Origin of the sequence: Undibacterium sp. YM2, from assembly GCF_009937975.1 — a bacterium.
GTDB lineage: Bacteria > Pseudomonadota > Gammaproteobacteria > Burkholderiales > Burkholderiaceae_D > Undibacterium.
On the sequence record NZ_AP018441.1, the window covers coordinates 5,176,727 to 5,292,069 of the forward strand.

96 protein-coding genes, 3 tRNA genes, 3 rRNA genes, 2 pseudogenes and 1 riboswitch (1 of these 105 cut by a window edge) are annotated in these 115,343 nt (G+C 51.3%); of the genes and pseudogenes, 44 read left to right on the forward strand and 60 right to left on the reverse strand.

The genetic code is table 11. From position 1 onward, the window contains the following. Positions 1–80: 80 nt before the first annotated feature. From UNDYM_RS23725 to UNDYM_RS23745, 5 genes are all read right to left on the reverse strand, one after another. Positions 81–998, reverse strand: a complete 918-nt coding sequence (locus tag UNDYM_RS23725; RefSeq protein WP_162043321.1) for an aldo/keto reductase family oxidoreductase — start codon at positions 996–998, stop codon at positions 81–83. A gap of 8 nt (positions 999–1,006) precedes the next feature. Continuing rightward, positions 1,007–1,516 (reverse strand): DsbA family protein, encoded by a 510-nt coding sequence (locus UNDYM_RS23730; RefSeq protein WP_162043322.1) that lies wholly within the window; start codon positions 1,514–1,516, stop codon positions 1,007–1,009. 463 nt (positions 1,517–1,979) lie between these two features. Continuing rightward, positions 1,980–3,131 (reverse strand): anhydro-N-acetylmuramic acid kinase, encoded by a 1,152-nt coding sequence (locus UNDYM_RS23735; protein WP_162043323.1) that lies wholly within the window; start codon positions 3,129–3,131, stop codon positions 1,980–1,982. A gap of 53 nt (positions 3,132–3,184) precedes the next feature. Beyond that, positions 3,185–3,709 carry a GNAT family N-acetyltransferase gene (locus UNDYM_RS23740; RefSeq protein ID WP_162043324.1) on the reverse strand — a complete coding sequence of 175 codons (525 nt, stop codon included), beginning with the start codon at positions 3,707–3,709 and terminating at the stop codon, positions 3,185–3,187. A gap of 12 nt (positions 3,710–3,721) precedes the next feature. Continuing rightward, positions 3,722–5,092, reverse strand: coding sequence for a M23 family metallopeptidase (locus UNDYM_RS23745; RefSeq protein WP_162043325.1), 1,371 nt, complete (start codon positions 5,090–5,092; stop codon positions 3,722–3,724). A gap of 276 nt (positions 5,093–5,368) precedes the next feature. Here UNDYM_RS23745 and tyrS point away from each other — a divergent pair, with 276 nt between their 5' ends. The 3 genes from tyrS to UNDYM_RS23760 all read left to right on the forward strand — a co-directional run bounded on the left by tyrS (position 5,369) and on the right by UNDYM_RS23760 (position 8,050). Then, entirely contained in the window at positions 5,369–6,637 is a 1,269-nt protein-coding gene (gene tyrS, locus UNDYM_RS23750) for a tyrosine--tRNA ligase (protein WP_162043326.1), read from the forward strand. A gap of 277 nt (positions 6,638–6,914) precedes the next feature. Then, entirely contained in the window at positions 6,915–7,355 is a 441-nt protein-coding gene (gene dtd / locus UNDYM_RS23755; protein WP_162043327.1) for a D-aminoacyl-tRNA deacylase, read from the forward strand. Positions 7,356–7,381: 26 nt separating this feature from the next. Further along, positions 7,382–8,050: a histidine phosphatase family protein gene (locus UNDYM_RS23760; protein ID WP_162043328.1), complete on the forward strand. Its 669-nt coding sequence runs from the start codon at positions 7,382–7,384 to the stop codon at positions 8,048–8,050. A gap of 279 nt (positions 8,051–8,329) precedes the next feature. Here UNDYM_RS23760 and UNDYM_RS23765 read toward each other — a convergent pair whose 3' ends face one another. Then, positions 8,330–9,553 carry an alpha/beta hydrolase-fold protein gene (locus UNDYM_RS23765; RefSeq protein ID WP_162043329.1) on the reverse strand — a complete coding sequence of 408 codons (1,224 nt, stop codon included), beginning with the start codon at positions 9,551–9,553 and terminating at the stop codon, positions 8,330–8,332. Positions 9,554–9,779: 226 nt separating this feature from the next. Here UNDYM_RS23765 and UNDYM_RS23770 point away from each other — a divergent pair, with 226 nt between their 5' ends. The 3 genes from UNDYM_RS23770 to UNDYM_RS23780 are packed head-to-tail and all read left to right on the forward strand — an operon-like array spanning position 9,780 to position 11,093. Beyond that, a complete protein-coding gene (locus UNDYM_RS23770; protein ID WP_162043330.1) occupies positions 9,780–10,271 on the forward strand; it encodes an SRPBCC domain-containing protein in 492 nt (163 codons plus the stop codon). Next, the gene (locus UNDYM_RS23775; RefSeq protein WP_162043331.1) at positions 10,268–10,729 is read left to right on the forward strand and encodes an SRPBCC family protein; all 462 of its coding nucleotides are present in this window, start codon (positions 10,268–10,270) and stop codon (positions 10,727–10,729) included. Before UNDYM_RS23770 ends, UNDYM_RS23775 begins: the two co-directional genes overlap by 4 nt. Continuing rightward, positions 10,716–11,093 carry a helix-turn-helix transcriptional regulator gene (locus UNDYM_RS23780; protein WP_162043332.1) on the forward strand — a complete coding sequence of 126 codons (378 nt, stop codon included), beginning with the start codon at positions 10,716–10,718 and terminating at the stop codon, positions 11,091–11,093. Before UNDYM_RS23775 ends, UNDYM_RS23780 begins: the two co-directional genes overlap by 14 nt. A gap of 201 nt (positions 11,094–11,294) precedes the next feature. Here UNDYM_RS23780 and UNDYM_RS23785 read toward each other — a convergent pair whose 3' ends face one another. From UNDYM_RS23785 to UNDYM_RS23800, 4 genes are all read right to left on the reverse strand, one after another. Next, complete coding sequence (locus UNDYM_RS23785; RefSeq protein WP_162043333.1) at positions 11,295–12,032, reverse strand: LytTR family DNA-binding domain-containing protein; 738 nt, start codon at positions 12,030–12,032, stop codon at positions 11,295–11,297. After that, a complete protein-coding gene (locus tag UNDYM_RS23790) occupies positions 12,029–13,072 on the reverse strand; it encodes a sensor histidine kinase (protein WP_162043334.1) in 1,044 nt (347 codons plus the stop codon). Before UNDYM_RS23790 ends, UNDYM_RS23785 begins: the two co-directional genes overlap by 4 nt. Before the next feature lie 15 nt (positions 13,073–13,087). After that, positions 13,088–13,690 (reverse strand): hypothetical protein, encoded by a 603-nt coding sequence (locus tag UNDYM_RS23795; protein ID WP_162043335.1) that lies wholly within the window; start codon positions 13,688–13,690, stop codon positions 13,088–13,090. Between the two features lie 62 nt (positions 13,691–13,752). Next, positions 13,753–14,385, reverse strand: coding sequence for a hypothetical protein (locus UNDYM_RS23800; protein ID WP_162043336.1), 633 nt, complete (start codon positions 14,383–14,385; stop codon positions 13,753–13,755). 286 nt (positions 14,386–14,671) lie between these two features. Between UNDYM_RS23800 and UNDYM_RS23805 the strand changes: the two genes are divergently transcribed. Further along, positions 14,672–16,354, forward strand: a complete 1,683-nt coding sequence (locus tag UNDYM_RS23805) for a hypothetical protein (protein ID WP_162043337.1) — start codon at positions 14,672–14,674, stop codon at positions 16,352–16,354. A gap of 71 nt (positions 16,355–16,425) precedes the next feature. Here the strand turns inward: UNDYM_RS23805 and UNDYM_RS23810 are convergent, their stop codons facing one another. After that, the gene (locus UNDYM_RS23810; RefSeq protein ID WP_162043338.1) at positions 16,426–17,754 is read right to left on the reverse strand and encodes an NAD(P)/FAD-dependent oxidoreductase; all 1,329 of its coding nucleotides are present in this window, start codon (positions 17,752–17,754) and stop codon (positions 16,426–16,428) included. A 326-nt stretch (positions 17,755–18,080) separates the two neighbouring features. On the opposite strand from UNDYM_RS23810, the gene dusB reads away from it, so the two are divergent. The 8 genes from dusB (at position 18,081) to UNDYM_RS23850 (ending at position 25,130) form a co-directional block, all read left to right on the forward strand. Next, positions 18,081–19,091, forward strand: a complete 1,011-nt coding sequence (gene dusB, locus UNDYM_RS23815; protein WP_162043339.1) for a tRNA dihydrouridine synthase DusB — start codon at positions 18,081–18,083, stop codon at positions 19,089–19,091. A gap of 93 nt (positions 19,092–19,184) precedes the next feature. Continuing rightward, positions 19,185–19,418, forward strand: coding sequence for a helix-turn-helix domain-containing protein (locus UNDYM_RS23820; RefSeq protein ID WP_110258221.1), 234 nt, complete (start codon positions 19,185–19,187; stop codon positions 19,416–19,418). A 47-nt stretch (positions 19,419–19,465) separates the two neighbouring features. Beyond that, entirely contained in the window at positions 19,466–21,031 is a 1,566-nt protein-coding gene (gene purH, locus UNDYM_RS23825) for a bifunctional phosphoribosylaminoimidazolecarboxamide formyltransferase/IMP cyclohydrolase (protein ID WP_162043340.1), read from the forward strand. 29 nt (positions 21,032–21,060) lie between these two features. Then, positions 21,061–21,360, forward strand: coding sequence for a GIY-YIG nuclease family protein (locus UNDYM_RS23830; RefSeq protein ID WP_232063580.1), 300 nt, complete (start codon positions 21,061–21,063; stop codon positions 21,358–21,360). Between the two features lie 574 nt (positions 21,361–21,934). Next, positions 21,935–22,477, forward strand: coding sequence for a crossover junction endodeoxyribonuclease RuvC (gene ruvC / locus UNDYM_RS23835; protein WP_162043341.1), 543 nt, complete (start codon positions 21,935–21,937; stop codon positions 22,475–22,477). 124 nt (positions 22,478–22,601) lie between these two features. Beyond that, positions 22,602–23,183 (forward strand): Holliday junction branch migration protein RuvA, encoded by a 582-nt coding sequence (ruvA, locus tag UNDYM_RS23840; protein WP_162043342.1) that lies wholly within the window; start codon positions 22,602–22,604, stop codon positions 23,181–23,183. A 3-nt stretch (positions 23,184–23,186) separates the two neighbouring features. Then, on the forward strand, positions 23,187–24,257 hold the full coding sequence (gene ruvB, locus UNDYM_RS23845) for a Holliday junction branch migration DNA helicase RuvB (RefSeq protein ID WP_162043343.1): 1,071 nt from the start codon (positions 23,187–23,189) through the stop codon (positions 24,255–24,257). Positions 24,258–24,305: 48 nt separating this feature from the next. Then, positions 24,306–25,130: a 2-keto-4-pentenoate hydratase gene (locus UNDYM_RS23850; protein ID WP_162043344.1), complete on the forward strand. Its 825-nt coding sequence runs from the start codon at positions 24,306–24,308 to the stop codon at positions 25,128–25,130. A 261-nt stretch (positions 25,131–25,391) separates the two neighbouring features. On the opposite strand, the gene UNDYM_RS23855 is transcribed toward UNDYM_RS23850, so the two are convergent. Together UNDYM_RS23855 and UNDYM_RS23860 are read right to left on the reverse strand one after the other, a co-directional pair. After that, positions 25,392–26,453 carry a porin gene (locus UNDYM_RS23855; RefSeq protein ID WP_162043345.1) on the reverse strand — a complete coding sequence of 354 codons (1,062 nt, stop codon included), beginning with the start codon at positions 26,451–26,453 and terminating at the stop codon, positions 25,392–25,394. 381 nt (positions 26,454–26,834) lie between these two features. Continuing rightward, positions 26,835–27,971: a porin gene (locus tag UNDYM_RS23860; protein WP_162043346.1), complete on the reverse strand. Its 1,137-nt coding sequence runs from the start codon at positions 27,969–27,971 to the stop codon at positions 26,835–26,837. A gap of 348 nt (positions 27,972–28,319) precedes the next feature. Between UNDYM_RS23860 and coq7 the strand changes: the two genes are divergently transcribed. Beyond that, on the forward strand, positions 28,320–28,970 hold the full coding sequence (gene coq7, locus UNDYM_RS23865; RefSeq protein WP_162043347.1) for a 2-polyprenyl-3-methyl-6-methoxy-1,4-benzoquinone monooxygenase: 651 nt from the start codon (positions 28,320–28,322) through the stop codon (positions 28,968–28,970). 84 nt (positions 28,971–29,054) lie between these two features. On the opposite strand, the gene UNDYM_RS23870 is transcribed toward coq7, so the two are convergent. Continuing rightward, positions 29,055–31,346: a UvrD-helicase domain-containing protein gene (locus UNDYM_RS23870; protein ID WP_162043348.1), complete on the reverse strand. Its 2,292-nt coding sequence runs from the start codon at positions 31,344–31,346 to the stop codon at positions 29,055–29,057. 351 nt (positions 31,347–31,697) lie between these two features. Between UNDYM_RS23870 and dapA the strand changes: the two genes are divergently transcribed. Both dapA and UNDYM_RS23880 read left to right on the forward strand, forming a co-directional pair. Continuing rightward, the gene (gene dapA / locus UNDYM_RS23875; protein ID WP_162043349.1) at positions 31,698–32,651 is read left to right on the forward strand and encodes a 4-hydroxy-tetrahydrodipicolinate synthase; all 954 of its coding nucleotides are present in this window, start codon (positions 31,698–31,700) and stop codon (positions 32,649–32,651) included. A gap of 59 nt (positions 32,652–32,710) precedes the next feature. Next, a complete protein-coding gene (locus tag UNDYM_RS23880; protein WP_162043350.1) occupies positions 32,711–33,451 on the forward strand; it encodes a hypothetical protein in 741 nt (246 codons plus the stop codon). A gap of 37 nt (positions 33,452–33,488) precedes the next feature. Here UNDYM_RS23880 and UNDYM_RS23885 read toward each other — a convergent pair whose 3' ends face one another. The 10 genes and pseudogenes from UNDYM_RS23885 to UNDYM_RS23935 all read right to left on the reverse strand — a co-directional run bounded on the left by UNDYM_RS23885 (position 33,489) and on the right by UNDYM_RS23935 (position 47,695). Next, positions 33,489–34,103, reverse strand: coding sequence for a hypothetical protein (locus tag UNDYM_RS23885; protein ID WP_162043351.1), 615 nt, complete (start codon positions 34,101–34,103; stop codon positions 33,489–33,491). 237 nt (positions 34,104–34,340) lie between these two features. Next, complete coding sequence (gene thiE, locus UNDYM_RS23890; RefSeq protein WP_162043352.1) at positions 34,341–34,973, reverse strand: thiamine phosphate synthase; 633 nt, start codon at positions 34,971–34,973, stop codon at positions 34,341–34,343. Next, on the reverse strand, positions 34,970–35,788 hold the full coding sequence (locus UNDYM_RS23895) for a hydroxymethylpyrimidine/phosphomethylpyrimidine kinase (RefSeq protein ID WP_162043353.1): 819 nt from the start codon (positions 35,786–35,788) through the stop codon (positions 34,970–34,972). The genes thiE and UNDYM_RS23895 overlap by 4 nt, the downstream gene beginning before the upstream one ends. A gap of 21 nt (positions 35,789–35,809) precedes the next feature. Then, positions 35,810–36,601 carry a thiazole synthase gene (locus tag UNDYM_RS23900; protein ID WP_162043354.1) on the reverse strand — a complete coding sequence of 264 codons (792 nt, stop codon included), beginning with the start codon at positions 36,599–36,601 and terminating at the stop codon, positions 35,810–35,812. 156 nt (positions 36,602–36,757) lie between these two features. Further along, positions 36,758–37,123 (reverse strand): endonuclease domain-containing protein, encoded by a 366-nt coding sequence (locus UNDYM_RS23905; RefSeq protein ID WP_162043355.1) that lies wholly within the window; start codon positions 37,121–37,123, stop codon positions 36,758–36,760. Positions 37,124–37,344: 221 nt separating this feature from the next. After that, positions 37,345–37,545, reverse strand: a complete 201-nt coding sequence (gene thiS / locus UNDYM_RS23910) for a sulfur carrier protein ThiS (protein WP_174244964.1) — start codon at positions 37,543–37,545, stop codon at positions 37,345–37,347. Positions 37,546–37,547: 2 nt separating this feature from the next. Beyond that, positions 37,548–39,461, reverse strand: coding sequence for a phosphomethylpyrimidine synthase ThiC (gene thiC, locus UNDYM_RS23915; RefSeq protein WP_162043356.1), 1,914 nt, complete (start codon positions 39,459–39,461; stop codon positions 37,548–37,550). A gap of 84 nt (positions 39,462–39,545) precedes the next feature. Then, a riboswitch (TPP riboswitch) is annotated at positions 39,546–39,647 on the reverse strand. A gap of 70 nt (positions 39,648–39,717) precedes the next feature. Next, positions 39,718–41,858, reverse strand: a pseudogene (locus UNDYM_RS23925) (diguanylate cyclase). Positions 41,859–41,917: 59 nt separating this feature from the next. After that, the gene (locus tag UNDYM_RS23930; RefSeq protein ID WP_232063581.1) at positions 41,918–46,471 is read right to left on the reverse strand and encodes an EAL domain-containing protein; all 4,554 of its coding nucleotides are present in this window, start codon (positions 46,469–46,471) and stop codon (positions 41,918–41,920) included. A 207-nt stretch (positions 46,472–46,678) separates the two neighbouring features. Further along, the gene (locus UNDYM_RS23935) at positions 46,679–47,695 is read right to left on the reverse strand and encodes an ABC transporter substrate binding protein (RefSeq protein WP_232063582.1); all 1,017 of its coding nucleotides are present in this window, start codon (positions 47,693–47,695) and stop codon (positions 46,679–46,681) included. Here UNDYM_RS23935 and UNDYM_RS23940 point away from each other — a divergent pair. Beyond that, positions 47,651–48,121 (forward strand): hypothetical protein, encoded by a 471-nt coding sequence (locus UNDYM_RS23940; RefSeq protein WP_162043358.1) that lies wholly within the window; start codon positions 47,651–47,653, stop codon positions 48,119–48,121. The two genes, UNDYM_RS23935 and UNDYM_RS23940, sit on opposite strands and share 45 nt — an antisense overlap. A 142-nt stretch (positions 48,122–48,263) precedes the next feature. Here UNDYM_RS23940 and UNDYM_RS23945 read toward each other — a convergent pair whose 3' ends face one another. After that, entirely contained in the window at positions 48,264–48,521 is a 258-nt protein-coding gene (locus UNDYM_RS23945) for a hypothetical protein (RefSeq protein WP_162043359.1), read from the reverse strand. A 224-nt stretch (positions 48,522–48,745) separates the two neighbouring features. Here UNDYM_RS23945 and UNDYM_RS23950 point away from each other — a divergent pair, with 224 nt between their 5' ends. The 3 genes from UNDYM_RS23950 to UNDYM_RS23960 all read left to right on the forward strand — a co-directional run bounded on the left by UNDYM_RS23950 (position 48,746) and on the right by UNDYM_RS23960 (position 53,168). Beyond that, positions 48,746–51,571 (forward strand): valine--tRNA ligase, encoded by a 2,826-nt coding sequence (locus tag UNDYM_RS23950; RefSeq protein WP_162043360.1) that lies wholly within the window; start codon positions 48,746–48,748, stop codon positions 51,569–51,571. A gap of 120 nt (positions 51,572–51,691) precedes the next feature. Beyond that, positions 51,692–52,156, forward strand: coding sequence for a DUF2147 domain-containing protein (locus tag UNDYM_RS23955; RefSeq protein WP_162043361.1), 465 nt, complete (start codon positions 51,692–51,694; stop codon positions 52,154–52,156). Between the two features lie 205 nt (positions 52,157–52,361). After that, complete coding sequence (locus UNDYM_RS23960) at positions 52,362–53,168, forward strand: ABC transporter substrate-binding protein (RefSeq protein WP_162043362.1); 807 nt, start codon at positions 52,362–52,364, stop codon at positions 53,166–53,168. A 23-nt stretch (positions 53,169–53,191) separates the two neighbouring features. On the opposite strand, the gene UNDYM_RS23965 is transcribed toward UNDYM_RS23960, so the two are convergent. Next, positions 53,192–54,733: a sensor histidine kinase gene (locus UNDYM_RS23965; RefSeq protein WP_162043363.1), complete on the reverse strand. Its 1,542-nt coding sequence runs from the start codon at positions 54,731–54,733 to the stop codon at positions 53,192–53,194. A gap of 374 nt (positions 54,734–55,107) precedes the next feature. Between UNDYM_RS23965 and UNDYM_RS23970 the strand changes: the two genes are divergently transcribed. Beyond that, positions 55,108–55,356, forward strand: a complete 249-nt coding sequence (locus tag UNDYM_RS23970) for a YdcH family protein (RefSeq protein WP_162043364.1) — start codon at positions 55,108–55,110, stop codon at positions 55,354–55,356. 30 nt (positions 55,357–55,386) lie between these two features. On the opposite strand, the gene UNDYM_RS23975 is transcribed toward UNDYM_RS23970, so the two are convergent. From UNDYM_RS23975 to UNDYM_RS24030, 12 genes are all read right to left on the reverse strand, one after another. Beyond that, a complete protein-coding gene (locus UNDYM_RS23975; protein ID WP_162043365.1) occupies positions 55,387–56,184 on the reverse strand; it encodes a DUF3025 domain-containing protein in 798 nt (265 codons plus the stop codon). 16 nt (positions 56,185–56,200) lie between these two features. Beyond that, positions 56,201–57,265, reverse strand: coding sequence for a dihydroorotase (gene pyrC, locus UNDYM_RS23980; protein WP_162043366.1), 1,065 nt, complete (start codon positions 57,263–57,265; stop codon positions 56,201–56,203). Between the two features lie 143 nt (positions 57,266–57,408). Then, positions 57,409–58,068, reverse strand: a complete 660-nt coding sequence (locus UNDYM_RS23985; RefSeq protein ID WP_162043367.1) for a hypothetical protein — start codon at positions 58,066–58,068, stop codon at positions 57,409–57,411. 337 nt (positions 58,069–58,405) lie between these two features. Continuing rightward, entirely contained in the window at positions 58,406–63,523 is a 5,118-nt protein-coding gene (locus tag UNDYM_RS23990; protein WP_162043368.1) for a DUF4214 domain-containing protein, read from the reverse strand. 273 nt (positions 63,524–63,796) lie between these two features. Beyond that, positions 63,797–64,522, reverse strand: coding sequence for an amino acid ABC transporter ATP-binding protein (locus UNDYM_RS23995; protein ID WP_162043369.1), 726 nt, complete (start codon positions 64,520–64,522; stop codon positions 63,797–63,799). A 20-nt stretch (positions 64,523–64,542) separates the two neighbouring features. Next, complete coding sequence (locus UNDYM_RS24000; RefSeq protein ID WP_162043370.1) at positions 64,543–65,232, reverse strand: amino acid ABC transporter permease; 690 nt, start codon at positions 65,230–65,232, stop codon at positions 64,543–64,545. A gap of 2 nt (positions 65,233–65,234) precedes the next feature. Next, positions 65,235–65,987 carry an amino acid ABC transporter permease gene (locus UNDYM_RS24005; RefSeq protein ID WP_162043371.1) on the reverse strand — a complete coding sequence of 251 codons (753 nt, stop codon included), beginning with the start codon at positions 65,985–65,987 and terminating at the stop codon, positions 65,235–65,237. Between the two features lie 119 nt (positions 65,988–66,106). After that, on the reverse strand, positions 66,107–67,057 hold the full coding sequence (locus tag UNDYM_RS24010; protein WP_162043372.1) for a transporter substrate-binding domain-containing protein: 951 nt from the start codon (positions 67,055–67,057) through the stop codon (positions 66,107–66,109). Between the two features lie 205 nt (positions 67,058–67,262). Beyond that, a complete protein-coding gene (locus tag UNDYM_RS24015) occupies positions 67,263–68,159 on the reverse strand; it encodes an amino acid ABC transporter substrate-binding protein (RefSeq protein ID WP_162043373.1) in 897 nt (298 codons plus the stop codon). A 412-nt stretch (positions 68,160–68,571) separates the two neighbouring features. Beyond that, the gene (locus tag UNDYM_RS24020; protein ID WP_162043374.1) at positions 68,572–69,858 is read right to left on the reverse strand and encodes a Glu/Leu/Phe/Val dehydrogenase; all 1,287 of its coding nucleotides are present in this window, start codon (positions 69,856–69,858) and stop codon (positions 68,572–68,574) included. Between the two features lie 271 nt (positions 69,859–70,129). Then, positions 70,130–71,101 (reverse strand): LysR family transcriptional regulator, encoded by a 972-nt coding sequence (locus tag UNDYM_RS24025; RefSeq protein WP_162043375.1) that lies wholly within the window; start codon positions 71,099–71,101, stop codon positions 70,130–70,132. A 1-nt stretch (position 71,102) separates the two neighbouring features. Continuing rightward, on the reverse strand, positions 71,103–72,980 hold the full coding sequence (locus tag UNDYM_RS24030) for an ABC transporter ATP-binding protein/permease (protein WP_162043376.1): 1,878 nt from the start codon (positions 72,978–72,980) through the stop codon (positions 71,103–71,105). 273 nt (positions 72,981–73,253) lie between these two features. Between UNDYM_RS24030 and UNDYM_RS24035 the strand changes: the two genes are divergently transcribed. After that, positions 73,254–73,934 carry an acetyltransferase gene (locus UNDYM_RS24035; protein WP_162043377.1) on the forward strand — a complete coding sequence of 227 codons (681 nt, stop codon included), beginning with the start codon at positions 73,254–73,256 and terminating at the stop codon, positions 73,932–73,934. Here the strand turns inward: UNDYM_RS24035 and UNDYM_RS24040 are convergent. After that, positions 73,909–75,489: a glycosyltransferase gene (locus tag UNDYM_RS24040; RefSeq protein ID WP_162043378.1), complete on the reverse strand. Its 1,581-nt coding sequence runs from the start codon at positions 75,487–75,489 to the stop codon at positions 73,909–73,911. The two genes, UNDYM_RS24035 and UNDYM_RS24040, sit on opposite strands and share 26 nt — an antisense overlap. Positions 75,490–75,707: 218 nt before the next feature. Between UNDYM_RS24040 and UNDYM_RS24045 the strand changes: the two genes are divergently transcribed. Next, positions 75,708–76,127, forward strand: a complete 420-nt coding sequence (locus UNDYM_RS24045) for an acyl-CoA thioesterase (protein ID WP_162043379.1) — start codon at positions 75,708–75,710, stop codon at positions 76,125–76,127. Between the two features lie 8 nt (positions 76,128–76,135). Next, positions 76,136–77,713 (forward strand): alkaline phosphatase, encoded by a 1,578-nt coding sequence (locus UNDYM_RS24050; protein ID WP_162043380.1) that lies wholly within the window; start codon positions 76,136–76,138, stop codon positions 77,711–77,713. Between the two features lie 70 nt (positions 77,714–77,783). On the opposite strand, the gene UNDYM_RS24055 is transcribed toward UNDYM_RS24050, so the two are convergent. From UNDYM_RS24055 to UNDYM_RS24065, 3 genes are all read right to left on the reverse strand, one after another. Continuing rightward, on the reverse strand, positions 77,784–79,460 hold the full coding sequence (locus UNDYM_RS24055; RefSeq protein ID WP_162043381.1) for a long-chain fatty acid--CoA ligase: 1,677 nt from the start codon (positions 79,458–79,460) through the stop codon (positions 77,784–77,786). A 319-nt stretch (positions 79,461–79,779) separates the two neighbouring features. Next, positions 79,780–81,876, reverse strand: coding sequence for a molybdopterin-dependent oxidoreductase (locus UNDYM_RS24060; RefSeq protein ID WP_162043382.1), 2,097 nt, complete (start codon positions 81,874–81,876; stop codon positions 79,780–79,782). A 157-nt stretch (positions 81,877–82,033) separates the two neighbouring features. Beyond that, positions 82,034–82,951 carry an NAD(P)-dependent oxidoreductase gene (locus UNDYM_RS24065; protein WP_255456503.1) on the reverse strand — a complete coding sequence of 306 codons (918 nt, stop codon included), beginning with the start codon at positions 82,949–82,951 and terminating at the stop codon, positions 82,034–82,036. A gap of 147 nt (positions 82,952–83,098) precedes the next feature. Between UNDYM_RS24065 and UNDYM_RS24070 the strand changes: the two genes are divergently transcribed. Further along, positions 83,099–83,638 (forward strand): acyloxyacyl hydrolase, encoded by a 540-nt coding sequence (locus UNDYM_RS24070; protein ID WP_162043383.1) that lies wholly within the window; start codon positions 83,099–83,101, stop codon positions 83,636–83,638. A gap of 121 nt (positions 83,639–83,759) precedes the next feature. On the opposite strand, the gene UNDYM_RS24075 is transcribed toward UNDYM_RS24070, so the two are convergent. From UNDYM_RS24075 to UNDYM_RS24105, 7 genes and pseudogenes are all read right to left on the reverse strand, one after another. Next, positions 83,760–84,191 carry a hypothetical protein gene (locus UNDYM_RS24075; RefSeq protein WP_162043384.1) on the reverse strand — a complete coding sequence of 144 codons (432 nt, stop codon included), beginning with the start codon at positions 84,189–84,191 and terminating at the stop codon, positions 83,760–83,762. Between the two features lie 635 nt (positions 84,192–84,826). Beyond that, a 5S ribosomal RNA gene (gene rrf / locus UNDYM_RS24080) occupies positions 84,827–84,939 on the reverse strand. Between the two features lie 256 nt (positions 84,940–85,195). Beyond that, positions 85,196–88,069: ribosomal RNA gene (locus tag UNDYM_RS24085) — 23S ribosomal RNA — on the reverse strand. Positions 88,070–88,496: 427 nt separating this feature from the next. Further along, positions 88,497–88,572 (reverse strand) — tRNA-Ala (locus tag UNDYM_RS24090). Between the two features lie 42 nt (positions 88,573–88,614). Beyond that, a tRNA-Ile gene (locus UNDYM_RS24095) sits at positions 88,615–88,691 on the reverse strand. 112 nt (positions 88,692–88,803) lie between these two features. Beyond that, positions 88,804–90,332, reverse strand: a 16S ribosomal RNA gene (locus UNDYM_RS24100). Together the 16S, 23S and 5S rRNA genes with 2 tRNA genes alongside form the textbook arrangement of a ribosomal RNA operon. A gap of 896 nt (positions 90,333–91,228) precedes the next feature. Then, a pseudogene (locus UNDYM_RS24105) lies at positions 91,229–92,004 on the reverse strand (enoyl-CoA hydratase). Positions 92,005–92,156: 152 nt separating this feature from the next. On the opposite strand from UNDYM_RS24105, the gene UNDYM_RS30275 reads away from it, so the two are divergent. Continuing rightward, complete coding sequence (locus tag UNDYM_RS30275) at positions 92,157–92,327, forward strand: hypothetical protein (protein ID WP_174244965.1); 171 nt, start codon at positions 92,157–92,159, stop codon at positions 92,325–92,327. An 18-nt stretch (positions 92,328–92,345) separates the two neighbouring features. On the opposite strand, the gene apaG is transcribed toward UNDYM_RS30275, so the two are convergent. Then, on the reverse strand, positions 92,346–92,720 hold the full coding sequence (apaG, locus tag UNDYM_RS24110) for a Co2+/Mg2+ efflux protein ApaG (protein ID WP_110258198.1): 375 nt from the start codon (positions 92,718–92,720) through the stop codon (positions 92,346–92,348). 103 nt (positions 92,721–92,823) lie between these two features. Between apaG and rpe the strand changes: the two genes are divergently transcribed. The 6 genes from rpe (at position 92,824) to trpC (ending at position 98,411) form a co-directional block, all read left to right on the forward strand. Continuing rightward, the gene (gene rpe, locus UNDYM_RS24115) at positions 92,824–93,489 is read left to right on the forward strand and encodes a ribulose-phosphate 3-epimerase (protein WP_162043385.1); all 666 of its coding nucleotides are present in this window, start codon (positions 92,824–92,826) and stop codon (positions 93,487–93,489) included. A 69-nt stretch (positions 93,490–93,558) separates the two neighbouring features. Continuing rightward, positions 93,559–94,242: a phosphoglycolate phosphatase gene (locus UNDYM_RS24120; protein WP_162043386.1), complete on the forward strand. Its 684-nt coding sequence runs from the start codon at positions 93,559–93,561 to the stop codon at positions 94,240–94,242. A gap of 266 nt (positions 94,243–94,508) precedes the next feature. After that, positions 94,509–96,005, forward strand: coding sequence for an anthranilate synthase component I (gene trpE, locus UNDYM_RS24125; protein WP_162043387.1), 1,497 nt, complete (start codon positions 94,509–94,511; stop codon positions 96,003–96,005). Beyond that, entirely contained in the window at positions 96,006–96,578 is a 573-nt protein-coding gene (locus UNDYM_RS24130) for an aminodeoxychorismate/anthranilate synthase component II (protein ID WP_110258194.1), read from the forward strand. Continuing rightward, a complete protein-coding gene (gene trpD, locus UNDYM_RS24135; protein ID WP_162043388.1) occupies positions 96,575–97,606 on the forward strand; it encodes an anthranilate phosphoribosyltransferase in 1,032 nt (343 codons plus the stop codon). Before UNDYM_RS24130 ends, trpD begins: the two co-directional genes overlap by 4 nt. Positions 97,607–97,610: 4 nt before the next feature. Next, on the forward strand, positions 97,611–98,411 hold the full coding sequence (gene trpC / locus UNDYM_RS24140) for an indole-3-glycerol phosphate synthase TrpC (protein WP_162043389.1): 801 nt from the start codon (positions 97,611–97,613) through the stop codon (positions 98,409–98,411). Between the two features lie 186 nt (positions 98,412–98,597). Here the strand turns inward: trpC and UNDYM_RS24145 are convergent, their stop codons facing one another. The 6 genes from UNDYM_RS24145 to UNDYM_RS24170 all read right to left on the reverse strand — a co-directional run bounded on the left by UNDYM_RS24145 (position 98,598) and on the right by UNDYM_RS24170 (position 104,725). Continuing rightward, positions 98,598–99,230 carry a hypothetical protein gene (locus tag UNDYM_RS24145; RefSeq protein ID WP_162043390.1) on the reverse strand — a complete coding sequence of 211 codons (633 nt, stop codon included), beginning with the start codon at positions 99,228–99,230 and terminating at the stop codon, positions 98,598–98,600. A 152-nt stretch (positions 99,231–99,382) separates the two neighbouring features. Then, positions 99,383–101,251, reverse strand: a complete 1,869-nt coding sequence (locus UNDYM_RS24150; RefSeq protein WP_162043391.1) for a M61 family metallopeptidase — start codon at positions 101,249–101,251, stop codon at positions 99,383–99,385. A 68-nt stretch (positions 101,252–101,319) separates the two neighbouring features. Next, positions 101,320–101,784 carry a DUF3429 domain-containing protein gene (locus UNDYM_RS24155; protein WP_162043392.1) on the reverse strand — a complete coding sequence of 155 codons (465 nt, stop codon included), beginning with the start codon at positions 101,782–101,784 and terminating at the stop codon, positions 101,320–101,322. 224 nt (positions 101,785–102,008) lie between these two features. Then, the gene (locus tag UNDYM_RS24160) at positions 102,009–102,623 is read right to left on the reverse strand and encodes an NTP transferase domain-containing protein (protein ID WP_162043393.1); all 615 of its coding nucleotides are present in this window, start codon (positions 102,621–102,623) and stop codon (positions 102,009–102,011) included. 19 nt (positions 102,624–102,642) lie between these two features. After that, entirely contained in the window at positions 102,643–103,383 is a 741-nt protein-coding gene (locus UNDYM_RS24165; protein ID WP_162043394.1) for a DsbC family protein, read from the reverse strand. A 124-nt stretch (positions 103,384–103,507) separates the two neighbouring features. Then, positions 103,508–104,725, reverse strand: coding sequence for a UbiH/UbiF family hydroxylase (locus tag UNDYM_RS24170; protein WP_162043395.1), 1,218 nt, complete (start codon positions 104,723–104,725; stop codon positions 103,508–103,510). 155 nt (positions 104,726–104,880) lie between these two features. Between UNDYM_RS24170 and UNDYM_RS24175 the strand changes: the two genes are divergently transcribed. The 8 genes from UNDYM_RS24175 (at position 104,881) to UNDYM_RS24210 (ending at position 109,868) form a co-directional block, all read left to right on the forward strand. Then, a tRNA-Phe gene (locus UNDYM_RS24175) sits at positions 104,881–104,956 on the forward strand. Positions 104,957–105,220: 264 nt separating this feature from the next. Beyond that, positions 105,221–105,700, forward strand: a complete 480-nt coding sequence (locus UNDYM_RS24180) for a helix-turn-helix transcriptional regulator (RefSeq protein ID WP_162043396.1) — start codon at positions 105,221–105,223, stop codon at positions 105,698–105,700. Further along, positions 105,697–106,128, forward strand: coding sequence for a VOC family protein (locus UNDYM_RS24185; protein ID WP_162043397.1), 432 nt, complete (start codon positions 105,697–105,699; stop codon positions 106,126–106,128). Before UNDYM_RS24180 ends, UNDYM_RS24185 begins: the two co-directional genes overlap by 4 nt. Continuing rightward, entirely contained in the window at positions 106,125–106,346 is a 222-nt protein-coding gene (locus UNDYM_RS24190) for a hypothetical protein (RefSeq protein WP_162043398.1), read from the forward strand. The genes UNDYM_RS24185 and UNDYM_RS24190 overlap by 4 nt, the downstream gene beginning before the upstream one ends. A 292-nt stretch (positions 106,347–106,638) precedes the next feature. Further along, complete coding sequence (locus UNDYM_RS24195) at positions 106,639–107,043, forward strand: hypothetical protein (protein WP_162043399.1); 405 nt, start codon at positions 106,639–106,641, stop codon at positions 107,041–107,043. 143 nt (positions 107,044–107,186) lie between these two features. Continuing rightward, positions 107,187–108,182: a taurine ABC transporter substrate-binding protein gene (tauA, locus tag UNDYM_RS24200; RefSeq protein ID WP_162043400.1), complete on the forward strand. Its 996-nt coding sequence runs from the start codon at positions 107,187–107,189 to the stop codon at positions 108,180–108,182. Then, on the forward strand, positions 108,158–108,979 hold the full coding sequence (locus UNDYM_RS24205) for a taurine ABC transporter ATP-binding protein (protein WP_162043401.1): 822 nt from the start codon (positions 108,158–108,160) through the stop codon (positions 108,977–108,979). Before tauA ends, UNDYM_RS24205 begins: the two co-directional genes overlap by 25 nt. Before the next feature lie 10 nt (positions 108,980–108,989). Beyond that, a complete protein-coding gene (locus UNDYM_RS24210) occupies positions 108,990–109,868 on the forward strand; it encodes an ABC transporter permease subunit (RefSeq protein WP_162043402.1) in 879 nt (292 codons plus the stop codon). A 67-nt stretch (positions 109,869–109,935) separates the two neighbouring features. On the opposite strand, the gene UNDYM_RS24215 is transcribed toward UNDYM_RS24210, so the two are convergent. Beyond that, positions 109,936–110,502 carry a DUF3455 domain-containing protein gene (locus tag UNDYM_RS24215; protein ID WP_162043403.1) on the reverse strand — a complete coding sequence of 189 codons (567 nt, stop codon included), beginning with the start codon at positions 110,500–110,502 and terminating at the stop codon, positions 109,936–109,938. Between the two features lie 229 nt (positions 110,503–110,731). Between UNDYM_RS24215 and UNDYM_RS24220 the strand changes: the two genes are divergently transcribed. Next, positions 110,732–111,280, forward strand: a complete 549-nt coding sequence (locus tag UNDYM_RS24220) for a hypothetical protein (protein WP_162043404.1) — start codon at positions 110,732–110,734, stop codon at positions 111,278–111,280. A 65-nt stretch (positions 111,281–111,345) separates the two neighbouring features. On the opposite strand, the gene UNDYM_RS24225 is transcribed toward UNDYM_RS24220, so the two are convergent. Continuing rightward, positions 111,346–112,329 (reverse strand): endonuclease/exonuclease/phosphatase family protein, encoded by a 984-nt coding sequence (locus UNDYM_RS24225; protein WP_162043405.1) that lies wholly within the window; start codon positions 112,327–112,329, stop codon positions 111,346–111,348. 186 nt (positions 112,330–112,515) lie between these two features. Between UNDYM_RS24225 and UNDYM_RS24230 the strand changes: the two genes are divergently transcribed. Beyond that, on the forward strand, positions 112,516–113,709 hold the full coding sequence (locus tag UNDYM_RS24230) for a glycerophosphodiester phosphodiesterase (RefSeq protein WP_162043406.1): 1,194 nt from the start codon (positions 112,516–112,518) through the stop codon (positions 113,707–113,709). A gap of 78 nt (positions 113,710–113,787) precedes the next feature. Here UNDYM_RS24230 and UNDYM_RS24235 read toward each other — a convergent pair whose 3' ends face one another. Together UNDYM_RS24235 and UNDYM_RS24240 are read right to left on the reverse strand one after the other, a co-directional pair. Next, positions 113,788–114,987: a S9 family peptidase gene (locus tag UNDYM_RS24235; protein WP_162043407.1), complete on the reverse strand. Its 1,200-nt coding sequence runs from the start codon at positions 114,985–114,987 to the stop codon at positions 113,788–113,790. 248 nt (positions 114,988–115,235) lie between these two features. After that, positions 115,236–115,343 carry the end of a zeta toxin family protein gene (locus UNDYM_RS24240; protein ID WP_162043408.1) on the reverse strand. It continues 669 nt past the right edge of the window, so 108 of the gene's 777 nt are visible here — the last part of the coding sequence; its start codon lies off the right edge, out of view — the gene reads right to left on this strand; its stop codon occupies positions 115,236–115,238.

Genomic DNA, 115,343 nt, shown 5'->3' on the forward strand with positions numbered 1-115,343 from the left:
ACTTTACACAAGGCAATAATATGGCTGTTTGGCCGGCTGATTGATCAAGAAACTGATCAATCGGTGCCTGACAATCCCTACTAATCGACGTTTTTGCCCGCAGAGGCACACCACAGGGCAAACCATTGTTCACGGCTGAGTTTAATGGCAGTGGCATCGACTGCTTCTTCAATCGCGGCAATGCGGCCTGAACCTGTCAGCACCAGTGGCCGGGATGGATGTTGCAAAATCCAGGCAAGGGCAATGGTACTGGGGCTGCTATCAAGTTCTGCTGCGATACGTGCCAGCACGACGCTGATGCGCTGGCCACGTTCATCCTGTTCATGCAGGGGACGGAACAGGCTGCCACCACCAAGGGCAGACCAGATCATAGGCGCAATGCGCAGGCGCTGGCACAGGTCCAGCGTACCATCGTGCAGGGGCTGCATATGCAGGAGTGATAATTCGACCTGATTAGTTACCAGCGGGAAGCGCGCTGCCAGCAATTCAAACTGGCTGTTGGTAAAGTTGGAAACGCCAAAATGCCTGACCTTGCCACTGTCTTGCAGGTGCTGGAAGGCACCGGCGATTTCATCGGCATCCATGAGGGGGTCTGGCCTGTGTATCAGCAATAAATCAAGCCGCTCTATCTGCATCGCACGCAATGATTGCTCTGCGGATGCAATGATGTGTGCGGCACTGGTATCGTAATGCTGCATGCCATGGGCAGGACGATTATCAGACACCAGCTTGATGCCACATTTGCTGACGAACTGGAACCTGTCGCGCAGATGCGGTGCCAGCGCTATCGCTTCGCCGAGCAATTGCTCGCTCTCATAATTGCCATAGATATCTGCCTGGTCTATGGTGTTGATACCGAGCGCCAATGCCTGCTCAAGAAAAGTCACTCTTTGTTGCGCTGTCATCTGCCAACTGGCGAGCCGCCACAGGCCAAGTACGATGCGGGAAAATTCAGGGCCATTTGGAGCGATAGAGGCAATCTGTAAATGTGGAGTCATGCTATTTGTCATTGTTGTGTCAGTGCCTGGAAAGTAGAGATCAGATCATCACGCGTGGTGTAGCCAGAAGCGAGCATGTGTAGCGCCCCTTCATGCACAAGCAAGAGCGCCGGAAAGCCGCGTATGCCCCAGTTTTTTGCCTGCTCAAAATGCTCACGCGCATCTGACATGGCCATCGGTGACACCAGGGTTTCGGCAAAGCTGGCAACATCAAAACTGCCCTCACCTTCAACCTTGTTCATTGCAGCAACGGCAAGTGCAGACAAGACTGCCGGATCACGCACATCACGCCCTTGCGCATAGAAGCCATGCTGTACCGCATGGAAGACTGCCAGTGCAGATCGCCCGGTCTCATCATCAGTCAGCGTGCGCGCAGTTACCACGGCGCGGCAGGCGGGCTCGGTGTCATACACAAAGCCGGGCTGTGACATGGCAGTGTCACTGAAAGGCAGGCCACTACGCTCTGCCACCTGCTGCCAGTGCCCCATGATGGTGTTGCGCGTAGCATCATCGAGCACCTGTTTGTTATATGCGCGTAACCCCCCATGATCAAATCAATTTTGGCATGCTGCACGGTGTCAAGAAAAGCCAGCAATTCTGGCCCGAAGCCATAACACCAGGAACACATGGGGTCGGCGACATAAATCAGTTGCGTCATAAAGCAATCTCATAGCATCAGTATTGACTTGCCATTGTATAGAAACTTGGGACTAGTGGACTGTAACAGTGAAAAGCGAAGTGCCTGCCATGCGCGCGACGACCATGGCTGCGTTGCAAATACTCGCGATAGCCCCGCTATCGCTGTGTTTTGCGCCTTGCCCTGGTTCGCCGGGCACATGTCCTTCACTTCCGCTTTCACCGTTACAGTCCACTAGCTGTCGCTTGCGCTTTTACAGGGTGCGCTGTGCGCACCAGCCTGCCGATATTTGCACGCATGGATTTACACGCGTGACTACGGTGCGCACGGCGCACCCTGCTAAACTATGCGGGGTAGAGGGCACCCAAAATTCGCCCGCCTGCAGCACCCGTCACATCGGGCAAATTCCCTGGCAAGCGCAGGCAAAAGCGCTGTGCCAGCCAGGCAAAGGCCAGTGCCTCTACCTGTTCAGGTGCGACACCAAGCACCGCCGTGCTGCTGACAACGGCAGGACAGGATTGCGCTGCCAGCAAAGCCTGCAAGCGCTGCATGAGCTGATGATTGAACGCACCACCGCCGCAAACATAAACCTGGGCCGCATCAGCAGCATGGCGGGTGATATCATGGGCCAGCGTCAGCGCGGTAAATTCACATAGCGTTGCCTGCACATCGACAGGCGATGCAGCCTCGAAACCTTGCAGTTTGCCCTGCAACCAGGCTGGATGAAACAGGTCACGCCCCGTACTTTTGGGTGGTGGCATCTGCAGGTAAGCTTCGCCCATCAGACTGTTCAAGAGTGCTGGTATGACTGCGCCCTGTGCAGCCCAGTCACCATTCGCATCATAGCTTTTGCCATGTTGTTGCTGCACCCAGGCATCCATCAATACATTACCGGGGCCGGTATCAAAGCCACGGGTACTGCCATCTGCCGCGAGTACGCTGATATTGCTGATGCCACCGATATTGGCGACTACGCTGGAAGCACCTGCGCGGCCAAATACGGCGCGGTGAAAGGCTGGCACCAAAGGCGCCCCCTGGCCACCGGCAGCGACATCACGGCTGCGGAAATCAGCAATCACATCTATCCCCGTCAACTCGGCCAGCAAAGAGGGGTTATTGGTCTGGCGGGTATAGCCCAGCTCTGGCCTGTGCCGGATAGTCTGGCCATGTGCGCCTATGGCATGCACGGTTTGCTCAGGTGCGCCTGCCTGTAGCTTTTTGACACAGGCGGCATAGGTGCTGGCCAGCGCATTTGCCAGCAGTGCTTCGTGATGCAATTCATTATCACTGGCCTGCTGCAGGCGCATGGCTTGCTCGCGCAGGTCTGGGTCAAAAGGGATATAGGCAGTTGCAATGATCTGCATGCCTGGATTAGCTTCATCGGCTTCATCAACTGGATCAGGCAGGCGCACCATGACGCCATCCACGCCATCGAGGCTGGTGCCTGACATCAGGCCTATGTAGATGTTTGCCGTATTGTTTTGTTTGTGCAGCATGCTGATTCCACCTGTATGTTGATCAGCATGAGTATAGAAGACTCGACCAGGTATTACAGCGTCTTGCAGAAAATTCTGTTGGCGACTTCTTCGTTTTCCATACGGAAGACGGTGGCGCCTATGTCGGTATATCCAGTACTGGGATAAAAGCGCAGGGCTTTGTCGTTACCGACCCAGGCTGTCAGCCAGAGTTGTTGTACACCCAGGCCGCGTAAATGCTCTTCGGCTTCAGCCAGCAAACGGCGGCCTATGCCGCGACTAAAGAATCCGGGATGTACATACAGATGGTCGAGTTCGGCCTGGTGTTCAGCCTGCACCTGGTCATTGCGTTTACCATTCAGCGTCTGACAATAGCCAACCAGATGGCCATCCATTTCTGCCAGCAGGATGTGGGTATGTTCTTGTGCCAGATAGGCAGCCGTGCGTGTTGCTGTCAGTTCAGACAGTACATAATCGGCAATCGACTTTTTGATGCCATGCTTGACATAGGTATCAAGCCAGACTTGCAATATCAATACAGTCAAGGCAGAGACATCGTCTGTCTCTGCCTTGCGTATGATGACTTCGCCTGCAGCCAAACCAGCCTGGGCTTATGAACGTTTGGCCAGACGCATGGTTTCTGCCATGCGTTCAGGATGCAGCAGGTTGAAGCGGTGAATCATGTCACCGGCAAAACCCTTGAAGCGGTTCATTTCAGCGGCTGCAAGTGGTGCAGCCTCTGTCATGTTGATGCTCATGGGGTCACGTGCTTCATTATTGACGCGGAACTCATAATGCAGATGTGGGCCAGTGGACCAGCCGGTAGTACCGACATAACCAATGACATCGCCCTGGCTGACCTTGCTGCCCTTGTGTATGCCGGGAGCAAAGCGGCTCATGTGGGCATAGGCCGTGCTGTAGTTATTCCAGTGCTTGAGCACAACTAGGTTGCCATAGCCATTGCTGGGAGCGGCGGAATCAACCACGCCATCAGCCGAGGCACGGATAGGTGTACCCGTGGCAGCGGCAAAATCAACACCCTTGTGTTGTTTCCATTGACCGGAGATAGGATGCACGCGCATGGAGAAGCCAGAAGATACGCGGGTAAATTCTATCGGTGACTTCAGGAAGGCTTTTTTGAGGGACTTGCCGTCAAAAGTGTAGTAACCACCCTTGCCACCAGCCTCTTCAAACCAGGCAGCCTGATACAGCTTGCCAGAATTGCTGAATTCCCCTGCAAGTACTCGACCAGTGCGGACACGTTCACCGTTTTGCCAGAAACTTTCATAGACAATATTGAAATAGTCGCCCTTTTGCAGGCGCTGGTAATCAACATTGGTCTCGAACATGGACTTGACCTGTTCGGTGACATTGTAAGGGATCATGGCATCATCGGCAGCCGGGTAAAAGGCGGTGCGGATATAGGCTGTTGCCATTTCCACACGTCTTTCAAGCTTGGCAGTAACATCGGAAGATGTCAATTTGCCATGAGCATCGCGGTTGATGACGATATTTCTGACTGGTTTGTCCGGGCCATCAGAGACCGTTGTTTGCAACCACAGCAGTTCACCCTCTTCATCCGTTTTAACTGCCACGGTTTTGTCAGCCCTGAATTGCAGGATAGTACGTGCAATATTGTCTGATTTGATGAACTGTGCCGCTTCTTCATCATCCACGCCTATGCGCTGCAAGAACGTGGCCAACTGCTCACTGCTCTTGAAGGTGGCTTCACGGATGAATTGCTGATCAACCGCTTCGAGTGCGGCGACCTGTTCATCGAGGGAAGGCAGGCTCAGCTCTTCCTTGATGCGCTTGACGGGCAAGTCAGATGCATCTGGTGCCAAAGGAGCAACACCAGCAGCGCCAAATGCGCAAACAGCAAAGAAGAGTGCGGAAACAGAAACGATGCGCGAAGCGCGTGTGGTGCCGAATAACAGCCTGCCGCCAGAGACGATACGAAGTAATTTATCTGTTGGACGCATGCAATAAGTTAAAATTGACTGGTTTTATTGAAAATTCGAGTACATTGCGGTGAAATGTTTTTGCATATTTTATGCGCACATTATCAAGACGGCAATATTAAAACTCGCACTAAGTTCGGGATTAAAAAACCAGGCAAAGGCATTAAAATGCTGACATCTGGCTTAAACGATAATCCCTGCTAATTAACCAACACCCAGAATTTGGCAAACGCTGATTATGGATTCAGATTTGAAATTCGACCAGCGGTGTTACAAAAAAATTGATTTCCATTAAAGATGACTTCTGAACATAATTCCAGCTCCTCTGAAAACTCTGGCAATGCCAGCAAAATCATGCCCCTTTCCGATGCAGTGCAACATGCACTGGCAGTGACCAAACGCGGTGTTGATGAACTGCTCATCGAATCCGAATTTGCCCAAAAACTGGCACGTAGCGAACAGACCGGCAAACCCCTGCGTATCAAGCTGGGCCTGGACCCGACTGCACCAGATTTGCACCTGGGCCACACTGTTGTACTCAACAAGATGCGCCAATTGCAAGATCTGGGCCATACCGTGATCTTTTTGATCGGCGATTTCACGTCCATGATCGGTGACCCGTCTGGCCGCAATGCCACCCGCCCGCCGCTGACGCGCGAACAGATAGAAGAAAACGCCCAGACTTATTTCAAGCAGGCTGCTTTGGTGCTGGACGCCAGCAAGACCGAGATACGCTACAACTCTGAATGGTCAGACCCGCTCGGTGCACGCGGCATGATACAACTGTCATCCAAGTACACCGTCGCCCGCATGATGGAGCGCGATGACTTCACCAAACGCTTCAAGGCTGGCACACCTATTTCCGTGCATGAATTCCTGTACCCGCTGATGCAGGGCTACGATTCTGTCGCCCTCAAATCTGACCTGGAACTTGGCGGCACTGACCAGAAATTCAACCTGCTGGTAGGTCGTGAACTGCAAAAAGATTATGGTCAAGAGCCACAATGTATCCTGACCATGCCTTTGCTCGAAGGCCTGGACGGCGTCGAGAAGATGTCGAAGTCCAAGAACAACTACATCGCGATCACTGAACCAGCCAATACCATGTTCGCCAAGATCATGAGTATTTCTGACACGATGATGTGGCGTTATTACGAGCTGCTGTCTTTCTGCTCGCTGGAGCAGATCGCTGCTTACAAAAAAGCCGTGGCTGAAGGCCAGAACCCGCGCGATATCAAGGTAGCGATTGCGCAGGAAATCGTGACGCGATTCCATAACAGGCAGGCGGCGGAAGATGCGCTGGCGAATTTTGTCAATGTTACCAAGGGTGGGATACCGGATGATCTGCCAGAAGTCAGCGTCAGCGGTGCGCCAATTGGCATAGGCCAGTTGTTAAAGCAAACGAATCTTTGCGCATCATCATCCGAAGCCCTGCGTATGGTGGAGCAAGGCGGCGTACGTATAGATTCCGTTGTTATCAGTGATAAGGGCTTGAAAGTGGAAGCAGGCACTTTCGTGCTGCAAGTTGGCAAGCGCAAGTTTGCAAAGGTGACGTTGACGGCTTGATGTTTGAAATTCGTAGGTTGGGCTACGCTTCATCAGCCCAACACTGTGCCTCAATAATCGTATACGTCATTTAAACGCCGAGTGTTGGGCTGGTAAACCGCAGCCCAACCTACGGGTCCTGGAAACTCCTTCCCCTTCAAGGGAAGGTTGGGATGGGGATGGGTTTCTTCAGCAAATCACCGATTCAATTAACATCTCGGCCATTCAACCGAACCCCATCCCCACCCTAGCCCTCCCCTTGAAAGGGAGGGAATCAAAACACCGAATACATTTCCCCATGATCGCCCTACTCCAAAGAGTCACCGAAGCCAAAGTCGTCGTCGACGGCAACACCATAGGCGCCATCAATGCCGGCCTGATGGTCCTGGTCTGCGCCGAGCGCGAAGACACTGAAAAACAGGCCGACGACCTGCTAAAAAAATTACTCGCCTACCGCGTCTTCTCTGACGACGCAGGCAAGATGAACCGCAGCGTCACAGATGTACAAGGCGGCCTGCTCTTGGTACCGCAATTCACTCTGGCAGCGGATACCAATTCCGGCACGCGTCCGTCTTTCACACCGGCTGCACCACCAGAACTGGGCAGGCAATTATTCGATTACTTTGTTGCCGAGGCGCGCAGTAAACATGCGCAGGTAGAAACTGGCAGCTTTGGTGCCGACATGAAGGTCTCGCTGACCAATGATGGCCCGGTGACCTTCTGGCTAAAAACAAAATAAGAACAAAATAAGAACAAAATAAACAAATGAAACCCACAGAAATTTTATTGATACGCCACGGCGAAACCGCCTGGAATGCCGAACGCCGTTTGCAAGGCCATCTCGATATCCCGCTGAATGCCGAAGGCACACGCCAGGCCAAGGCACTGGCCTGGGCATTGCAAAATGAAAAACTGCATGCGATAGTTTCCAGCGACTTGCAACGTGCAGTACAAACCGCCGGTGAAATCGCCCGCCTGCAAGGTGTCAGCACCCGCATAGACAAGGGTTTGCGTGAGCGTTGCTTTGGTGGTTTTGAAGGTAAGTTGTACAGCGAACTGCCCAGCCTGTACCGCAAGGAATATAACGCCTGGCAAGCGCATGAACCAGATGCGCAATTTCCACCTGGTGAAAACGAAGGCGAAACCATACGCCAGTTCCACAAACGCGTCATGGAACATGTGCTGCACTATGCCAAACAATTTGAAGGCAAGAAAATCGCCCTCGTCGCCCACGGTGGCGTACTCGAATGTGCCTACCGTGCTGCCAAGGATTTACCGCTGAATGCACCACGCGAAGTGACCATCTACAACGCCAGCATCAACCGTTTTGAAGTGACGGGCAAAGAAATCAAGCTGGTGCAATGGGGTGATATTGCGCATCTGGATGCCGACGGGCTCGATGAGATTAACCAGAGCAGGGTCGAGAAGCATTGATGTCTTTGTGGTGGCAATAACCGGCATTATCTGTCAGTTGAAGAACGCCGCTGGGCTCCAGCCTGCGCTGGAGCGACCTTGAATTGTGCCACCAGAATAGTATGCTGAACAAATTAAAATTCTAATTTGCATTAGCGAATGATAATCCTCATACCTCCCCAATCGTCATTCCTGCGCAGGCAGGAATCCCGCGACTTTCGTAGTACACAATGAAAGCGATTGGCTAATAAAACATCATCAACAGGTATCAACAGTATTCACGCTACTGATACTTATTTTTTACTTCGTTAATTTCTCCAGCTTTCCTTTAGCCTTGGAACTGACATCCAGTTTCACGGCTTGCTGATAGGCTTCTTTCGCTTTGGTCTGCTCATTTGCAGCAAGGTAGTAATCACCCATACCTTCATGGGACAAGGCATTGCGTGGATAATTTTCCACATTCTCGCTGAGAAAATCATTGGCATTCTTCAATTTTTTCTCACGCAAGAAATGCTGTCCCAACCAATCCATCGTTTCAAGATCGGGCAAAAGCTTATAGCCCATACGCGCGCTTATTTTTTCAAACTGATGTTTCAGTTCACCTGCACCATCTATCTTCGCATCATACAAGCGCACAAAATCAGCCATCTTGTAAAAATCAAACAAGAAATTCAAGCCGTCATACTCGGCCAAAATCGGAATAGAACCATGGCCTTCGTCCGGGTAGTATTTCCACTTCCAGCGCAAACCGCTTTGTGGATGCGCATCCAATGAATCGATCAGTTTGAGTATCGAACGGATATGCCTGCTTTCCTGATCGCTGCCAGATCTGACCTGATCCATAGACACGCCTTTGGCAAGCGTATTGGCAACCGCCAGATATAGCGATTTGTTAGCAAGGCGGCCATCCCTTAGCGCCACGTCCATTTGTTTGACCAACAAGGCATTATCCCACCACGCACTGGGATCTATCGCCAGATAGGCATCGAACAATGCACTGTGATTGATCAGATTATGTAACACGGTCAAACCACCCAAAGAATGGCCAACCAATACCCGATAAGGAGCAGCCGGATACTTTGCGTTGATGTAGGGAATCAGTTCTTTCTCCAGATAAGTAGAAAAAGCTTCGCCACCACCAGAGTTTTCATTGATCTTTTCTGGCTGGGCATACGAACCTGCCTTCGTCGGCGTCAGTTCACGTTGACGGTTATTGTGGGTAACCGCAACCAAGATCATTTGGGGGCAAGAGTGTCCAATGCCCCGGCATTTCTTTTCCATCAAACCCATCATCGAAAGAAAATGATCGTTGCCGTCCAGCAAATAAACGACCGGATAGATAGGCTTTTCCGGTCCCAGAGCAGCATTCGGTTTAGGAACATATACCCAGACTTTTTTATCTTCATCCAAAGCTTTTGAATGTATGGTCTCTATCGTGCCCACGATAATGTCTTCGTTTTTCTCTCCGGCATTGGCAAATCCAACCAAACTCAGCAGAAGAACAAATAGTCGAATGTTGTTCATAGGATAGACAATTCAAGGTAATAGAAATGAAAGATGGTTTGCATATTTGAATCTGCATGATGGCAAGATTGCCTAACGAACAATATCAAGTCAAGAAACTTTCCATTTTTCCTCAAGAATTAACGCATACATTTTAAAGCAACCTTTTGGTTGCATTTATCCAAAATCCATTCCATAATAAATACGCAGCTATTTGGTTGCATATATCGTACAATGGAGACAGATCATGAAAAGCTATCAGCAAAGCCTCAGCATCAAAGCCAGCCCTGCCGCGGTCTATGCCGCCCTGACCACCGTAGAAGGCTTGCGTGCCTGGTGGACCCAGGATTGTGCAGGTGGGGTAGCCGTTGGCGATACCCTGGAATTTCGCTTCAGTGAGTGTTACAAGGATATGCGTATAGAGAAGCTGCAAGCTGACAGTGAAGTGCGCTGGCTATGCACCCGCGCGCATATCGTGGCTGAATCAGTCAGCCTTGCTGACGAATGGGTGGGAACTCAGCTCGTATTCCATATCAGCGATGCAGGGCTAGGCAAGACGCAGCTGGATCTGGAACACATAGGTCTGCTACCCTCGCTACAATGCTACGCGCTTTGTCAAAATGGCTGGCAGCATTTCCTCGCCAGCCTGCAGCAGTATCTGGAAACTGGCACTGGCACGCCCTTTGCAGTGGCCAGTGATCAGCAAATCTCATCCACGGAAAGGAGAGTAGCAGCATGAGCAATAATACGGATAGCATACAGCGCAGCATCGTCATCAATGGCACGCGCGAGCGTGTGTGGCGCGCACTGACGAATGCAGAAGAATTTGGCGCATGGTTTGGTGTCGATCTGAGCGGCCAGGTATTTGCGCCGGGCCAGCGCACACGTGGGCTGTTTACCCACCCTGGTTGTGAAGGTTTGATGTTTGATATCGTCATTCAGCATATACAGCCACAAGATGCCATGTCTTTTCACTGGCACCCGTATGCAGTCGATACTGCTGTTGATTATTCTGGTGAGATACCGACGCTGGTCAGTTTCAATCTACAAGATGCACCTGGCAAGGCTATCTTGTTGACGGTGACCGAATCCGGTTTTGACAAAGTACCTGCGCATCGCCGCCGCATCGCTTTTGAAATGAATACAGAAGGCTGGGAAATACAACTGCAAAATCTGGCGAACCATGTCGGTCAATAAAACAAAGAGCAAGGCCAGCGTATCAGCCTCCAGCATCATCAGTGCCAGCGACACGTCTGCTCAGGTGTTCGCGGCACTTGGTGATCCCACACGCCTGAAGCTGGTGGCAGTGCTTTGCGCGGGTGGCGCTTTTTCGATTTCCCACCTGACGCAATCCACGGCCATCAGCCGCCAGGGCGTCACCAAGCACCTGAACGTACTGGCCGAAGCAGGTGTCGTCAGTGACATCAAAATTGGCAGGGAACGCCTGTGGCAACTGCAAGCTGAGAGCATAGATGAAGCCAGGCGCACCCTCGAATCCATAGGCCGCGAATGGGAAATGGCACTAGGCAGACTGAAGCGTTTTGTGGAAAAGGATGATTAGGGAAATCAACATGACAGAAATGCTTGTAATGGCAAGAGCTTAGGCAATTAGCCCTGTGGAATCGATCCGCCATCCCCAAGGAGTCGCTGAGTAAGCGTAGCGAGCGATGTCAGTTTGAGTTGAGAAGCGCTTCGTACTCAAGTACGACGAGCATCGCCGACTCAAAATGGCTTCGCGCAGTAGCTTAATCAGCGGCTACGACTACATTTGGCGGAACTGGTGTTGATACGCCTGCGAAACCGTCAGCCACTCATCCTCTTTCTGCAAACGCAAAGCCAGGCCACCATCGCTTCTCTGCACCGCATCTATCGCTGCGACATTGACGATATTACTGCGGGATATCTGCCAGAATTTGTCTGCATCCAATTGTGCTGCCAGGTCCTTGATGGTGGTGCGGATATAGGCTTCAAGTCTGGCAGTGATGACTTTGGTGTATTTGGAATCTGCACGAAAACAAAGCACATCGCTGACATTGATGAAGCGTATCTGGTTGCCGACCGACGCCTGTATCCAGCGCAGTGCTTCTTGCGGCTTTTTGATTTGCAGGGCGGACAGGTCAGCCGGTTGTTGTGACAGACGCTGCTTCAGCCTTTGCACTGTCAGCGCCAACCTTCCTAAATCCAGGGGTTTGAGCAAGTAATCTACCGCACCCTGGTCGAAGGCATCAACCGCATAATCATTATGGGCAGTCAGAAACACGATGTGACAGGGATGCTGTGCCAGGCGGGCCACGTCTATGCCGCTCAGGCCAGGCATGCGAACATCCAGAAAGGCGATGTCGGGGCGCAGGTCGGTAATGGCTTGCATGGCCTTGATGCCGTCATCAACAGCGGCGATGATGTGCAGTTCTGGCCATAGCTGCGCCAGAGCGTCCTGCAACTCATGGCGCAGGATGGCTTCATCTTCAGCGATCAGGGCTTTGGGTTTGATGCTACTCATGCCAGCTTACCGGTTTTGGCTGGCAGAGATATGGTGGCGCACACTCCATTTTTTTCGCCCGGCTGCAATTGCAGTTCGGCCTGCTCGCCAAACAAGGCCAGCAATCTTTCCTGTACATTCAGCAAACCCACACCACTGCCCAGTTCATCCTGAAAACCACGGCCATTGTCGCTGACTGTGACCAGTAATTGTCCAGCCTCACTGCGGGCGCAGATGTCTATACGCACCTCGCCCGGCTGGGGCTCTATGCCATGCTTGATGGCGTTTTCCACCAGGCTCATGATGGCCAGTGGCGGGATCAGGCAGGCGCGCACTTCATCTGTGGCCTGCACAGAAAACTGAAAGCGTGCACCCAGGCGTATCTGGAAGATTTGCAGATACGCCGCTGCCCTGTCCAGCTCTTGTCCCAGGGTGGTGGTACTCAGGCGCATGTCGGGCATGGCGGCACGCAGATAGGCAATCAGATGGTTCAGCATTTGTTCTGCCTGATTTGCATCCTGATGTATCAGGGCACGGGTATTGGCGAGAGTATTAAACAAAAAATGTGGTTCTATCTGGCCCTGCAGTGCCGCCAGTCTGGCTTCCAACATTTGTCTCTCGACTTTGTGCTTGCTGGCTTCCGCGGCCAGGCTGGCCTGGGTACGATGTCTGATTTCCTGATCTATGGCAGCAGGCAAGACGGTGGCGAGCAGGAATACCAGTATGATTGCGGACAATAACCAGCTGGCATGGCTGGTTGTCATCGTCGGCCAGAATGCAGCTTCTGCCTTGAGCCCTGCAAACAATGCCAGCGCCACGGACAAGGCGAGAATAGCCCAGCGCTGGCTGGCATGTTTGAACCACAGTATTTTTTGCGACAGACATAAACCAGCTTGCGCCAAAGTATAGGCCAGCAGGATAGCCAGGCTATCTGCCAGCCAGGCTGAGCGCCCTGGGCCAAGGCTTGCATAAACCAGTAAACCCAGCACCGCCAGCATGGGTAATAACGGCCACTCGTTCAATGTGCCTGACTCATCCTTATCCGCATGAGTTATCGTCATGTCTGTACGCATTTTTTAATCCAAGAAATTCAGGTTTTTTATGGCTGCGCTTGCCTGACCGATGTTGACATCGTTTGCTATAGGTCTGCGTTCAGATATGGAATTATTTGCGGGGGCTTCGGCAAAGGACAGGTCTTTCACCAATAATTTTCCTTGTTTTCTGATACCTATACCTAACTCAAGTTTTTGCGCATTGGCGCTCACTGGTGTCTGAACCTTCACCGTTTCCCAAGCGTCCCCTTTAGCTCCGCTAGAGGATGTGATGCGAACACCACCTTTGTCATCAGTCGTTCTGATCCAGAGTTCGTAGCGCCCCAGCTCACCAGTGTGTCGGGCGGATGCTGTTAAAACCATGATTTTTCCACGATATGCACCGGCATCGACCACTTGCGTGATGGCGGCAAAATCATCATCCGTGCTTATCTCTTTTGCAGCAATAAAGAAAGCTGGTTGCTCTTTGCTCCCTTGCGACTCATCAAGTCCACTTTCATAATGAGTAGCAATTGCGCCGCTACCTGTCCAGCCTTTTGGTATGCCGTTCTTGACTGCACCTGCGTAAGAAAAATTAACGGCAAAGGCAACCAGTGGTGCTGCGATCAGGATTTTCCAGTGTTTCATATCTGTTCCAGTATTTTTAGTATTCGTTAGATCAGGGGGATCGTGTATGAGACCCGGTAATTTTATTCCGTAAAGTTCAGGTTGCGTGCCGGATAAGCTGGCAGGCCAGAACGATAGGTAGGCAACTCAACGGCTTTGGGGGTAGCCACATAGGGCTTGCGCTCCAGCTTGATGTCCCTGATCCATATCTTGCCTTTGGATGCCAGGGAAAAACCGATGTCAAAGTGTTTTTGACCGGGCTCTGCATCTTTGGGGAAGTAGCTGCTCAGGGTAATTCTCTCCCAGCCTTTGCCATCAGGTATGCTGCGTGAATACTCCATCAGTTGGGACCGCCCGACTTTTTCACCTGCCATGAGGGCCTGGTTTTTCAGGTGGCGCAGCCATACTCTGTTTTTCTCTGCCCCTACGGCCTTGGCCATCATGCTAAACTCGATCACGCTGCCTTCCCACTCACTTGCATCCACTTGCTGCATGAGGCTAACGGTTTCATTGGTTGGGGTATCTTTGCTGGCGATAAGCAGTGCGGGGTGTTCCGGCGTGCTTTCTGCCGGGTCTATGCCCATCTCATATTTGTCACCCAAAGGCCCCCATAATTGCCAGCCACTCGGGGCACCTGACTTGACGCCATCAGCAAACGAAGTATTCATCGCAAGTGCAATCAGACTGGCTGCGGCCAGAACTTTCCAGTGTTTCATCATCTTTACTCCATGTGGGTTGTTGATGATGTGCAATATACGGATGAACAAGTTTGGTTTCCTTCGCTTTGCGATTACTGCCCCGTCACCGCCGATAAATGGCGGGAAATTTCTGATGAATGGAGCTGTTAAAAAATAGTTTTATGCATGGCTGCCAGAATGACACAAGTGAATTGACCATGGCAAAGTAAATAGCGATACTGCCGGTTTTAGCTTGATTTTTTTCGCGCATACCATCTGCGTGAAGTTTTTGCTGATCTGCCTCTTTAATTGAAGGAAAGTTGTAGTGCGAGCCTTCTATCAACTCGATTATGACGCACTCCCCCGTGACGTCAAAAAGCAACTGGCCAGGTCGGTCAGAAGCCCGGACTATCTGGTGCATGCTGACACCACGTCGAATCGGTCCTGGTACCTGCGGCATGCGGCCTTGATGGCGGTATGTTTTTTCTTCATTTATGTGGCTGCAGCGTCCAGCTTTGGCGACCCCATCAATGATCAGGCCTGGGATAATACCGGCCTGATCGTCTGGTATGCCATCCTGTTTTTCGGGGTGGTCTATGCGGGCAATGAAATATGGCAGCGCATGCAGTTGAGTGCCAAATTTCGTTTTGTCCCTGGTTGCTATCTGTTCCCGCTGGCACTGCTTGATATCCGTAGCAATAAAATTGCGGTACATGATCTGGCACAGTTGCGCAAACTGGATGCCACCCATTTTGAATCGAATGGCCGTTATCAAAAAACGGTTTTTTCCTTCAATTTCAATGATGGTACACGCAAGGACCTGATCATCAATAACCAGAACCTGGCTGAAGCCACGCTGGGAAAATTCAATATCTATAAAACCAAGGCCAAGGATGCATTTCATAACCGCGATCTGGCAAGCCTGTATGGCTTTGACCCTTTGCTGGATGTGCGCAGGCACAAGTGGCGGGAAGCACTGGCTACTGCTGGCCTGGGCAAGCGCTTGCTCAATCTGTTGAGTCAATTCAAAGTACCGCTAATGGTGCTGGCTATCTTCATTGCAGCCTTGTTCTGGTACGGCAGGAATACGGCAGCTGACAAGAAAATGTACCTGAATGCCAAGCACATGCAGACGGAGGCGGCCTATCTGGGTTATCTGGCGCACGGCAAATTCAAGATTACTGAAATGCAGGCAGAATTGCCGCGCGTGGTATTCAATGAAGTACAGAAAAAAAATTCTGTCACCATGCTGCGCCAGTTGAAGCTGCGCTTCCCGCAATCAGATATCTTGCCCGACGTGGCAGAAGAAATTCATGTGCTGTATGAAAACTCCATGCAAAAATTCCGGCAACAGGCAGTTAATTCAGACGCTGCCTTGATCAGGTCCATGGAAAATTTGCTGAAATTTGCCGAGGAGCATGACAACCCGAATGTCGCGATCAGCTTTACTCGCCCGACGGAAAGTGAGCTGGGTCAGCTCGATGCAATCCTGAAACTCAAGGAAAATAAATTGCGCGGCATGCGTATCATACCAGCGGCGAAATACTTTGCAGACAATAGCGCAGCCGTCAGGGAAACACGGATTATCGTCGGGATACGTAGTGCGTTCAGCTCCATATTCCCGAATGACGTGCTGTCATTCAATGCCAATCCTGCCGCCCCTGACAATGCGCCCAGGTTGCAGATCACTTATCAGATAGAACCTTCTGGCAAGGTGTTTGTGTCTGACAAACAAGACGATGCCTTTGTTGGCATGGTCATGCGCTTCAAGTCCGCGCTCATCGTACCTGATACCAGAGACCGCTGGAAATTCGACCTGGAAGTGGAGCCACCAGATTCATTCAATGTCGAGTACCAGACATCCAGCCGCACACCGGTACAGCACGCACCTGAGGGCCAGGTCTATGCGGTAATGGCAGAGCGGGCCTTCGATAAACTGGCAAACAAGATCAATGCCGCATTCTTCAGGCCAGATAGTACGGCATACATGAAGCAAAATGGGCGATGAATTGCAGTACGGGCAGGCATTGCGCCCCGCCCATACTGCAGGATCAATACCGTTTCAGCATTGCATAAAAATTAATGCAGCTTGATACGCGGATTACGTACCCTGTCTATGGTCTCTGCCCAGGTCGACAGCCAGGTATGGAACAAACCATTGACTGCCACCTGGTGATGTTTGTGCAAGGACCAGTACATCCATTTTGCCAGCGTGCCTTCAATAAAGACTGAGCCGCTGGCAATTGCGCCCATGAGGCTCCCTACCGTGCTGTAGTTACCCAGCGATACCAGCGAGCCATGGTCCTTGTAAGTGAATTCCAGCAAGGACTTGCCCTGTAACTGGCGCACCAGTGACTTTGCCAGCATGCTGGCTTGCTGATGGGCAGACTGGGCGCGCGGCGGCACATTAGGCAAACCCTCGCCTTGGGGGCAGGCACAGCAATCACCGAGGGCAAAAATGGCCGGGTCACGTGTGGTTTGCAGCATGCGGTTAACCACCAGTTGGTTAATGCGGTTGCATTCCAGTCCATCGAGGTCTTTCAAAAACTCAGGGGCCTTGATACCGGCTGCCCATACGACGATGCCGCTAGGGATGAATTTACCGCTGGCCATTTGCACGCCCGCCTTGGAGACTTCCACCACTTTTTCATTGGTATGCACTTCGATGGCGATGCTGCGCAATTCACGGGCGACAGATTCTGACAGCCGCTCAGGCAACATTTGCAGCAACCGTGGCGAGGCATCGACAATAACTATCTTTAAATCTTTTTCAGGATGGAAGTTGACCAGTCCATAGCTGGACAGGATTTTAGTGGTCATGTGCAGTTCAGCCGCCAGTTCTACCCCGGTAGCACCACCACCTATGATAGTGACGGTAAAGCGCCCTTCACCAGCAACCTGGTCCTGTGTCTGCGCACGCAGGCAGCAATTGATGAGTTTTTGATGGAAGCGTTCAGCCGCCGCCAGAGAATCCAGCATGATGCTGTTCTCACGCGCACCGGGTGTACCAAAATCATTGGTCTGGCTGCCCAGGGCGATGACCAGACTGTCATAGGGTATGGCCTGGCGTGGCAACAACTCTATGCCATTCTCATCCAGCGTAGGGGCGAGATAGATTTCTTTTTTGTCACGTGAGAGACCATCCATACGCCCCAAACGGAAATCAAAATGATTTGATCTGGCCAGGGCAAAATATTCGCGCTCGTCAGCATGGCTGTCGAGGGTGCCTGCAGCCACCTGATGCAATAAAGGTTTCCACAAATGGGTGCGGCTGGCATCGACCAGCGTAATGACGGCTTTGCCGCGTTTACCTAATTTCTTACCCAAGCGAACCGCCAGTTCCAGCCCGCCTGCACCACCGCCAACGATGGTAATTCTATGTACTGCCTCCTTGTTTTGCGTGTTCACGACGACTCCCTGTATATTAAAAATGTATTCCCTTGGTGCCGGTCAAGCAAATGCCGGGGCCACGGGAATGCACTTTTGTCAGGAGTCAGTATGACAAATGGCAGATAGAGTATACACACATGCCGTCAGCTCGTGGTCGATATCCCGCCTACTACAGTAATTTAGAAATGCAAGTCTAAAAGACTGACAATTTATCCAGATTTATACTATCGCCAGCGCATGTCATATAGATAAAAATATTCCTTACGAGTAGTAACGAATTTGCCGAATATTTAGGCAGGATTCAGGTAGAATAGCGCTTCTTCGAATTTCCCCCTTCCCTGATCGTGCAAATCGGCTCTTACGTGCTGCGTAATAATATTTTTGTTGCTCCCATGGCTGGCGTGACTGACAGACCTTTCCGTCAGTTGTGCAAGGAACTGGGTGCGGGTTATGCCGTGTCTGAAATGGCGGCCTCCAATCCCAAACTCTGGGAAACAGAAAAATCCACGCGCCGTACCAACCATGAAGGTGAAATGGAGCCCAAGGCCGTGCAGATTGCCGGTGCAGACCCACAGATGCTGGCCGAATGTGCCAAACATAATGTTGATAAAGGTGCGCAAATCATCGATATCAACATGGGCTGCCCGGTTAAAAAGGTCTGTAATGCCTGGTGCGGCTCTGCCTTGTTGCAGCATGAAAGCCTGGTTGGTCAGATACTGGATGCCGTGGTTGGTGCAGTCGATGTGCCGGTGACACTGAAGTTCCGTACCGGCTGGGACAGGGCCAATAAAAATGCCCTGAGCATTGCCCGCATGGCAGAGGCGGCTGGCATACAGATGCTGACCCTGCATGGGCGCACCCGTGCCGATGGCTATAAGGGTGATGCCGAATATGACACCATTGCCGCCGTCAAGGCCGCAGTCAATATCCCCGTAGTTGCCAATGGCGACATCACAACACCGGAAAAAGCCAAATATGTCTTAGAGGCCACCGGTGCTGACGCCATCATGATAGGCCGGGCGGCGCAAGGCCGACCGTGGATCTTTCGCGAGATCGCCCATTTCCTCAATACCGGCGAGCATTTACCTGCTCCACTGATTTCTGAAGTTCGTGAACTCATGGATAACCATTTGAAAGCGCATTATGCGTTTTATGGTGACTACCTTGGCGTACGAACGGCACGCAAACATATAGGCTGGTATGTGCAAGACCTGGTAGGTGGTGAAGATTTCCGGCAACAAATGAACTTACTGACGGATTGTGATGAACAACTTGCCGCCGTCAGCAGTTTTTTTGATCACATGGCTGGGGAGCGGTTACAATACCGCCCCTTTGAAGAAAAACTGGCAGCATAAGACGAAGCACTTTTACAAAAAATAAATTGTCTTGCCGTCCATGAAGCATGGACTACCCGCCGCCTGGCTTAACCGAACAGTGATAAAAACAGCATGAGCAAAGATAGCATTCAAGACGCCGTCCACAAAAACCTGGAAAAATATTTCCGTGACCTGGGCGAGCAACCTGCCTCCAATATTTACGACATGGTCGTGTTAGCCGTTGAAAAACCGATGTTAGAAATGGTCATGACGCGCGCATCGAGCAACCAGTCACAAGCCGCCGATATGTTAGGCATTAACCGGAATACTTTGCGCAAGAAATTGCAGCAGCACGGTTTGCTTTAATCCATACTCGAGGCTTGACACCGATTTCCTTACTCACATCAAAAATCATGATCAAACAAGCCCTCATTTCCGTCTCCGACAAGACCGGTGTGCTCGAATTTGCACGTGAATTGTCTGCGCTCGGTGTCAAGCTCTTGTCCACGGGTGGCACGGCCAAACTGCTGGCTGACAATGGCCTGCCTGTTACCGAAGTGGCTGACTACACTGGCTTCCCTGAGATGCTCGATGGCCGTGTCAAGACCTTGCACCCTAAAGTGCATGGCGGTATTTTGGCACGCCGTGATTTCCCTGAACACGTGGCAGCACTGGAGCAGCATGGCATTCCTACCATCGATATGGTGGTGGTCAACCTGTACCCGTTCCAGCAAACTGTCGCCAAGGGTGAATGCTCACTCGAAGATGCGATAGAAAATATCGACATCGGTGGCCCGACCATGTTGCGCTCTTCTGCCAAGAACCACAAGGACGTGACTGTCATTGTCGATCCGTCTGATTATGCCGTTGTACTGGCAGAGATGAAGGCAAATCAAAACGTCGTCAGCTATGACACCAAGTTCACGCTGGCGAAAAAAGTATTTGCCCATACGGCACAATACGATGGTGCCATCACCAATTACCTGACCAGCCTGGGTGAAGACAAGGCGCACACCACACGCAGCGCTTATCCGCAAACCCTGAACCTGCATTTTGAAAAAGTACAGGAAATGCGTTACGGTGAAAACCCGCATCAGTCTGCCGCTTTCTATCGCGACCTGAAGTCTCTCGAAGGCTCGCTGGCCAACTACAAGCAATTGCAAGGCAAGGAACTGTCTTACAACAATATCGCCGATGCCGATGCCGCATGGGAATGCGTAAAGTCTTTCGCTGAATCTGCCTGCGTCATCGTCAAGCATGCCAATCCTTGCGGTGTGGCTTTGGGCGCGACACCATTTGAAGCCTATAGCAAGGCTTTGCAGACTGACCCGACTTCTGCATTTGGCGGCATCATCGCCTTCAACCGCGAACTTGATGGCAAGGCTGCTGAAATCGTCGCCAAGCAATTCGTTGAAGTGCTGATCGCACCATCGTTCACTGCCGAAGCGAAACAGATTTTTGCAGCAAAACAAAACGTACGTCTGCTGGAAATTTCTCTGGGTGATGGCTTCAATCAATATGATATGAAACGTGTTGGCGGAGGCTTGCTGGTACAGGCACCGGATGCCAAAAACGTCTTGCAGGAAGAACTGCGCGTCGTCTCGAAATTGCAGCCTACACCACAGCAAATGGCTGACATGATGTTCGCCTGGCGCGTGGCCAAGTATGTCAAATCAAATGCAATTGTTTTCTGCGGCAATGGCATGACACTGGGTGTAGGCGCTGGTCAGATGAGCCGCATAGACTCGGCCCGCATCGCTTCCATCAAGGCACAGAATGCTGGTTTGACTTTGACTGGTTCTGCCGTCGCGTCTGACGCCTTCTTCCCCTTCCGTGATGGTCTGGATGTGGTAGTAGATGCTGGTGCAACTTGCGTGATCCACCCGGGTGGTTCCATGCGTGACCAGGAAGTGATTGATGCTGCGGATGAACGTGGTGTGGTCATGGTTTATACCGGTACGCGTCATTTCCGTCATTGATATGATATTGATAAAGTATTGATCAATTAGTGATTCTGTTTAAAACGGCTCTGTTCACCCAGAGCCGTTTTTTATTCTGCATTCTCACCTTTATGGCTTACGTCTATATCCTGGCCAGTGCTCGAAATGGCACTTTATATGTCGGTGTTGCCAACGATTTGATAGCTCGTGTTTATCAGCATAAGAACGATTTCGTTGACAGCTTTACCTCCCGACATAAGGTTAATCAACTGGTCTGGTTTGAACAGGTCGATTCGATTCTTTCTGCCATTCAGCGCGAAAAAGCAGATCAAGGCATGGAAGCGGGAATGGAAGATCAGGTTGATTGAAGAGAGCAATCCTTATTGGCGGGATTTGTATTTGGATATTGTTTGACTCTGACAGAAACGTGATTCGTTAAATCCCCCGCACTTAATTGACGTCGCTCCTGCGCAGGCAGGAGCCTAGTGGCGTTGGTTGTTCACGAATACCATTCGCCAATACTTTCAACGCCAACATGCAAGAAATATCTTCGTGAGCAATTAGCACCTCGGCGTACTACGAACGCCACTGGTGCGCCAGCCAGGTAGATTCCTGCCTACGCAGGAATGACGAATTTGAGAATACGGGCTTATTCGACAGTACCGCATTACGACGATACAAACCGGGCTAGGTATCGCCCACATAATACAAAAAAAATTAACGTCGCTCCAGCGCAGGTTGGAGCCTGGTGACGTTCGTTGCTCACGAATACCATTCGCAAGTAACAACAAATCGGCATATGACACATATCAATCACAACAAACAATAAGCAAAAGTAATCACCCACTCACATAAGCACAAATAAAAATCCACACTGATACGCTATACTCTCCAGCAAGACCCGCTCAGCAACACCAGCTCACCGATATCCACAAAGAATCCATGAAAATCCTAGGCATAGACCCCGGCTTGCGCACCACCGGTTTTGGCGTGATCTATAAACAAGGTAGCAAGCTGACATATATTGCCTCAGGCACCATCAAAACCGTCGATGGAACTTTGCCAGAACGCTTGAAGACAATCTTGTCAGGCGTATCAGAAATAGTACGCACTTACCAGCCAGATTGTGCAGCGATAGAAAAAGTGTTTGTGAACGTCAATCCGCAATCCACCCTGTTGCTGGGGCAAGCGAGGGGTGCGGCAATCTGCGCGCTGGTAGCTGCCGACCTGGCGGTGTCAGAATACACAGCGCTACAGGTCAAGCAAGGCGTAGTTGGCCATGGCCGCGCCAAGAAGGAACAGGTACAGGACATGGTGCAACGTCTGCTGGCCTTGTCGGGCCTGCCCGGCAGTGATGCGGCAGATGCGCTGGGCGTCGCTATCTGCCACGCACATAGTGGCGATACGCTGGCGACCCTGGGCGCGATTGCACCGGGATTGGCCAAGAAGGGCTTACGTGTCAAGGGCGGGCGTCTGGTCGGCTAGCTTCTGGCGGAACCCGCTACATTGCAGTATCGCAATATCCATATAATTTCCCCGCATTTACCTCGTCAAACGCCCAAGAATCGTTTACTATCACTGTTTATTCATACAGTATGAAAGCAGTCTCATGATAGGTCGCATTGCAGGCACTCTGATAGAAAAGAATCCTCCGCAATTGCTGGTCGATTGCCAGGGCGTAGGCTATGAAGTCGATGTGCCCATGAGCACTTTCTATAACCTGCCGCATCTGGGTGAAAAAGTGGTCTTGCTGACGCATCTGGCAATACGCGAAGATGCCCATGTGCTGTTTGGTTTTGGCACGGCTGAAGAGCGCACGACGTTCAAGCAATTGATCAAGATCAGCGGCGTCGGTGCCCGCACTGCGCTCTCTATTTTGTCCGGCATGTCAGTAGCCGATCTGGCGCAGGCGATTACGCTGCAGGAAGCCGGACGTCTGACCCGCGTGCCCGGCATAGGCAAGAAAACTGCTGAAAGATTATTGCTCGAACTAAAGGGCAAACTCGGTGCAGACCTGGGCAATGCCACTGCGGCACTGGCTGCGGGTGATCATAGCGCCGACATCCTGAATGCCTTGCAGGCCCTTGGTTATTCTGACAAGGAAGCCTTGCTGGCGATGAAATCCGTGCCTGCTGGCAGTGGCGTGTCAGATGGCATCAAGCTGGCATTGAAAGCATTGTCCAAAGGCTAAGCGATGACAATACAGACCGACAATCTTTCATCCAACTTCAGCGAGCCACGCATTATCTCGGCCACGCCCAGTTCTCCCAATGAGGAGGCGATAGAGCGCGCCCTGCGTCCCAAGCAGCTTGATGAATATGTGGGACAGGAAAAGATACGCGGCCAGCTGGAAATTTTTATCACGGCGGCAAGACAGCGCAGCGAAGCACTGGATCACACCTTGCTGTTTGGCCCGCCAGGCCTGGGGAAAACAACGCTGGCACACATCATTGCGCGTGAGATGGGTGTTAATCTGCGCCAGACTTCTGGCCCGGTGCTGGAACGCGCTGGTGACCTGGCTGCCCTGCTGACTAACCTGGAAGCCAATGACGTACTCTTCATTGACGAGATACATCGCTTGTCACCGGTCGTTGAAGAGATTTTGTACCCGGCGCTGGAAGACTACCAGATTGACATCATGATAGGCGAAGGCCCGGCAGCCCGCTCGGTCAAGCTGGATTTGCAGCCTTTCACCCTGGTCGGCGCTACTACCCGCGCCGGTATGCTGACCAACCCGCTGCGCGATCGCTTCGGCATCGTTGCCAGACTGGAATTTTATACGCCTGAAGAATTGACCAAGATCGTCACCCGCTCCGCATCACTGCTGGGCGCACCGATACAGGCCGACGGTGCACGAGAAATCGCCAAGCGGGCACGTGGCACACCGCGTATTGCCAACCGCCTGTTGCGGCGTGTGCGTGACTATGCCGAGGTCAAGGGCAATGGTGAAATTACCAAAGGCATGGCCGACGCGGCATTGAAAATGCTGGATGTTGATGCAGTTGGCTTTGACCTCATGGACAGAAAACTGCTGGAAGCCATACTCTTCAAATTTGGCGGTGGCCCGGTAGGACTGGACAATGTTGCCGCCGCCATAGGCGAAGAACGCGACACCATAGAAGATGTACTGGAACCCTATCTGATACAGCAGGGTTTTTTGCAACGCACGCCCAGAGGCAGGATAGCAACGCCGTCCGCGTATGAGCATTTTGGCGTGACCATGCCCAGATCGGGCAATAACGGAGACTTGTGGGGCGGCACCTGATACTCCAGCCCTCCATGGTTTGTGCTCAATCTTACCAAATTTGATGCCATGTCCTTACTAGCCGAACAACATGCCTACACCTTCCTGGAAGCGCGGGCACGCACCCAGCATGTCAGCCCCCTGAGCTGGCAATTTGAACTCAGCATAGATGATGCCTATGACATCGCAAGGGCATCTGACACCATACGCGCCGCCGAAGGCGAGGTGCGCATAGGCCGTAAACTAGGTTTTACCAACCGCAAGCTGTGGACCAAGTACGGCGAAAAAGCCGCCATACGCGAACCTATCTGGAGCAGCCTGTTTGACAGCACAGTGCGCTATGTAGAAGACAACCATGCTTATCAAAGCCTGACTGGTGCCTTGCAGCCACGTATAGAGCCAGAAGTGGTATTCAAGCTCGGCAGGACACCTGCTGCCGATGCCTGCATAGAAGAACTGGCAGATTGCCTGGAATGGATGGCACATGGCATAGAGATCGTCGTCAGCCCCTACCCCGACTGGAAGTTTGAGGCTGCCGATGCGATAGCTGCACTTGGCCTGCACGGCACCCTGCTGATCGGTGAACCACGAATCTTGTCGAGCGCCAGCCGTCAGCATCTGGCTGAGCTGCTGGCCAATGCCAGCGTCTCGCTGTCATGCGATGGCACACTGCTGAGCGCGGGTTATGGCAGTAATGTATTGGACAGCCCCTTGCATGCGATCTGGCACCTGCATGGCCTGCTGCAGAAGCAACCGCAATTCCCAGCTTTGCAGGCAGGTGAAATCATCACCACCGGCACCTGGACTGATGCTTACCCGGTGCAGGCCGGGCAAACCTGGGGGACCGCTTTCTCTGGTATCCCATTACCGGGCTTGAGTGTCAGTTTTGCTTAAAACAGCCAAACATCAGATATTATGGCGGCAATCTCTGTGAAACACTGATTGTCTGAATGAAAAAGGCTGACATGCATCGCATGTCAGCCTTTTTCTTTTTTGCAGAAGCGCATAAACTTTACTGGCAATTCAGCCTGGCAGCCGCTGCCAGCATTGTTTGAAACACTTCACAAAGCAAACGCGAAAAGAGAAAGCACTCACCGTGAGTGCCTTCTCAATCTTGCCAGGCTCTTTTTAAAACTGACCTAAGTCAGCATTAAATTAGAACTTGTGACGGATACCAACGTTAACCAGACGTACATCAGCGCCGTTAGGTACTGGGTGGAAAGTTGCTGAAGAATCAGCGCTACCCAGATTGATGTTTGCGTCGTTGCTTGCGCGGGAGATCGAAGTGTACAGGTTAGTACGCTTGGACAGGGAGTATGTGTAACCCAGAGCCAATTGTGTACCGTTAGCAGCTTTCAACAAGCTGTTTTGGTTAGTGGAACGGATGTAGCTGGCGATGATATTGCCAGAACCAACTGGTACTGTCGCACCCAGCAACCATACGCGACGATCCAGAGCAGCTGCGCCTACGCCATCATCTTTGATAGAGGAGAAAGCAGCGTGTGCTGTAACTACGTCAAAGTTGTATGTACCAGCCAGCAAGTAGCTCTTGGTTGCATTAGTACCAGTAGCATTTTGCGCATTGCTGTATGCCAGTTCAGCAAACAGAGGACCAGCAGTGTAAGCACCGGAGAAACCGATGTAACGGCCAGCTGTTGTGTTACCAGCAACTTCACCGAAACCATAAGCCAGAGTACCTACGAAACCGCCCAGGTTAGTTGTGTTATAGACAGCGGAGTTGTTGATACGAACGCCACCGTGGTCGAAGTAAGCTGCAGCGCCCAGACCGGATGTGCCGCTACCTGCTGTACCGCTAGTGATACCAGTGCTGAATGGATCGAAGCTGTCGATAGCAACGAATGCTGGTGTGTATTGACGGCCGAAGTTAATACCACCGAAGTCACCAGACAAACCTACGAAAGCTTGACGACCGAATGCACGGCCACCTTGAGCGGAGCTACCTGTATCAGCATTGATACCCATTTCCAATTGGAAATTTGCTTTCAGACCGCCACCCAGGTCTTCAGAACCTTTGAAGCCCAGACGGGAACCGGATTGAATACCACTATCCAGACCCAGTGTGGAGCCAGCAGGATCGCCAGTGTTTTGATGTTGCAAAGCCATATCAACTACACCGTAGATAGTGACGGAAGATTGAGCTTGCGCTGTACCAGCAACAGCAGCCAAAACTGACAGAGCGATGAGTGATTTTTTCATTGATATTTCTCCAAAGGATTTCACATTGATATTGAACTACATTAAGCACAGTTCGCGCAAAACAGAGCCAAAACATTGATTGCACGAAGAGCGCAAATACTTAAGAACCGACAAGACAGCTAAAAAGAAGTTAACGTATTTGACCAAAAATGGTGTCAGGCAGCCAAGCTAAATCGGCTTTTGGAGGGAATATGGGGGTGTTTTGTCTCGAATAAGCAACAAAAATTGCCTTTAAAACAATAATTTCAATGCAATTTAATTAACATCGATAATGCCGGACAAGCGCTGAAAAATTACATTATTACCAATAAAAATGAAACAAAAACAAAATTGCAAAGGTCGCCCAGGGCGACCTTTGCAAGTAAAACCGTCTATCTACAATCAGAATGCGTGCAATACGCCTACTGCTGTACGTGTTGCAGAACTATTGCCTGCACCAATGATGCCCAATGCCAGGGAAACATCCTGAGCATTTACAGAACCGGCTTTTGCATATGTCAGGGAAGCGTAGGCAGTTGTACGTTTGCTGAAGGCATATTTACCCAGCAAGATGTATTGATCAGCTTTACCGTCGATATCGCCAGAGCGTTTGGTGTTGTAATAAGCAGTAGTCAGTGTAGTCTGATCAGACAAACTGAAATCTGCACCCAGACCTATGACAGCAATCTTGCGGCCATTTGCATTTGGCAATGCATCAATCTTGATATTGCCTTCTACTTTGTTGCTGGAGTAAGTACCGCGCAACATCACAGATGGAGTGATTTTGAACTTGGCACCGCCAGCCCAGCCAGCCAGATAAGCTGCACCCGTGTTGTCTTTGAGTTTAGCGTAAGACAGCGCAGCACCATTGGTGCCATCGGTAAAGAAGCCAGACAGGCCAGCATAGTTGCTTGCCGTGTTGTCACCAGCTTTTTCACCAAAACCGTACATCAACGCGCCACCAAAACCAGACATGATAGGGGACACATATTTGATGGAATTATTTTGACGCAGTGCTGTACCGCCCTGGTTAGTACCGAAACCACCAAAGAAAGAACCGGCATTCAGCGCGCTGAACATCACGTTAGGGTTGGAACCTGCATGTGCCAGGCTGATAGGATCAGCCAGACCAACGGAATCCACACCCAGAATATTGTTACGGCCCAGTGTCACAGAACCGAAATCACCAGACAGACCTACCCAGGACAGACGGTCGAACAGGGATGTATTGTTACCTGCCTGATTAAATACGTTACCACCAAAACCGGCACCTGCAGTACCTGTGTCATTGGCCAGTGTACCTTCGAGATTGAAGTTCGCTTTCAAACCGCCACCCAGGTCCTCAGAACCTTTGATACCCCAACGGGAGGTCAGTAATTGACCAGCATCCATGGAGAATTTGGAGCCACCAGTTGGTGTCTGATTGGTAGTGGCAACTACGGCTGCGTCGATAATACCGTAGATAACGATAGAAGATTGTGCTGAAGCGGTTGCTGCAAATGCGCTCAAGACTGCGAATGCCAGTATCGATTTTTTCATTGAAAGCGTCTCCAAAATTATTAATTTATGCGGCCACACCTGAAAAGCTTTGGCCATTATTTTACGAATTTAGTCTTGCCAAGACTTCGAAACCTGCTGATTAAGAAGCTAGATTCCATTGAAACAAATTAAAGGAATTAGGGCAAAGAGAATTTGCGAACGATCGTTTTTAAGCAAATTTTATGTGGCGTTATCGCAACAAGCATCTACTTTCTTATTATTAGAAGCTTAAGTTTTCTGTAGGTTTCCAGACTTGGTCTGATGGCGCGTATGCTTAATCCTTCCTACAATAGACACTATCTGGCCTGGTATGGCTCATCGCTCCATCATTACATGCTTAAAAACAATATGAATCTTCCAACAACATCTCCCAGGGTCAGCCTGGATCAAATAATCAGCAAATTTGACCGCGCCCTGCGTGTGGTCAGCGGCCAGGCCATGTCCAGGCGCACCTACCCTGGTCATGATTTGCCCGATGGTAATTTGTCAGAACAGGAGAAATCCCATAGCGCAGGTTTGATGCGTGTTAATCATGTCGGTGAAATTTGCGCCCAGGCCCTGTACGACTCTCAGGGCGCGAATGCGCATACGGAAGATATACGCCAGCAGTTCGAGCATTCCGGCATAGAAGAAGAAGATCACCTGGCCTGGACGGCAAAAAGGTTGCATGAACTGAATTCACATACCAGCTTCCTGAATCCGCTGTGGTATGCCGGGGCCTATGCCTGTGGCACATTGGCCGCCAGGTTTGGTGATGCCGTCAGTCTGGGATTTGTTGTTGAAACAGAAAAACAGGTAGAGGCACACCTGGCCAGCCACCTCAAGAAATTACCGGCAGAAGACCAGCGCTCACGCGCCGTGGTAGAACAGATGCGCGTTGATGAAATTGCCCACGGTGCAGCGGCGCAAGCTTTGGGTGCCAGCACCCTGCCTGCTCCCGTGCAGGCGGGTATGAAGTTCATGGCCAAGGTCATGACGACGACGGCTTATTATGTTTAAGCTTGAGCGTTTGAATTAGAACCTGTTTAGAAAAGTAAGACGCAGAGCATAAGCTATGATTTGCGTCTTACTAATCATTTCATTCTAAATTTTTTCTAATTTTGCAATAGTTAAGTCTAACTGCTTCATTCCAAATTTACCGAAATTAATGTGTGCACTCGGACTGGCACCGCCACTCCCGCCTTCAATCTTCACTATCACACCTTCGCCAAATTTTCCGTGAGCCACATTCTGGCCTATGCGCCAACCCATAGTTTCATTACTCTTCTTAAAAGTCTGGGAAATACGGTTAGCAGCATCATCCGGCGCTTCATCCCAGGCAGATTTTTCATTACCGAACCAGGTCGGCTGTACACGCGGCGTCAACCACTTCAATGATTCTTCCGGCAACTCATCAAGGAAGCGGGAACGCATGTTGTAACGGGTCTGGCCATGCAGCATGCGGGTTTGTGAGAAACTCAAGTACAGGCGCTTGCGCGCACGTGTAATCGCCACATACATGAGGCGGCGTTCTTCTTCTACACCACTGTCTTCCTGCGCACTGTTTTCATGCGGGAACAAGCCTTCTTCGAGACCGGTAATAAATACCGCATCAAACTCCAGGCCCTTGGCGGAATGCACCGTCATCAACTGCATGGCATCTTGCCCGGCCTGCGCCTGGTTGTCACCCGCTTCGAGAGAAGCATGCGACAGGAAAGCAGACAGCGGCGACATCACTGTTGGCAAGGCCGCGTCGGCATCGATGATCTGATCACCATTCTCGCTCTGCAGCAAAACAGCAGCACTGCTGGCTGGCCCGGCAAAGGCTGGCGCTTCTTTATTGAAACCCTCTTCCGACACAAACAGGGTGGCAGCGCTGACGAGCTGCTCCAGGTTTTCTATGCGGTCTGCGCCTTCTTTTTCAGTCTGGTAATGCGTCAGCAGACTGCTGACTTCCAGCACGATCTTGACCATCTCGGGCAAAGGCAGGTTCTGGGTTTCAAAACGCGCACCTTCGATCAATTTGACAAAACTCGCCAGAGAAGAACCAGCCTTGCCAGCCACATAAGGTACTGCAGCATACATGGAGATATTTTGCTGCCTGGCGACATCCTGCAATTGCTCCAGTGAGCGTGCACCTATGCCACGGGTAGGGAAGTTCACTACACGCAAAAAAGCAGAATCATTATGCGGGTTGTCCATCAATTGCAGATAGGCGATCGCATGCTTGATCTCGGCACGCTCGAAAAAGCGCTGGCCACCATATACGCGGTAAGGGATATTCGCCGTGAACAGCGCATGTTCTATGACACGTGACTGCGCGTTCGAACGATAAAGTATCGCGATCTCGCTGCGTAATGAACCCTCACGTATCAGGCTCTTGGCTTCTTCTATGATCCAGTTGGCCTCTTGTATATCGCTACTGGATTCCATGATGCGCACTGGCTCACCGTGACCTGCATCCGTACGCAAATTCTTGCCCAGGCGTTTGCTATTGTGTTCTATGAGCACATTGGCACTGTCGAGGATATGTCCATGGGAGCGGTAATTTTGCTCCAGCTTGATCAGGTTCTGTACCTGGAATTCACGCTCAAAGGCGGACATATTACCGACATTGGCACCACGGAAGGCATAGATACTCTGGTCGTCATCACCGACGGCAAACACCGCACCACCTTTTTTACCACCCTCGCCTGCCATCAGCTTCAGCCACTTGTATTGCAGGTCATTGGTATCCTGGAACTCATCGACGAGGATGTGGCGGAACCTGTCCTGGTAATGCTCGCGCAGCGGCTGGTTACGGCTCAGCAATTCATAGGTGCGCAACAAAAGCTCAGCAAAATCAACCACACCTTCGCGCTGGCATTGCGTGTCATACAGATCATACAAGCCAACCAGCTTGCGGTTGAAGTCATCATAGGCATCGACTTGCGCTGCACGCAAACCCTGGTCCTTGGCACCGTTGATGAAATACATCAAGGTCTTGGGCGGGAACTTTTCATCATCGATATTATTGGCCTTCAGCAAACGCTTGATGAAGGATAACTGGTCGCCAGAATCAAGTATCTGGAAAGTCGATGGTAAACCGGCATCGCGGTGATGGGCGCGCAAGAGGCGGTTACACAGGCCATGGAAAGTGCCTATCCACATGCCGCGTGTATTAATCGGCAACATGGCAGACAAACGCGTCAGCATCTCCTTGGCGGCCTTGTTGGTAAAGGTCACGGCCAGTATGCCGCCGGGCGACACCTGGCCAGTCTGTATCAGCCATGCGATGCGGGTAGTCAGCACACGTGTCTTGCCAGAACCGGCACCAGCCAAAATCAGGGCAGACTGCGCCGGCAAGGTCACGGCAGCAAGTTGTTCGGGATTTAAGTTGTGGAGTAAATTTTGCATAGGCAGATTATACGGGACTATGCCAGTCAGCCTGTTTTCCACTCCCTGAGTCAGGCAAAATTTATTGTCGGCAGGCTTGACAGGCCTGGCTGCACGCGCAGATAATCATTTCCATCGCAATAGAAATTTCATCCACATTTCATTATGCAAACTCAAGTCAAAGATCAAGTACACGCGCAAAGCAGCACTGCTTTGTGTATGGTCTTTGCTAAAGCCAAGAAACAGACGCTCATCTGACCGGGGCGTGCTGTCCCGTCAGGTGAGCTGACAGGATGGCAAAAACGGTACTCTTCCCTTTGCGCTGTATGTCAACTCCCTGCGGGTCTTTAACCGGTCCACAGGAGAACAGGCATGTCCAGCAGTAATAATAGCAATAGCAGCAATTTCAGTAACACTCATATTGACTCCAGTCACCACAACAGGCATCGCGATTTTTCTGGCATCTGGGTAGCCCTGATAACGCCATTTTGCAATGGCCCGGAAGCGGCAGTGGATGTCCCCGCACTGCAAGCATTGGCCCGCAAATTGATCAAGGAAGGTGTCACTGGCCTGGTCGTCTGTGGTTCCACCGGCGAGGCAGCCGCCCTCAGTGAGGAAGAACAATTGCAAGTGCTGGATGCAGTGCTGGCCGTGGTATCGCCCAATCAAGTCATCATGGGCTTGAGCGGTAATCACATGGGGCAAGTCTTGCACAGGCTGGCAGCCATAGGGCAAAGACAGCTTGCTGGAGTACTGGTCACGCCACCGTATTACATACGGCCATCACAGGCAGGTATCTTGCACTACTTCCATGAAATTGCCGAGGCGTCTGCTGTGCCGGTAGTGCTGTACAACATTCCTTACCGCACGGGCGTAAATATGGAATTACCCACGCTGCAGCAATTGGCAAAACATCCGAATATCGTCGCCATCAAGGATTGCGGCGGCAATCTGCAAACCACCATGCAACTCATCACCGACGGCAACATACAGGTGCTGACCGGAGAAGACCATCAATTGTTTGCTACCCTTTGCCTCGGCGGTGCTGGTGGCATACTGGCGTCCGCCCATTTGCGGCCTGATCTTTTCATGCGCATGCAAGCATTGATCTCTACAGGTGAGCTGGCACAGGCCAGGCGTATTTTTTATCGGCTGCTACCGGTCATGCTGGCCCTGTTTGAAGAACCCAATCCGGCTCCGCTGAAGGCGGCACTGGCAGCATCAGGTCTGATAAAAGCAAATCTGCGCCCTCCTATGTTGGGGGCAAGTGCAAAGACCAAAGACAAACTCTTGCGCGAGATCGCACAACTTGATCTGCTTCAATAGCAGATTGCCTTGTCGGCGCAAGCAAAGCATAATGCCGAGCAATAACTACTTACAACATGATGATGCGACGACTTAATTCTTTGTTTGCCGTTTGCGCTGGCATGGCAGCAGCCCTGACTATCCACAGCGAGCCAGCCTCTGCCATGACCATGCTCAGGTCAAATGACAACTTGATTTTATATGGCAAGGTAGTGCCTGAAGATGCACAGCGATTTCGCCGCAATCTGTCTGGCGGTGAAGTGCATACTGTTGTGTTGACCGAAAGCCCGGGTGGCGACCTGGGTGCTGCTTATGCCATTGCCAAGCTGATCAAGGACAAAAAAATCAATACCGCAGTACAGGGTAATTGCTTCTCTTCTTGCGCTGTTATGTTCATGGCTGGCACTGAGCGGCGCATGCTGGCCAATAAGAATCTGGCACGAACCCGATTGGGCTTTCATGGGCCACACAATAAGTTAACTCTCGAAGTCAGTACAGAAGGCATACCCAAATTGCGCGAATGGCTACTAAACGCGACAGATGGTAAATTTCCGGAAGCTTTGCTGGATCAGGCCATGTATATCAACAATGCCGGTGACATGATGTACTTCTACTACCCGGGTGCAAACAAAAATAACAATATCCGTTTTTGCAAAGCAGGCACGATCGCTTATCCAAAACTGTGCGAAACCGTAACAGGCCACGATGTCGTCAGCGTCGGCATCTTAACGACGGCAGAATTATTAAAGGTTGAGGAGCTGGACCAACAAGCCGCTGGCGGCAAGGAAAACCCTGTGGCTACTGAAAACCTCAAGCAATAAAGATCATCAGGATATACCGCGAACCTGTCTCTTACTTCTACCTGATAGAAAAATCTTCAGTTGCGTCGTATTTGCATTCATCAGGTACATTCAGGGACGTAAAATCACCACGCAAGCATCTCCATTGAATTTCGTTCTGCCCTTCATAATGGGGTGAGAGGTAGAAAGCCCGCCCCTTGAAGGGATCAGCATTCATTGTGACTTTAATCATGCCGTTCTTCTGGTTGATTTCTATACTTTTGATATAAGCTGGCAGTTCAGGACCCAAGCCCACCTGTTCTATATTTTCAGGAAAAGTATGATGCTCAACGATGTATTCACCAATTCCTTGTGACACGTCCTTTGCATTTTTCACGGCATGGCTGATGACATTTCTACTTTTAGCTCTATCCTGAGCTTGAGAGTATCCCAAAATGCCGGCCATCAAAAACGTCAGGGCGCACCCGCTGACACCAACCAATGTCCAACTGCGTTGTGCACGATTAAAATGTTCCAGGCTGTCCCATTGAATATTTTGCCATGCCCACAATCTGCCCGTGCGGCCTACTTTCACTGCGGTAAAAAACCCGACGACAGGAATAAAAAGAAGAAAAAAACTCATCCATTTCTTATGATGGAAAGTCCAAAAAAACACACACAAAAATGCTCCCATGACCAGCTATCCACACCATCAGGTGCCGGGTAAAAATCCCCTTTACCCGAAGTATTGTCTTTGCCCACCAGCTGTCTGCTGGAGATCATTTGTGGTTCCGGATTTGCTGGAAAGCTGTTCGCGCTCATGGGGACTAGATAATTGGTCGGCTTGGAAACCGAAGTATATCTGAGGTCCCTGCATCTCTTCGAGCAGTTTTTGAGCCAGCCGACAAATGAAATCCCTCCCGCAGACAAGCTAAGCAAACAAGCTGGCAAATGCCCGTGCCGCCTGTTGCGGCTGCTCTGCCATATACACGCTGCTGATTGCGGCTACCATGTGCGCGCCTTGTGCGAGCAGGGGCTGACAGTTTTCCAAGGTCATGCCACCGATGACGACATTTGGCACATCAAATTCCCTGACCGCATCTCCAACTATGCTGGCGGGTGTGGTTACTGCATATTTTTTGATACGGGAAGGGTAGAAACCGCCAAATGCAATATAACTTGCATCACCCTGAATGGCGCTACGAGCCAGTTCCAGGTCACCATAACAGGACGCACCGAGTATTTTGCCCGCGCCCAGCTTGGCTCTGGCATCGGCTACTGAGATATCCGTACCACCCACATGCAGTCCATCGGCATCAATATCGAGGCAGAGTTGCAGATGGTCATTGATGATGAAGGGCTTGTTAAAGCGGCGGCAGAGTGCCAGCAAGGCCAGTGCCTGTGTACTGCGCAATGCATCGCTGGCAGTCTTGTGGCGGTATTGCACGATATTTGCACCGCCCAGCAGAGCTTGTTCGGTGACTTCAAGCAGCTTTGCCGTATCGTCCCAGTCGGGGGTAACGATGTACAGGCCACTGAGTTGATGCTTGCTCAAATTATTCATGATTTCTTTCTTGTAGTCGGAACTGGCTGACGTGCCGGAATGAGCTGCCCTGCGGCAATCGCATACGCATGTTGCAAACTCTGCTGGGTATAGCTTTGCGCCTGTTGCAACGCCACAGGCAAGCTGGCGCCAATTGCCAGTTGCCCGGCTATCGCCGACGCCAGGGTGCAGCCGCTGCCGTGAAATTCGCCGGGTAAACGTGGCCACAGCCATTCTTGTGCAGTCTGCCATTGCCCATGCTGGAACCAGATATTTTTAACCTGCGCTTCTGTTGCATGCCCACCTTTCAACAAGACATCCGCCTCACAGGTTTGCATGAGGTTTTCTACCTGTGCCTGCATATCCATACAATGTGGTGACAGGCGTTTTAGCTCAGGCAGATTCGGAGTGATCAGGGTTGCGACTTTCAATAAAGGCTCAATCGCCTCTACCGGGTTATCGAGCGACAAACTGTCACCGTGACCGCTGCCCAATACAGTATCAACAATGACTTGCAAATCAGGCTGTTGCAGTTTCATCTTCTGGATAAAACTGGCGATCGCTGTCGCATTCTTTTTATGCGCGACGATGCCCAGCTTGATGACCTTGACTGGTATCTTGGCGACCAGGGTCATCGCTTGCTGCAAGATAATCTGCACATCGACCGCATGCACCGCATAGGCATGGTCATTGTCTTGCACAGTCAATGCGGTAATCACCGGCAGGGCATGCGCACCCTGCGCGGCGATGGCTTCTATGTCGGCCTGTATGCCAGCACCACCGCTTGGGTCATGCCCGGCAAATACCAGCACACAGGGACGCGTAGTTGTCTTCATTCAACGATCATCAAACGAATATCAGACTATGCGGCCAGCCATCGGTGACGATGGTGAGGCGGCAAACTTGCGCGGCATGCGACCTGCCAGGAATGCCTCACGCCCTGCCTCCACCGCAAGACCCATGGCGCGTGCCATGCGTACCGGGTCTTTGGCATCTGCGATGGCGGTATTCATCAACACACCATCACAACCGAGCTCCATGGCTATCGCTGCATCCGATGCCGTACCTACGCCAGCATCGACCAGTACCGGTACTTTGGACTGTTCGATAATCAGCGACAGATTCCAGGGATTCAGGATACCCATGCCTGAACCGATCAATGAAGCCAGCGGCATGATGGCAACGCAGCCTATGTCTTCCAGCATACGCGCCTGTATGGGGTCATCACTGCAATACACCATGACATCGAAACCATCCTGCACCAGAATTTTGGCAGCCTTCAGTGTTTCCGGCATATTCGGGAACAGGGTTTTCTCATCACCCAGTACCTCCAGCTTACAAAGCTTGTGACCACCCAATAATTCACGTCCGAGTTGCAAGGTATACACCGCATCTTCGGCGTTGTAGCAACCGGCTGAATTTGGCAGTATGGTGTATTTGCTTGGTGGTACTACGTCCAGCAAGCTTGGTGCATTCGGGTCTTGTCCTATGTTCACGCGACGTATGGCCACCGTGATGATATCGGCTCCGCTGGCTTCTGTTGCCAGACGGGTTTGTTCGAGGTCCTTGTATTTACCGCTGCCAACCAGCAGGCGGGAGCGGTAGGTTTTTCCGGCTATGCTTAAGCCTTGAGTGTTTTCTGTGTTCATTGTTTTTCCTCCCAAATTGTGGAATGCTGCCTGGCTCCTTCCCCTTCAAGGGGAAGGCTGGGATGGGGATGGGTTTCTTTAGCAAACTATATGCTTGTTTTATCAACTGAAACCCATCCCCACCCTAACCCTCCCCTTGAAGGGGAGGGAATGCTCTCAGTCTTCTTTAGTTTCTTCTTGATTTATATGCCGCCAAATTTCCTCCATTACAGTAGAGGTTTCATTAAGTACCTGATTATTCCAAAAACGTAAGACAGTAAAACCTGCCTTCTTCAGCACTTCAGTTCTATGCATGTCATAGACCTCCGCTTCAGCGTGCTGTCCGCCATCAACTTCAATCACTAAACACTTTTCCAGGCACACAAAATCCAGTACGAAATGTTGATATGGATATTGCCGTCTGAATTTCACACCAAACTGCTCACCACGCAAGCCTTGCCATAATTTTTTCTCGGCATCGGTCATATTTTTACGTAAGACTTTTGCTGTTTTGATTAAGGTTTCATTGGCAAAGTTTTTCATATTTCAGATCGGCGCAAATTAACTGTATCCCCTCCCCTTCAAGGGGAGGGTTAGGATGGGGATGGGGTTCCATCGCAAATAATGTAAGGATTTTACGACCGAAACCCATCCCAATCCCGACCATCCACCGCACCGCTTGCAAGCGGCTTAGAAATTTGTGGTGCAAAGCATGCTTTGCGAATTCCCACAAATCTCCCCTTGAATGGGAAGGAGCTAAAAACTCATCCACCGCCAATCGCCCTCACCACATCAACCTTGTCATCGACCCGCAACTGATGCTCTGCCCACTGCGACCGCGGAATAATCTGCCGATTCACTGCCACCGCAATCGCCTGCTGTGACAGATTCAATTCAGCGATCAAATCGGTCAGCAGCGGACTCGCCAGTTGCCGCTTCTCTCCATTGAGCTGTATCTCCACCATGACTATTGCTTCTTGTAGATTTCCGCGCCGGATTTGATGAACTCAACTGCCTTGACTTCCATGCCCTGCTTCAAGGCCTGGATTTCGCTGATACCTTGTGCATTGGCATAGTCGCGCACTTCCTGCGTGATTTTCATCGAGCAGAAATGCGGGCCGCACATGGAGCAGAAGTGGGCGACCTTGGCAGAATCCTTGGGCAATGTCTCGTCATGGAATTCACGCGCCTTGTCGGGGTCGAGGCCGATGTTGAACTGGTCTTCCCAGCGGAATTCAAAGCGGGCCTTGGACAAGGCATTGTCACGTATCTGCGCACCGGGATGGCCTTTTGCCAGATCAGCGGCATGGGCAGCAATCTTGTAGGTGATGATGCCGTCCTTGACATCGACCTTGTTAGGCAAACCCAGATGTTCTTTCGGTGTCACATAGCACAGCATGGCAGTGCCATACCAGCCTATCTGGGCTGCACCTATGCCGGAGGTGATGTGGTCGTAACCAGGGGCGATGTCTGTCGTCAAAGGGCCCAGAGTATAGAAAGGCGCTTCATGGCATTGCTCAAGTTGCAGGTCCATGTTCTCTTTGATGAGGTGCATGGGCACGTGGCCGGGGCCTTCTATCATGACTTGTACATCATGCTTCCAGGCGATCTGAGTCAGCTCGCCCAGGGTTTTCAATTCACCCAGCTGCGCTTCATCATTCGCATCATAGATGGAACCCGGACGCAGACCATCGCCAAGGCTGAAGGACACGTCATAGGCTTTCATTATTTCGCAAATGTCTTCGAAATGCTCGTACAAGAAGCTTTCTTTATGATGCGCCAGACACCATTTCGCCATGATGGAACCACCACGTGACACGATGCCGGTCAAACGCTTGGCGGTCATCGGCACATATTGCAGGCGCACGCCAGCATGGATGGTGAAGTAATCGACGCCTTGCTCAGCTTGCTCAATCAGCGTATCGCGGAAGATTTCCCAGGTCAGGTCTTCTGCCTTGCCATTCACTTTTTCCAGTGCCTGATAGATGGGCACAGTACCAATAGGCACGGGTGAATTACGGATAATCCATTCACGGGTTTCGTGGATATGCTTGCCGGTGGAAAGGTCCATGACATTGTCGCCACCCCAGCGTATTGCCCAGGTCATTTTTTCGACTTCTTCACCTATGGAAGAAGTGACTGCAGAATTGCCGATATTGGCATTGATCTTGACCATGAAATTACGGCCTATGATCATGGGCTCAATTTCAGGATGATTGATATTCGCAGGAATAATCGCACGGCCACGGGCGATTTCTGAACGCACGAATTCTGGCGTGATTTCTGCGGGAATTGAAGCGCCAAAAGACTGGCCAGGATGCTGGCGGCCCATGACTTCTGCCAGCTTGCTGCCCATGGGGCCAGAGGCTTTCAGGTTTTCCAGATATTCTTTCCTGCGCAGGTTTTCGCGGATAGAGACAAATTCCATTTCCGGCGTGATGATGCCCTGGCGCGCATAGTGCATTTGCGAGACATTCTTGCCTGCCAGTGCACGGCGCGGCAGGCGCTTGAGGTTGAAGCGCAGCTCAGCCAGTTTGGGATCATGCAGGCGGGCGATACCGTATTCCGATGTCGGGCCTGCCAGTTCTTCAGTGTCATTGCGCTCGGCTATCCAGGCACCGCGTACGGATGCCAGGCCAGAGCGGATATCGATTTTTACTTCAGGATCGGTGTAAGGGCCGGAAGTATCGTAGACATAGATGGGCGGATTTTTTTCCGAACCAAACATGGCCGGTGTATCAGACTGCGTAATTTCGCGCATGGGTACGCGGATATCAGGGCGACTACCCTGTACATAGGTCTTGCGGGAATTCGGCAGTGGCTGTATGGCTGCCTCGTCTACCGTGGCGGTAGCGGACAAGAATTGCGGGTTGGCGTTCATTTTGGCTCCTTTGCTTTGTTGGCATGGAGCCAGCAAAGGAGTTTCCAAAACAGGTGCGCACAGATAAATACAGAACACAGGCGGCACAAACTTCGGCAGCTTCCCTTCGCTGGCATTATCCAGATCAGGTTCGAGGGTATTTCTCACCCGCCAACAAAGTTGATGGCAGGACCCCTAGCATTTTTTCTTCGGGTTCTGAATTAAATCCAGAACCACGACGACGGCAGATTATACGACTTTTTTAAACTCAGGTGCTTTATTTGATGGCGCTGGCGAGTTCTTCATCAGACACTGTTGTTGGTGCAGCAAGATTGCCTTCTGGCAGTTTCACCGGCCCATGCACCTCTATCAACTCGACCATACCAGCCTTGATCGCCGCCGACAAATCATGATCGAGTACCGGCAAGGCTTCTTCATAAGCGATCAATAATCTGTTGACGCCATAGGCGCGGTTGCGGCCATTGACCTTGCCCAGGTACAAGGCCATGTCGGCAATCTGCAAGGCTTTTTCCCAATTGCAGATGGCTTCTGGCAAACCAGAAAACGGCAGGCTGATGAAACCGGCGGTGATGGTAACAGGAACACTGGCACCATCAGCCTGGATGTTTTCTTCACCTATGCTGCGCAAGATACGTTCAACCAGGCCCTTGAGTTGTGCGGGGTTCGAGCGTGGTGAATAAATCAGAAATTCTTCGCCCCCCAGCGCAACACCATGTCACTGTCACGCACGGTACTGCGCAAACGGCGTGCCACTTCTATCAATACCGCGTCACCAGTGGCATGGCCAAAGCTGTCATTGATATTTTTGAAGTGATCGATATCCATGAGTATCAGGCAATCAGGGTTATCGATCGCATCTTCACGCCTTTCCCCCTCAGGCAAGATGGCCCTGCCCTTCATCATATCGACAAAAGAGCGACGGTTATACAAACCTGTGAGGGGATCACGCACCGCATGGAATTCGAGTTGTTCGTTGACTTCACGCAGTTTTTCATTGGTCTTGCGAACTCGCCGGTACAGAAAGAAAACCACCATCCCCGCCATCACCATGATGACTGCCGCCAGCATCAGCACCAGCTGTTGCAACTGACGGTTTTTGATATCGGCATCCTTGAGCTGGTTTTCACGCGCCAGCAATTCAATTTGTTTTTGCCTTTGCTGGGCATTGAATTGCTCTTGCAAAGTGGCTACAGCACGCGCCCGGTCAGAGCGGAATAATTCATCGCTGAGTTTTTGTTGCTCGCGCACCGTCGCCAGTGCCTCTTTATACATATCGGCGGCTTCATACATATTGCCGATTTCACTGAGCAGGTTTTCCACATCCGACTTGGAGCCGGTTTCCATGAAAAACTTCTTGGCTTCATTGATGTAGCCTATGCCCTGGGCGAATTTCTTTTGCCCTGCCAGTGCAAAGCCGATATTCGCCTTGGCGATGGCCATCGCAAAAGGATCATTCACCGCCTGGGCTTTTTCCAGTGAAAAACGGGCGGCGCGTTCAGCCTCGGTAAATTTGCGCACATGCAGGTAATAATCGGCAATATTGCCGAGTGCCGTGGCGGCTACGGCAGGCATGCCGGCATCGGTGGCTATCTGCAAGACGGTCTTGTAGGCCTCCAGCGCTTCATCATGACGACCCAGGTCTATCAGTGCCAGGCCACGTGTCATTTGCAGCGAAGAAGTGATTTTGGGCGAGTCTATGCCGGGCAACATCGCCAGGGCTTCGTTGGTGGTTTCCAGCGCCTTTTCTGCATTATGCATATTCAGGTAGAGCCTGGCGATGGATTCCATGCGGTACAGTTTTGCCTGGGCCCTGCGGCGCGGTATCTGGTCTGCGAGTTTCAGGGCTTCAAGAAAATAGGGCAGGGATTTATCAAAATTCCCTATCGCCAGTTGCACCATGCCAAAGGCGATATTCAGGCGCATCTGCACTTCAGCATTTTTTGAATCACGCAGGCTTTGCTGTATATCATTGAGTTTCACCAGCGCCATGGCGAATTTGCCCTGATCCAGCATCTGAAAGGCTTCGCCTATCAGCGCCATATTGATCATGTCATTGTCTTTTTGTGCTCTTGCCAGTTGCAGCAACTCTGCGTTGGCAGCATCAGCCTCCTTGATTTTGCCTGCGTCATACAAGATACCTATCAATGTCTTCAAGACTTCGGCACGCAAGGCGTAATTGGCATCTTTGCCCAATTTCTCCTTGTATTCCTGCAACTGTTTAAGGGCTGCAGTATTGTCGCGATCAGACAAGGAATGTATTGCTTCTATCTCAGAAAAATCAGGCCTGGTCTGGGCATATGCAGTACTGTTCATGCATAGCAAGGCAATAACCAGCAAACCCGGCATCAGCCTGGTTTGCCATTTAGGTAGTTGAAGCTGCGACATGCAAGCCCTCATTGTTCTGTCCGTGTCTCTGTTCAATTTTTTTATCAGGCTGGCGCTATTCTGCCCCGCTTTTATTTACCTGTCTGGTCCAGGAATACGCTGCCCACTTGCGACAATATTTCATCTTCCAGTTGCTGCGCCGGTATAGGTTTGCTCAGGTAAAAACCTTGCAGGATATCGCAGGACTGGGTGCGTAAAAACTCCAGTTGTTCGCGGGTTTCTACCCCTTCTGCCACCACTTCCAGCCTAAGGCTATGTGCCAGCGCGATGATGCCGGTGACGATGGCGGCATCGTCGGCGTCACCAGGAACGTCACGCACGAAGGACCTGTCTATCTTGATGATATCCACTGGGAAGCGTTTAAGATAAGACAAAGATGAATAGCCAGTGCCAAAGTCATCAATGGTCAGCCTGACACCCAGGCTGCGCAAACGGTCCAGTATCGCCAGGGTATCCTGTGCATGTTCCATCAGCGTGCTTTCGGTGATTTCCAGTTCCAGCATTTTCGCTGGCAAGCCGGTATCAAACAAAACCTGCTCCACGGTATTGGCAAAATCTTTTTGCAGTAACTGACTGACAGAAAGGTTCACGGCAACCCGCAGATGCCCCATGCCCTTGTCCATCCAGTTGCGCATCTGGGCGCAGGCGGTGCGCAGCACCCATTCGCCGAGTGCGATGATGAGGCCGGTTTCTTCTGCCATGGGGATAAATTCCAATGGCGACACCATGCCACGGGTAGGATGGAACCAGCGCACCAGTGCCTCGGCACCGATAATCTCGCCATTGTCCATGCGTGCCTGGGGCTGGTAAAACACCGCCAGTTCATTACGCTCCAATGCGCGGCGCAGGTCGTTCTCCAGACGTACCCGTTCAGAAATCGAATGTTCCATCGCTGCTTCAAAAAACTGGAAGTCAGTATTGGTTTTCTTGGCGCGGTACATGGCTGTGTCTGCATGTTTGACCAGGGTGCCTACGTCCATGCCATCGCTGGGATAGACAGAAATACCTATGCTGGCGGTCACAAAAATATCATGGCTATCAATCTGGAAAGGCTTGGCCAGGGTGCGGCAAATATTTTGCGCCGCCGATGCGGCAGCAGCTGGGTCTGCCAGTTCACTGAGTATCACAGTGAACTCATCGCCACCCAGGCGTGCCACGCAATCGGCATTGCGCACGCTGCGGCGTATGCGCTGGGCAACGGCAATCAGCAGGCGGTCACCGACATCGTGGCCTAGCGTGTCATTGACGTTCTTGAACCTGTCCAGGTCAAGGAAAAGTATTGCCACCGACTCGACATTTTCCTTGGCCATGGCCAGCCTGCGCCCCAGTTGATCGAGGAATTGCGTGCGGTTGGGCAAGCCAGTCAGCACATCGTTGAAGGCCAGGTGACGTATGCGTTTTTCAGCCTGGTTGGCTTCTATGATACGGCGCACGCGTTGCGACAGCACGGCAAAATGGATGGGTTTGGGAATGTAGTCGCAGGCACCGGCAGCAAAAGCTCTCTCCACCGAAGTATTGTCTTCCAGCGCAGTAATCATCAACACCGGTATGCTGCGGCCACGCGGCATTTCCTGTATCAGGCTGCAAGCGGTAAAACCGTCCATGACAGGCATGACGGCATCCATGAGAATGACATCGGGACGCATGCGCTTGAGCATCAGCAGGGCTTGTGAGCCATCTGCCGCCTCTTCCACCTTGAAGCCATCTCTTTGCAGGGTATGACGCAGCGTGCTGCGGGTGCTACGGTCATCATCGACCACGAGCACTTTGGCAACATGCCGGCCGGGGCTGACTGCTTCATGGCCTTCCAGGAATACCTCATTGCTCAGTTCATACGCCACGGCTTCGTAGGCCTGATGCAGGCTGCTCAGCAGCGGCGGGATTTCTGACAAATGTCTTTCCAGCGCCAGTTGTTCAACTTCCTTGGCAAACTGCAAAAGATTGCTGGCCCCCAGGTTACCACTGCTGCCTTTGATGGAATGTGCCATGGCGCGCACCATTTCAGCATCGCCTTGCTGCAAGCCATGGTTCAATTGTTCCAGATAGACAGGAGTATCTTCCAGGAACAGGGATACTGTCTGCTGCAAACCTGGCCCCAGGATATCGCGCAACTTGTCAAACACCGCGCGGTCAAGTGGCTGACCATCAAGCGGCTGCAATTGTCCATCTGAAGGCAAGGCACGTCCTGCCGCACCGCCATGGGTAAGCCAGCGTTCCAGCTTCTGGCGCAACTCCACCAGGGTGATAGGTTTGGCCAGATAATCATCCATGCCTATCGCCAGGCATTTTTCTGCATCGCCTCGCTGGGTATTGGCCGTCATCGCCACGATAGGAGTGCGCCTGCCCAGACCATCTTCATAATTGCGTATCCTGACGGTGGCTTCATAGCCATCCATTTCCGGCATGCTGCAATCCATGAGTATCAGGTCATAGCGGTTGCGGCGTGCAGCTTCGACTGCTTCCTTGCCATTTCCGGCAAATTCGCAATGGCAGGCGGACAGTGACAGCATGCCCGCTGCCACCATCTGGTTGGTGCGATTGTCTTCAACCACCAGCACGCGCCACTCCACCTGGCCACCCTGTGCAGGGTGACGCGCCACTTCCATGTCCCTGACAGGCATGGGGACGGGCGGCCTGACTATATTTGCCGTGGCTGGTGCCTGCGATTGGCTTTCAGTCAGCAACAAATGCCGCAAGGCTTGCAACATTTTTTCTATATGCACAGGCTTGCTCAGGCAAATTTCTGCTGCCGTGGAGTTGATATCTCCCGCACAGCCATTCCTGTCCAGTGCCAGAGTGTGAATGCCGCTATAACGATGATCGTTGCGCAGACGGCGCGCGAGTTCCACGCCGTCATCATCCGTGCTGTCGACATCCATGATGACCAGGGAATGAGGAGCACCTTCTTTGGCGGCCCTGTCCAGTAAGCTCAGTGCTTGCATGCCACTGGCTACTGCATGACATGCCATGCCATGACGGGAAAGTTGCTGCAGCAAAAAGCTGCGCACGATCTCACTGGGATCAACGATGAGTATGCGCTCGCCCTGCAAGTCGGTGCTGGCCTGGGCTGGCCTGTCATTGTTGCTGATGCTACTGGTGCTAATAGTGCTGCTGGCCCTGCATTGCATGCTGAAGTAAAAATTGCTGCCTTGCCCCGGTACGCTGCTGACGCCGATTTCACCATGCAGAAGTGCCACCAGTTGTTTGCAGATAGCCAGGCCCAGGCCGGTACCACCATATTTGCGTGTCGTTGAGCGGTCTGCCTGGGCGAAGGATTCAAACACATTGGCGACGGCATCAGCCGACATCCCTATACCGGTATCGCTGACATCAAAACGCAAGCTCATCGGGGCAGCAGGGTCGGCCTGGTCGCGGTGCTGGCTCAATACCACCCGCACCGCTATTTCACCATGCTCGGTAAACTTGACAGCATTACCTATGAGGTTCATGAGTATCTGGCGCAAACGCAAGGGATCGCTCTTGATGCGCAGAGGAACATCATCGGCGACCAGGTAGGCCAGTTCCAGACCTTTTTGCTGGGCAGACTTGGACAACAACTCCAGCACCTCAGCCACCAGTTTATTCAAATCAAATTCGATTTCTTCGACCTCGACCTTGCCCGCTTCCATCTTGGAAAAATCCAGGATGTCATTGATGAGCTCGATCAGGGACTGGGAAGAATTCCAGGCCACATCCACGCATTCGCGCTGGCTGCGGGTAAGACGCATTTCCTTGAGCATGTCGAGCATGCCAACCACGCCATTCAAAGGGGTGCGCACTTCATGGCTGACGGTGGCAGCAAATTGTGCCTTCATGACGGCGGTATGCAGGGCCTGGTCACGTGATTGCTTGAGTTCAGCTTCACGCTCTTCCAGCACTGCCATCATCTGGTTGAAGGCATGCGCCATTTCCATGATGTCTTTTGAGCCTTGCGGTGTCGCGCGCATGCCGGACTCGCCGGCTTCTGCCCTGCCCATGAGAGCAGACAAATGATTCAGCGGGCGTATCATCTGCCGCGACATCAGGCGTATCACGGCCAGCAGGATCAGGGCAAATGAGAACGTGATGGCGAGGTTGCCGAGCAGCAGCGACGACACCAGTTTATCCAGCGTGGTCTTGCCGACCACTACGTGTACATAACCCAGTAATTGTGGCTTGCTCTCCTGCACTTCAAAAGGCGAGGCTTCTGCCTCACCGGCAAATACCGGGGCACTGAAACGCCAGTCCTGCTCACTTTCCTGTTCCAGCCTGGCACTCGACAAGGGCCCGGCCGGTTGCGTCTGTAAAGGCGGCAAGACAACGCCAGGTTTGCTTTGCGACAGCAAGACCTTATGCTCTGCATTGGCGATCTCTACCTGCAGGACATCAGGAAAAGCCAGGGTGGTCGTCACCACTTCCCTGGCATTATCGGCAGAGTGATACAACAGGGCCAGGCGGCTTTGACGTGCCAGGTTTTCTGCCACTTGCTGACCCTGCACGACAAAGTAAGCGCGCATGCGATGGCTGGCCTGCCATGAATTCATGATGGAAGAAAACAATGCCAGCACCAGAATCGCAGCCGTGATGATCACCGTTAGCTGGAGACTGAAACCTGTGCGGCGAAAGTAATTGCTGAAAAACGTCATACTTGAACCAAATTACTTGTGGCCATCCACCGTCAGGCATCGCTGGTGAACAGCACTTTGTCTCAGAATATTCAAGATCATGGCAGCATTCTCACGGATGCATGGCATGCTTGGCTCTTTCACTTCTCTTCGTTTTTATTGTTCTTTACATCGCAGCAGCATGGCAGACAGCCTGCAATGGCAATCAATCGCAATCAATTACAACACTCAAGGCTCAGGGAAGATAGAGTCAAAACTTCTCTGGCTTTGATAATCAATGTTCAAACCTATATGGCTGGCTGTACGCAAATTCACTGCCACCAGGACCTCACGCAGCAAGGACACGCCAGACTTGCGGCCATCTCCGCTCACGGCACTATGGGCTGCCATGGCCAGGCTGTGTCCCAGCTCCAGATTATTTGGATAGAGCGCAAACAGTGCTCCTTTTTTTGCGTGCAGAAAACTGCTGGAAAAGAAGGGGATGCCACGGTTCCAGGATTCACGCAAGACCAGCGGCAAGATACTACCCTCCTCCACCGTGGTTGAATCTTGTGGCAGCCACAAGGCGTCGCGCCGGTCCGCGCTGGCAAAGGCCACTTCATACTGATGGGCGGCACCAGCGAGGTCTTTGGCTTCATAGGTTACCAGCTCCAGCCCCTGCTGCCTGGCTGCTTCGCGCGCCAGTTTGATCAGTGTCTCATTGTTTTTGGGGTCGTACACGACAATGACTCTTTTGACGCCTGGCAGCAGGCTTTTGAGGCGGGTAAACAACAAGGCAGGATCGGGCATAAGACTGACGCCTGTCATGCTGCGGCTTTCGCTTTCAGGAATGTTCAGTACACCACCAACGACCACGGCAATCTCGCGGTCCAGGCCACTGGCCAGCTTGACTCCCTGACGGCCAAGGGCGATGACGACCCTGACACCATTGCGTTTCAATTGCGCATTCAGGTCAGCGGTTTCCAGCTTGGCGCTTATCGGCACACTGATCACCGGCATGCGTGACTTGCTTTCTATGCCTTCGATGATTTTGGCAAAAATACTGCGGTAAGGTTCACCCATGTCAGGATACAGTACCGCCAGGCTGCCCCCGGTACTGACCTCAGGGCGGCGTCCCTGAGTGACAGCATCTGCAAAGACCAGATGCTCGCCATAGCGGTAACCCATGCGCAAATCCTGGGCCATTGCAGGAGTCTGCACTTGCAACACCTGGTTTTGCAGCATGGCCAGGTCTTGCCTGAGCATGGGCTGCTGAGCCATGGCAGGGGAAACGAGCAAAAACAATATGCACAGGACGAGATTGAAAAACTGGCAGGCGTACTTAAGCAAGCCAGCTTTCGCATCCGTCTTTTGACCGAGGCGGCAAGCATGGATATCAGAAAAATAAGAACAGCCTTTTTCCAGCATCTAAAGTTTTATTCCTTATCTTATTCTCAACACAGTTTCGTCCTGCTTTTGCGGCGCTTGCCGCTCCTGCCGTTATTACTATCCTTACTCCTGCCATTATTTCTGCCGCCATTGCTGCTGTTTTTTTACAAACAAACTATCAGGCTGCCACAGCCATACCAAGAATCAGCCATCAACATTAACAGATTTACGCACGCCCCCATATCGAAATTGATGCGCCTGCTTTATTCACCCGACAAGCGGTCAGATGTCACTGCAAAGTGATCATCGGTATTCCTATAATTTATAGCCAAATTGCAAAAAGACCGAACGCCCGCCCTTGGGAAATTTCTTGACTCTCTGATGGTCTGCGATATGGTTGATTTGGTATTCACTCTCCATCCTGATCCAGGCCACCAACCCTCTCTCAACTGGTGGCGCCGCTTACCTCTATATCAGCAGCAGTAATCACTATCGCTACGGCAGTTGCATGGCGCAAAGGAAGGGCAGAACCTGTGGCAACGCTGATGACAGACTTGTCGCCGGATTTGTCACCGGATTTGTCAACATAGGCCAGCACCAGGGCTTCTTCTGTATTTGGTTTATCAGCCCTGGCGGGCTGAAACAGGACTATCAGCAGAAAGACAAAATTAATGGCACTTGTCGTATTGATCAGACTTCTCATGATGTCCCCAGGGGTTTTCAAGCATCTTAATCCAATCTTTCCTGCAACAACAAGCCAGATGCATGGTGGCAACATGGCATTTGTCGCTTTGCTGCCCACAAGTGACGAGATTTAAAATATTTATTGTCTTTAAGATATTTTATTATTGCTATCCGCAGGAAAAACCGCCTTCTGCACTTTCCTCATTTATAATCAAAGGTTTAGCAATCACCGCAGATCATATTATGGAATTAGCCAAGTCTTTTGAGCCCGCCGAAATCGAACAATCCTGGCGTGGCGAGTGGGAAAAACGTGGGTATTTTGCCGCCACCATGGATGAAGGCAAACCCTCGTTCTCGATACAGCTGCCGCCGCCAAATGTGACAGGCACCCTGCACATGGGTCATGCCTTCAACCAGACCATCATGGATGGCCTGACGCGTTACTACCGCATGCGCGGTCACAATACGGCCTGGATACCGGGTACTGATCATGCAGGTATCGCCACGCAAATCGTGGTGGAACGCCAGTTGGATGCCCAAAAGATTTCGCGCCACGATCTAGGCCGTGAAAAATTCCTGGAAAAAGTCTGGGAGTGGAAAGAAAAATCCGGCTCCACCATCACTGGCCAGATGCGCCGCATGGGTGCGTCTGCCGACTGGGACCGTGAATATTTCACCATGGATGCTGAACGCTCCAAGAGCGTGACCGATGTCTTCGTCAAACTGGTAGAGCAAGGCCTGATCTATCGCGGCAAGCGCCTGGTGAACTGGGACCCCGTGCTGGGTACTGCCGTATCTGATCTGGAAGTGGTGTCGGAAGAAGAAGATGGCTCCATGTGGCATATCCGCTACCCGTTTGCGGATGGCTCCGGCCACCTGACGGTAGCGACGACACGCCCGGAAACCCTGCTGGGTGACGTGGCCGTGGCAGTTGACCCGACGGATGAACGTTACATCCACCTGGTTGGCAAGATGCTCAAGCTGCCGCTGACAGACCGTGAAATCCCGGTGATTGCCGACAGCTATGTCGATAAGGAATTTGGTACTGGCTGCGTGAAGATCACGCCTGCACATGACTTGAACGATTACGCAGTTGGCCAGCGTCACAAACTGGACATGATCTGCATTTTCACTCTGGATGCCAAGATCAATGAAAACGGTCCTGCGCAATATCAGGGCATGGACCGTTTCGTCGCCCGCAAACAAATCGTGGCTGACCTCGATGCACAGGGTTTGCTGGAATCGGTAAAACCACACAAGTTGATGGTGCCACGTGGCGACCGTACCAATGTGGTGATTGAACCGATGCTGACTGACCAGTGGTTCATGGCCATGAGCAAACCGGCACCGGAAGGTACCTTCTTCCCTGGCAAATCCATCGCTGAAGTGGCGCTGGAAAAAGTCGCTGATGGTGAAATCAAATTCATCCCGGAAAACTGGACAACGACTTACAACCAGTGGCTGACGAATATCCAGGACTGGTGTATCTCTCGCCAACTCTGGTGGGGTCATCAGATCCCGGCCTGGTATGGCGACAATGGTGAAATTTTTGTTGCCCACGATGAAGCAGGTGCCAAAGCCAAGGCAGCTGCCGCTGGCTACACTGGCGCATTGAAGCGTGATGATGACGTGCTAGATACCTGGTTCTCATCTGCGCTGGTGCCTTTCTCTACCATGGGCTGGCCGGAAGAAACACCGGACATCAAACAGTTCCTGCCATCCTCGGTACTGGTCACCGGCTTTGACATCATTTTCTTCTGGGTAGCGCGTATGGTCATGATGACCACGCACTTCACCGGCAAGGTACCGTTTAATACAGTTTATGTGCATGGCCTGGTACGCGATTCCAGCGGACAGAAAATGTCCAAGTCCAAGGGTAATACCCTGGACCCTATCGACCTCATCGACGGTATCAGCGTAGATGAACTGGTGGCCAAGCGCACTGCCGGCCTGATGAACCCGAAACAGGCTGCCAGCATAGAAAAAGCCACGCGCAAGGAATTTGCCGACGGCATCCCTGCCTATGGTACGGACGCTTTGCGCTTCACGATGGCCAGCTATGCATCACTGGGCCGCAATATCAATTTCGATCTGGGCCGTTGCGAAGGTTATCGCAACTTCTGCAATAAACTGTGGAATGCGACCCGCTTTGTCCTGATGAATACTGAAGACAAGGATTGTGGTTTTGGTGCTGGTGTCACAGATGCTGACCTCGAATATTCACAGGCTGACAAATGGATCATCTCCACCTTGCAACATGCAGAGGCTGAGATAGAAAAAGGTTTTGCCGACTACCGTTTCGACAATATCGCTTCTGCCATCTACAAGTTTGTCTGGGATGAATATTGCGACTGGTATCTGGAAGTAGCCAAGGTACAGGTACAGCAAGGTAATGAAGCGCAACAACGCGCGACCCGCCGCACTTTATTACGCGTACTGGAAGTGATCTTGCGTCTGGCTCACCCTGTCATCCCTTTTGTCACTGAAGCACTGTGGCAAACCGTGGCTCCGCTGGCAGGCAAGACTTTGAACCCTGCTGGCGACAGCATCATGATCCAGCCTTACCCGCTGTTTGTCGCTGCTAACGTCGATACTGCGGCAGAAGCCTGGATGCAGGCACTCAAAGCCATGACCGACGCTTGCCGTAACCTGCGTGGTGAAATGCAATTGTCCCCTGCCAAACGCGTGCCACTGTTGTTGCAGGCTGCAAATGCAGAAGACAAGGCCCGCCTGCAATCTTTTGCGCCTTACCTGGAAGCACTGGCGAAACTGTCTGAGGTAGCTGTCGTTGATGCCCTGCCTGAATCACCGGCACCGGTATCCGTCGTTGGCGAATCGAAGCTGATGCTGAAAGTGGAAATCGATGTGGCAGCAGAGCGTGCACGTATCAGCAAGGAAGTCGCCCGTCTGGAAGGTGAAATTACCAAGCTGGAGACCAAGCTGGGTAACGAAGGCTTTGTCGCCAAGGCACCTGCACAGGTCATCGCGGTTGAGAGAGAACGTCTGGCGAATTTCAAGGCAACCCTGCAAAAACTGCTGGAACAGTTAGATAAGCTGCCACCAGCCTAAGATGTTGCAATCCCGTGGGTTAAAGTAGGTACTCTAAAAATATTGTACGTGGTGAAAATTTTGCCACGTACAATCAAATCACATAAATCAGAGACCACAGTTTTTTCTTTTGGAGACAGCATGAAAAAAACAGTTCCACTCGTGTTATCCGTACTATCCGCATTCATCGCATTCGCAGGCATGCCCCTGCTGGCACAGGCTGAAGAAAGCCCGGTCGGCCTGTGGAAGAGCATAGATGACAAATCAGGCAAACCCAAGGCACTGATACGTATCACCGAAACTGCCGGTGAATTGCAGGGCAAGATAGAGAAACTGTTTTTGGAAGCCGATGCCCCAGAAAAGAACCCAAAATGCGATAAATGTGAAGGTACCAACAAAGACCAGCCCATAGTCGGCATGACCATCTTGTCTGGCCTCAAAAAAGACGGTGACGAATATACAGGTGGCAAAATCCTCGACCCAGGCAATGGCAAGCTGTATAGCAGCAAGCTCAGTGTCATTGAAAACAACAAGAAACTGAATGTGCGCGGTTATATCGGTGCACCGATGTTCGGTCGCACCCAGACCTGGTTGCGCGAGCAATAAATCTGCAAGGCCAGACTGCAAAACCAGATAAGGTAACAACATAACAACAACGGGAGCTCAGGCTCCCGTTGTTGTTTGTTATTATGATTCCTGCATGTTTTTGCCTGATACTGCGGCCTGCCCCTGTTGCAAGCCAGCGACTTGCCAGAAATAGCAATAAGGCAGATGATAGGCTACTGAATCCCTTTTTGATGAAGGCAGCATCATGAAAAAAGCATGCTCATCCTGGTTTGCTGTCGCTCTGCTGATACTGCTCCCCTTGTTACCAGGCTTGTCATCGGCGCAAGGAAAATTACTCAAAATTGCCACTGGTGAACTCCCACCCTATGCGACTGAAAGCAGGCCAGACAAAGGCATAGCCCTGAGCATAGTAAGGCGCGCTTTTGAACTCGAAGGCTATCAGGTGGAATTTACTTTCCTGCCGTGGTCACGCGCCCTGGCAGAGAGCCGTGCTGGCAAATGGGATGGCACGGCTTACTGGGGTCACAAACCTGAGCATGACCAGAGTTTTTTCCTGAGTGACAATGTCATCACCGAACAATGGGTGTTTGTCTATCGCAACGCCATCGATTTTAAATGGAAACAACTCGACGATCTCAAGCCCTACCGTATTGCCATGATACAGGACTATACCTATACGCCAGAGATCTGGGCGATGGCGAATAAGGGTGACCTGAAGATGGAAAGGCTGCCGAATGATACGGCCGCCCTGAAGCTCTTGCTGTTGAAACGGGTAGATATTGCCCCTATGGAGAGAAACGTCACCTGTGATTTATTGGCGAAGAATTTTTCACCTGCCGATGCGGCACAGTTATCTGCACACCCAAAATTGATGACGGAGAGTTTTACGACTCACCTCATGATGTCGCGTGGCCTGCCGACCAGTGCAGGCAGGGTTGCGGCATTTAATAATGGCCTGAAAAAACTGCGCGCCTCTGGCGAATATCAAAAACTGTCTTCCCAGGTGAATTGCCCGCAAGGCTGGTCTGATGTGGCCAAGTCCAGCCACTGAATTTGCTCTTCATTATTCCGTCTTCACTGCGCAGTATCATCAGCATGGCCGGGAGCACACAAGGGCAAATGCATGATAAAGCTGGCACCTTTCCCTGGCTCGCTTTCCACCCGTATGCTGCCTCCGAGTACATCACAAACCAGGTTATAGACGATATTCAAACCCAGGCCACTGCCACCCTGCCCCAGTTTGGTCGTGAAGAAGGGATCAAAGATACGTCCGAGATTGATGTCTGCAATGCCAACACCGTTGTCATTGACGCTTAATTCCACCTTGGCAGGTTCTGCATCCAGCAAATGTGCCCGGATATCGATGACGCCATTTTCGCGACCATCAAAGCCATGCAGGATGGCATTATTGATGAGGTTGCTGATAATCTGCCCGAGCAAACCTGGGTAGGCATCCATACGTATGCCAGGCGGAATATCGATACGGACTTCATGTACATGATGCCTGATACTGGCCCCCATGGTCAGCATGGTTTCCCTGACGACTTCATCAAGAAAAAACACGCGGCGCTGGGCGCTGGTTCTATCTACCGCCACGCGCTTGAAACTGCCGATCAGGTCAGCCGCGCTATGCAAATTGCGCAAAAGTATATCGCTGGCCTGCAGGTTATTCTCGACATAATTTTGCAGAGCCGCACGGGTAACGCCCTGCGCCATTTTCTTGTTGAATTCGCGGCTCAGGTCATGAATGGTACTGGCCACCGTCACAGAATTTCCTATAGGCGTATTGAGTTCATGAGCCACGCCTGCGACCAGCGAACCGAGCGCGGCCATTCTGTCGCTGCGCTGGATTTCGGCATGGGCGTTATTCAAATCATTGAGGGCTGTGCGCAACTCCTGGTTCGATGCATGTAACTCCCTGGTACGGTCGTTGACCCTTTGCTCCAGCGTGGCATTGTGGCTGGCCTGCTCGCTCATGAGTTCACCCAGACGCAGGCGCATGGAATCCACCCCCAGCGCCAGGCTGCCCAGTTCATCAGGCCTGGCTGCGCTGACGACCTCGGTGAGATGCCCCTCACCCAAGCGATCGACATCACGCTGTAATTGCTGCAGTGGGCGCATCATGCGTTTTTGGAACAGCAACCATAACAGGAAAAAAGAAATTAGCAATTGCACCAGGATGGCGGCACCGCCCTTGAGGAATTTCTTCAGGAATTCCTGCTCCATCCAGTAACTGCTCATTTCTATCGTGACCCGGCCTATGATGCTGCCATCTTTGCGGATATTGCGGGTTTCACTGATCAAACCCTGCTTTTGCTGTATGGCCTGCTCAGCATGCACAAAGCGACCCAGGGCGGCATCCTCGACGACGATACGCACGACATCGGGATTGAGCATGACAGAATTAACAAAGCTTTGGGCACTGCTTGCATCGACTTGCCACAATGGCACAGGCATGGTTTGCTCCAGCATGCTGGCATATTGCTTCAGCGGCCCACGCACGCGCACTTCGTATTCGCGTTCATAGCTATCCCTGGCCAACACAGTGCCGAGCAGGACGGCGGGAATCAGGATGCCCAAGGCTATACCCAGCACGATGGCCTTACGCAGAGACATGGTAGCTGCACGCCAGCCTGCATACTGGTCTGGTGATACTGGATGAGGTGAGTGCTTGCCCAACATAGTTGCAGCCAGTCCCGGTGTTAGCCTGATGCCAGATGGCGGAATTTGCCCAGACCATAGATCCAGACCTGATAAATTTGCAAAGCAACTGCCGGAATCCCAAGGCCATACACCTGCAGGTATACGGCATTGCCCAAATATTCTACCCGAAATTGATGATGGGCCTGCAATCAGCAATGCAGGCGGCAAACATCAAGGCCAGCATTCTGTCTTTCTCTGCCTGTCTTGATGCAGGTCATGGATGAGGGTCTGGATAAGCTTAGTATAGGGGCAGGGAAAATCCCTTCCTCTATCATTAAGGAGTATCCATGCAAGTAGATCACCACCCTCTTTCCACTGAATTTCCAGAGTTCAAGCAAGCTATCCACGAACTGAAAGCCAACGACAAGCATTTCGCCAAGCTGTTTGCTGAATATGATGACACCGACAAGGCCATCAATCGTGCAGAGAACGGCGCCGAGCATCTGGGTGATGCCGCGCTGGAAGACTTGAAGAAAGCACGCTTGAGCCTGAAAGATCAATTGTTCAAGATCATACAGACTGGCGCTGCGGCCTGATAGTAACCGGCGGCCTCTTGAACGCCGGGCTCAGTTCCGGCGTTTTGCCCTGAAAACTTGCTGGTCCTGGTAAAAAGCAGCATCCTGCTGCGGCCACCAGCCTGGTATGCCAAGTACTGGTAAAGGCGTGTAATCTGCCGTGGTCAACATCTGGCTTGCAAGTTGCGCTGCCACTACCCCATCGATATGTGCACGTCTGGCGCTGGCATCGAGCTTGAAATAAGCTGGCTCCACCATGACGACCCAGGTATGTGCTGTAATCGCCTTATAGGGCTTGACCAGCTTTTCCATCAAGGCATGTCCAAAGCACCAGACTTCGGCGCAGCCACCGAATTTATCTGCCTGTCTGACAAAGGCGTCCTGCCATGCATGGGCGCGCAAAGCGGCGATCAGGTCTGCTCCTTCCGGCGTATCTGCAAGGACAAGCAGCGCAGCATTCTCATCAAAGATGGTTGCTGCATCACGCGCGGGGCCGCGTGACTTGCCTATGCCGAGAGCAGCAATTTGCGCGGCCTGCAAGGCATTCAACTGCCGCTTGATGGCTGGGAAAGTCAGCCACACCAGCGCATTGAAAAAATCATGCAGGTTCTCGCGCGTGGGTACCTGGCCGGTAGCACTGATATGCGCCTCATAGGCCGCACCATCAGGTAATTCTTCCTGTGCGATAAAGCGCAAGGGTAAACCAAGATGATTGTGCAAGCCCGCCTGCACGGCACACTGATTGAGTTGCTGGCGCCAGTCATCTGCCGCCAGCAAGTCTTTGGCCGATTCGCACACGGTGGCAAACCACACTCGCGACCAGTCTATGTCATCAAAAAAACGTGTCATGAATTGCCAACCAGATTTATGCAGTGCGCATTTTCCAGTGCAGGGTTTCGCCACTGTTCAGTGGCACGATGCTGGTGTCGGCAAATGGCAGTTCTGCCGGCATTTGCCAGTCCTCGCGCACCAGGGTAATGCTGCCGCTATTACGCGGCAATTGATAAAAGTCAGGGCCATTGAAACTCGCGAATGCTTCGAGTTGATCGAGTGCACCGGCCTGTTCAAAAGCCTGGGTATACAATTCCATCGCATGCAAAGCGGTATAGCAACCGGCACAACCACAGGCATGCTCTTTCAAACCCTTGGCATGCGGTGCAGAATCGGTACCGAGGAAGAAGCGCTTGCTGCCCGAGATTGCCGCTTTAACCAGCGCCTGGCGATGGGTTTCACGCTTGAGCACTGGCAGGCAATAATAATGCGGACGTATGCCGCCTTTGAAAATCTCATTGCGGTTATACAGCAAGTGATGGGCAGTAATCGTCGCGGCTATCGGGCCGCCAGATTCTGCCACATAGGCAGCAGCATCACTGGTCGTGATATGTTCAAACACCACTTTCAATTCTGGCATGTCCTTGCGCAGCGGTTGCATGACACGGTCTATGAATACTGCCTCACGGTCAAACAAATCAATCTCGGCATCTGTCACTTCACCATGCACCAGGAAGGGCATGCCAACCTCCTGCATGGTTTCCAGGGTCTTGTAGCAATTCTTGAGGTCAGTCACACCGGCATCTGAATTGGTGGTGGCACCAGCTGGATACAGCTTCACGGCATGCACAAAGCCACTGTCCTTGGCTCGGCGTATCTCATCTGGTGGTGTGTTATTGGTCAGGTACAGGGTCATCAGCGGTTCGAAATTCATGCCTGCTGGCAAGGCAGCAAGTATGCGTTCACGATAAGCGGCAGCCTGTTCAGTCGTAGTGACCGGCGGCTTCAGGTTAGGCATGATGATGGCCCGGGCAAACTGCGCTGCAGTATGCGGCAGCACGCTGGCCAGGGCGGCGCCATCGCGCACGTGCAAATGCCAGTCATCCGGGCGGGTAATCGTGATTTCTTGTGGGGAAGTGCTGGAAGTAGAGGCAGTCATGGTAGCTCGCAGTGACGGAATACCGGCATTTTACCTTTTCCCTCTGCCTTAAGCACCTTTGCCAGCACAGATCAGGTGCATTTCACCAGCAGTAATGGCTGAAAAATAGTGAAGCAGCAATAATCTTCCAACACTGTATTTCCCTAGTGACATGCAATCACTGGATCAAGTCTGCCACCAAAACGCTGCAATGCCATGATCCGCATGATCAACGCCTGCTCCGGCAATATATCCAAAGCATTTTGCGGTGAAGTCCCCTGGGTCATCAACAAGGCCTTGTCCTGCGTGTGTGCAAGACCCAGTACGTGCCCTAGTTCATGCCCCAAAGGTTTGCCCATCAGGAAATAGGGATTCGCGTGTCTGTCCGGGCGATTCATCAGCACATCATTAAATACTGCCTTACCCGCTGGCAAATTGCCAAATGCATCAGCGACCTTGCCAGCCGGGGCAGGCATGGCCGCAGCAAAAATGATACTCAGTTGATTGCGGTTTTCAGTCCAGGCGGGCAATTCACCTATTGGACGGAATCTGAAATTGAAAGTGATGCGCGCCTGCTGATAATAGCGATTGACGAGTTCCATATAAGGCTGCAATTGCTCAGGCCTGCTCCAGATGGCAGAGTCCTTGAAAAACACATCCACATCGACTGCGATGATTTTCTTGCTTTCAGCTTCGCTACAAATTGCCGCATTCATTGCGCAGGCAGCTTGCTGATCAGGAAAAATTTTTAATTCGCGCGGTAAGTCTGCAGTGCGCAAATGTGACCAGTCCAGTGCTTGCCATTGATATTCGTCGGGTAGCAATTTGCTGCAGTTTTTTGTAGTAGCGTCGGTTGCAGCGTTTGTGGACAGATTCTGTTCTGTACCAAACACTGCTGAGACGAACAGCAGCAAACTTGTGAACGCGCCAACGCAGATAGCAAGCCGTGCTGAATTAAACGAATGAGGAAATGTATACATAGAATTTGCCAGATGTCTTTGAGGTGATTGTGATGCCTCACATGCAAAGACGCAGCAATTTTATTGTATCTGTGAATGCTGACTACAGTTACAAACAAGCCCGGCACTTTGCAGTGCCGGGCTTGTTTGTTTTCATCATTTCGTGGCAGGGAACTAATCCCCTGCCTTACTGCGAACCTGCTTACGCGATGAAATCGCCAGCGACGATGGAACCTGCGCCAACGAGTTTAACGATAAAGTCAGTTGCATCAACTGCACCTACAGTGCCACCGATGTTTTGGAAGGCATAAGTACCAGCTGCTGTACCTGCTGCTACAGTGATGATGTAAGCCTGGGTATTCGCTGCCAGAGACGCGCCAGCGGCAGTTGCTGCAGTAGCGATCGCTGCTGCCAGAGTTGCTGTATCAGCTGTAGCGATGTTCAGTGCGTTCAATGTTGTTGCTGCTGTGCCTGTTTTGAACACGTCTGCACCAGCAATCTTGAAGTTCGCCACTGTATCGATAGCGGAGATAACAGAACCAGTAGCAATCGTGTCAGCGCCAGTTGCAGTGGTGGACAGGTTGATGGTATCAGCACCCGAACCACCTGTGATAGTGGTTGCACCTGTACCAGTGCCCAGGATATTCAGTGTCTGACCACCTGTACCCAGGATGACGTTGTTGATGGCAGTAGATGCAGACTTGGTGAAGTTCAAAGTCACGCCAGCACCATTTTCATTAGTCACGGTCCATGCCGCATTAGTACCACCAGTGACATTCACGGTTTCAACATCGGTTACCTTTGCAGACATATCCAGCGCAGCAGTCACAGCACCTACGTTCAGGATGTCACCAGCGCCAACACCGCCGTTAATACCATTGGCAGCAACAGTTGCCGTGATGATGGCATCACCCACTGTGAATGTATCGACACCAGTACCACCAGTGACAGAGATCAAACCAGCCGCGCCAGTGAAGGTATTTGTACCATTCGCAAGTACATAATTTTCTACAGTCGCGTTACCAGCGATAGTACCTGCTGTAGAGAATGTGAAGGCATTTGTACCTGTCGCCGTGATACTAGTGAAAGCACTGTATTGAGCTGCAGACAAAGTAATACCAGCATTGCTGGCAACCACCAGGCTTTCGAAGCCAGAGATATTCGCACCAGCAATATTGGATGACGCGACCAGACTCAGGATATCGGATGTACCTGCACCTGCAGTGAAAGTGCCACTGTAAGTCTTGCCTTCCATGGTCAGGGTATTGTTACCTGCACCCAGATTGACATTACCCGCCAGCATGGAGCTGCCGGAGTTCGCCAGATAGACGCGGTCATTGCCTGTGCCGCCATTGACAGTGGTAACACCTGCAGTAGCAACGTTGAAGTACACGTCTGTCGATGTATTGTCTGTTGCCAAGGTTTTGATGTTGGTAATAGTATTGCCGCCACCGATAACGATACTGCCGCCACCAGTGAAGGTAATGATGTCTGTATCACCGGCATTACCGTTGACAGTCGTACCAACCAGCGCTGCCGCATTACCTGTGAAATTATCGTTCACGTTTGCAGTGCTGTTAAACACGCCGCCTGCAGTCAGGGCAATCGGCGTCAGGGCTGTACCACCACCATTGACTGGATTAGTGCCTATGACGCCAGCAGTCGCAGATGCACCACCAGAAACAATAATCGCATTGGAAGTAGTCGTGTTATTGACATTACCACCGGTCGCATTCGAAGACGACGTCACGTCATACACCAGCGTACCACCAGTGATGGAGATATACGACAAGTCGATGTTATTGGCACCCGCCACATCATCCACGATCGTCAGTTGATGCGGACCAACGCCAGAGAAGGTCAATACCGGACCAGACAGGTTCAATGCGGCACGCGCAGCGATTAATGCCGCATATTGACTTGCAGTGATCACAACAGCAGAGTTCGCTGTGATGTTTTCAATACCAGACAATTGTGCACCAGCCAGGTTGATCGCACCGTAAGTCACCAGCGTATCGTTACCTGCACCCAGGTTGATGGTGTCTGTCACAACACGTGCCACTGCATTTGCTGTGGATTGTGCGTTCAGGGAAACACCGTTTTCTGTACCCAGGTAAGTACCAGCAACATAGTTACCCAACAAGACAACGCGGTCTGCACCAGCGCCGAGTTGCAGGAAGTTGGCGCCGCGGGCCAGTGTCACGTCCAGTGCAGATTGTGCTGTCAATGCGCCTGCATCGATGGAAACACCAACAGTGGCGTTAGCAACGTTGACGTTGTCGATTGCACGGATAGTCAGACGTTCTACGTGGGTTGTGGTGTTAGCAGCTTGGTAGCTGTCAACCAGTGCATCAACGATAGTATCGTTCAACTGGATTTGGGACACTTGGGTGACTGCTGTGTCGTTTGTCAGTTCGATGTTACCAACGTTGGAGATGCCGTTGAAGTCACCGATCGCTGCGTTTGTTGCATTGCGCAGTTCGATCACGTCGTCGTTCTTCTGGCTGTTGTTGGTGCTGTTGTTGTCAACTGCACCGCCGTTGATGGCGTGGGAGCCATTGAAGTTGGCATCTGTGAAGATGATACGGTCGGCTGTGCGGGAAGCACCTTCTTCGCCGTTGTAGCTGAAGCGGCTTGTGGCGCTCAGTGTACGTGCGTCGATGACGACTGCGCTTTCAACGGCTGTACCAGCTGTGTCTGCGGCGTTCGCTGCATCATTGGCTGTGTCGTTGTCGTTGACGATAGCCAGAACACCTGCGTTGTTGTTGGCAGCGATCAGGGCATCTGTCAATGTCAGACGGTAGTTACCTGCACCGTCAACACCGGCGTTGTTGGAAGTACCAACCAGACGGATAGTTTCGAAACCGGAAACGTTAGTCCATTCAGACGCGCCCAGAGCGATGGTGTCGCCCAGTGCTGCACCTGTCAGGTCGCCGTCGATGACCAGTGTATCTGTACCAGCGCCACCTACGACTGTGTCGGAGATCGTCAGGCCAGCACGTGTGTCCTGGATGTTATCGAAAGTGACTGTGTCGTTACCAGCACCCATCTTGATGTTTTGCGCGCCGTTGGCTGCACCGCTGGTGGAAACGCGAACGATAACGCTGGCTGTTTCTGCGGATGCATCGATGTTAGCGGCGATCAGTTTGATCTGACCTGCTGTTTTGGACAACTCTTGTACGCCAGCGATGTTGGCTGCTGCGCCGCCTGTTGTGTCGATACGGTACAAACCGCCGTTACCAGCAACTGTGGTGTCGAGGTTCAGGAAGGTTGTTGTGGAACCAGCACCTGCTGTTGTACCAATCGTGATGGTGCCTGTGTGGGCAGCAACGTTGGCCAGGGCAACTGTGTTGGATTCTGTATCAGCATCGACCAGAGTGATGTTTTCTACAGCGTTGGTGTTCAATACGAAGTTGAAACGTGGGTCAACGTTCAAACCTTCAGCGATAGTGACAGCAACTGTATCGGATGCACCAGTAGCAGTCGCCAGATTGGCGTTGATGGTGGATTGGCCGATGGCGTTGGAGCCTGTGTCGCTATGACGGATGGTGATGGCTGCAGCTTGACCAACACTCAGGTTGTTGAGTGTGAACACGTCTGTACCAGCGACTGGTGCGGAGTTCGCAGGAGCTGCTACGTTGGTGTTGGAGACGTTGCGGACCAATACGCCTGTCACATCTGGCAGTTTGGCGAAGTCAACTGTGGAAGCGGCGTTGTTCAACAGAACTTGAACTGCTTCTACTTTGGTGATGATGGAGGAACCAGCTGCACCGGCTGTGACGTTGCCGCCGTTGACGATAACCAGGGTATCTGTACCGTCGCCGCCTGTGATGCTGTCGCCTGTTTCTACTGTGTCTGCCAGGTAGAATGTGTCGTTACCAGAACCACCAGTGATGGTGACGTTTTGAACGGAACCGGAGGTGTCAGCTTTACCTGTGGTGAAGATGCCATTGCCGAGGTTGAGTGTCAGGTTGCCTTTGAATGCGGATGCATCAATGGCGGACAGACGGCCTGCTGCTTGCAGGATACCACCGGAGAAGTTGGTGGATTCAATGGTTGTTACACCATTGACAACATTGGATGTCTGGGCCAGTGTGAGGTCTTTGTCGCCAGTGATGATGACTTTGCCTGCTGTACCTGTGTCCATTGGCAGATTCAGTGTGCCGATGTTGTTGGTGTTGCCTGTGCTGTTGATGGTCAGTGTTTCGTAACCTTGGTTGGCAACGCCTGCGGCGGATGTGCCGGAAACGTTTTGACCAATGTTGACTGTACCAACTTGAACGTCGGACAGGTTCAATGTACCTGTGTTAGCGCCGAGCAGTGTGCCATTGCCGAAGGAGAATTCAACCACGCCTGTGTTGTTGGCGTTGGTGCTGGTCAAATTCATTGTTTCTACAGCTTGCTTGATGTTTTCAATACGGGCTGTGTTGGTACCTGCTGTGGAGGCGATACGGTTGATGCCAACTGTTTTCAAGCCAGTGCCGTCTTGCAGGTCAACTGCAACAACAGCGTTGTTGTTGACGTTGTTGCCATCAGCGGAACCTGTGAAGGTGAATGTGGCTGTCTGGATGTTTTTGAGCGTTGGTGTGACGATCGCTGCGCCGTTGTCATTGGAGTTACCCAGTGTGGCGGTCAGTTTGTTGTTGGCTGTAGCGGATGTGTTGGAGCCTGTCAGGACGTCTTCGTCTTGCAGGGCATTCACACGGGAACCACCGTTTGGTGTGTAGACGAGGCCAGCTGTGAAGTTTTCAGCTGTGGCGATGTCTGTGTTGCTTGTCAGTGTGAAGTCTTTGACGCCGCCGCCATTGACGATGGATGTCAACACTGCATCTTGAACTGCGATTTGGGATGCTTGTGTGGCGGAATCCAACACTTTGCTCAACCAGTCCTTGGCCAGGGCTGTGTTGGCTGGCAGGGAGTAGGCAACGATTTCTTCGTTGGTGTCGATGGCTGTTGTGAAGGATGTCGCTGCAGCAACTTTGGAGTCAACAGCAACTTTGTCTGCACCGGTAGCACCACCGAGGATGGCCAGAGCGGCTTGACCCAGGGTAACTTTGCCGTTCAGCAGTTGGCCTGTCCAGTAGTTGAGACCGGCTACGTCAGCTTTGTGGCCGAACAGGTTGTTGTATATGGTGTTGACGGTGTCTTCTGTTGTTTTACCAGCATACACTGTTGCGTATTCTGCTTGTTTGGAGAAGCTGTCGGCGATTTGACCCAGTGTGAAACTTTGGGCCATCCAGTAGGCCAGACCATTTGGGTCTGCTGGGCGGTTGAAATATGCGATGTAAAGCTTTTGGATATCAGCAGCTGTATTGGCCATTGCGAGTTGTCCTGTGTAATTGTTATTAATACAAAATGAAATAATTGAGAAACTACTTTTCAGTGCATTTTTTTAGCGATGAAAGATTAGCACGGCAAGACTCTTTTACCTGTGACGTAAATCACAATTCCCACTGTTTTACAGAGAACAATCCCATAAAATGAAAGCAGCCCTGAAATCAGGGCTGCTTTTCAAATCAAACATCAAACCAGAGGTCAAATTTCAAGCAAATGCCATAATGCAATTTATTAAAAGTCAGGCATTAGCCATATATTAGTGAATGATTTTTGCCAGGAAATCACGAGCACGGTCTGAGCGAGCATTGTTGAAGAATTCGTCTTTTGAACAATCTTCAACGATCACGCCCCTGTCCATGAAGACTATGCGGTTTGCCACTTTCTTGGCAAAGCCCATTTCATGCGTAACCACCATCATGGTCATGCCTTCTTGCGCCAGGCCTACCATGACATCTAGTACTTCATTGATCATTTCAGGATCAAGCGCAGAAGTTGGTTCATCGAACAGCATGGCGATCGGGTCCATGGACAAGGCGCGGGCAATCGCCACACGCTGTTGCTGACCACCGGACAACTGACCAGGGAATTTGTCTTTATGGGCAATCAGGCCGACGCGGTCGAGGTATTTGAGGCCACGCTCAGTCGCTTCCTCTTCTGAACGTCCGAGCACTTTGACCTGGCCTATAGTCAGGTTCTGACGGATAGACAGATGCGGGAACAACTCAAAGTTCTGGAACACCATGCCTATGCGTGCACGCAATTTGGACAGATTGGTTTTGGGATCGCCAACAGAAACACCCTCTACCGTGATCTCACCTTTCTGGAAAGGCTCGAGGCCATTGACGGTCTTGATCAGGGTGGATTTACCAGAACCGGACGGGCCGCAAACAACCACAACTTCACCCTTGGACACTTCGGTCGTGCAGTCAGTCAACACCTGGAACTGACCATACCATTTACTGACATTATTCAATTTAATCATTTCAAATCTCCACAATATTCTTAACGTATGATCGCCACTTTTGCTTGCAACTTCTTCACGAGTGAAGACAAGCCAAAGCACATGACGAAATAGACAACCGCTGCGAAGGAATACATTTCCACCAGACGGCCATCACGCTGCGCCACTTTGGCTGCAGAGCCAAAAAAGTCAGGAATGGACAAGATCGATACCAGTGACACGTCCTGGAACAAAACGATGGTTTGCGTAAACAAGATGGGAATCATATTGCGGAATGCCTGAGGCAAGACAATATTACCCATGGTTTGCCAGTAGTTCATGCCCATGGCATAACCGGCCCAGATCTGGCCACGCGGTATGGACTGTATACCCGAGCGCATGATCTCGCAGTAATAAGCTGCCTCAAACATGACAAAGGTGATCAGACAAGAAGAAAAAGCACCCACGGCCACAGGCTCATTTGCACCAATTATCCAGGCACCAATATAGGGCACCAGGAAATAAAACCAGAACAGCACCAATACCAGAGGTATAGAGCGCATCAGGTTGACATAACCGGAGGCAAACAGATTGATCAGCTTGTTGCTGGACAAGCGCATCATCGCCAATAAAGTGCCGATGATGATACCGCCTGTCATTGCCAGGAAGGTCAGCTTCAGTGTAAACACCATGCCAGTCTGGAACAGATACATCCAGGAGCGCTGAATGACATCAAAATCAAAATTACCCATGTTTAGTGCCCTCCACTATTGGCTGAACCAGAAGTAATGAAACCTGGTACGCGCAGTTTCTTTTCCAACAAATTCGACATCAGGATCGCAACCACAGACACGATCAGATAGATGATGGTGGCAGCACTGAAAGCCTCAAAAGTCTTAAAAGACATCTCTTGCATGGAGCGTGTACTTGCCATCAGTTCTATCAAACCTATGGACAAAGCCACCGAACTGTTTTTGATGATCGCCGCCACTTCATTGATCAGTGAAGGGATGATGATGCGAAATGCCATGGGCAACAGCACATAGCGGTATGTTTGCGGCAGTGTCAGGCCCAGTGCCGTTCCCGCCATTTTCTGACCACGTGGCAGAGCATTGATACCCGTTGATACCTGTACCGCCACCCTGGCTGAAGTAAAAAACCCCAGGCTCAGTACTGCCGTGACGAAAGGTGCATTCGGCAATTGTTTAAGTGCCGTGCCCCATGCTTCAGGCAAGACTTCAGGGAAGACAAAGTACCAGAGAAACATTTGCACGATCAGTGGAATGTTCCTGAATAATTCCACATAGGCATTTGCCAGCCTGACTACCCATTTGTTGGGCGCTGTGCGCAATGTTCCTATCACCAGACCCAATGCCAAAGCTATCACCCAGCCCAGACCCGCTGTCGCCAGCGTCCATTTCAGGCCAGAGATCAGAGACTCAAGATAGGTCCCCATTCCATCGGGCGCGGTGTCCCAAAAGATATTCCAATTCCAGTTGTAATTCATATTCTCCTCCTGTACAGCGCTTTGTGTCCGCTTTGACAAGATCAGTTATTGCTTGTCTTGTAAAAGAAAACGGGAGGTGCATCCCCCCGTTTTATCGGACTACCTTGCCTTGCTAAGTATTATTTTTTCTTTTTGTTCAAGACGGCTTTTTGAGCCTCAGGAACAACAGCATAAGCAGAAGGTTCACCTGAATCAGTAGGCTTGGCGGCCACTGCCTTGAGCTGGTCAGACATAGGCCAGTTCAAAGCGATACCTTTAGGCGGAATAGGTTGCATGAACCATTTGTGGTACATGCGGTTAACATCACCAGAAGTCAGTACATTGCCTATCGCTGTATCAACTACTTTCTTGAATGGAGCATCGTCTTTACGCAGCATGATGCCATAAGGCTCAACCGACAGTGCTTCCTTGCTGATTTCATAGTCAGCTGGATTTTTTGAGTTGGATACTTGTGACGCCAGCAGGATATCATCCATGACCCATGCGACTGCACGGCCAGTTTCTACCATCAGGAAAGCTTCTGCATGGTCCTTGGCTGGCAAAATATTGATGCCCAGGTTCTGGTCAGCATTCAGCTGTGTCAGCTGTTTCAGGTTGGAAGTACCGGAAGTCGATACCACGGCCTTGCCTTTGAGGTCAGCCAGAGTTTTGATGCCGGAAGATTTTTTTGACAGAATACGGTTGGCCGTCACAAAAGTGGTCGGTGCAAACGCCACCTGTTTTTGACGTTCCACGTTATTGGTTGTAGAACCACATTCCAGATCGATCGTGCCATTGGCCATCAAAGGAATACGGGTAGCAGAAGTCACCGGATTCATTTTGACGTTCAGGGAAGACAAACCCAGTTGCTTTTGCACTGCAGTCACAATTTTCATGCACAGGTCAATGGAATAACCCTGATAAGACTGCTTATCATCCAGGTAGGAAAAAGGGTTGGAGGAATCACGCACGCCCAGGGTGATGATGCCTGTATCCTTGATTTTTTTCAGCGTACCAGTTTCCTGCGCCTGTGCTGCACCAGCGACCAGGCCAGCACCAACCAAAGCTACCAACAATTTCGAAAATTTCATACTGTCTCCAAAAAGTTAAATCAAAAAATCGTGGCTTTGAGTTTAACAAAAACCCTCAGCAAATTACCGTTTTTTTCAGCCGGTTTAATACGTATTACTACTTATATGTTGCTAAAAAATTAGACAGCCGTTACTGCTAACAGATCAGATAAATTCCACCACCGTAATATTCCTCCTGCCTGCTGGCAAACACGGAACCAGCCTGTTAATCCGCAACCTTGTCCGTAGGGAAGCGGATATTGTCGCGCAACAGAAAATTCATGGGCATGTTCAGGTTTGCCCCTTTTGGGGGCACAGGCTTACGGAACCACTTGTCATACAATTTGGTGACTTCGCCATCACTCATCAGGCGCGCCATTTCACGGTCCAGCAGATTCTTGAATGCAGGATCATCCTTGCGCAGCATGATGGCATACGGCTCAGTGGACAGCGAATCACCTACCACAACGAACTTGCTGGGGTCTTTGGCATTGGCGCGCTGCCCGTACAGGAGCACATCATCGACGGTAAAGGCATCTGCCGCACCACTCTCTACCATGCCGAAGGACTCATTGTGATCAGCGCCTTCCAGCAATTTCAAATCCAGGCCCCTGACCTTGTCACGGTCATTGAGCAGCTTGACGGTCGTCGTCCCCTTGGAGGTCACGACTTTTTTGCCCTTGAGGTCAGTCCAGTTTTTGATGCCGGAATCGGTCCGGACTATCATTTTTGCGGTAGCAAAGAAATGGGGGATAGTGAAGGCGACCTGCTTACGGCGCTCTGCATTATTGGTGGTTGAACCGCATTCCAGATCAGCCTTGCCCTCAACAATGGCAGGAATACGTGTGCTGCCCGTCACCAGAACATAATTCACGTTGAGTTGAGGCAGCTTGAGTTCTTTTTTGATCGCATCGACCAGCTTCAGGCAGATGTCCATGGAATAGCCAATGGGCTTCTTGTCATCACCAAGATAAGAAAATGGAAAAGACGCTTCACGGTGCGCGATGGTCATCGTGTGCGTCTCTTTGATGCGTGCAAGGGTATCCGCGGCTAATGAAAGCGAGGAGCACAGGACTAGCGCACAGGGCAAGCCAGCCTTTACTATCCATTTCGAAACTTTCATATGATCCCCTTTGAACTTAATTCAGGATGGTAATGATAAAGCCTAACAAAATTCAACAGAAAAATTCACATTTAACAAAATATTATTCGGGTTTTTTGACAATTCACTCTTGCAAAGATTTCAAAAACAAGTATGCAATTATTGTTCCATACTCTTGCATCACCTTAGCCGGATTAAACTAAGCCTTGATGACACTGATATATTCAACTGCAGCACCCGCGTTAAGCTTCTTTACAACGCCCTGACTCAGCAAACGGACTCTTTCAACGAAATGAAGCGAAATGAAATGAAATAAATGCGCATGCGACGCAAATATGGCTTTTCTTTAGCCAAGTCCACATCGCATCACGCCTCGTCCGCATGATTGATCACCTATCAGCATAGGTGATCAATAGCTTTTTACAATTCCAGATTAAGGATACAAGCCGCGAACTTCACGTGCCTGCAACACTCTGGAGCAACCGATAATAAATGCTGCTGTACGCAAGGAGACGTTTTTATCTTCTGTCACCTGCCATACAGAATTAAAAGCTTCCTTCATGATGCGAGTCAGACGCTGGTTGATTTCATCTTCAGACCAGAAATAGCTGGAGAAGTCCTGTACCCATTCAAAATAAGACACGGTTACACCGCCGGCATTGGCGATCACGTCTGGCACCACCAATACACCTTTGTCGCGCAAAATATCATCTGCTTCTGGTGTGGTCGGCCCATTCGCGCCTTCGAGGATGATTTTGGCGCGGATCTGGTCAGCGTTTTTCAGGGTGATCTGTTGTTCCAATGCTGCCGGGATCATGATATCGCAGTTAACGGACCAGAACTCATCATTTGGCAAAACAGCTTCTATGCCTTCAAAACCGGCAACACTGCCTTTGGCTGCCACGTGATCCAGCAGTTTGTTGACATCAAAACCATTCGAATGGAAGATCGTGCCACCATGATCTTGCACAGCAACGATCTTGGCACCCGCTTCTGCGAACAGACGGGCAGCAATACCGCCTACATTACCAAAACCCTGCACGGCAATTTTTGCACCGGCAATGCTCAGGCCGCGCTTGGCTGCAGCTTCGCTACCGACCACGAATACACCACGGCCAGTCGCTTCACGACGGCCCAGGCTACCACCGAGGGAGATAGGCTTGCCTGTGACGACGCCAGTGGCAGTACGGCCTTCATTCATGGAATAGGTATCCATCATCCATGCCATGGTTTGCTCATTGGTGTTCACGTCTGGTGCCGGAATGTCTTTGTCCGGGCCAATGATGATGCCGATTTCAGAGGTGTAACGACGTGTCATGCGCATCAGTTCGCCGCGTGACAAGGTTTTTGGATCAACGCGGATACCGCCTTTTGCACCACCGTAAGGCACGTTCACTGCCGAGTTCTTGATTGTCATCCAGGCAGACAAAGCCATCACTTCTGACAGCGTCACATCCTGATGGAAACGCACACCACCCTTGCCTGGGCCACGGGAAGTATTGTGCTGTACACGGTAACCTTCGAAATGGGCGATGCTGCCGTCATCACGCTCGATAGGTACATCGACGATGAGGATACGCTTGGGACGCTTCAGGGTTTCTACCCAGCGTGACAGATGGCCAAGGTAAGGAGTAACACGATCAATTTGCTCAAGGTAAACTGACCAAGGACCGGTCTCAGTCGGGGTAAGATAAGACGGTATCTGGTGCTGGCTGGACATTATATGACCTCTTGAATTTGGTTTAGACTGACTTGCAAATCTTGCATTTCCAGACAGGTCTTTCACCCGCGCTGAAAGCAGACGCATAGTAGTCTTTTCGCTTTGAGATCAGCCAATGCTTTGTTTGCATGTATCTATGCATGAAATGCATAACCATGTAGTGGCCTTATGATATGTTCGGCCTGATGCCCTGGCCCGCTACCTCACTCCTCTCTTGATGTTTTCAATTTAGCAAATCCGTGCAGAATCCGCGCAGAATCTGCACAGAAGATCAACTACTGCGACGGCTCTTTCCTTGCCGGTTTTTACCCTGACTCCCCTCGGTCTGCAATTGTTCCAGATATTCCCACAAACGCGAAACGATGGCCTTGCCAGGTCTTTGTATGGATGGTCGTTCACGGTACAGGCGGATTTCCATATTCACTTCCCAGGCACCACTGCCATCATCGGCGCGGGCCAGCTGCTTTTGCTTGACTTCGCGAGTCACCGCAGACTCTGGTAGAAATGCCACACCACGGCCTTCGAGCGCCATCATTTTCAGGCCCTCTGCCATATCGGTTTCATAGCATTTTTCCAGATGCAAAGGCTGGCGGGTGTCATTCAAAATCAGATCTACCATGCGCCCCAGATAGGCATTGTTAGCATAGGCCAAAAAGGGCAATGGTGTTTTTTCTGTCCCTGGCAAACGCAATTCGGGCACGCCATGTTTGTCGCAACGCGTGTAGGCTCGCACGGTCTCTGTACCCATGCTGATCATGTCGTACTGACTGCTGTCAAGCAAGAGTGGCTGACGCGGATGATGATAGCAAAGCATGAGATCACAACCACCTTCCACCAGGGTCATGACGGCATCATGCACATTCAGTGCCAGCAAGCGGCTGTTGATTTCACCAAAGGCCTGATCCAGGCCTGTCAGCCAGCGCGGCACGTAGGTCAGCGACAAGGTATGCGGGACAGCAAAATCCACCGTGGTTTGCGTAGTGGTGCGTTTGCCGCGCAACAGCGCGCGGGCATTATTGATTTGCCCCAGCATGGCGATGGCCTGCTCATAAAAAACTTCACCCGCATGCGTCAAACGCGTTGGGTAGGAAGTGCGGTCTATCAGATCGCTGCCCAGCCAGGCTTCCAGCGATTGTATGCGGCGTGAAAAAGCCGGTTGCGTCACATGGCGCAATTCTGCAGAACGGCTAAAGCTGTTGGTCTCTGCCAGGGATACGAAATCTTCCAGCCACTTGGTTTCCATTTTATGCGCTCACGAGTTCAATTTCATCGGCTTCGTCATCATCTTCAGCCATATCTTTTTTCTTGCTTTGCTGCCTTTCCCACATGCGCGCATAAGCACCGTGCAGAGCCAGCAAATCATGATGAGTACCACGCTCTATGATATGGCCTTTATCCATGACCAGTATCTGCTGTGCATCGACAATCGTCGATAATCTGTGGGCGATGACGAGACTGGTGCGGCTGCGCGCGATGTCTTTCAATTGTGCCTGTATCAATTGCTCAGACTGAGAATCAAGTGCTGATGTAGCCTCATCAAAAATCAGGATGGACGGATTCTTCAGCAAGGTGCGGGCAATCGCCACGCGCTGTTTTTCACCGCCTGATAATTTCAAACCACGCTCGCCAACCATGCTGTCATAACCGTCGGGCAGCGACTCGATAAAATCATGAATATAGGCAGCCTTGGCAACCGCAATAATCTCTTCTTTACTCGCCCCTGGTTTGCCATAGGCGATGTTGTATTCTATGGTGTCATTGAACAGCACCGTGTCTTGCGGGACTATACCTATTGCCGCCCTGACCGAAGCCTGTGTGACGTTGCGCAAATCCTGTCCATCGATGGCAATATGGCCGGACTGGATATCATAAAAACGGAACAGCAAACGCGATAAAGTTGATTTACCAGAGCCGCTATGACCAACCACCGCGGTGGTCGTGCCGGGGGCAATCGTAAAATCTACATCAAACAAAATCTGGCGCTTTTCTTCATAGCTGAAATTCACATGCTGGAAACGAATTTCTGCGCCATTTCTGTGGTGTACCTGTAGCGCTTGTGCAGCAGCATCGTCAGCCACTTCGCGGTTCTGGTCGAGCAAGGAAAACAGCCTTTCCATGTCGGCCAGGCTTTGCTTGATTTCACGGTACAGGACACCGAGAAAATTCAAGGGAATATATAGCTGTATCATGAAGGCATTCACCAGCACCAGGTCACCCAGACTCATGGTGCCATCAATGACGCCTTGGGTCGCGCGCCACAGTATCAGGGTCACGGCAGTGGCGATGATCATCGATTGCCCTGTGTTCAGCAAGAACAGACTGCTTTGCGATTTGACGGCAGCAGTTTCAAAACTTTTCAGGCCTACGTCATAACGCTGGGCTTCATATTCTTCATTACCAAAATACTTCACTGTTTCATAGTTGAGCAGCGAATCAATGGCCTTGGTATGCGCCTTGGAATCAAGCTCATTCATGGTACGGCGAAAATGCGTGCGCCATTCAGTGACAACGATGGTGAATACGATATAGGTTACCAGTGCCGTCGCGGTAATCACACTGAACCATTTATCGTAATGGGTACTCAGGTAAATCAGGACCAGGGTAATTTCCAGCAAGGTCGGAACGATGCTGAACAGGGCATAAGAAATCAGCGAAGAGATCGCCCGCGTACCACGTTCTATATCACGCGTAACACCACCGGTTTGCCGGTTCAGGTGAAAACGCAAAGACAGGGCATGCAGGTGGCGGAACACTTGCAAGGCTATCGTGCGCACTGCCCTTTGCGTGACCTTGGCAAACACGAACTCGCGCAACTCTGTGAACAGGGTTGTCGATAAGCGCAGGGCACCATAGGCGATCAGCAATGCCACTGGCAGAACCATGACGGCAGCCGGATGGGCGGGGCTGATGGTCATGCTATCAACCAGTTTTTTCAAGATCAGTGGCACACCAACATTGGCCAGTTTGGCCGATACCAGAAAAGTCAGCGCCAGCAAAACACGCCACTTGTAGGCCCACAGATATGGCAACAGGGTTTTGACGGTGGACCAATCACCGCGCTGGGCAGGATTGCTGACCGGAGCAGAGGAAGAAGGATTACGAACGGATTCTCGGCGTCGCATTAAAGATGTACCCGCATGAAGGTTGAATGGGCTTGCCAGAACTGACACGGCCAGTACTGACGTGAATTGGCAATTCAACAAAATCGCCCCAGCATCCTGCAGGCGACAGAGAGAACGACACATCATGCAAAAACTGCATAAGGAAAATTATAGGCCATAAATCAGATGTTCATCGGCCACCGCTCTCTGGCTATCGTACAATTTGCATTTCGTCACCACCACGCAGGTATACTGTGGCGGAAATGTCCCACGTACAAAGTACAAAACTACAATATGAACAAGAATAAACTCGTGATTTTTGGCAGCAGCAATATTTTGTCTGACTTGTTTGATTGCGCCCTGGCCCATGGCCTCACCGTATCAAAAATTGTTTTGCATTTGCCAGAAGCACCCGGCGAGCGTGATATCCCCCTGCAAGACCGGATAGCAGGATGGGCACAATATGGCTCGACACCTGAAGTCATCAATCTGGCTGATTTCATCCCTGCCGATGATGAACTTTATATGCTAGGGCCGACAACGCCCACCCGTAATGCGCTAGAGCAGGAAATACTGCAGCGTCATGCTGGCCTGGATTTCCATACCCTGCTACACCCGCGTGCCTTTGTATCACCATTGGCAAGACTGTCACCTGGTGTATTTGTTGGTGCGAATAGCGTGATAGGCCCCGGTGCCGTACTGGGTCGCCATGTCTTTGTGAACCGCGGTGTCACCATAGGGCATGACACCCATATTGGTGCTTTTTCGCGGGTACAGCCAGGCAGCAATGTCGGTGGTTTATCGCGTATAGGGCATAGCGTCACCATCGCTATCGGTGCGACCCTCATAGAGCGCCTGCGCATAGGCGAACACGCCTTCATCGGTGCTGGCGCTGTCGTGATCAGCGATGTTGATGCGGGTGCGCTAATGGTCGGCAACCCTGCCAGATTCAAGAAGTCTGTGCTGCCATCCTGAGATGAAACCGCTGTAAAGCCAGTTCGCAAGCCCCCTGCAAACTGGCGGCCGCCTTGCTCAAGTCCAGGTAATCATCAAAATGCTTTTGCATGGCGAGGCCAGCAGTTTTTCTGGCATCAGGATTGTTTAGCCACTGCATCAGCGTCTGGAAATATGCCTGCAAGTTTGCCTGTGCCGCATTACCCAGTTTGTCACCACCGTCCGAACCCTGCAAACTCAGTGCTGGCAAGCCCAGCGCCATTGCTTCTGCGACGGCAAAACCGCCACCCATCATGGGTGGGTTGATATAGATATCGCTGCACGCCAGGTATTTGACGGCATCCGTACAAAAGGCGATACAGCGTACCTGCTCACTATTTACCGCCTGCAAGGCAGTTGGCATGGCACCACTGCCACCTATGATCAGCCACTGCACGTGGGGATTTTCATTCAATACTTGCAGCATGGCCCTGGCCCATGCACCCTGTATCCTCGATTCGCTCTCATTGACGAGCGTGACCAGTAGCAATTTGTCTTGTGCCAGTCCCAGAGATTCGCGTGTGTGATTACCCTGGATCTCAGGCCTTTGTACACGGTAAGAATGATGGTAAGCCTGGCTGGCCGGAAAAGCCGTGGTCCATTGCGAAGCCTGCAAGCCGTGCAAGTCTTGTTGCGCAGTCAGCCATACATCGGCGGGTGACATCGGCGACAGGGAGTTGATGCCCAGACTGAGTACCGGACGTGCCGGATAAGCTGCCGCCGCCAGCCCTGCATACAGACCGACAAACATGACCAGGTCAGGGTCAAACGACGCCATGGCACCCAGCAGGCTTTTCCATCTTTGCAGCAGCGAGAAACGCGTATCACCGGTCATGACTTGCCCGCCCTGCCCCAGGTATTTATCCCATCCGCCAGTCACGAATTGCGGCTCCGGAGTATAGGAACGGCTGCCGAGATAATGCATGAAATCTGGCCCCAGCATTTCTTGTGCTGAATACAGTACGACTTCATAACCAAGCTGACGCAGATTTTCTGCCTGCTGCAAGGCCATCAAGGTAGGCGGGTGCTTGATATTGCTGACAAAGGGTGCGATCAGGGCTACCTTGCGTACTTCGTTGATGACACGCAGCTTCAACACCTGCGCGGGTTGCACCTGCTGCCATATCCAAGAGTTAAGACTGGCGGTAATCGCAGGCAGCGCCAGTTCCTGCAGGCGTTGCTGAAAAGCCTGGCGACCAGGAATATCGAGCAAAACTCTTTGCCAGCTATATTGCAAAAACGTGACCATGCGGTCGGCATCAAAGGGTTGCAGGCTCAGGGCAATTTGCCCGGCCTGCTGCAAATATTCCGGCCTGCCGGTGAGCATGTCGAGAAAAGTAGCACGGTAAAACCCCGGCAAGCCACTGGCAGCGACATTCGCCAGCAGGAATTGCTCAAGTTGCAGCGTCAGCGCCGGAGTAGCATGACGGCGCATCAGATCGACCATCTGATGCCAGCAATGGCTGGCTGTGGGGTTGGCTACCGTGCGCAAGACCACATCGTCGAGCAGTCTTAGTTCTTCGTGTTTTGCTTCCATTGGCTGTTCTTTATGTTTTTCCACCAAAATTAGCGGCCGTACCAGCCAGTCTGCTCTATTCTGGCTCATGAAATTACTACATTGTCATCAACTTCACAATATATCACCCTGTAAGTCGCTGGCAAGCCACTTGCTTTGCTCAGCCTGCATTAAATCTGGTTTAAGATTTGCCTGACCACCTTCTACTCATCCTACTCATTCTATTCTGCAAAATTATTATGACTGAACAAATTTCCAACGGCTTGCCAGCCCACATGCCTACCCTCAGGGTCATGCCCATGCCCGCTGATGCCAATGTGCATGGCGACGTATTTGGCGGCTGGATCATGTCACAGGTCGATATTGCCGGTGCCATCCCTGCGGCACGCCGTGCCAATGGCCGTGTTGCCACCATCGCAGTCAATTCTTTCCTGTTCAAGCAACCGGTATTCGTTGGCGACCTGTTGTCGTTTTATGCCGAAGTCATCAAGGTAGGCAATACCTCGATCACGGTATCGGTAGAAGTATATGCCGAGCGTAACCGTTTGCAGGCTTCGACCGTCAAGGTCACTGAAGCGACCCTGACTTATGTTGCCACAGGCAATGACCGCAAACCGCGCCAGATTCCTCCACTGGAAGAAATCACCAAGGTGGGCTGAGCATTGGTATGAAGTTATCACGTCGTTCGTTTTTACAGCAGTCCCTGCAATTCACTACTTTTGCTGCACTGTCCCAGGCTTTTCCCGGCTTTGCCGCCGAGCGCAGCAGTGTTTATCCTTTCAGCCTTGGTGTAGCCTCAGGCTCGCCGCGGCATGACAGCGTCGTCTTGTGGACACGCCTGCTGCCTGAGCCGCTGAATGCAGCCGCCCTGCCCGCCATCCCCTATAAACTGCGCTGGGAAATTGCCGAGGACGAGCAATTCAACCGCATTGCCGGCAAAGGTGAAACCCATGCCTTGCCTGAGCTCGCGCATAGCGTGCATGTGGATGTCACTGGCCTGCTGCCAAATCGCTGGTACTGGTACCGCTTCATGCTGGGCGATGCAGTCAGCCCGGTAGGCCGCACCCATACAGCACCGGCGGCCGATGCATTGAACGTCAATCTGCGGCTGGCCGTGGCCTCTTGCCAGCACTGGGAGTTTGGCGAATATGCGGCGCACCGGCATATTGCTGCCAGCAATCCTGATCTGGTGGCATTTCTGGGAGATTATATTTATGAGTGGGGGCCTTATGACTTGCGCCACCCTGGCAAGCCGCGCAACCGCGAGATAGAGAGTTTCAGCCTGGCTGATTACCGTGCCCGTTATGCGCAGTACAAGACCGATCCACAATTGCAGGCAGCCCATCATGCCGCACCATGGATAGTCACCTGGGACGATCACGAGATCGCCAATGATTATGGCAATGACAGGGACGAACGTCTGGACGTGAACTTCATGCTGCGCCGTGCGGCTGCCTACCAGGCATTTTATGAGCATATGCCGGTACGTCTGCATGCTGGCCATACCGACTTCGTCAATATGCGCATTTATGAGCGTTATGACTGGGGCAGGCTGGCGCGCTTCCATGTACTCGACAGCAGGCAATACCGCTCGCACCAGGTTTGCCCCAAGCCTGGCCGCGGTGGTTCGAATTCTGTCACCAATGCAGAATGCAGTGAGCGACTCGACCCTAGTCATACGATGCTGGGCATGGAACAGGAGAGATGGCTGGCGCGCGGCTTTGCCAGTTCAAATGCGAAATGGAATATGCTGACCCAGCAAACACTGATGGCGCAATCGAGCCAGACTGTCGTCAATCAGGAAGGTGATGGCAAATTCTGGACCGATGGCTGGGACGGTTATCCCCTTGCCCGCCAACGCCTGATGGAAGACCTGCAAAAGCACAAACCTGCGAATCCTGTCGTGATCTCTGGTGATGTCCACACTTTTTATGCAGCTAATCTGAAGCGCGATTTTTACAGCAAGGCATCGGCCAGCAACCCCATACTGGCGACAGAATTCTGTGGCACTTCGGTGACCTCAAGCTCGCGCCCGCAAGAGCGCACTGAGCAATACGCAGCACAAAACCCGCATATCAAATATGGCCGCAGTGATAAACGTGGATTCATGCTGCTTGATCTTTCACCGACCAGGATACAGACACATTTCCTGGCGCTGGATGATGTGGCGAAAGCAGATTCCGGTATTTCCACGCTCAGGAGTTTTGTTGTTGAAGATGGCAGAACGGGTGTGGTCGTCGCCTAGCCGCCAGGTTCAGACATGCAATAAAAAAGGAAGGCTATGCCTTCCTTTTTTATTGTCAAGAGCGAGGTGCTCAGGCTTTTTTCTCGTCACGCAATTCGCGACGCAAAATCTTGCCCACATTAGTCTTAGGCAACTCGGTACGGAACTCGATGTACTTTGGTTTCTTGTAACCAGTGAATTGTTCCTTGCAATAATCCATGAGCTGATCGACTGTCAATGCTGGATCTTTGCGCACGACAAACAATTTCACGGCCTCGCCAGAGTTTTCATCCGGCACACCAACGCAGGCACACTCCAGCACGCCCGGATGCATGACGATGACTTCTTCAATTTCATTAGGATAGACATTGAAACCAGATACCAGAATCATGTCTTTCTTGCGATCGACGATCTTGGTATAACCGCGTTCATCCATGATGCCAACGTCACCGGTTTTGAAGAAGCCATCTGCCGTCATGACCTTGGCAGTTTCTTCAGGACGGTTCCAGTAACCAGCCATGACTTGCGGTCCACGGATGGCGATTTCACCACGCTCACCCAAAGCAACCGGATTGCCATCATCGTCCAGGATGGCTATTTCTGTAGAAGGAATAGGCATGCCTATGGTGCCGGAGAATTCCTTGGTATCAGCCGGGTTGGCGGTCGCTACAGGTGAAGTCTCGGACAGGCCATAACCTTCGGCAATGGCGCAGCCAGTGGTCTTCAGCCACTTGTCAGCCACTGCTTTTTGCACAGCCATGCCACCGCCACTGCATATCTCATAGCCAGAGAAATCCAGTGCGGCAAAACCTGGATTGTTCAGCAAGCCGTTATACAGAGTATTCACCGCAGGGAAAATATTCACCCTGTATTTACCCAGCTCCTTGATGAAGCCGGGAATATCACGCGGATTGGGTATCAACAAATTCAAGGCACCGATGCGGGTACCAAGCAGGCTGCAGACAGTCAGCGCAAAGATGTGGTACAGCGGCAAGGCACAGACAATGACTTTCTGCTCGTCAGTATGACCGGCCATGCTGGGCGAGAGCCATGCATCATTTTGCAGGATATTGGCAACCACATTTTTATGCGTGAGCGTCGCCCCTTTGGAGACACCGGTAGTACCACCGGTATATTGCAGGAAAGCTACATCATCATGTGTAGTTGTGACAGGTGTGAAACTGGTACCTGCAGCCTCGGACATCACTTTATTAAAACGGATGGCGTTAGGCAAAGAAAATGCCGGTACCATTTTTTTGACATGGCGAACGACAAAATTGACGATAGTTCCTTTCAAGCCACCCAGCATTTCGCCCATATTGGCAACGACGATATGCTTGATTGCAGTCTTGCTGAGGACTTGCTCCAACGTGGTGGCAAAGTTTTCGAGGATGAAGATGGCTTCTGCACCAGAGTCCTTGAGCTGGTGCTCAAGTTCGCGCGGCGTGTACAAAGGGTTGACGTTAACCACCGTATAACCAGCACGCAGAACCGCTGCCATGACAACAGGATATTGCAATACATTTGGCATCATGATGGCAACGCGTGCGCCTTTCTTCAGGCCCTTGCTTTGCAACCAGCCTGCCAGTTGCCTGGACATGGTATCGAGTTGGCCGTAGGTAATACGCTTGTCCATACAGGCATAGGCATCACGTGCAGCATACTTCTGAAATGACTCGTCCAGCATTTGCACCAGGGATTGATACTGGTTGATATCAATTTCTGCCGGTACACCTGCAGGATAGTTTTTCAGCCAAATTTTATCCATATCTTCTCCGTCTCCTGTGATTGTTGTTTTATGCCTTTGCCTTGCGCATCTTGCTTTGGGTCTCTCACTTTGCGCATATCACTACGCACGGTGAAATTGCACAAAGACAAGCCTTGCAGGCATGGGTTTCCTAGTTTCGATGCTATCGGCTAAGTTCGGCTAAAGCAAGCGATTTAAAGCCTACTTGAAAGCATCCTCTAGGGAAATGTCGCAGTGCAACAAATCTGCATTGGAAGATTTTGCCTGCTTTTGATGCGCAACAATACCAGCCTGTCACAGTTATGACAGGCTGGTGATGCACGATGAGAGCGATGTTGATTTATGCAGCAGTAGTCTGTGCGCACTTCTCAACTTGTACCAGCAAGTCGTAGAAAGTAGGGCCGCCGCCCATGTCCGTCAGGCGCTGGCTGGTGACTTCGTTGGCATTCTTGTGATCGCCTGCAAGTTTTTTCCACCAGATGGACAAGCCCACCACCAGGCCAGGCCTGGCTTTGTCGGTAACGCGGGCGATGGCTTCAAAACTGCCCCTGTCATTGAATATCCTCAACTTGTCGCCGTGCACAATATCGCGGCTGCCAGCATCTCGCGGATGTATGTCCAGATGCGGTTCACCCTCGGTATCACGCAGGCTTTGTACATTGACGAAGGTGGAATTCAAAAAATTGCGCGCTGGAGGAGAAATCATGGCCAGCGGATATCGTGCTGCCAGCGCTGCATTCGATACCACCGATTCATAGGGAGCGATGTAAGCGGGCAGAGGGTCCAGCCCATCGCGTTTCATGGTCTCGCTATAAAACTCGCATTTGCCAGAGAGTGTGCCAAAGCCACCATTGGCAAATGGCGCGTCTGCCACCTTCAGTTTGGCCCAGCCGGTTTTCTTTAATGAAGACCAGTCAAAGTGCACGGCATGTGCATGATTTTTATTGAAGGCCAGTGCAGCGATATCGTCATCGCTGTCTGTAAAACAGGCATCTTCAAAACCCATGGCCCTGGCAATCAGACGGAAAATCTCTGTATTCGGTTTGGCTTCACCAAGAGGAGTAATCGCAGGATTATTCGCCATCATGTACAGATGGCCATAGGTGCTATGAATGTCCGTATGTTCCAGTTGCGTCGTTGCTGGCAATAATATGTCTGCATAGTCTGCCGTATCAGTCTGGAAGTGTTCCAGCACGACCGTGAACAGGTCCTCACGCGCAAAGGCCTGCGCGACTTTGGAGGACTCAGGCGCGATGGCAACAGGGTTGGAGTTATAGACGATCACTGCCCCGACTTTGGGACCAAACTCTGCTGAGGCTTCACGCAGTAAATCATCGCCTATGGTGCTCATATTTATGGTACGGCGAGGGAAACCTTCAGGGAATAAATCTGGTCTTTGCAAGGCCGCAGTATTTTTGGGGAAGGCATCAGACATCGACAATTGCGTACCACCGGCAGCATGACGCCATGCACCTGTCAGCGCAGGCAGGCAGGCGATATTGCGCACTGCCATGCCGCCACCATGCACCCTTTGCACGCCATAGTTCATGCGTATCATACTGGCTTCACCACGCTTGCCGCATTCACCGTATTCTTTGGCGAGTTGGACAACTTCATCAGCGCTGATACCGCATACTTCGGCAACGCGCTCCGGCGTCCATTCAGCGACACGTTCACGCAATTGTTCAAAACCCAGTGTATGTTCCGCGATGTAATCATGATCGAGCAAGTCTTCACGTATCAGGACATGCATGAGACCGAGCGCCAAGGCAGAATCAGTGCCCGGCAACAGGGCGATATGTTGATGGCATTTTTCTGCAGTCAATGAACGGTAAGGGTCAATCGCAATCAACTTCGCACCATTGCGCTTGGCTTCTTGCACGCGCATCCAGAAATGCAGGTTGGACGCGATAGGATTGCCACCCCACATGATGATCAGTTTGGCATTCTGGGTATGTTCTATGTCAGCGCCCTGGCGCGTACCTACCGTATATTTATAGCCAACACCACCCGCTGTCGCACATATCGTGCGGTCCAGAAATGAAGCACCAATCTTGTTGAAGAAGCGCATCGCCATACTCTCGCCCTGCACCAGGCCCATGGTGCCAGCATAACTGTAGGGCAGGATGGATAAGGGATTGCTGGCAGCCAGTGGCTTGAGTTTTTCAGCAATGGTCGCAATCGCTTCTTCCCAGGTGATACGGACAAACTTGCCCTCACCTTTTTTGCCTATGCGTTTTTGCGGATAAAGCAGACGGTCAGCATGGTACGTACGTTCTGTATAACGCGATACCTTGGTACACAATACCCCTGCCGTTGTCGGATGTGCAGGGTCACCCTTGACTGCGGTGGCGATGCCGTTTTCTACAGTCACATGCAGGGCACATGTGTCGGGGCAATCATGCGGGCATACGGCTTTGACGATATTGCTGCTCATAGTAATCCTGGTTCAATTATTTACTTGCTACTGTGTTGCTTCTTCACTTGGTACTGCATCAAGTATTGCACCTATCCATTACGTCTATAATATTCCAGAGTCTGTTATGACTACCGATACACAAATGCTGTTTTTCTGTGTATCAGCAAATATGCCACTACGCTGGCAATATATCCTGCTTGTCACTCAAACGCTTGCCGGGGTTCTTATGTTCCAGTGCCAGCAAAGCCGCAGAATGATCAGCATGCGGATAAACGGGCAGCAAGCTGCGATAGACATCCGTCACCAGTTTGGTGATGGGCAAATCAACGCCCGCATGCTGTGCGGCGATCAGGATATTTTCCATATCCTTGGCCTGGCTTTTTACCTGGCCACCAGGCATGAAGGTTCTGTCCAGCATACGCTGGCCATGCACTTCCAGTATGCGGCTCTCGGCGAATCCACCTCGCAAGGCCTGGCGAACCGCAGCAGGATCAGCACCACCTGCCTGTGCCAGCAATAAGGCCTCGGCCACGATATTAATCGTGGCGCCAACTATCAGTTGATTACAGAGTTTGGCCAGTTGCCCTGTTCCTGGGTCACCCACGCGTTGTGGCTTGCCCATGGCAGACAATACCTGTACCGCCTCTGGATAAACTGCTTCTTCCGCACCCGCCATGATGGCCAGGCTACCTGCTTCCGCACCAATGACACCGCCAGAAACCGGCGCATCAATAAAATGCACACCCTGTGCTTGCAACAAGGCATGCAGCGCTTTTGCCTGCGATTGCTGTATGGAACTCATATCGATGACGATACTCCCGGCGTGCAAGGCTGGCAGGATTTGTGCGATCACACCTGCCACAGCGTCACCATCTTCCAGCATGGTAATCACAATATCCGCACTGGATTGCTGGACTGCCAGCAAGGCAGAATCTGCAACGATGGCACCATCTGCTGTAAGCGCTTCCGCTTTTGCGCGGGTACGGTTCCATACTCTCACTGGATACCCTGCAAGTAACAAGCGGCGCGCCATGGGCTTGCCCATCAGACCCGTACCTAAAAATGCGATAGTTGTTTCAGAAACTGTTTTCACGCTGGTCCTTTAATGCAGATATGATTACCGGAACTAAATTGTAATCGCTAGCTCTTAGGAGCGTATTGCAAGACATTGCTACAATAGGGGCTGCGGTTTTATATTAATGTCCCATTGATTCCTTATTTTCACCTGAAAGCCCATTTTATGCGCCTGCGTATCTCATCTTTAATCGCCGTTGCCGTCACTGCCATGTGCGCCAGTTCATCCGTATTCGCCATTGATACTGTTTCGCTGGAATTTGCCACTGGAAATAAAACCAAGATGCTGCGCCTTGGCCTGCAATCCGCCTGGTCCAACCAATGGTTTTCCTCCAATGGCACACACGTTGGCGGCTACTGGGACTATACCCTCGCGCAATGGCGTGGCAGTAATTTCGAAGGCAAGGGCGGCACACAAAACCTGACAGATATAGGCGTTACTCCCGTCTTCCGCTTTCAAAATGATAGCAAAAAAGGTGTATATGGCGAAGCCGGCATAGGCTTGCACATGCTGTCAGAAATCTATGACAACAACAATCGCCATTTTTCGACCAACTTCCAATTCGGTGACCATATCGGCGTTGGTTATGTCACCAAAGACGGCTGGGATTTGAGTTTCAAGATCCAGCATTATTCAAATGGTGGCGTTAAACATCCAAATCCTGGTGTGAATTTTGCAGTGCTGAAGGCTGGGTACGCGTTTTAAGGTTTTTAGCCCCCATCTGCAGATGGCTCAGAAAAAACAAAAGGCTGCTTGTATGCAGCCTTTTTCTCAACACCCTCTCAACATAGAGTGTGCAGGCGAGCCTTAAGGCAATTTGCGCCGATTATAGGTCATTGACGATCATCTGATTCTTGATATTAAGTTCGTTCAAACGTTGAGTCCACTCACGTATGCTGCGTGGATCCGTTACGATTTCAGATGACCCGGCAGCATGCAAATGCTTGATTTCGCTGAATGTAGAAGTTTGGTACAGCTCATATTTTAGAAAATAGAGCTGCTTCGCTGACAAAACCTGCATCTCAATTCGTAAAATAAATTCTTGCTCAACTCCATCGGGAAAACCTACCGTTGCAGTTCCATGGTTTTCAAATGCTACACACTTGCCCTCTGCAGCAGCACGATCAAAGTCTTCCTGCTTATCAACCCAATGCACTTGTTGATTGCAGCTGTCGCAATATCTTGTTTTGTGCCCCTCTGTTCGAGTTAACTCGTCCCAGGTCTTTGGGCAAATGAAGGATAGATTGCACTTAATCATGGGCGTTATTGGGTGTTGCGTAAACTGTGGTATTGGCTGAAGAGTATATAGAAGTTCACAGGAGTGAAGAGATAAGCAAGCCTCTTGGTTTGTCAACGAAAGCCGCTGGGCTCCTGCCTGCACAGGAGCGACGATTTAGAGGTCAATTATCCCGAAGATGGATATTCGTGTGCAAAGAATTTTGCTAAAGCTTTTGGGAGAACAAAGATATAAGTATTCCGACACAATGACTTGAACTGCAATTTCATCACCGGTGCTGACAACAAACCACTCAGGTTGCAAGAGAGTTGCCCTCAAATTCGTCGCTCCAGCGCAGGCTGGAGCCCAATGTCATTCGCTGGTGAGCCGTGCCGGTGATCAGAGAGAGAATAAGTGATCAGACGGTGGTGCGCACGGCGCACCCTACTGCGTCAGGGGAGCTATATAGTCCCAAGAATGAAATATAAAAGCAGAGACACAGAGTAAAAGCAGAGATTTCTCTCTATTCTTGCCTTTCTCAGTGCCCCTCTGTGTCTCAGTGTCTCTGTGTTGAGAGGTCTTGACGTAGTTTTTGTTTGCTGCGACCCGGGATATTTCCGTTCGAGCAAAAGCAAAACCCCCACACAATTGCTTGAGTGGGGGTCTGCGGAATAAAAGCCTGACGATAACCTACTTTCACACTGGTTGCAGCACTATCATTGGCGCGTAATCGTTTCACGGTCCTGTTCGGGATGGGAAGGGGTGGTACCGATTAGCTATGGTCATCAGGCATAACTTGTTGATTCGTTGAGGGTCACGTTGTTTTGTGGCCTGCAACAAATCCAATTCAGAAGAAGTGTCGTAGAGTGTGCGATCTTATTCGCACTAATCAAGAGTTACTTAATTTTCACAGTAAGCGAGACCATCGCTTACTGTGGTGGTTGTGACTGCTGTCGAACTTGCTCTCTGTTCTATTGATTTTCACAGAGGCACATTTCGCAAACACTTCACAATACTTGTCGTAGCCTATTACCTGCTAAGGTTATAGGGACAAGCCTTACGGGCAATTAGTACTGGTTAGCTTAATGCATTACTGCACTTCCACACCCAGCCTATCAACGTCCTGGTCTCGAACGACCCTTTAAAGAGATCAAGTCTCTGGGAAGTCTCATCTTAAGGCGAGTTTCCCGCTTAGATGCTTTCAGCGGTTATCTCTTCCGAACATAGCTACTCGGCAATGCCACTGGCGTGACAACCGATACACCAGAGGTTCGTCCACTCCGGTCCTCTCGTACTAGGAGCAGCCCCCTTCAAACTTCCAACGCCCACGGCAGATAGGGACCAAACTGTCTCACGACGTTTTAAACCCAGCTCACGTACCACTTTAAATGGCGAACAGCCATACCCTTGGGACCGGCTACAGCCCCAGGATGTGATGAGCCGACATCGAGGTGCCAAACTCCCCCGTCGATATGAACTCTTGGGAGGAATCAGCCTGTTATCCCCAGAGTACCTTTTATCCGTTGAGCGATGGCCCTTCCATACAGAACCACCGGATCACTATGTCCTACTTTCGTACCTGCTCGACTTGTCAGTCTCGCAGTTAAGCACGCTTATGCCATTGCACTATTAGCACGATGTCCGACCGTACCTAGCGTACCTTCGAACTCCTCCGTTACACTTTGGGAGGAGACCGCCCCAGTCAAACTGCCTACCATGCACTGTCCCCGACCCGGATAACGGGCCAAGGTTAGAACCTCAAATAAACCAGGGTGGTATTTCAAGGATGGCTCCACGCAAACTGGCGTCCACGCTTCAAAGCCTCCCACCTATCCTACACAGATCGATTCAAAGTCCAATGCAAAGCTACAGTAAAGGTTCATGGGGTCTTTCCGTCTAGCCGCGGGTAGATTGCATCATCACAAACATTTCAACTTCGCTGAGTCTCGGGAGGAGACAGTGTGGCCATCGTTACGCCATTCGTGCAGGTCGGAACTTACCCGACAAGGAATTTCGCTACCTTAGGACCGTTATAGTTACGGCCGCCGTTTACTGGGACTTCAATCAAGAGCTTGCACCCCATCATTTAATCTTCCAGCACCGGGCAGGCGTCACACCCTATACGTCCACTTTCGTGTTTGCAGAGTGCTGTGTTTTTATTAAACAGTCGCAGCCACCAGTTTATTGCAACCCCTTCGTCCTTCTGCCGCAGGGCAGTCAAACTACAAGGGCGTACCTTATCCCGAAGTTACGGTACCAATTTGCCGAGTTCCTTCTCCCGAGTTCTCTCAAGCGCCTTAGAATACTCATCTCGCCCACCTGTGTCGGTTTGCGGTACGGTCTCGTATGACTGAAGCTTAGAGGCTTTTCTTGGAACCACTTCCGATTGCTTCGTGAATAAATTCACTCGTCTCAACCCCTTGAATTACGCTGCCGGATTTGCCTAACAGCCTTCTCCAGGTTAAAAACCGACTATTCCAACAGTCGGACAACCTTCCGCGATCCGTCCCCCCATCGCATCATACGACGGTGCAGGAATATTAACCTGCTTCCCATCAGCTACGCATCTCTGCCTCGCCTTAGGGGCCGACTCACCCTGCTCCGATGAACGTTGAACAGGAAACCTTGGGCTTACGGCGTGGAGGCTTTTCACCCCCATTATCGCTACTCATGTCAGCATTCGCACTTCTGATACCTCCAGCAACCTTTACAAGTCACCTTCGCAGGCTTACAGAACGCTCTCCTACCATATCCTTACGGATATCCGCAGCTTCGGTGTATAGCTTAGCCCCGTTACATCTTCCGCGCAGGACGACTCGATCAGTGAGCTATTACGCTTTCTTTAAAGGGTGGCTGCTTCTAAGCCAACCTCCTGACTGTTTTAGCCTTCCCACTTCGTTTTCCACTTAGCTATACTTTGGGACCTTAGCTGGCGGTCTGGGTTGTTTCCCTCTTGACACCGGACGTTAGCACCCGATGTCTGTCTCCCAAGCTCGCACTCAACGGTATTCGGAGTTTGCAATGGTTTGGTAAGTCGCGATGACCCCCTAGCCATAACAGTGCTCTACCCCCGTCGGTGATACTTGAGGCACTACCTAAATAGTTTTCGGAGAGAACCAGCTATTTCCAAGTTTGTTTAGCCTTTCACCCCTACCCACAGCTCATCCCCTAATTTTTCAACATTAGTGGGTTCGGTCCTCCAGTGCGTGTTACCGCACCTTCAACCTGGCCATGAGTAGATCACTTGGTTTCGGGTCTACACCCAGCGACTGATTCGCCCTATTCGGACTCGATTTCTCTACGGCTTCCCTATGCGGTTAACCTTGCCACTGAATGTAAGTCGCTGACCCATTATACAAAAGGTACGCAGTCACGGAACAAGTCCGCTCCTACTGTTTGTATGCACACGGTTTCAGGTTCTATTTCACTCCCCTCCCGGGGTTCTTTTCGCCTTTCCCTCACGGTACTGGTTCACTATCGGTCGATATCGAGTATTTAGCCTTGGAGGATGGTCCCCCCATGTTCAGACAGGATTTCTCGTGTCCCGCCCTACTTGTCGCAAACTTAGTTCCACACCGATGATTTCATATACGGGGCTATCACCCTCTATGGCCGGACTTTCCATTCCGTTTTATTATCAAAGATGCTAAATCTTGCAGGCTCTTCCCATTTCGCTCGCCACTACTTTGGGAATCTCGGTTGATTTCTTTTCCTGTAGCTACTTAGATGTTTCAGTTCGCCACGTTCGCTTTGCAACCCTATGTATTCAGGTTGCAATGACCTTACGGCCGGGTTTCCCCATTCGGAAATCTGCGGATCAATGTGTGTTTGCTCACTCCCCGCAGCTTATCGCAAGCTACTACGTCCTTCATCGCCTGATATCGCCAAGGCATCCACCATGTGCACTTAGTCACTTGTCCCTATAACGTTAGCCTCTGGTGTCTGTCATTGAATCTCTTCAACTTCAGGTTCATCACCAAAAACCGGTTATAGTTCTTTACTACTTATGAGTATTACTTTAGCGTTTGCCGTATCTCAAGGAATTTGATATTTCTAAAACTTGTCTTTCGACAGCTTTTTCAAACTCGCTTTTAATACTATGTTTGTTCGATACAATCACAACCCTTCCATAATTTCCATCAACACTGTCATTACTGACTGCGCTGACTTCTCTTTACAGAAATAATTTTGATTATTTCTACTTTACTTCTTCTAAATTGTTAAAGAACGAGAACTACTTATTACTATGTCTTTCGCTTTGAAAGTACAAACCTAAATCTCAACGTTTTACTTTTTATCAGTACTTAACTACTTACTGATATTCGCTGACTTAGGTTTGCGATTTCTTGGTGGAGGATGACGGGATCGAACCGACGACCCCCTGCTTGCAAAGCAGGTGCTCTCCCAGCTGAGCTAATCCCCCATATTCAAATAAAAGCTTTATTCCACTTTTATTCAATCAACCTGGTGGGTCTGGTTGGGCTCGAACCAACGACCCCCGCGTTATCAACACGGTGCTCTAACCAACTGAGCTACAGACCCGCTACTGAACCTTCAGTCGCTGTCCGGTCATTGCTACCCCGACGCAAACCGTTCTCTGTTCATTATCATTAACAGTCAATAAGTGTGGACACTTAACTACGCGCTACTCTAGAAAGGAGGTGATCCAGCCGCACCTTCCGATACGGCTACCTTGTTACGACTTCACCCCAGTCACGAACCCTGCCGTGGTAATCGCCCTCCTTGCGGTTAAGCTAACTACTTCTGGCAGAACCCGCTCCCATGGTGTGACGGGCGGTGTGTACAAGACCCGGGAACGTATTCACCGCGACATGCTGATCCGCGATTACTAGCGATTCCAACTTCATGTAGTCGAGTTGCAGACTACAATCCGGACTACGATACACTTTCTGGGATTAGCTCCCCCTCGCGGGTTGGCGGCCCTCTGTATGTACCATTGTATGACGTGTGAAGCCCTACCCATAAGGGCCATGAGGACTTGACGTCATCCCCACCTTCCTCCGGTTTGTCACCGGCAGTCTCATTAGAGTGCCCTTTCGTAGCAACTAATGACAAGGGTTGCGCTCGTTGCGGGACTTAACCCAACATCTCACGACACGAGCTGACGACAGCCATGCAGCACCTGTGTAAAGGTTCTCTTTCGAGCACTCCCAAATCTCTTCGGGATTCCTTCCATGTCAAGGGTAGGTAAGGTTTTTCGCGTTGCATCGAATTAATCCACATCATCCACCGCTTGTGCGGGTCCCCGTCAATTCCTTTGAGTTTTAATCTTGCGACCGTACTCCCCAGGCGGTCTACTTCACGCGTTAGCTGCGTTACCAAGTCAATTAAGACCCGACAACTAGTAGACATCGTTTAGGGCGTGGACTACCAGGGTATCTAATCCTGTTTGCTCCCCACGCTTTCGTGCATGAGCGTCAGTGTTATCCCAGGGGGCTGCCTTCGCCATCGGTATTCCTCCACATATCTACGCATTTCACTGCTACACGTGGAATTCTACCCCCCTCTGACACACTCTAGCCTTACAGTCTCCAATGCAGTTCCCAGGTTGAGCCCGGGGATTTCACATCAGACTTATAAAACCGCCTGCGCACGCTTTACGCCCAGTAATTCCGATTAACGCTTGCACCCTACGTATTACCGCGGCTGCTGGCACGTAGTTAGCCGGTGCTTATTCTTCAGGTACCGTCATTAGCAGTCCGTATTAGGAACCACCGTTTCTTCCCTGACAAAAGAGCTTTACAACCCGAGGGCCTTCTTCACTCACGCGGCATTGCTGGATCAGGGTTGCCCCCATTGTCCAAAATTCCCCACTGCTGCCTCCCGTAGGAGTCTGGACCGTGTCTCAGTTCCAGTGTGGCTGGTCGTTCTCTCAAACCAGCTACTGATCGTCGCCTTGGTAGGCTTTTACCCTACCAACTAGCTAATCAGATATCGGCCACTCCATGAGCACGAGGTCTTGCGATCCCCCGCTTTCCACCTTAGTGCGTATGCGGTATTAGCGTAACTTTCGCTACGTTATCCCCCACTCTAGGGTATGTTCCGATATATTACTCACCCGTTCGCCACTCGCCGCCAGGTTACCCCGCGCTGCCGTTCGACTTGCATGTGTAAGGCATGCCGCCAGCGTTCAATCTGAGCCAGGATCAAACTCTTCAGTTTAATCTCTGTTTTTCGACAATTTCTTGTCTATGTCACATACGTGACATGTCGCTCACTCAAAATACTGACAGTTCAATGATCTATTACTAAATCATCGTCTTGCTTTGTTATTTCTTGTGAACACTTGCTATATTATTTAAGCATTCCAAACAACCTAAGTTGCTTGGTGCGCTTCACCAAGTGCCCACATTTATTGACTGTTAATTGTTAAAGAACCGAAATCTTTTCTACCCTGCCAGACCATCTTCTGATCCAGCTTTGCGTCGCAGCGTTGTGTGCGTCAGCAGCAGAGAAACGAGATTATGAAGCACTTTACTTTCGCTGTCAACACCTGCAACTCATTTCGTTTTGTTTCGTTCTTGCGAACTAGCTAAACCGTTGCAAACTATTCACAGCAACCAGATCTTTCCGCAGCCTTTACTTCTCCGCTCAATCTCCGGCTTTGCTTCATTTCTCACCCGCTCTTCAGCGGGAGGCGAACTATAGCAAACTTCCCCTCCCCTTTGCAAGCCTTTGGCGTAAATTATTTAGCCGTTTGTAGAAAGGCAGAAAGGCAAAATCAATAGGTGCGCTGCGCGCACCTATTATTTTTTTGAGGGGGGCGTATTGCTTCGTAATGCGCTTTACGGATTAGCACCGGACGACGCTGGGCTCCTGCCTGAGCAGGAGCGACGATTTGGAGGGTTATCTATATAGCGCTGATTTCGCTGATCAACCGAAACCCATCCTCATCCCCGCCTTCCCTTGAAGGGGAAGGAGTCTCATGGCTCTGCGGCATGCTGGCTTTGCTTAGCGAATGAAATGTATTTTTTAGAGCTTTATAGGTGCGATTTAATTCATAGAGGCGCGTAATATATGGTGCGCCACTATATAGTCCTTACATAACTAGGGACAAATTACTTATTCTTAAATACCGCCGGACGTTTCTCCAGGAAGGCTTGCATGCCCTCCTTCTGGTCTTCCGTACCAAAGCTGGCCTGGAACAAACGGCGCTCAAACTGTATGCCTTCTGACAGCGTAGTTTCATAAGCGCGGTTGACAGACTCCTTGGCCATCATGATGATGGGCAAGGACATGGAGGCAATTACATTCGCAGCAGCGAAGGCTTCTTCCATCAGTTTGTCGAGAGGAACGACACGTGATACCAGGCCAGCGCGTTCGGCTTCGACCACATCCATCATGCGCGCGGTCAGGCACATGTCCATGGCTTTCGATTTGGAGATTGCGCGTGGCAGGCGTTGTGTGCCACCAGCACCAGGCAAAGTGCCCAGTTTGATTTCTGGCTGGCCGAACTTGGCGTTTTCAGCAGCGATGATGAAGTCGCACATCATGGCAACTTCGCAGCCACCCCCAGGGCATAGCCAGCAACAGCGGCGATAACTGGCTTGCGGATCTGGCGCATGGTTTCCCAGTTGCGGGTGATGTAGTCATCTTTATAGGCATCCATGAAGCTATAGCCCACCATGGCGGCGATGTCGGCACCGGCGGCAAAAGCCTTTTCGCTACCTGTCAGGATGATGCAGTGGATGTTTTCATCCTTGTCGAAAGCTTTCAGTGCCAGGCCCAGTTCATCCATGAGCTGGTCGTTCAGCGCATTCATGGCCTTGGGACGGTTCAGGGTAATCAAGCCGACTTTGTCGCGGGTTTCAGTCAAAATACATTCGTATGTCATAGATGCTCCTGATGTTATTGAGTAGGGGTATGCAGCATGAATGCCGGTATCTCTATTGTAATGCGCCGGACCAGCACCTGTAATGAGGTGCGCAAATAAGCACACAAATTAGCAGGTACAATGCGCTTAATTTATTGAGCGAGGTGGATGCGATGTGGTTATTAGCGCTGGAAGCAGGCGTGGCGATGTTCATGCTGATTTTTATCGTCTGGTGGACGATGTTTCATGGCCGTGCGCCAGAAAGACCAGAAACACCACCCAAGGAAGATAAAAAGCTAATAAAGCAGAACAAGCAAAGCCAGGATATTGAAAATCCGCAATAAGCCTGGACTTTGCCCGTATCAATGCAGTGTCCGCGGCAAAGACAGGACAAATTCGGGTATCTCTGCCTCAAAGCGATGGGCATCTTCTGCCACGCAGAAATAAGTGCCTTTCATGCTGCCCTGTGGTGTTCTCAGTGAACTGCCACTGGTGTATTCAAAGCTTTGCCCTGGCGCCAGGAAGGGTTGATGACCAACTACACCCAGGCCTTTGACTTCTTCTACATGGTTGGTACTGTCGGTAATGATCCAGTGGCGGGAAATGACTTGCGCCGCCACGGTACCGGTATTCTTGATGGTGATAGTGTAGGCAAAAACAAAATTGTTTTGCTCAGGGTCGGACTGGTCTTTGAGGTATTGCGTCGCCACCGATACACTTATTTCATACGCTGCCATAATTTTCTTTCATGATGAACTATGTTCATTGTGCCAGACGAAGACAACAGCCGCTTGCCCTCACAAGGTAAAATAGCATATCTTTTTCAAGCACGATTCCATCATGACTACTTTCCGCATTGCTCCCAGTATATTGTCTGCCGATTTCGCCCGTCTGGGAGAAGAAGTCCGCAATGTTGTCGCCGCTGGCGCTGACATGATCCATTTTGATGTCATGGACAATCATTATGTGCCCAACCTGACCATAGGCCCCATGGTGTGCGAAGCGATACGCCCGCATGTGCAAGTACCTATCGACGTGCATCTGATGGTCAAACCGGTGGACCGCATCATCCCCGACTTTGCCAAGGCGGGTGCGAATATCATCACCTTCCACCCGGAAGCATCTGAACATATAGACCGCAGCCTGCAAACCATACGTGACCATGGTTGCAAGGCTGGCCTGGTATTCAACCCGGCGACACCGCTGCATGTACTGGAAAATGTCATCGATAAAGTCGATATCGTTTTGATCATGTCGATCAACCCTGGTTTTGGTGGCCAGACATTTATCCCGCACACGCTGAAAAAAATCGCACAAGCACGCAAGATCATTGATGAATCTGGCCGCGACATCATGCTGGAAGTGGATGGCGGCGTCAAAATCGAGAACATCGCAGAAATAGCCCGTGCCGGTGCCGATACCTTTGTTGCCGGTTCTGCCATATTTGGCAAACCCGACTACAAGGCCATCATTGATGCCATGCGCCTTGAGTTGTCCAAGGTTTAATCCCTCTATTTATCTTCAGGCTTTTCGCCACAGCAGGCGAAAAGTCTATATCTGATCGCCTCCCTCACCATGTTCAGCCACATCAAAGCCGCCATCATCGATCTCGACGGCACCATGATAGATACCGCACCAGACTTTCTGGTCGCCATCAACCGCATGCGAGAAGACTTTGCGCTGACACCGCTGACACTGGGCGTCATCAAGACCATGGTGGGCAAGGGTTCTGAAAATCTTATCCATAAAGTTTTATCCGTGGATTTTGATGCGGATGGCGTGGCAGCACGTTTCAATGATGCATTGGCTGCTTACCAGAGCCATTACCTGAGTATTAATGGTGACCACAGCCAGCTTTACCCTGAGGTACAGGAAGGCCTGCAAGCCATGCACGATCTGGGTCTGCGCCTGGTCTGCGTCACCAATAAACCACTGGACTTCGCCCTGCCGCTGATGCAAAAGAAGGAAATATTCCATTATTTTGAGCAAGTCTATGGTGGCGACAGTTTTGCAAAAAAGAAACCTGATCCCCTGCCCATGCTGGAAGCCTGCAAAGCCCTGAACTTGCCACCGTCACAAGTGCTGGCCATAGGTGATTCCAGTAATGATGCAATTGCCGCCCGCGCTGCCGGTTGCCCTGTATTGACAGTGCCGTATGGATACAACCACGGTGAAGCTGTACAAAATATTCAAAGTGATGGTATAGTCGAAACCCTGTTGGTAGCAGCACAACTGCTGTCAGCGAAAAACTCTCATTGACTTTCAAACCATTCACATAACGAATGTTCCTCGATAACAAACGTTCCATGATCACTCCAGGCACTTTTGAGGCCTGGCTATGGCGACGCTGGCAATTCTGTTAATACACGAATGCCGCGAGTGGCTGTGCACATCCCCAGCACATCTTCTTGCTTGTTATACCAATCTGTCTTACCCGTCCATACTCTCTTGAGCGAATTTGCGTGCGCTGTTGTCGTTGACGCGTGCATAAGTTTCAGGAGCAGGCAGGCGGTTGAAAGAAAACCATGACCGAACTCGAATTCAAATCGTTGGCCGCGCAAGGCTACAACCGTATCCCCATGATTGCGGAAGCCTTCGCCGATCTGGAAACCCCGCTCACCCTGTATCTGAAACTCGCGCAAACCCAGAATGCGGGCAAGAATACCTTCTTGCTTGAATCCGTCATGGGTGGCGAGCGTTTTGGCCGCTATTCCTTCATAGGCCTGCCTGCCAATACCCTGGTGCGCAGCTTTGGCGACAAAGTCGAAGTCCTGAAAAATGGCCAGGTCATAGAGAGGCGCGAGATGAACCCGCTGGATTTCATTGCTGAATTCCAAGCGCGTTTCAAAGTGGCATTACGCCCTGGCCTGCCACGCTTCTGCGGCGGCCTGGCTGGCTACTTTGGCTACGACGCCGTACGCCATGTAGAAAAACGCCTGGCTGGCAAGGCACCAAAAGATGATCTGGGCTTGCCAGAAATTCAGTTATTGCTGACTGAAGAACTGGCCGTCATCGACAATGTATCCGGCAAACTCTATCTCATCGTGTATGCCGACCCTACCCAGCCAGAAGCCTGGTCCAAAGCCCGCCAGCGCCTGAAAGACTTGCGCGCCATGCTGCGCCGTAGTGTTGATGCGCCTGTTACATCAGCTTCAGTCCGTACAGAAGCCATACGCGACTTCGCCAAGGATGATTATCTGAAGGCAGTAGAAAAAGCCAAGGAATACATCATGGCTGGTGACCTCATGCAGGTGCAGGTTGGCCAGCGCATCAAGAAACCCTATGTCGATTCACCGCTGTCACTGTACCGCGCGCTGCGTTCACTGAACCCATCTCCTTATATGTATTTCTATAATTTTGGCGATATGCAAATCATCGGTGCATCGCCAGAAATTCTGGTGCGCAATGAAAGTCTGAATGATGGCAGCAAGAAGGTCACGATACGCCCACTGGCAGGCACCCGCCCACGCGGAGCCACACCAGAACGCGATGCCGAACTGGCCAAAGAATTGCTGGCCGACCCGAAAGAAATCGCCGAACACGTCATGCTGATAGATCTGGCCCGCAATGACATAGGCCGCATCGCCCAGACCGGTAGCGTCAAGGTGACCGACCAGATGGTCATAGAAAAATACTCGCACGTACAACACATCGTCTCGAATGTAGAAGGTGTCTTGCAAGCCAATTTGTCCAACCTCGACGTATTGAAAGCCACCTTCCCGGCCGGCACATTGTCTGGTGCGCCAAAAGTCAGGGCAATGGAACTCATCGATGAACTCGAACCCGTAAAACGCGGCATCTACGGCGGTGCCTGCGGTTACCTGTCTTTCGGTGGCGAAATGGATCTGGCGATTGCGATACGCACCGGCGTCTTGAAAGACGGCATGCTGTATGTGCAGGCAGCCGCCGGCGTAGTGGCTGATTCAGTCCCAGAAATGGAATGGCAGGAAACCGAAAACAAGGCACGCGCAGTATTACGTGCAGCAGAACAAGTGCAAGATGGCCTGGATGGAGAAATTTAAATGTTACTGATGATAGACAACTACGATTCCTTCACCTACAACCTGGTGCAATATTTTGCCGAGCTGGGTGAAGATGTACGTACCTACCGTAATGATGAAATTACGATAGAAGAAATCGAAGCATTGAAGCCTGATCACATCTGCATTTCCCCCGGCCCCTGCACACCGGCAGAAGCTGGTGTTTCCATCGCCGTCATAGAACGCTTTGCTGGCAAGACACCCATCCTCGGCGTCTGCCTTGGTCACCAGGCCATAGGTGCGGCATTTGGTGGCAAGGTTATCCGTGCCAAGCAAGTCATGCATGGCAAGACTTCTGCCATTGCCCATACTGGCGTTGGCGTCTTCAGGAATTTGCCCAGCCCTTACACGATTACCCGTTATCACTCGCTGGCGATAGAACGCGCCAGCCTGCCGGATTGCCTGGAAGTGACAGCATGGACAGATGACGGCGAAATCATGGGTGTGCGCCATAAGGAATTCAATCTCGAAGGCGTGCAATTTCACCCCGAATCCATCTTGTCCGAGCATGGCCACGCCCTGCTGAAAAACTTTTTGACTGGAACCGCATCATGACCATCTCTCAACAAGAAGCACTGACACGCCTGATAGAACACCGTGAAATTTTTCACGATGAAATGCTGTTCCTGTTCCGTAAACTGATGGGCGGCGAAATGTCGCCAGTCATGATTACCGCACTGACCATGGGCTTGCGCGTCAAGAAAGAAAGCATAGGCGAGATCACCGCAGCCGCCCAGGTCATGCGCGAGTTCTCAACCAAGGTGCCACTGGCCAATACCACCAACATGATCGATATCGTCGGTACGGGTGGTGATGGTGCGCATACTTTCAATATTTCTACTGCATCCATGTTTGTCACAGCTGCCGCTGGTGCCCGTGTTGCCAAGCATGGTGGTCGCAGCGTTTCTTCATCTTCCGGCAGTGCTGATGTGCTCGAATCATTGGGTGCGAATATCAATCTCAAGCCTGAGCAAATTGCACAGTCGATCGCACAAACCGGCATAGGCTTCATGTTTGCACCTAATCACCATGCGGCGATGAAGCATGCAGCACCAGTGAGGCGTGAACTGGGTGTGCGCACTATCTTCAATATCTTGGGGCCGTTGACCAATCCCGCTGGCGCGCCGAATATTTTGATGGGTGTGTTTCACCCTGATCTGGTAGGTATACAAATCCGAGTCCTGCAACGCCTTGGGGCGCAACATGCACTGGTGGTATGGGGGCGTGACAATATGGATGAAGTCTCACTCGGTGCACCAACCATGGTGGGTGAGCTCGTGAATGGCGAAATCAGAGAATACGATATCCACCCGGAAGACTTTGGCTTGCAGATGGTATCCAACCGCAACCTGCGTGTAAATGGTGCGGATGAATCGAAAGCCAAGATACTCGACGTGATGAACAATGTTGAAGGCGCAGCGACTGATATCGTTGCCCTGAATGCAGGTACAGCCCTGTATGGTGCAGGCATAGCCACATCGATTGCAGATGGCGTCAAGCTGGCCCAGGCAGCGATAGCATCTGGCGCAGCCAGGGCCAAGCTGGAACAGTTCATAGCAGTCACCCAGCAATTAGGGAAGTAAACCCATGTCAGACATTTTAAATAAAATCCTGGCAGTTAAAGCCGATGAAGTGGCGGCGGCAAAGAAATATCAATCCTTTGCCAGCCTGCGTGCAGAAGTGGAGAGCAACAAGGAAGCGCAAGCAGATCTGCGCAGTTTTGAAGGCAGCTTGCGTGACAAGATTGCGGCAGGCAAGGCAGCGGTGATTGCTGAAATCAAAAAAGCCTCGCCTTCAAAAGGCGTGCTACGTCCTGATTTTCACCCTGCCGAGATTGCGCAAAGCTATGCAGAACATGGTGCTGCCTGTTTGTCTGTGCTGACCGATGTGCAATTCTTCCAGGGAGCACCTGAATACCTGCAACAGGCGCGTGCTGCTTGCATTTTGCCAGCATTGCGCAAGGATTTCATGATCGATCCTTATCAGATCTATCAGGCCAGGCACTGGGGGGCAGATTGCATCCTGCTCATCGTCTCTGCGCTTGATCACGGCCTGATGGCCGACCTGGAAGCTTGCGCGCATGAACTGGGCATGGGCGTACTGGTGGAAGTACATGATGCGCAAGAGCTGGAAGCCGCACTGAAACTCAAGACCGCTATGCTGGGGATCAATAACCGTAACCTGCGTACCTTTGAAGTGTCTCTGGATACGACCATAGGATTGCTGCCAAGGATTACACCAGACAAACTGGTGATTACTGAATCCGGCATCATGTCAGCAGCGGACGTTACACGCATGCGTGAAGCCGATGTACATGGGTTTTTGGTTGGTGAGGCTTTTATGCGGGCTGAGAATCCAGGGGAAGAACTGGCGAAGGTGTTTGGTTAATTTGCGACAAACGTGCGAGTGTAGTTCCGTCATCCAATACAACGTTTGCTGGTAATTTCGTCGCTCCTGCGCAGGCAGGAGCCTAGCGGCTTTCGTTGGTTATCGAAGGTACGTGTAAAGTCCTCGTAAAAAAATATTCTCGTCCTCCAATGCAAACGAGGAAATTGCATCACGCGGATCACATACTCACCACTTACACCCCTTCCCACTTACCGTATCTGCCACGATCACCCCAGCGACAAGCAAACCAGATATAGCGACATTGCCTACCCTCGCCCCTTCTGAATACGCATTCATGCAGTTTTTGCGTTTGGCATCCGCGACGTCCCTGCCAAATTTTTCTTCCATTCTCAATTCAGTGACAGGCTGACTAAAAGCTAATGCGGGCTCTTTCAAACGCTGCTTCTTGTCATTCGCAACAGCACCGCGCCTCAAGGTATCAAAATCCAGTGAGGCTGATTTACTCTCTGCCTCAGCTTGAGTAGCGGGCACATCAGTGACAGGCAAGGTTTGGGTTTCATGTGATACGTCTATAGAAACTGGCCTGTTCTTTTCACGGACAGATGGCAATCCCGGCGCAACCGTCCTGGGTATCCTGACAACTTCAGGCCGCGTTTCAGGCATGGCTTTGGGAAAAAGCTTTGGCACAGGCTGTGCCATACTGACATCCAGATACACCAGATCATCCTGCTTGGCTGCATATTGTCCGTGTATCTGCCGCAAACCCAGCAACAGAATCAGGTGCAATAGAATAATCCCTGCCCAGTTCGCAGACTTTTGCCATAACGCTTGCTGCGGGTAAGAAGGTGACACTGTCATGCAAGCCCAGGCTGAGTAATAATTTAGTATGACAAAATCATACTATAGAAAGTTCAAAGCCTGCGCAGCAGAGATATCACGCATAAAAAAGCGCCGCACAGCAAATTACTGTACGGCGCTTTTCAGATATCAGATCGGATGCAGTTTACAACTTACTTCTTGCCAGATTTCTGAAAGCTTGGTCTTACCAAACTGGCGGCCTTGCCCGCTGCCTGCACGGTCAGAGTCACAGCTGGCACGTCATCCGTTTGCAACTTCGCTTGCACAGTCAACAATTCATCACGACGGAAGGCGTGAATCTGTACCGCCTCACCAACGCGATAACGACCCAGCGCTGTAGCCAGACTATCGGCAGCATCTGCGGCAGTTACACGCAAACCATTGATGGCGATGATGACATCGTTGGGCGACAAACCAGCGACATGCGCTGCACGTCCTTCATGTGCATTGGCAATCTTGCAGTCATTGCCATCACGCACCACACGTACGCCAAGGCTGGCTTTTTTGCTGGCACTGCCATCGTTTACCTGCAAGGCGAAGTCTGCATACAGACTTGCCAGCGGCACGTCTTCAGTGCCACGCACATGCTTGTCGAGGAAGCGGCGTACGTTTACACCAGTGACTTGCTCGACCAGGCTTTCAAATTCAGTTTCACCCAGGCCTTGTTGCTTGCCTGACAGACTGCGCTCATAAAAGTCGCGGCCAAATTTTTGCCACATGGCGCGCATGACGTCATCAAGGGATTTTTTACCTGCAGTTTCTGCACGTATCATCAAATCCAGGCCCAGTGCCACCAAAGAACCCTTGGTGTAATAACTGACTATCGCATTCGGTGAATTTTCATCCTGGCGATAATACTTGGTCCAGGCATCGAAGCTGGATTCAGCCACGCTTTGCTTTGTACGACCGCTGCCACGTGTCACCATATTGATGGTCTTGGCCAGCAGCTTGAAGTAAGCAGCTTCATCAATCACGCCTGCAAGTACCAGCATCAAGTCATCATAGTAGCTGGTGAAACCTTCAAATACCCACAGCAGGCTGGTGTAGTTTTCGTGACGCAAATCATAGCTGGCAAAGGCCGCAGGCTTGATGCGCTTGACATTCCAGGTGTGGAAATACTCATGGCTGCACAAACCCAAAAAGCCGCGATAGCCATCGCTCATTTCTGCCTGGTGTTTGACCGGCAAATCAGTGCGGTTGCAAATCAGGGCGGTAGAAGCACGATGCTCGAGGCCGCCATAACCTTCGCCCACCACCATGGTCATGAAGACATAGCGGTCCATTGGTGCTTTTTTTGTACGCGGTTCGAAAAAAGCAATTTGCGTTTCGCAGATTTTCTGCACGTCAGCGACGATGCGCTCCATGTCCATATTCGGTACTTTGCCAGTGACGACAAAGTCATGCGAGATGCCATGCGCATCAAATGTCGCCAGCGCAAAATCACCCATTTCAACCGGGTGATCTATTAAATCATCATAATTGGCGGCTATATAAGTACCAAAGCCATAACGCTTGGCTTTCAGCTCAGGTAGTGAGGTGGCAACGCGCCAGGTCTTGCAGGCGACATCGTCAGAACGCTGGATATCAACCACATGCGCATTCATTTCCTGGCCATGCACGCTCAAAAATACGCTGGTGCCATTGAAGAAACCATGGCTTTGATCGAGGTGCGCTGCACGAACCGACAAATCCCAGGCATATACTTCATAAGTGATGCGCAGAGCGCCTTTGCAAGGCGCAGCTTGCCAGGTGTGTTTGTCGAGCTTTTTCAGTGCGACTTTTTTGCCGTCAGAGCTGGCCTTGATCTGCACGATGTTGCGGGCAAATTCACGCACCATATAACTGCCGGGTATCCATGCCGGCAAGCTGACGATCTGGCCATCGGCATCAGGTGCTGCGATATCCAGCGTGACCAAGTACATATGTCCGGCCAGGTCCTTGGGGACGATGGTATATGCCAGTGCATGGGCTGATGCAGACACGTTCGTCACTTGTCTCTTTGTTGTTATCGTTTTTTTCATTCTGAACGATCTTTCTGTTTCTTAAATAATGAGTACTGAAGTGAGGAGTGGGAAGTCGGAACAGAATTTTATGACGCGGTGTAATTACGTACATTGGCCGCAATAAAAGTAAATAACTGCGCCCCTACAACTGCACGTGTCAATTGCAAACGCAAATTGATAAACCATGCTGGCACACCATAAGATTGATAGAGACGCTTGTCTATCTTGTAGGTCGCGATAAAACCGGCAACCTGCACGATAAAACCTATCAGCATATGGTTCAAAAACAGCCAGGCAATAATAATGGGAACCACGCCCCAGATCAGGACTTTTTTGTTTTCATTCTCATGCCCGCCACCTGCCATGAGAGCGACGCCCCAATGCAGGCCGCCAAGAAAAGACAAAATCACAATGCCATAATGCAGTTGTGCCTTGATCAGAGCCCCCAACCAGTCTGGATGCACGATCCAGCAAGCCAGCGTCAAAAAGATAAATGGTGCAAGCCCGGCAATGCCTATCCGTATTGCCAGTTTTCGATTGAGATTATCCATACATTTTGGCAGCACCAATACCGCCCACTTCTAAATCAGGTGGAAGAAAACCGCTATTCTATGGTTATTTTAGTTGTATAGATATATCCACAAGCTATTTAGAAGCAACAAAACTGGCGGTGAAGGTCAAAAATTGTGGAAAATCCTTAGCCGTCGTGCGTATCGTCTTTGAAACCATGTCTTATTTACAGTATTTTAATCACAAAATCACTGAATCCTGTATTTCAAGCATTTACTTTCCCAGCCTGATCCAGATGACTGAGCAAGGCATCGCGGGTATCAATATCCTCATGAATGCCAGGGTCATCCACTTCTATTTGCGTGAGCGGATTGCTTTGTAAAATACTGCGGGCACCAACGTCACCCTGCAAATCCAGTAATTGCGGCAGGTATTGATTGGCAAACCCGACCGGGTTACCGCGCCGCCCCTGATACACCGGTGCGACTATTCCAGCCCCTGCCTGCAAGGCTTCAAACAACAGTGACATGGTAGAAGTTTTTATTGAGGGCATGTCGGCCAGGGCGATGACCCATCCAGCGCTGTCAGCCGTGGCACGCAAGGCATGTTTGAGAGAATTCGCCATGCCCGCATCAGCGTCATGACAGACCACGCACTCAATACCCATTGCCAGAAATTGATCTGCCAGCTCAGAATTATCTGGCCTCAGCACCGCAACAACATGCGGCATGACCGCCAGCAAATTCTGTGCGCTGTGCTGTGCCACCGATTTGCCATCTGCGAGTATTTGCAAGAGTTTGTCTTGCTGGCCACTAGCATCAAAGCGACGTCCGCGCCCTGCTGCCAGCAAAATACCTGTCCAGCGAGGCGGCGTAGTCATTGCGGAATAGTTGGGGGTATTAATTGGCTTTGTTATTGCCAGTTGCAGCGGCTATCCTGCTCTCCAGGGTTTTTGCATCCAGCATGCCGGGCGCACGGCTGCCATCTGTAAAGAAGACTGAAGGCGTACCCGTCACGCGCAGTTTTTGGCCCAGGGCAAAAATTTTATCGTTGGGTGTATTGCAATTGGCAGAGGCCTCAGGCGCGACCTTGCCGTGCAACATCCATTCATCCCAGGCCTTGTTGCGATCAGCCGAACACCAGATGTTTTTGGATTTGGTTTTGGAATCCTCTGCCAGAATGTTATACATGAACGTATACACGGTAATGTTGTCCATCGTCGCCAGCGTCTTGCGGAACTGTTTGCAATAGCCGCAATTCGGATCTTCAAATACTGCGATGACACGCTTGCCATCACCCTTGACCATCTTTAACGCAGATTCCAGCGGCAACTCGGAGAATTTTACCTTGGTCAGGTCATCTATCCTGGCCTTGGTGTAATTGGTGCCATTCTTTGCGTCTATGACTTCACCCGTGAACAGGAATTGTGCCTTCTCATCGGTGTACATGATGTCTGAACCTATGCGCACCTCGAACAGACCTGAATATGGCGTCTTGGTCACAGAATCAATCTTCACACCTTCGCGAAAGGTGGGCTGTACCAGCTTGCGCACATTGGCTTCTTGCGCTGTCTCGGCAGCAAAGACGCTACCAGCCAGGGCCAGCGCAATGACCATCAGGCCTTGTAGAGTTTTTTTCATTTTCAATCTTCTTTCATTTTCTTCATACTTATGCAAGAACGTCAAAACCATAAAATGCCTGGTCTGGTTCTTGGTCGCATTCATTGCTGCAAACTTACAAACACACCACGACACCACTCCGGGCTTATTTCCCCATGGCGTGGGCGATTAATTTGTTCTTTATGACTGGCAAGCGGTCCAGCAAGTTCAATCCCAAGTCACGTATTGTACGCAAAGGCGTCAAATCAGATGCAAACAGGCGCGCCAGACCATCTGTGGTCGCCAGCATCAGCATCACTTCTTCCTTGCGCGCACGCTGGTAGCGGCCCAGCAAACGGGCATCACCGCAATCACGGTGTGTTTCTTTTTCTTTGATCACTTTCAGCAAATCAACCACGTCAGCAAAACCCAGGTTCATGCCATGCCCCGCCAGCGGATGCACAGCATGCGCCGCATCCCCCACCAGCGCAACACGCGGCGCGATCATGCTGTGTGGCCGCATCAGGCGCAAAGGAAAAGCCTTGATCGCCTCTGGCAAAACTGGCTGCAAAGCACCAAGTACTTCACCACAATATGGCATCAAACGCTCAACCAGAGCCGACAAAGGCTCACGCAATAAAGTCTCGGCCAGTGCATCGGGTGCCGACCATACCAGCGATACACGGTTACCCGGCAAAGGCAGCAAAGCGATAATGCCCTGCTCTTGCACAAACCATTGATGGGCAACGCCATGATGTGGTTTTGCGCATTCGAAATTCGTCACTACACCCTGCTGATGATAAGAACGGTAATCCAGTCCGATATCGCAAGCACCTCGTACCCAGGACTGTGCACCGTCAGCACCAATGACCAGAGACGCGCGGATGCTGCAGCCATCATCCAGCTCTACCTGTGCGGCATCAGCGCCAACTGCCAAAGCCTGCGCCCGCCCCTGCACCAGCGTCAGGTTTTGCGCAAACCGCAAAGCCGTATCCAGCGCCTGATTCAGATTCTTGTCTTCGATGATCCAGGCCAGTTCATTCACATGCGCACCATAAGCATCAAAGCCCAGCTTGCCTGCATCAATACCACCACCCTGCACCTGCATGGCCGACACAGGTGCCACCCGCGCCTGATCCAGTGCATCCCAGACTTTTAATGAAGTCAGCAAATCATGCGCCACATGGTTCAGCGCATATACCCGCACATCCCAGTCAGCAGTTGAACCGGGAGCCGAATTGGGAACAACTGCAGGCACTCCAGAACCAGGAGCGCACAACAAGTTCACACGCAACCCCGCCTGGGCAAAGCCCAAAGCCGCCGCCTTGCCAACCGCCCCATTACCAACAATACAAATATCGCAATCCCGCACCTGAGCAGACATCAGTCCCCCATCAAAAACCAGATAATGCCCCATTATACGGGAAGCCCACCCACCTGCCCGATGCGCCAGATCAAAGCCCCGCCATAGAGGGAAGCACAGATTTTTTTAGAAAAAGCTTGCAAACCGCACCCAACATGTCTATAATTCTTGGTCTTGGCCTGGTAGCTCAGTCGGTAGAGCAGAGGATTGAAAATCCTTGTGTCGGTGGTTCGATTCCGCCCCGGGCCACCAAGGAATATGCAGTAAAAAGAAGGGCTTACAGTGATGTAAGCCCTTTTTGCATTGGTCTCTCAGTTCTACAAATTTTGGTATAGTTCTACAAATCTTATACGTTTATTAAATAACTGTCATTGAGAAAGAGGACTATGGCTTGCGAATTGAACGCGTTAAAAGAACTGGCACCAGTCATTTCAGCGTTCGCAGCATCGATATCTGATCTGAGCCATCATCAACGCCAACCCTTCAGGTTGGCGTTTTTGTTTCCGCAAGGATAAGATGCCTCAGAGTCCCCAATTATTGCGACGCTTGCTGCGGGCGAAAGACCGGATGGATGGGGCTGCTCATGAGGACTGGCCTATCCACAAATTGGCTGAAGTGAGTGCCGTATCGGCGGCGCACTTTGCTCGCGAATTCAAGAAGGCTTTTGGCCTGCCGCCCCATCGTTACCTGCTCACACGCCGCATCGAACGGGCAAAAACTCTATTGCGCGATACTGATCTGCCGGTCACCGAGATTGCACTTCTAACTGGCTGGACCAGTCTGGGCACCTTTGGACGCATCTTCCGTGACATCACTGGTGAAAGCCCGGGAGAACTGCGGGAGCGCGAACGCTCGCTACCACATGCGGGTGTGCATATCCCTGAGTGCGTCATGCGCAATGCTGCGCGTCCTGACCTCAATACAGCAGTTTTGGAGAAGCGGCGAATCGAAGCCGCTGGCAAACTGGAGCCTCAATCAAATCAGGAGGATATATGACTCAAGGTGTAAACGTTGCAGGTCTTTATGTGCATGATCAGGATGAAGCGCTGGCATTCTACGTCGGCAAGCTGGGGTTTCTCGTCCACACCGATGTTCGTAACGGCAGTTATCGCTGGCTGACAGTTCAGCATCCAGATCAGCCCTCTTTCCAGCTCGGCTTGTCTGTACCTGGGCCACCCCTGCATGACGTGGCAACGGCACGAACTCTGCAAGAGATAGTCGCGAAAGGGGCCATGCCACCAAACGTGCTATTGGTAGATAACTGCCGCGCTGCCTACGAGCGTTTGAGCAAGTGCGGTGTTGAGTTCACGCAGGAACCCGTCGATCGCTATGGTACCGTGGATGCAGGCTTTCGCGACCCTTCTGGCAATGGCTGGAAAATGATAGAAGCAGCGCCCAAACCACAGTCGGGGAAAGCATCATGAACTTAAGCGATTGGATAAGACAAAGTCACCGCTGGTTGTCCATCGTTTTCACGCTGACAGTCGTCGCCAATTTTGCGGCAAGAGCAATCAGCCCGGGTGAGCCATCGCCGTGGATAACATATGCACCTCTGCCGCCACTTTTTTTGATGCTGTTTTCAGGTTTATATATGTTCGTCTTGCCTTATACGAACAAACTACGCGCCAGCTTGAATACATAAGCTGTATTGCCTGGGCCACCAAGAAATGAAAAGCCGCTTGACAAATTTCCTTGTTAAGCGGCTTTTTGCATTGATCTGGTTTTGTCTTCTTACTTCTATCGGCCAAGTGAAGTCTTGGCGAGTGCCTGAAATTTCGGTATGCACCAGGCAAAGAATTCCAGCCCTGGTCTTTACGAATGAGCAATCTCTGATGTAGTTTAATGCTTTTGCATAAACAGAAAAATAATTTCTTCAATTTCCTTCTCTTCATATCCATCTTTACTGATTTCGCATTTGCAGAAGACGAAAGTTCATGACTCCTAAAAAAGCAAAGACTATCCTGGAAGCGCTGGCACTCGGCATACACCCGGATACTGGCGACACCTTGCCAGATCAAAGTATTTTCAACCAACCCCAGGTTATCCGCGCCTTGTTTCTGGCTGTCCAGGCGCTGGATACTGAAGAGCAGCACGTCGAAGTGGCACCAGCAGATGCTGCGGCCCCCGTAACACGCAAGCCATTGCCAACAAATGCCGGAAAACCCTGGACCACGATTGACGACACCGAGCTCCTGGCTGCCTTTGATGCCGGGGCACAGGTCAGCGAAATCGCCAGAGAATTTGGGCGTTCAAGAGGGTCGATCAACTCAAGACTGGTGCGCCTGGGGCGATTGCAGGAAGCAGATGCAGCATCTGAAATTAATTCAGACAAATCCTGAAATTCAAAAATCTACAGTAGCCCCACACGACAACTTGGCGTAGCAAGTACTCAGCACCTGCATATTCATAGTCGGAAAGATTCGTTTTGTCGCACGAAACAGGTCCATATACTGGGCCATCTGTCACTTATCCGTCACCACTCATGAAAAAGAATCTGCATATACTTGCTCTGGCCACCACTGTCTTCCTTAGCGGAAGCGCATTAGCTGAAAACAAAGAAGTAGTCATCGCTTACCAGGACATGGTCGTGCCCTGGCGCTATGCGCAGGAAACGCACAACCTGGAACAAAAGACCGGGTACAAGGTGACGTTTCGCAAGCTGGCCAGTGGTGCTGACGTGATCCGCGCGCTGGCCTCTGGTTCGGTACAGATAGGTGAAGCAGGGTCGGCACCGATAGCCTCGGGCTTGTCGCAGGGTTTGAACATACAGTTGTTCTGGATACTGGACAATATCAATGCCGCCGAAGCACTGGTGGTACGTAATGGCAGCAATGTCAAAACGCTGGCTGATCTGAATGGCAAGCGCATTGCAGTGCCGTTTGTCTCGACCTCGCATTTTCATACTCTGCTGGCACTGGAACATGCAAAAGTTGATGCGCGCGGCGTCAAGATTATCAACTTGCGTCCGCCAGAAATTGCTGCCGCGTGGGAACGTGGCGATATTGATGCAACCTTCATCTGGGATCCTGTACTGGCCAAAGTGAAGAAGACCGGCAAGACCCTGATCTCTTCTGGCGAGATCGCCAAACAGACTGGCACTGCAACCTTTGATGGCATCGTGGTCAACAAGGATTTCGCCAAGCAGAATGATGCATTCCTGACAGAGCTGGTGAAGCTGTTGGCAGCCACGGATGCCGATTACCGCAACAACAAGGCGAACTGGAAAACAGACTCAGCACAAATCAAGGCGGTAGCCAAGTGGGCTGGCGCTGAGGCGGCTGAGGTACCTGCCAGCCTGGCCTTGTATGAGTTTCCGACTTTGCAGCAACAGGCTTCAGCGCAATGGCTGGGTGGCGGTGCGGCCAAATCACTGGCTGCCACAGCAGCTTTCCTGAAAACCCAGGGCACCATCCAGAATGTTTTGCCAGACTACAGTGCAGGAGTCAATGCTACATGGGTACGCAAAGCAGCACAGTAAGCACACCTGCGGCTCACAACGGCGGCCGGCTAGATATACGGCGGCTGTCGGTGCGCTTTGACGGTACCGGGCGGGATGAAGCACTGGCCTTGTGCGATGTTAACCTGTCTATCGCGCCGGGAGAATTCGTCGTCGCCCTTGGCCCTTCCGGATGTGGCAAGACGACCTTGCTGAATTGCCTGGCCAGTTTCATACAAGCATCTGAAGGCGAGCTCACGCTGGACGATGTGGCAATCAATGAACCCAGTCCTGATGTGGGTGTAGTGTTTCAAAAGCACGCGCTGATGCCGTGGTTGAATGTACTGGACAATGTCGCACTGGGATTGCGCTTTCGCGGTATCGCACGTGAGCAGCGCAATGCGCTTGCGCTGGATCAGTTGCGTCTGGTCGGGCTGGAGCAATTTGCGGTGTCGCCCGTCTATCAATTGTCTGGTGGCATGCAGCAGCGTGTAGGGATAGCCCGTGCGCTGGCTAACAATCCCCGTGTGCTGCTGATGGATGAACCCATGGGTGCGCTTGATGCCCTGACACGCGAGGCTATACAAGAGCTGCTGGTCAAAGTCTGGCAACGTAGCGGCAAAACCATTTTCTTCATTACCCATAGTGTAGAAGAAGCTCTTTTTCTCGGCACGCGGGTAATCGTCATGTCGCCGCGCCCTGGCCGCATTGCCCAGCAATTTGAGTTACCGTTTTCTGGTGAATATCTGGCCTCGGGCGATGCGCGTGCAGTCAAATCTTCACCTGACTTCATCGCATGGCGTGAACGTCTGCTACAACTTGTGCATCATCCTGTCTAAAGATTCCCACATGCCGCCATCATCCACCTCAGTTGCAACTCCTGATCACGCTTATACAGAAGTTACAAGGCAAGAGACTGTGCCGTTATTGCCGGTAGCAAAGGTGTACCCAAGGCCAGGCAGTGGTAAAACCCTGGGCGCGACTATCGTCACCATCGCCTTACTGTTGTCTGGCTGGTGCTTCATCACGGCAAGAGCCTGGGTAGAACCCTTGTTCCTGCCTTCGCCAGCGGCTGTGTGGCTCGCTGCTCAACAGGCCTGGAGTGGCAATATACAAGGCGGGCTGCCATTGCTTCAGCATCTGGCCTGGAGCCTGATACGCGTGTTTGGTGCATTTCTGCTGGCGGCTGTCAGCGCCGTGCCACTGGGGCTGTTGATGGGCACCAACCGCATCGTGCGTGGCATCTTTGATCCCATCCTGGAATTCTACAGACCGTTGCCACCACTAGCCTATCTGCCCTTGATCGTGATCTGGTTTGGTATTGATGAGACGGCCAAGATATTGCTGATCTACCTGGCCTGTTTTGCGCCTATCGCGGTAGCTACCCGCGCTGGCGTCATCAAGGTCGCATCCGAGCAATTGCATGCCGCACTGTCTATGGGTGCAAGCGAGTGGCAACTATTGCGGCATGTGATCTTGCCAGCAGCGCTGCCTGATATTCTGACTGGCTTGAGGATAGCCATAGGTTTTGGCTGGACCACGCTGGTCGCGGCTGAAATGGTGGCAGCCACGGCTGGCGTGGGCCAGTTGGTATTGAACGCATCCAGCTTCTTGCGCACTGATATCGTGATCATGGGCATCATCCTTATCGGCATCGTGGCCTACCTGTTCGATTTGCTCATGCGCCGCCTTGAACGCAAGCTGGTGCCATGGAAGGCACATAGCTGAACACATAGCGAATAAAATTGGCGCGGTGCTTCGATTCAAAAGATATCTCTGCCGCGCCAAATTCGGGTCACTTCCAGAAAATATAATCCGCCTGGTAAGTCACCGTCTGCTTGCTACCAGCACTACCCGCATCACAAGTGCTGGATGGTGCGACCCCGCCTTTGGTTGCCACGCGCTGTATGTAAGTGACGCCTGTCATTGCGCCGCTGCCAGTCGCAGGATTGGCTTTGACCAGTTGATACGGGATATTGCCTGTGCCTGCTGGTGCGACTGCGACCTGGGTAGCGGTGACTTTGGAACCGTCCAGGTTTTCCCATGTCGCTGGTGGGCCATAGTATTTGCCAACTTTGGTGCCGCTGCGATCAGTGAGTGTGGCGTCCGGGCCGACGAAGGCCCATTCAAACTGGCCTGCCATGTCTTTCTTGGCGCGGCATTCATAAGTGATCAAACCTGCGCCTACTGTCTGCATGGCGACTTTATTGCCTGCTGGCACCTTGACTGCATCTGGCAAGCTGTCTTGCGAGTAGGTGGCGGCCATGGGGCTCATGGAAGTGCAGCCCGCCAATAGTGCGCTGGCCAGCACGGTGGAAATGCCAACAGCGCGCGATGCGGTAGTCAGAGTGTAGGCTTTCATTTAAGGCTCCTGTATGTTGGTTGGGGTATCAGTCTTTGATGACCAATATTTTAGATACGCAGGAGACTCATGAATGGATTCAACATTCTTTAAATAAATGAATCATTCACAAAAACTATTTGGCGGGATCAATTCTCCTCAGGCTAAATTTATTTCACTGTAAAATTGCCCACCATATATGCAAGTAGAAATCTGAGTGTCAGGTTTGCAACTTTAAGAGAAAATCAGCATGAACAAAAATCCGGCGCAATCTGAAAAAGACTTGCGTGCCCTGCTCAGGGCAAATAAACAGACGCTCAAGGCCATGAAGCTACCGCAAGCCTTGAACCTGATGAGCGCTTATTACCAGGATGTGCGCGACTACGACGTCATCGCTGCTGAAGGTGATGGTCTGGTGGTGTATGACGACATTACCAATCGCGGGCGCGGTACGCGCTTTGAAATAGGTATCGTCCGTCTGTTTTGCCTGCCTTCAGATAAGGCCAGCACAGAGCCGCAGCCTGCTCTGCGTTTGCGGCTACGCCTGTGCTACAAGTTTGACATGGATATTGCGACCAGCGTACTGGCAGAAGACACCTGGTCATATCACTGCTGGTCTGTCGCCGATCTGGCAAGAGTGCTGGATAAACTGGCGGATGAAACGGCTTATCAGGTTTTACAAGACAAGCAGCCTGCCGAAGTCAATATCAGTCTTGAGGAAACGACTTATCTGCCATCCAGAAAACAACCCGCTGCCGATGCCCAGCAAAACTGGTGGGCAGTCTGGGATACTGACTAAGATACCGACCGGGATAGCGACTTTGAACACAAACTTTACTGAGCTGCGGCAAAGCTTGCAGCAACTCACTTCGACTTTGTCTGGATAATTTGATTCAAGCGAAAACCTTCGATGTCGGTCTTGATCTGTATCCAGACCGGGAAATGGTCAGACATCTGGTAGCTGAATTGCTGCAATGTGTAATTCTTGCCTGGATATAGTTTGGCGATATTGGCCTCATCGACAAAAAAATCGACCACCCCGCCTGCATTGGTAAAATTCTCAGGCACGGTAGGCAAATGCAGTATCTGGTCATAACGCGCATTGCCCTTCAGATTAGAGCCGCCTATGTTGCGCTTGCCCGCTTTTAACTGCACCAGTGGCTTAGGTATCTGCAAGCCACAATCCACCAGGGCCGCAAATAACTCATCCTTGATGGTCGGCGTATTAAAATCGCCAAACACGATGAGGTCATGGTCTTCTACATATTTACTCTCAAAGCGGCGCTTGATCCAGTTGCTGAAGCGCTGTAATTCATCACGGCGTGCGGCGGTGCTGTCACCCCATCTGGCATGCAGGGCCAGCGCCAAAAAATCAAAGTTACCGGCCCTGAATGAACACAAGTATGGTGCGCGCCAGTAAGATTCTTTGGTGACCCATTCATCACCTTCCTTTACCCTTTGCGCCTCTACTTCAGCGGCGAGACCGGTATGTGTCACAGCCCTCCTGTCATAGAGAAAAGCGGTGCGTTCATCATTGCCACCGCGGTCATCTGACCAGTCTGAATACACTACGCGCCATGAGTCACCAAGGTAAGTCATGACCTTGCCCAGGTCTTCGAGATTATTGCGCAATTCAACAATGGCGATCAGATCAAATTGGCCGAGGATTTCTGCGATGTAATGGATTGATGCTTCATTGCGGGATTTCCTGCCAAATTCACGGATATTCCAGGTGGCGATATTGATCGTCTCATCCAGCCTGGAGGAAGGTATTTCTGCCTCCCTGATGCTGTCCTTCAATACCAATAAACCTGCTGCAATTTCTGCAGACACTTTGCCATGATGCATGATTACCCCCTTGAAAGCCGGATTATTTCAACTGGAACCAGGAACGGAAATGCGCATATCGGCGCTCATCATAGCATCGCAAAACCAGGCAAAAAATATTTTTCAGACAAGTGTAACAATTGTAACTCTGTCATTACATCGTCATACACAACTTATATCGTCGCTCTTTTTTATCGAGAGACGCTCATGCTACCTACACGCACTCCAGAATATTTATTGGCATCTTCCCTGCTGGTCTTGCTCAGCGCCTGCGGTGGCAATAGCCTGCAGCCCTTACCTACCCTGAATGGCGACAAACCTTTGGTGGTTGCCCACCGTGGCGCATCTGGTTATTTGCCAGAAGAGACTTATGAAGCCTACGTGAAAGCGATTGACCTGGGTGCAGATGCGATAGAACCCGACCTGATTTCGACCAAGGATGGTGTACTGATTGCGCGCCATGATCCTAACCTGGCCTACAGCACCGATGTCGATAAACACCCTGAATTTGCTTCCAGAAAGAAAACCATAGACGTTGATGGTGAAACGCAAACCGGCTGGTTTGCCAGCGATTTTACTTTTGCCGAGATCAAGACTCTGGGTGGCATCTCCACCGATGCTGAGCGTCCGCAGCAATACAATGGCTTGTATAAAATCGTCAGCTTCCAGGAGATCATCGATCTGGTCAAAGCCAAGAGCAAAGAAACCGGCCGCACGATTGCAGTCTATCCCGAAACCAAGAACCCCAGCTACCACCGCGCCCTTGGTTTGCCGCTGGAAGACAAGCTGATAGACCTCATCACCAAGGCAGGCTGGAATGATAAAACTGCGCCTATCTTCGTGCAGTCATTTGAACCAGGCAGCCTGAAAGAATTGCGCAGGAAAGGTTTGAACGTCAAGCTGGTGCAATTGATCGATGCAGATGATGTTGATCTGAAAACCGGCGCACTGACTTTTGCCGCACCTTACGACCGGCCTTATGACTGGGCGCTGGCGGGTGACAAACGCCTGTTCAGCGACATGGTGACGCCTGCCGGTCTGGCCGAAATCAAGACTTATGCCGATGGCATAGGCCCGTGGAAGCGTTACATCGTCAGCGTCAAAGGTACCGTAGGTGCCGATGGCAAACTGGTCGATGTGAATGGCGATGGCAAGATCAATGAAACTGATGCCATTACCCTGGCACCAACCAGCCTGATCAACGATGCGCACAAGGCTGGCCTGCTGGTCCATCCTTACACTTTCCGTAATGAAAAGCGCCGCCTTGCAGCCAACTACAATGGCGACCCCAAGGCAGAATACCTGCAATTCTTCCGTCTCGGGATTGATGGCATGTTCTCTGACTTTGCCGACACCGCACTTGCTGCACGTGCTGACTATCTGAAAGAAACAGGCCGCTGATTTATTTCATCAGCATCTTGTATTTCATGCGTGAAGTGTCTTCACTTCACGCATGACTTTACGCACAAATGACTGGCTTTATAGTCCTTTAGCCAGAGTCCCCAGGCGGGTAATATCATTAATCAGGAAGGCAGGTACACAGGGGATATGCTCTGCCGGTTTGACCGGGCAATCCATGCGGTCCAGCAGTGTGCCTGCGCCGCGCCTGGTCATGGCCTGGAAGGCGGAATCTGTATTCCCATACGGCACGGTCGTGTCATCACGGCCATGGAAAAATGAGATAGGTGATTGCGGCGTCCAGTCATTGACATTGCTTTGCGCGATGATGGCAGCATCGTCATCGTTGAGGAAATTGTCGAGGAAAGCAGGGTCAAATACGATATCGCTATTGTTGCCCAATGCAGACGACAGCAAGAGATTACGCACATTGGCCCTGTCATTCGCACCAAGTTTTTTCAAGAAACCGGGGCTGATAAGCGCGCCGACGATAGGGTTCTCTTTGCGTACCGCATCAAGCATCGCATTCAATGTCAACACGACATCGTAAGGCCCGGCACCGATATAGGTGCTGACAGGCAAAGCACCTGCCCTGTTTTGTGTCAGGTAACGCAGGGTTGCCATGCTCGCATACGCGCCTTCTGAATAACCGGTTAAAAACACCTGGCCATTGTCAGCAATTGACTGTGTCTGCCGCCAGCGTGCAGTGGCCGTCATAAAATCTGCCACTGAAAGAGCAGTCGGTGTTGCCAGCAGATAAGGATGTGGCAGCCCCCTGGTCACACCATAGCCGACATAATCAGTGGCACTGACCAGATAACCCATGGAGGCAAACAGCACTGCCGGTTCATCTGCAGTGGCATGGTTGCTCGGTGCCTCGGCATTGGTTTTGATGGTTGCATGCTGGTAACTGAGTACCGGGCTGGCCAGGCTGCCAGTCTTGCGCGGGATAGCCGCCAGACCAGAGGCCACCACGCTGCGGCCGCTGGCATCCGTCGTGGTATAGGTAATCTTGTAGGTATCAACTGCATACAAGGGCCTGATCACTGCTGTCACTTCTTTTGGCAAGGCAGCAGTCACATCAGCAAGGCTGATGGTTTTGATAAATGTGGCAGTATCAAAATGCCCGGGGCCAGGTGGATTGACGACATCTGGCGTGGTGACAACAGGAATGGTCGCGGGGCTGGAGGCAGAGCCTCCGCCACAGGCAGTGGCAATCAGGCAAACCGTCAGTCCGGCTAAATAGCCTGGCAATACACGTTTTAATAAATCAGATTTCATATTCTTTCCCTTTATTGCTCAGGGTGTGGTCAGGCAGTATAGGTAGCCAGATTGCATTACATGAAGAAAAGCATCTGCCCCATGGTGCTTGGTGCTTGGTGCTTGGTGCTTTCTACCTGACTGCTAACACAGGAATAAATACAGGCATACCTTCCTATAACGGCAAAGAACAGAATCGGATGACAACAAAGCTGCTTTGATACATATTGATGGATAAGCGACTCTGCACATATCGCATCAGGTACAGTTCAGGGCCCGGGTTTATCTACTTTGCTTACTTCCTGAGTGCCGGAGATGACACGGCTGGAGGGGCTGTCATTGGCTGACAATACATTGAGCCCGGCCATCGATTTTGC

Bases quoted from the DNA above. Each gene is read 5' to 3' on its own strand.
- UNDYM_RS23725 (WP_162043321.1), bottom strand. From the start codon at position 998: ATGACTCCACATTTACAGATTGCCTCTATCGCTCCAAATGGCCCTGAA.
- UNDYM_RS23735 (WP_162043323.1), bottom strand. From the start codon at position 3,131: ATGCTGCACAAACAAAACAATACGGCAAACATCTACATAGGCCTGATG.
- UNDYM_RS23745 (WP_162043325.1), bottom strand. From the start codon at position 5,092: ATGCGTCCAACAGATAAATTACTTCGTATCGTCTCTGGCGGCAGGCTG.
- tyrS (WP_162043326.1), top strand. From the start codon at position 5,369: ATGACTTCTGAACATAATTCCAGCTCCTCTGAAAACTCTGGCAATGCC.
- dtd (WP_162043327.1), top strand. From the start codon at position 6,915: ATGATCGCCCTACTCCAAAGAGTCACCGAAGCCAAAGTCGTCGTCGAC.
- UNDYM_RS23760 (WP_162043328.1), top strand. From the start codon at position 7,382: ATGAAACCCACAGAAATTTTATTGATACGCCACGGCGAAACCGCCTGG.
- UNDYM_RS23765 (WP_162043329.1), bottom strand. From the start codon at position 9,553: ATGAACAACATTCGACTATTTGTTCTTCTGCTGAGTTTGGTTGGATTT.
- UNDYM_RS23770 (WP_162043330.1), top strand. From the start codon at position 9,780: ATGAAAAGCTATCAGCAAAGCCTCAGCATCAAAGCCAGCCCTGCCGCG.
- UNDYM_RS23775 (WP_162043331.1), top strand. From the start codon at position 10,268: ATGAGCAATAATACGGATAGCATACAGCGCAGCATCGTCATCAATGGC.
- UNDYM_RS23780 (WP_162043332.1), top strand. From the start codon at position 10,716: ATGTCGGTCAATAAAACAAAGAGCAAGGCCAGCGTATCAGCCTCCAGC.
- UNDYM_RS23785 (WP_162043333.1), bottom strand. From the start codon at position 12,032: ATGAGTAGCATCAAACCCAAAGCCCTGATCGCTGAAGATGAAGCCATC.
- UNDYM_RS23790 (WP_162043334.1), bottom strand. From the start codon at position 13,072: ATGACGATAACTCATGCGGATAAGGATGAGTCAGGCACATTGAACGAG.
- UNDYM_RS23795 (WP_162043335.1), bottom strand. From the start codon at position 13,690: ATGAAACACTGGAAAATCCTGATCGCAGCACCACTGGTTGCCTTTGCC.
- UNDYM_RS23800 (WP_162043336.1), bottom strand. From the start codon at position 14,385: ATGAAACACTGGAAAGTTCTGGCCGCAGCCAGTCTGATTGCACTTGCG.
- UNDYM_RS23820 (WP_110258221.1), top strand. From the start codon at position 19,185: ATGAGCAAAGATAGCATTCAAGACGCCGTCCACAAAAACCTGGAAAAA.
- purH (WP_162043340.1), top strand. From the start codon at position 19,466: ATGATCAAACAAGCCCTCATTTCCGTCTCCGACAAGACCGGTGTGCTC.
- ruvC (WP_162043341.1), top strand. From the start codon at position 21,935: ATGAAAATCCTAGGCATAGACCCCGGCTTGCGCACCACCGGTTTTGGC.
- ruvA (WP_162043342.1), top strand. From the start codon at position 22,602: ATGATAGGTCGCATTGCAGGCACTCTGATAGAAAAGAATCCTCCGCAA.
- ruvB (WP_162043343.1), top strand. From the start codon at position 23,187: ATGACAATACAGACCGACAATCTTTCATCCAACTTCAGCGAGCCACGC.
- UNDYM_RS23850 (WP_162043344.1), top strand. From the start codon at position 24,306: ATGTCCTTACTAGCCGAACAACATGCCTACACCTTCCTGGAAGCGCGG.
- UNDYM_RS23855 (WP_162043345.1), bottom strand. From the start codon at position 26,453: ATGAAAAAATCACTCATCGCTCTGTCAGTTTTGGCTGCTGTTGCTGGT.
- UNDYM_RS23860 (WP_162043346.1), bottom strand. From the start codon at position 27,971: ATGAAAAAATCGATACTGGCATTCGCAGTCTTGAGCGCATTTGCAGCA.
- coq7 (WP_162043347.1), top strand. From the start codon at position 28,320: ATGAATCTTCCAACAACATCTCCCAGGGTCAGCCTGGATCAAATAATC.
- UNDYM_RS23870 (WP_162043348.1), bottom strand. From the start codon at position 31,346: ATGCAAAATTTACTCCACAACTTAAATCCCGAACAACTTGCTGCCGTG.
- dapA (WP_162043349.1), top strand. From the start codon at position 31,698: ATGTCCAGCAGTAATAATAGCAATAGCAGCAATTTCAGTAACACTCAT.
- UNDYM_RS23880 (WP_162043350.1), top strand. From the start codon at position 32,711: ATGATGCGACGACTTAATTCTTTGTTTGCCGTTTGCGCTGGCATGGCA.
- UNDYM_RS23885 (WP_162043351.1), bottom strand. From the start codon at position 34,103: ATGGGAGCATTTTTGTGTGTGTTTTTTTGGACTTTCCATCATAAGAAA.
- thiE (WP_162043352.1), bottom strand. From the start codon at position 34,973: ATGAATAATTTGAGCAAGCATCAACTCAGTGGCCTGTACATCGTTACC.
- UNDYM_RS23895 (WP_162043353.1), bottom strand. From the start codon at position 35,788: ATGAAGACAACTACGCGTCCCTGTGTGCTGGTATTTGCCGGGCATGAC.
- UNDYM_RS23900 (WP_162043354.1), bottom strand. From the start codon at position 36,601: ATGAACACAGAAAACACTCAAGGCTTAAGCATAGCCGGAAAAACCTAC.
- UNDYM_RS23905 (WP_162043355.1), bottom strand. From the start codon at position 37,123: ATGAAAAACTTTGCCAATGAAACCTTAATCAAAACAGCAAAAGTCTTA.
- thiS (WP_174244964.1), bottom strand. From the start codon at position 37,545: ATGGTGGAGATACAGCTCAATGGAGAGAAGCGGCAACTGGCGAGTCCG.
- thiC (WP_162043356.1), bottom strand. From the start codon at position 39,461: ATGAACGCCAACCCGCAATTCTTGTCCGCTACCGCCACGGTAGACGAG.
- UNDYM_RS23930 (WP_232063581.1), bottom strand. From the start codon at position 46,471: ATGACGTTTTTCAGCAATTACTTTCGCCGCACAGGTTTCAGTCTCCAG.
- UNDYM_RS23935 (WP_232063582.1), bottom strand. From the start codon at position 47,695: ATGCTCAGGCAAGACCTGGCCATGCTGCAAAACCAGGTGTTGCAAGTG.
- UNDYM_RS23945 (WP_162043359.1), bottom strand. From the start codon at position 48,521: ATGAGAAGTCTGATCAATACGACAAGTGCCATTAATTTTGTCTTTCTG.
- UNDYM_RS23950 (WP_162043360.1), top strand. From the start codon at position 48,746: ATGGAATTAGCCAAGTCTTTTGAGCCCGCCGAAATCGAACAATCCTGG.
- UNDYM_RS23955 (WP_162043361.1), top strand. From the start codon at position 51,692: ATGAAAAAAACAGTTCCACTCGTGTTATCCGTACTATCCGCATTCATC.
- UNDYM_RS23960 (WP_162043362.1), top strand. From the start codon at position 52,362: ATGAAAAAAGCATGCTCATCCTGGTTTGCTGTCGCTCTGCTGATACTG.
- UNDYM_RS23965 (WP_162043363.1), bottom strand. From the start codon at position 54,733: ATGTCTCTGCGTAAGGCCATCGTGCTGGGTATAGCCTTGGGCATCCTG.
- UNDYM_RS23970 (WP_162043364.1), top strand. From the start codon at position 55,108: ATGCAAGTAGATCACCACCCTCTTTCCACTGAATTTCCAGAGTTCAAG.
- UNDYM_RS23975 (WP_162043365.1), bottom strand. From the start codon at position 56,184: ATGACACGTTTTTTTGATGACATAGACTGGTCGCGAGTGTGGTTTGCC.
- pyrC (WP_162043366.1), bottom strand. From the start codon at position 57,265: ATGACTGCCTCTACTTCCAGCACTTCCCCACAAGAAATCACGATTACC.
- UNDYM_RS23990 (WP_162043368.1), bottom strand. From the start codon at position 63,523: ATGGCCAATACAGCTGCTGATATCCAAAAGCTTTACATCGCATATTTC.
- UNDYM_RS23995 (WP_162043369.1), bottom strand. From the start codon at position 64,522: ATGATTAAATTGAATAATGTCAGTAAATGGTATGGTCAGTTCCAGGTG.
- UNDYM_RS24000 (WP_162043370.1), bottom strand. From the start codon at position 65,232: ATGGGTAATTTTGATTTTGATGTCATTCAGCGCTCCTGGATGTATCTG.
- UNDYM_RS24005 (WP_162043371.1), bottom strand. From the start codon at position 65,987: ATGAATTACAACTGGAATTGGAATATCTTTTGGGACACCGCGCCCGAT.
- UNDYM_RS24010 (WP_162043372.1), bottom strand. From the start codon at position 67,057: ATGAAATTTTCGAAATTGTTGGTAGCTTTGGTTGGTGCTGGCCTGGTC.
- UNDYM_RS24015 (WP_162043373.1), bottom strand. From the start codon at position 68,159: ATGAAAGTTTCGAAATGGATAGTAAAGGCTGGCTTGCCCTGTGCGCTA.
- UNDYM_RS24020 (WP_162043374.1), bottom strand. From the start codon at position 69,858: ATGTCCAGCCAGCACCAGATACCGTCTTATCTTACCCCGACTGAGACC.
- UNDYM_RS24025 (WP_162043375.1), bottom strand. From the start codon at position 71,101: ATGGAAACCAAGTGGCTGGAAGATTTCGTATCCCTGGCAGAGACCAAC.
- UNDYM_RS24030 (WP_162043376.1), bottom strand. From the start codon at position 72,980: ATGCGACGCCGAGAATCCGTTCGTAATCCTTCTTCCTCTGCTCCGGTC.
- UNDYM_RS24035 (WP_162043377.1), top strand. From the start codon at position 73,254: ATGAACAAGAATAAACTCGTGATTTTTGGCAGCAGCAATATTTTGTCT.
- UNDYM_RS24040 (WP_162043378.1), bottom strand. From the start codon at position 75,489: ATGGAAGCAAAACACGAAGAACTAAGACTGCTCGACGATGTGGTCTTG.
- UNDYM_RS24045 (WP_162043379.1), top strand. From the start codon at position 75,708: ATGACTGAACAAATTTCCAACGGCTTGCCAGCCCACATGCCTACCCTC.
- UNDYM_RS24050 (WP_162043380.1), top strand. From the start codon at position 76,136: ATGAAGTTATCACGTCGTTCGTTTTTACAGCAGTCCCTGCAATTCACT.
- UNDYM_RS24055 (WP_162043381.1), bottom strand. From the start codon at position 79,460: ATGGATAAAATTTGGCTGAAAAACTATCCTGCAGGTGTACCGGCAGAA.
- UNDYM_RS24060 (WP_162043382.1), bottom strand. From the start codon at position 81,876: ATGAGCAGCAATATCGTCAAAGCCGTATGCCCGCATGATTGCCCCGAC.
- UNDYM_RS24070 (WP_162043383.1), top strand. From the start codon at position 83,099: ATGCGCCTGCGTATCTCATCTTTAATCGCCGTTGCCGTCACTGCCATG.
- UNDYM_RS24075 (WP_162043384.1), bottom strand. From the start codon at position 84,191: ATGATTAAGTGCAATCTATCCTTCATTTGCCCAAAGACCTGGGACGAG.
- UNDYM_RS30275 (WP_174244965.1), top strand. From the start codon at position 92,157: ATGTGGTTATTAGCGCTGGAAGCAGGCGTGGCGATGTTCATGCTGATT.
- apaG (WP_110258198.1), bottom strand. From the start codon at position 92,720: ATGGCAGCGTATGAAATAAGTGTATCGGTGGCGACGCAATACCTCAAA.
- rpe (WP_162043385.1), top strand. From the start codon at position 92,824: ATGACTACTTTCCGCATTGCTCCCAGTATATTGTCTGCCGATTTCGCC.
- UNDYM_RS24120 (WP_162043386.1), top strand. From the start codon at position 93,559: ATGTTCAGCCACATCAAAGCCGCCATCATCGATCTCGACGGCACCATG.
- trpE (WP_162043387.1), top strand. From the start codon at position 94,509: ATGACCGAACTCGAATTCAAATCGTTGGCCGCGCAAGGCTACAACCGT.
- UNDYM_RS24130 (WP_110258194.1), top strand. From the start codon at position 96,006: ATGTTACTGATGATAGACAACTACGATTCCTTCACCTACAACCTGGTG.
- trpD (WP_162043388.1), top strand. From the start codon at position 96,575: ATGACCATCTCTCAACAAGAAGCACTGACACGCCTGATAGAACACCGT.
- trpC (WP_162043389.1), top strand. From the start codon at position 97,611: ATGTCAGACATTTTAAATAAAATCCTGGCAGTTAAAGCCGATGAAGTG.
- UNDYM_RS24145 (WP_162043390.1), bottom strand. From the start codon at position 99,230: ATGACAGTGTCACCTTCTTACCCGCAGCAAGCGTTATGGCAAAAGTCT.
- UNDYM_RS24150 (WP_162043391.1), bottom strand. From the start codon at position 101,251: ATGAAAAAAACGATAACAACAAAGAGACAAGTGACGAACGTGTCTGCA.
- UNDYM_RS24155 (WP_162043392.1), bottom strand. From the start codon at position 101,784: ATGGATAATCTCAATCGAAAACTGGCAATACGGATAGGCATTGCCGGG.
- UNDYM_RS24160 (WP_162043393.1), bottom strand. From the start codon at position 102,623: ATGACTACGCCGCCTCGCTGGACAGGTATTTTGCTGGCAGCAGGGCGC.
- UNDYM_RS24165 (WP_162043394.1), bottom strand. From the start codon at position 103,383: ATGAAAAAAACTCTACAAGGCCTGATGGTCATTGCGCTGGCCCTGGCT.
- UNDYM_RS24170 (WP_162043395.1), bottom strand. From the start codon at position 104,725: ATGTCTGCTCAGGTGCGGGATTGCGATATTTGTATTGTTGGTAATGGG.
- UNDYM_RS24180 (WP_162043396.1), top strand. From the start codon at position 105,221: ATGCCTCAGAGTCCCCAATTATTGCGACGCTTGCTGCGGGCGAAAGAC.
- UNDYM_RS24185 (WP_162043397.1), top strand. From the start codon at position 105,697: ATGACTCAAGGTGTAAACGTTGCAGGTCTTTATGTGCATGATCAGGAT.
- UNDYM_RS24190 (WP_162043398.1), top strand. From the start codon at position 106,125: ATGAACTTAAGCGATTGGATAAGACAAAGTCACCGCTGGTTGTCCATC.
- UNDYM_RS24195 (WP_162043399.1), top strand. From the start codon at position 106,639: ATGACTCCTAAAAAAGCAAAGACTATCCTGGAAGCGCTGGCACTCGGC.
- tauA (WP_162043400.1), top strand. From the start codon at position 107,187: ATGAAAAAGAATCTGCATATACTTGCTCTGGCCACCACTGTCTTCCTT.
- UNDYM_RS24205 (WP_162043401.1), top strand. From the start codon at position 108,158: ATGGGTACGCAAAGCAGCACAGTAAGCACACCTGCGGCTCACAACGGC.
- UNDYM_RS24210 (WP_162043402.1), top strand. From the start codon at position 108,990: ATGCCGCCATCATCCACCTCAGTTGCAACTCCTGATCACGCTTATACA.
- UNDYM_RS24215 (WP_162043403.1), bottom strand. From the start codon at position 110,502: ATGAAAGCCTACACTCTGACTACCGCATCGCGCGCTGTTGGCATTTCC.
- UNDYM_RS24220 (WP_162043404.1), top strand. From the start codon at position 110,732: ATGAACAAAAATCCGGCGCAATCTGAAAAAGACTTGCGTGCCCTGCTC.
- UNDYM_RS24225 (WP_162043405.1), bottom strand. From the start codon at position 112,329: ATGCATCATGGCAAAGTGTCTGCAGAAATTGCAGCAGGTTTATTGGTA.
- UNDYM_RS24230 (WP_162043406.1), top strand. From the start codon at position 112,516: ATGCTACCTACACGCACTCCAGAATATTTATTGGCATCTTCCCTGCTG.
- UNDYM_RS24235 (WP_162043407.1), bottom strand. From the start codon at position 114,987: ATGAAATCTGATTTATTAAAACGTGTATTGCCAGGCTATTTAGCCGGA.